Source organism: Streptomyces sp. NBC_00289 (assembly GCF_041435115.1).
In the GTDB taxonomy this organism is placed as follows: domain Bacteria; phylum Actinomycetota; class Actinomycetes; order Streptomycetales; family Streptomycetaceae; genus Streptomyces.
In genome coordinates this window covers 344,566-459,908 of the sequence record NZ_CP108046.1, presented here as the reverse complement: position 1 = coordinate 459,908, position 115,343 = coordinate 344,566, and the positions used below count along the sequence as shown (strand labels likewise).

Below are 115,343 nucleotides of genomic sequence, written 5' to 3'. Positions count from 1 at the left end.
TCCACTACCTACGCCAACGAGCTCGACGGTTGGATCAAGCAGTCCTTGGCCATCATGGCCAAGGCCGGTATTCCGGGCAGCTACGACGGCATCTACCGCAACGTGATGCGCGAGTCTTCCGGCAATCCGCTCGCCATCAACAATTGGGACTCCAACGCGGCCGCGGGCACCCCCTCTAAGGGCCTCCTCCAGGTAATCGACCCCACGTTCCAGGTTTACCACGTGGCCGGCACGTCGATGGACCCCTACGACCCAGTCGCCAACATCACGGCAGCCTGCAACTACGCTGCCGACAAGTACGGCTCGATCGACAACGTCAACGGCCCATACTGATCAGACACCCATACGTCCTGCGTGCCACGGCCCCGGCGTTGTTCCTGCTTCACGCGACACGCCCAGTTTGACTGGTTGCCCGTTCGGGGTGAGGTGGCAAACCAGCGCGACTTCTGATGATCTTTCAGGTCTCTAGCCTCGCGCTTTCACGAGCGTGCCCGTCCATGCCTTGACCAAATAAGCGGAGAGTGCTCCTGAACTGCAACGATGGGGACTTGCTCAGGGTCTTGTTGGCTGTACGGAAAGGAGCACTCTCCCAGGGCCCCGGCGAGTGCCTGGATCGTCCCGGTCTGGGGTGTTGATCTCGGTGGTGGGCCCCGGAAGCAGGTGAACACGGCACCTGTGGATCATGTAGTTCTCTACGCTGCAAGATCCACGAAGGTGCCGTGTTCGTTTCTCCATCATCCCTTGTCGCTGTCCCCGTGCCTTGTGCGCCCTGCCTGGAAGCCCTCGGCGAGGGTGCCGCCAAGGAGCAAGTGCGCTGCCTGGTCGCCGAGTTCGAGTCGGTCACCGATCCGAGAGGGGCTTGCGGAGTGCGGTACCGGCTCTCCTCGCTGCTGGCCCTGGTGGTCTGCGCGATGACCCCGTCCGGCCACGACTCGATCACCGCGGCGGCGGAGTGGTGCCGACGTGCGGCGCCGGAGGAACTGGCCGCCTTCGGCCTGCCCTACCACCCACTCCTTGGCCGCTACCGGGTGCCGAGCGAGAAAACCCTGCGCAGCGTCCTGGGGCGACTCGATCCCGGTGAGATCGGCGCGGCCGGTTACGACTACCTTCGGCCTCTGCTGTCCGCACAGCCCCGCCGGCCGGAGCCGGTGATGCCCGACGGTGGCACCGAACGTGAACAGCGCCGGGCTCACCGGGCGGCCGCCCGCGCCGAGCCGGTACGGCTCCGGCGGCGGGCGATCGCGGTGGACGGCAAGTGCCTGCGCGGCGCGAGGCGCCCGGACGGCAGCCGCGTCTTCGTCCTGTCCGCCGTCCGTCACGGCGACGGTGTCACTCTCGCCTCCCGCGAGATCGGCGCGAAGACCAACGAAATCCCCGAGTTCGCACCTCTCCTCGACCAGATCGACGACGCGGATCTCACGGGGGTGGTCGTTACCGCCGATGCCCTCCACGCCCAACGCGACCACGCCATCTACCTGCGCGAACGCGGCGCTCACTACCTGCTGACCATCAAGAACAACCAGCGCGGCCAGGCCCGTCAACTCCACGCCCTGCCCTGGAAGGAGATCCCTGTGATCCACCGCGACGACGCCCGGGGCCACGGCCGTCACGAGCAGCGGCTCGTGCAGGTCGTCACCGTCGAGGGCCTGCTCTTCCCGCACGCGGCCCAGGTCCTGCGGATCCAGCGCCGACGCCGTCTCTACGGGGCGAAAAAATGGTCCAGCGAGACCGTCTACGCCATCACCGACCTGCCCGCCGAGGAAGCGAACGCAGCCGAGATCGCGTCCTGGGCTCGCGGGCACTGGACCGTGGAAAATACCGTCCACTGGTGTCGAGATGTCACTTTCAACGAGGACAAGTCCCAGGTCAGAACCCGCAACGCGCCCGCCGTACTCGCTACCCTCCGCGACCTGATCCGCAGCGCGCTCAAGCTCGCCGGCTACGTCAACACCGCCGCCGGACGACGAGCCCACACCGAGCGCCCCCGCGTCCTCGCCCTCTACGGCATCACATAACCAAACCGGACGATCCAGGCACACGCCGGGGCCCTGGGCTTGGGTGGTGTTGATGGTCACTGTCATGCGGTGCAGGGCAGGGCCTGGAGGCCGGTGGTGTCGCAGAAGATGAGGCTGCTGAGGTCGGCGCAGAGGTGGCGGGTGGGGTGGGTTATGCAGGCGGTGACTGCGTCGTCGAGGAGGGGGTAGTGGCGATGTCGAGTTCACCGGTGATGCGGCGCTGGGTGTGGATGTGGAGCAGGTCGTGTTGGTGCGCTGGCCCACCTGCGTGCCACCTGGCCGACAGGCCTGTGTGCTGTGGGATGGTCTTTGCTGTGTCCTGATGGTTTTAGGCGGCGGTCAGGTTTGCCCAGTGGTTGATGAGGCCTGCGGGGGTCGGGGTCTGTGTGGGCGCCGGTCTGGTGGGTGAGGGCGTTGATGATGGTGGTGCCGCGGCTGTGTTCGTCTCCGGGCCGGGAGGCTGCCCAGGTGGCGGGGGTGGGCTGGGGGCCGCCGTCGCTGACGCGGACGTGTAGCTGGCCGCGTGCTGTGGCGGCCTGCAGGTGCAGGGTGACGGGGGTGCCGCGTGGGTGATGGCGTTGGTGACCAGCTCGGAGATCACCAGCAGCGTGTCGTAGACCTGTGTCTGGGTGAGGCCCCAGGAGGCCAGGACCGGGCGGGCTTGGTGACGTGCTGCGGCCGGAGCGGTCGGCCCGTGCTCCAGCGGCAGGTCGAAGAGGCGCGGCTGGTCGGATGCTGCGCGTTGCGACTGTCGGGGAGGTGTGGTGGTGGGGGGAGTCATCGGTAATCACTGCCTGATCCGGGTGGACGGAGATCTGGTGGACCTGTTTTTAAGGACACACCCGCAGGGCGGTGGGAGGGGTGAGCAACCACTACCCAAACGCGGCGAAACGCCCATACTGCCTGGTCAAGGCCGGGCATTGGCAATTGAGTGACGGCAGTGTTCTGGATCGCGGCCCGTCGTTCTCGCGCTCGAAGGCCTTACGACGTGGTGCCGTGGGCGTTACTGACTTCGGCTTGTCAGGGTGACGCTGGATTGTCGAGGGTCAGGCCGGTGCCGGCTATGAAGCCGTCGAGGGTGTCGGGCCGGTACTGGAGGCGTTTGAGCCGGTTGCGAACGAGGGTTTGGAGCCGGTCGAGGGCGACGACGGCGAGGTTGGCCAGGCTCCGTTTGACGTGCGCCCATACCCACTCGACGGGGTTGAGGTCGGGTGAGTAGGCGGGGAGCAGGAACACCTTGAGCCATTCACGTTCGGCGATCAGTTCACGCATGGCGTGGGAGACGTGGGTGTTGAGCCGGTCCCACACCAGCACGATCGGCGCCTTGAGGAGGTGGTGGACGCCGTCGATCAGCGCGATGAAGTCGCGCTCGCCCATGCTGCGGCGCTTGCCCTTGCCTGCGGGGTGGGTGCGCAGGCGGTGGCACAGCCGGGTTCGTGAGCCTGGCCGCATGGCGATCAGCCCGGCCACCGACAGGCGCCCCGAGCGGCGGCCGCTGACCGTCACGACCGGGGTGCGGCCGCGCCGGCCCCAGGTTCGCCCTTTGGGCGGTCGGCGGGTGAAACCCGCTTCGTCCTCGAAGCAGATGTAGCCTCCGCAGGCCGCCCGGGCTCTTTTATCTCCGCCCAGGTCGTCTCCTTCCACGCGGTGACGGCCTGCTCGTCGCGTTCGGCAATCCGCCGCGCGGGGACCTGTGGGCTGAAGCCGAGCCGGTGCATCAGCCTGGTGGCTCCCGAGACGCTGTAGGAGAGGTGGAACTTCCTGCCGATCAGCGTGGCCACCCGAGCAGCGGTCCACACCTGGTCCTCCACCCATCCATGCGCGGCTGGTCCCTGCTCGAGATACCCGGCGAGCTTCTCCAGGCAGCGCGGTGACAAACGGCATCGCGACCCGCTCGGGCCACGCGAGGTCAGAGCCTCACGACCTCCGTCCCGCCACAACTGGTGCCATCGGTAAGCCGATTTCAGGCTCACCCGCAGGCGCCTTGCAACCTCCGGCGGCTTGATCTTCTGCTCGAACAACTCGGCTGCCCGCATCCGTATCGTTTCCCGGCGCCGGCGCCCCGCAGAGGTCAGCCCGCCCCCATCCGCATACCTCACACACCACGGAATACAGCCACCACCACAGGCCCCTCAGGGACTTCGCGAAGATTCACCCTAACGAGCCGAAGTCAGTAACGGTAGTTCGTTAAATCCGGCCGGTGGTGGGGATTGACGACGGGTTGGGTTGGTCATAGGCCGGTGGTAGGAGTCAACTGCCTTGTTGGGGGCTGAAGATGGCTGCTCGCCGCCCGTGTCCGCCCGCGCCGGGTCCGTTGGAGGAGTACGCGGCCCGGTTCGACGACCTCTTCGTCCCTCTCGATCGCCCGCCGGGCGGGGACCTGGCAGCTCCAGCCGTGCCGCTTGAGCAGCGCGGCTACACCCTGCACGGTGTAGCTCTTATGGAACCGGCGCCCGATGAGGGTCCTGATCCGTGACAGGGTCCAGGTCTGGTCCGGCCAGCCGTGTGCCACCGGACCTTGGCCAGCTCCCGTTCCAGCACGGCGAACAACTCGTCACTGAGCCGCGGCAACGACGCCGGCCCTCTGGAGGCCAGGGCTCTCGGCCCGTCCTGGGACCACCCTGCGCCAGCGCTGAACCGACCGGACGCTCACCCGCAGGTCGTACCTGATGACCACGTTCTCGTCGCCCTGGGCGAACCGCACGGCCGTTTCCAACCTCAACTTCTCGCGGAACGCCTGCCGCTCGCCGGTCAGCCCGCCCCCTTGCACATACCTCATGCAGGTCGGCATACCGCAGGGATCATGAGCCGTCAGCCCGTGCCGACACCACGCTTTGAAGCTCAGTGAGCTTGTTCAGCGATGAGTCTCCAGGGTGAGGATGGCTTTGGTGATTGACGTGATTGCGGTGGGGTGGCAGCGCGCTTTGCGGAGGATGCGCCAGGTCTTGATCTCCGCGATGGTCCGTTCAACAGACCAACGGACTCGCGAGTGAGCCCGGTTGACGCACTTCTGTTTGAGTGTGAGGTCTTTCCCGGGTGTGACTGGTTTGGTGGTCAGGTCGGGGTGGGGATCCAGGCGCCTCGGTCGTCGAAGAGCCGAATGATGGCGTCGAGCAGGTTCTTGCCCTGTTTCGTGGCGGTGGACAGGTAGCCGCGTAAGAAGCGTTCGGCGCCGGGCATCGTGCGCCAGCCGCCGGTGATCTTCTGCTGCACCTTGTTTATCCGGATGGCCTGCTCGCTGGTGTTGCTGTCGAACGGCACCCGCCAGTCGAAGGCGAACCGCAGCACCTGGTCGCGTTCGGCGTCCAACCGGTCGAGCAGGTTCGCCGGCTTCGACCGCTTCCGGCGGGGCTGGCCGGGTGCGCGCGGCGGGTGCAGGGTCCGTCCGGCGGCGATGATCTCCTCGCGGGCCGTGATGCGCTCCAGTGTTTCACGGTGAAGCCGCAGGCCTGCTCGTGGGTGGCCCGGATGTCCTTGATCTGGTCCCAGACCTCCACCAGCAGCCCGGCGAGGTCTTGGGCCCACTCCTGCGGCGAGTCCTCGGTCGCGTTCTCCACCGCGGCCGCGAGTTCGCGCAGGTGGTGCGCGTTGCAGGGCATGGACGGCGCCGGCGTCGGTCTTGTAAGGCTTCCAGCCGTCATGGACCGCGAGCCCGGTGAAGTCGGGCAGCACGTCCATCGCCTCGAACGCATCCACCCCGCGCCGGGTGTGCACCAGGTAGAGCGTCAGCGAGCGGGTGCAGGCGGTGTGCACCCAGCAGGTGCGTCCGGCGATGCGGGTGCCGGTCTCGTCGAAGCCGACCACAGCGCACGCGGTCAACTGCTTCCATGCCGAACGCCGCGGCCCTCTCCTGGCAGGTCAGCGGCCCTTGATGGAGCCGGTGGCGGTCCGCGAGCACCTGCAGGATGCGCTGGTAGTCCACCGACAGCACCGACCAGGCCAGCCCCTCACGCCACACCGGCACCAGCGGCTTCATATTCGCCGCATCCGGCACCTGCGACCTCTTTCCGGTCTGCTCCCCGGCGGCCGACGCGGTCCCCTCGACCCGGGCGCGGTCCTGCCCGCTCTCGCCCGCCGGGGCCAGCACCTCACCGACCCGCGAGCAGGCGATGGCCCACTCCATCCCGTACTGGCCTTCGTGGCCGCTGACCGAGCGGTGCTGCCCCTTCCAGGACGTGATGACCGGCCGGATCAGCTCCCACGCCTCGTCCGACAGATCACTCGGGTACGGCTGCCGCTCGGCCACGTTTCCAGAACACCGCAGGACCGCTCAACCGCAACCCGCCAAACCCGACAACCGGCCACGACGACTCGCAGAACGCCCCACTCACGTCTCAACTCATTTGTCAGGGAGCCTTGTTGGTTACCTATCCTGCCGCACTCGACCTTCCGCATGCCCTCGTGGAGTGGGTCACGATGCTGATCATCACCCGCGAGGGTGACCGCCGGTGCAAACTGCCGGCCTCTCAGCGGGCCCTCATCACGCTCGTGTACCTACGCAAGCACGACACCCTCGCCCAGATCGCCGCCGGCTTCCGGATCAGCGAGAGCACCGCCCACGCACATGTACACAGCGTGATCACCCACCTGGCCGCCCGCGCGCCCTCTCTCACTCACGCGCTGCGGCAAGCCCGCCCTGAGTACATCCTCGTCGACGGCACGCTCGCCGAATGCGACCGCGTGGGCAACAGCCAGGACGACTATTCAGGCAAGCACGGCAAGCACGGCGTGAACATCCAGACGGTCACCGGCCCGGCCGGTGAGCTCGTCTGGTACTCGCCGGCCCTGCCCGGACGGACCGCGGACATCACAGCCGCCCGCACCCACAACATCGCCCCATCTGTGAGCGACTGAAGATCCCCGCCCTCGCGGACAAGGCGTACCAGGGTGCCGGCGGAACGTTCGCCACACCCGTCAAAAGACACCGAAACCGTGAGCTCACCGTCAAAGAGAAGGCCGTCAACCGGGCACACGCCCGACTCCGCTCGCCCGTCGAACGGGCCTTCGCACGACTCAAAGCCTGGCGGATCTTCCGCAAAGCCCGCGTCAGTCCCAACACACTCACGTCAATCGCCAAGGCCGTCCTCACCCTGGAGAAGCAACGCTGAAGAAGCTCAGTGGCCACGCTGAACAAGCTCAGTACAAAGGCAAACTGACGGGACGTCACACTTGCCTTAAACAAGGAGAGTCTGGACACAACACCGTCAACCGCGTTTTCTCCGATCATCGTTGACAGATCCTCATGATGGTCACTCAGGTTGCCCTCCATGTAAGGGAGTTGGTCGGATTGAGTTGCAATTACTCAAGTCGTCGCAATGGCCTCGGGGTTAACTTTAAGTCGATGTACGGTTCATGACGTCAAGTGGCATCCCCATTCTGGCAAATGAGTACATTCACTCCAATCAACAAAAATGCAAAGTCAAGGGATGGTGTTATTGTGAAGCGCGTCAAGGTTCTGAAGAAGCAGCCTCAGGTTGTCCTTACCTGTTTCTGCTGACAGTAAATTAGCCGGTCACCGGGTCTTGCGCACACATCAATTCAAGGCCCGGTGGTCGGAAATAGATCCTGTTTACTGTCGGGTGGGTCACTAAATAGGGGGATGATTTTGCAGATTTCACATGCCGCGGGGGTGGGGATCGCACTCACTTCAGAATTGGGCGCCGAGGTAGTATGTCGGGACGGAGAGAAGTTCGATTTCATCGAGCTCGACCCACACGCTATTCATCTAACCGCAGATGTCGAATCCGCCATCACTGAGCTCGCCGGAAGATATCCCATAGTATTGCACTCGACGAGGCTCTCCATATGTGGTGACAATGAACTTGACCGGTTTCAGATCGAGAAAACGGATCGCATTGCACGGGTAACTGGCTGCGAATACTACTCAGACCATCTCTCTTATACGGGTGCCGGCGACATCAATCTCGACCTTTATATGCCGCCAGAATACAGCGATGAGATGCTGCATTATTTGTATGATCGCGTGAATGTCGTCAGGGATAGCACGCCATGTCCATTCGCGCTGGAAAACGTAGCCATGCTGGTCACTCAGTCAAAGGCGCAATACAGTGAGCTCGACTTTATCGACACCTTACTTAAAGAAACAGGGGTCGGTCTCCAACTGAATCTGCAGAGCGTCGCGGTGAGTGCAATTACCCTCGGTCAAGAGCCTGAGGAATATTTGAAGCTCTTCAATCTGGATAACGTCGCAATGGTGACCGTCGTTCCCGAAGGGTCGATGAATCCCGTATTGCGACGCAAATATGGGGCGGGGATTAATGGGCTCTCTTTGAGAATGCTCAAGTATGTGCTGGAAAATTCCTCCACCGATCGACTGATGGTCCAAGGGCGGGAAGGTGATGACAAGGACGAATTCCTGCGCTTTTACCGAAAGGCGTACGCTGCGTATTATGCAGTCCGGATGGGCGGGCACGAAACGATCGGCCAGAGGGGGGTTGCCCGATGAGCGTATTCGAGTATCAGCGATTTGTGGCAGGCCTCATCGTTGATGAGCACCTGTTTCAAGATTTTGTCCAGGACAGGCATGGAGTACTCCGCCGCTATCAGTTCGACTCCACCGATCGGGAACAGCTAGAGCTGCTCGACACTGACGAGCTCGCCGTCTTCAGGGACGTGGTCGACGGCACGCGTGCCGTCTTCTTCGGTCTGATCTTCGACGAGCTGCGTGGCCGGATGTCAGATGATGGATGGGACCAGCTGCTGGCCAACTTCAGACGCCAGGTCGTGGTTAAGGACTCCCGAGACTCCGCGGACTTGCGGGCATTTTGCACCTGGCTGGGCGAGGAGTTTCCTGGCAGTGCTGGTGTCGCCCTGGCCCGCTACCAGATGACTTTGCAAGTGATCGGCTCGACCCCGGTCGTCGACGGCGAACCGGGGACCCTTCGGCGGGCTTCCCGCACCGCTGTGTTTCGCAGCGGATTCGACCTGGACGAGCTTCTAGAGACGCCGCCGGACAAGTTGTGGACGATCGGTCAGGCCGACGGGATCCGGCACTACGTTCTGCAAAGCAGCGGCGAGAACACAGTCACCGTATCGGAGGTAGACAGCAGCGTGGCGGATCTTCTCGCCTATTTGCGCCGTCCCCGCTCTTCGGCGGAGGTCCGGGTAGCCCTGGCAGGCGGCGAGGATGTGAGCGATGAACTGATCAGGATGCTTGTCGATGCCGGTGCCGTCGTTGAAACCCGTTGAGCAGGTTGCTCCCCATAGTGCAGCCGTCCGGATGGGATTGGTCGCGGGAACGGTCGAGACAGTGGGGACGTCGCTCACATGGACAGGCCTGCCCGTCTACGTGGTCGCCCTCACGGGCGAAGTCTCGTTCCTCACCTGGCTGCTCACCGTGCAGACAATCGCCGGCCTCGTTACGACGCTTGTCGCCGGGGCTGTCACCGACCGCTTCTCGCTACACAAGACCATTATCGCCACGTCGGCTGTCAGCGCCGCAGGGCTGATTACGATCTACGTCGCGTTGTCGCCAGGCCGAGTGTGGCCGTTCCTCTTGCTTAGCGTCGTCATTCAGATCGCCGCCACGATCGCCGGAAACGCGGTCCGGGTCTGGTTCACCTTCCTCAGTGGGCCAGACGAGCTGGTGCGATGGACCGCCACAAGAGGGGCCTGGCTGACCACCGCCAAACTGGTCGGCACCGGCGCAGGGCCGGCCGTGTACGGCCTGACCGGGGGTGGTGCTCTGCTACTCAACGCCGCCCTCATCGTCGCCGCAGCGGTGCTGTATGGCTGCGCGTCGCGAGGCCTGCCTTACGGAGTAGGTCGGACACCTGGGGCCAACGAGAGTGTCGGACCCGGCGGAATCGGACCGCGCACCCAAATCCTGGCACAGGTTATAGCAGCAGTCCGGCTCGTCCGGACTGTACCGAGACTGGGCATGCTCCTTGGCCTGCAGGCAAGCGCAGGACTCCTCGGGCTGCCACTGACCGGCGTAGCGTTGCAACTGCTGCAAGCCATGCCGTCCACCCAAACGATCCATTACTCGGCTTTTTGGGTGGTGGGATTCGGAGCGGCGTTCGCAGCGAATCTCACCTTGAGCAAGAGCCGAATCCTCGATCGTCGTCAGGTGGCGACGACAGGCGCATGCATTGCCGCGACCGTCGTCGCCTTCGCCGCTATCTCGGGTGTCTCCGACCCGCTCGTGTTCGTGCTGGGATTCGTCATCGTCGTAGTCGCCAGAACGACGCTGAACGTCATGCTGTTCGCCGCCATCGTTCCTACCGTGCCCGCACAGTATCGGGGACGCGTCATCGCGCTCAGCGACCTAGTGAACAACGGCACGGGACTGCTTGCGTTGACCATATTCGGCGCGCTGCGAACGGACGCGCTACCACTGACCACCATGGCCTACGTCGCCACGGTGGGAATAGCCTCCTATATTCTCGTCAAAGCGATGAACAGGAACATGAGACATGAGTGAATTCGCTGGAGTCGGCATCTCGTACCGGCCAGAATTCGCGGATTTTCAGCAACGCCTCGCGGAAGTAGTGGACTGCGTGGAGATCCTTTTTGAAGGATCGTTTCCAGTGGGAAAAGAAGGCACCGAGGTGCTCGGGTGGCCGCATCAGAAGGCCGCTCACGCCATGACGCTCTCCCCAGCCCGGGCGGACTTTCAGATCCAGCCGGAATTGCGCCTACTCCTGGCAGAGGCCCGGGACAACGGCATCGTCCTCCTCAGTGACCACTTGAGCTATTCATCGGTCGGTGAATATTCCGTGCCCAATTTTTTCTCCTGCACTCGCACGGCCGCCGAGGCGGATCGCATCGCCGGGAATATCGCCGCCCTGCGAGAGGCCGCGCAGATGAACGTCGCCATCGAGAACCCGGTCACTTTCCTCTCTCAGCCAAGCGACGCGATGAGTGAGACGCAGTTCGTCAACACTGTCCTGAACACGGCAGACTGCGGCATGGTCCTCGACGTCAACAATCTCTACATCGACGCCAAAAACAACTCGTTCGATCCATACGACTACATCCGCTCACTTGACGGCGACAGGATCGCTTACCTCCACGTCGCCGGCCACGCCCACTACAGGGGTCTACTGGTCGACTCCCACGACAGCAACGTGGACGCTGAGGTATGGCAACTGCTGGATTTCGCGCTCGGCACCACTGGCGCCGCAGCGGTGATACTCGAGCGCGACAACAGGAGCGCCACCGAAGAAGTTATCATGTCAGAGCTGGACATCCTCCGCAGCATATGGAACAGGCACCGCAAGGGGACTGCATGTGCGGCATAGCCGGACACGCCGCCTTCGGTGGCCGAAAACTCCCTGAAGAGACCGAACAGACCCTCAGCCGAATGCTGCGTACCCTGTCACTGCGCGGGCCCGACGACAATGCCATGATCGTCGACCACTCTGTGGCAATGGGCTTCAGCCGCCTGGCCATCGTCGATCTGCCCAGTGGGCGGCAGCCCTTCGTAAGCGAGGACGGCTCCGTCGTCCTGACCGTGAACGGCGAGATCTACAACCACCGCGAACTCGCCAAGGGCCTGCCGCAAGACACTACTTGGCGTTCCAAGTCAGACTGCGAGGTGCTGCTACATCTCTACCACCACCGTGGCCTGGAATTCTTGGAGGGCGTCCGGGGCATGTTCGCCCTAACGCTGTGGGATCGACGCCGCGCCAGACTCCTCCTGGCGAGGGACTACTTCGGAATCAAGCCACTGTTCTACCACCGTGACCGCGAACGCCTCGTTTACGGGTCGGAAATCAAGGCGCTGCTACAAGATCCCCGGTGCCCACGCACAATCGCCTGGGAAGACGCTCTGGCCGACCGCGCCCTGACCTGGGAGCCACTGTTGGTGACCCGCCGGCCCCAGACGTGGTTCACAGGCGTTGATGCGGTCCGGCCCGGTACGATCCTCGACTTCAATCTTAAGACCGCAGACCTCACAGAGCATGCCTTCTGGCGATTCCCGCCGCCTTCTGGCCATGGCGAGACAGGGGCGAGCGACGCAGAGATCGTCCGCCACTATGGAGATATCCTCCGCTCCTCCGTCACCGACTGTCTCATGGCCGATGTAGAAATCGGGCTGATGCTCAGCGGGGGCGTGGACTCTGCGTCCCTCGCGGCCCTCGCAACATCCACGGCCGGTGACGCAGGGCCAGCCATGCATACATTCACCGTGCTCAACGGCACTACAACGGTGAACGGCGACGCCGAACATGCTCACCACCATGCCTCCCGACTGGGCCTGCCCAATCATCAAGTGCTGTTCGAACGTGACCGCATCCCCAGCGGACAAGAGTGGAAGAACCTGCTCTGGCTGCAGGAGACACCACTCTGCGGTCCAGAGCAGTTCTACAAATACGAGCTGTACCGATACGTCCGAAGCGTCCGGCCCGGGCTCAAGGTCATGCTGCTCGGCCAGGGCTCGGACGAGTTCAACGGCGGGTATTCCGCGGACATGGCGGGCGACGACGGTTGGGAAGGCTTCATCGCCGAGTTGACCGGGATGAGCCGCCGTACCGCTCTGGCCTCCGCTCCGGAACTGAGCCTGTGGTGGGAAACCACCGACAAGCCGCTGCTGCGAGACACCGCTCTCCCGGCGTTCTCTCCCCCTGTCGATTCCTACGCCGCTTTCATCACCATGAAGTACCACGACATCGAACGGTACAACTGTTGGCACGAAGACCGCAGTGCCTCAGGCCACGGAATAGAGGCCCGGGTGCCCTTCCTCGACCCGCGCTTGGTCGAGCTGACCGCAGCCATTCCGCCTCAGCGCCGCGCCCGCCTGCTGTGGGACAAACGGATCCTCCGCGACGCCATGCGGGACGTCCTGCCGGACCCGATACGCAAGCGCCCGAAGGTCCCCTTCATCCTCGGTCACGGAGGCGGCCACTCTCGGGCTGTATTCGCCCAGATGCTTACGAGTAGCAACGGCGAATTGCTGGACGAAGCCCTTGCCACCCCAGCAGCCGCTCACCTACTCCACGCCGATGGCCTGCGCGCCGCGCTGAAGCAACTGCGCGACGTACCCAGTTCACACATGGTCGATCGGGTGCTGCGGTTGATCAACCTCGGCCTTCTCGCGACGATGGCAGCCGACCCGCCTGATTTGATCATTGCAAACGGACCTCGTGCGCCGCGGGCCTATTCGGTAACCGAGTGGTCCGCTCAGCGCACCGACATCGAGTCGGTCACTCTCGGCCGACATTCCCCCGACGACACGGTCCTCGCGTTCGCGGAGAACGTGCTTCTGTTACGCGACGACAAAGACTCCGACATCTCGTACCTGGCCATCGACGGGACCGTCGAGTACATGATCAGAGAGCAGGACGCACCCGCCTGGTCACGCCTCCTACGCGAAATCGACGGCCGGACCACACTCAGCGGCGTGATGAGCGCTGCTGATGCCGAGCACGCCGACATCCTCGACCTCCTCTCGCAGGCCCTTGAGGAAGGGATCCTGGTGACCACCCCCTGATCATGCTGTTTCCGCGGGACTGTCTAATCAACGGCTCTGGCCCGTAAACGGTGGTAACACCGAGTAGCAGCACGTGATCATGATCTTGTGATGGGTGTCAATGAGCTTGTGGGCGTGGTGTTTTCGGGTTTGTCGGCCTCGTCGTCGAAGTCGTGGCGGACGAGGGAGACGTCATCTGGGTGTTGGCGCGGACGCGGGAATCCGGTGCCGTGCCCGGTGTGCGGGCAGCCGGCGGGGCGCGTGCACGGCTTCCAGGGACGGAGGTCGCAAACGTGCCGGTGGATGGACGTCGGGTGGTCGTCTCGGTGATGTTGCGCCGGCTGATGTGCCCGGTGCTCGGCTGTACGCGGCAGACGTTCCGTGAGCAGGTTCCCTGTGTCGTGGAGCGCTACCAGCGTCGCACCACCCGCCTGGCCGACCAACTCGGCTGCGTGGTTAGGGAGTTAGCGGGCAGGGCGGGCGCCTGCCTCGCCGCGTGCTGGCGTGCGCAAGCTAGCCTCCCCGTTTCGCTTCGAGTGGTTGAGCTGGAGTGATGGCGGAGGACTGGTGCTGTCGGCCCTGGTTCGGTGTGTGGGCATGGCTTGGGCCCGACGCTCGGGCCGGGGTCTCCAACGGGTTCCTCGGTGGTGGGAGGGCAGGGACATTGCCGCAGTTCAGGTGGTCGGGCGCGGGTAGTGTGGTGAGGCGGACGAAGGCGTTGATGAGTTTTTGCCGCCAGGGCCAGGTCGCGGCGATCCGCAGGCGAAGGCGGCGGCCGCCGCGAGTGATGCGGGCGGCTGCGTGCAGCAGCCGGTAGCGCAGCTTCTTCGGCTCGGCGGTGGCCAACTCTCCTTCGAGCAGCAGGGTCTGGGTCCACGCGAGCAGATCGGTGGCGGTCAGGGACAGCTCCAGCACGCTTGGTTGAGGGGGAAGTGGCGGGAGGGGAAGCGGCCGAAGCCGGTGGTCTTTCCGCAGCGGATGCGGTCCTCGACGCGTGCGTGCGCGCGGTGGCGGACTTCCAGGTGCTGCAGCGAGCCTTCGCCATAGGGGTGTCGGTCAGGAAGACCCGGTGGCGCATGCCCTCATCCAGGTCGAACAGGGACAGTTGGGCGGCGGGGTGCGGGCGCTCGCGGCGGACGATGATCCGGGTGCCGCCGGGGTAGCCGTCCAGGTCGACCATGCCGGTCAGCTCGGCGACCTCGGCGCTGGCGCGCAGGGTGCCATCCTGCTCCAGCGCGGGGTGCCAGACCTTGTCGGGCAGGGCGCGGATCGCGCGGCGTACCGGCTCGGTGACGGGATGTCCGACCGAGAAGGATATGTGGACGCCTCGGGCGTGCAGGGCCCGCAGGTGAGCCAGGAACGCTCTGGGACGGTGATGTGGTCGGCGGCGGTGTTGGCGCCCGCCTGCGTTGCCCGGCCGCAGCAGTCGGGTCCAGGGCTCCGCCGGTGTTGTCCGGGAAGCACAGCAGTGGGTGATAGCCGAAGCCTCGCTTGTAGGTGGCTGCGGCCTGCTCTTTCTCGGAGTGGCAGGTGACCACGGTGGCGTCCATGTCAGTGACCAGCCCGGGCAGGTTCCGCCCGCCGGCTTGGGCCGCGGGTATGCCGCGGCCCGTCTCGGCGGCCTACATCCAGGCGACCTCGCGCGCTGCAGCTCGGGCCGTGTGCAGTGCTTCCAGTTCCGTGTGGTCGATGCCGACAGCAGGCGCCAGGCGGTCGGAGTAGAGGCCACCGGTCCGAAGACCTCGGCCTGGTCACGCAGTAGGGCCAAGTCGGCGATGGCTTCGCCGCCGTCCGCGAGCATCACCGCCAGGTCCACCGCGATTCTGCCCGGGTTGTCTCCGGTGCCGCGTGGCCGCAGACGACGGCGCAGAGCGTCGGTGAACGCGGCGGTCAGACCGGTGGTGTCAGCGAGATCGGCCAACAGCCGGGACCCGGCATGGCTGACCACCCCGTGGCCGTCGGCCGAGACGACGGGCTTGGGGCGCGAGGCGGTAGTGTGCACGCAGAAAGTGCCCTCCTGCTGGGATGACAGAGACCTTCGACAAGCCTCATCTTCCCAGCTCAGAGGGCGCTTTCGCGTTTCCAAATCAAGATCCGGACACCGCGGCAAGTGAAACGCGCAGGCTAGTAGGGCTTAGTCAGCTTCACTCGTGGGTGGCGTGTCCGCTGGTCCGTGAGGGTCGTTGGGGTGTGTCAATTTAACGGCTCTGTTCCGTAGTCGGTGGTGACGGTGCGTTCTCCCCATTGCAGGAGGATGCGGTGACGGAGGAGGTCGAATCCTGCTCGGCCGTGCATCTGCCGCGTGATCTTCTCGGTTCGGGTATTGACGCCCTCTGTCCGGCCGTTGTGGTGGGGCAGGGTGAGGCCGGCGTTCACGGCGGTGCGGTTGAGTTCGAGGCCGTTGCAGAAGCTGTGCAGGTGGGGCAGGCCAGCGGTGCGGACTGTGGCGATCCACTGGGTGAGCTTGTCGTCGTTGGCCTGGGTCGGGGTCAGGGGCGTGGCGAACTCGCCGGTGAGTCGGGCGAGTGCGAGCGCATGCTGGCAGGTCGAGTGCGGCAGGATAGATGACCAACGAGGCCCCCGAGCAGCGTGGTTGAGACGTCAGTGGGCGTTCTGCGAGTCGTCGTGGCCGGTTGTCCGGTTTGGCGGGTTGCGGTTGAGCGGTCCTGCGGTGTTCTGGAAACGTGGCCGAGCGGCAGCCGTACCCGAGTGATCTGTCGGACGAGGCGTGGGAGCTGATCCGGCCGGTCATCACGTCCTGGAAGGGGCAGCACCGCTCGGTCAGCGGCCACGAAGGCCAGTACGGGATGCGGGAGATCGTCAACGCGATCCTGTACCAGGCCCGGGTGGGCTGCCAGTGGCGCTACCTGCCGCACGATCTCCCGCCGTACACCGCGGTGTACTACTACTTCGGCAAGTGGCGCGACGACTGCACCGACCAGGTGATCCATGACCTGTTGCGCTGGCAGGTCCGAGAGAGCCGCGGCCGGAGCGAGGACCCGTCCGCGATCGTGATGGACACCCAGACCGTGCACACCTCGGTCAACGCACCGAAGGAGACGACCGGGCTGGATCCGGGCAAGAAGAGCCGGGGCCGCAAGCGGGGCATCGCCACTGACGTGCTCGGCCTGCTCATCGCGGTGATCGTGGTGGGCGCGAGCGTGCACGACAACGCCATCGGCATCACATTGCTGGACCGGGTCGCCGCGGACAACCCGTCGGTGACCAAGAGCTGGGTGGACGCCGGGTTCAAGAACGCGGTCATCAACCATGGCGCCGCCCTGGGCATCGACGTCGAGGTGGTCCGGCGGGGTCCGGACACCAAGGGCTTCACGCCGGCGCCCAAGCGGTGGATCGTCGAGCAGACCTTCGGCACGCTGATGCTGCACCGCCGCCTGGCCCGCGACTACGAAACGCTGCCCGCCAGCTCGGCCTCATGGATCCGCTGGTCGATGACCGACGTGATGACCCGCCGCCTCACCGCCGCTACGACGTTGACCTGGCGCGACCCGCCGCCCGCCCGACCGCGGGGACCCGGTGGGAACGAGCGGAACGAGCCGGAGTGAGCATGCACCAGTTCCTGGAACAGCTCCAGATACGCGAGGCCGCGGCCCGCGACCTGGCCGACAAGCTCCGTTCCCAGATCGCCGAGCTCACTACCCAACTCGAGGCCGCCGAACGGGCCTTGCAGCGGCTGCGCATCACCTACGAGACCATCCTGGAGATCGCCCCGGATCTCCCCGGCGGGCTCGAGCCGCTGCCCTCGGCCTACCGCCAGATCCTCGCGCTGTTCGAGGACACCGAACACGGCCTCCATCCCAAAGAAGTCTGCCTCGCCCTGAACACCGGCACCGAGCCCCGGCACGTTGAAGGCACCCGCGCCAAGCTGGAACGCCTGGTCAGCCGCGGCATCCTCACCGAACCAGAACCCGGCCTCTTCACGCTTCCGCAGCCAGCCCCACACCCAGACTGACAGCCGGCAAAAGCTCGCAGAACGCCCACTCAGACATCTCGATCAACTGCCCGGAGGCCTCGCTCGCTGCGCTTGGTGGGCGTCACCTGATCGGGGCCCAGCTCGAAGAAACTCAATGAGCTTCTTCAGCTTGGCAACGATCGGGTGACGGCCGTCTCCGCAAAGCTTGCCGATCACTGCAGGCCGTGCCCCGGTCAACCTTCGGCACCCATTCACCTGGGGGAGTGGCCGCTGAAGGGCTCAATGAGCACTACACAGCACTACCACCGACTACGGGCCAGAGCCGAAATCTTCACAGACCCTCCCGAACCCGACCTCCACCCGCGGCGAAATGCGCCACGGAGTCGCGGAGTCGGTCAAAGGCAAACGGAATCGGCGATGATGCGTCGGCAGGCACGTTCTTCCACTCGGATCACGGGACGTCGAGAATTCCATGATCTTGGAAGCCCATGCCTGTCACGCTCCCGCCGGAACCCCACCAAGTCGCAGATCATCGCGGCATCAAGCGACTACGCCGCAGCCCCGGGGCTGCGGCGAGGCCGAACCTCCTGTGAATTTCAGTGCTTAAGGCTGATCGCCATACTGGCATAGTCCCGGCTGTCGCCAGCAGTGGACGAGTACTCAGCTGTGTTGTTCACCCGCATGCCCCCGATCACGTCCGACTTGCCCCTTCCCTTCACAAGGTGAGAGAAGGAGGAAAGTCCGTCGAAGTCCGTGTTGCCGCACCCAGCTCCGTCGAAAAGGCTCATCTTGGTTGTGGTGTGCATGCCGTCTTGCTCAAGCGTTGCTCGCAGTTCAGCTACCACGCGCACCGCCTCACCGGTGAAGTCTTCCTGACACGCCTGCATAGTCCAGGTGGTGGTTTTCTGGAAAGCCACGATCTTCGTAGGTGCCTCGAACTTGAGTACGGGATTCGTGATGCCATCCGGGGCTGCATTCTCCGACTCGGCGTGGACGAACATGTTGAAAGTCGGGGTAACAGTTTGGTGCCGCGGAACCAAAACCACGGCCTGGGCTGACACGGCCGGGACGAGAACCGCACCGGCAACAGCGGTTGCACCCAGCGCCAGACCCGCAAGGCTTCGCGTGAGGAACATGATCTCTCCTTATAATTCGACTGGAGGAAGCACCCTCCGAAGCGAGCCACCGAAGTGGTGTTGCTGCCTAATACGGACCGCTTCACGCGCCCCGCGCAGGTAATTGCTACTCACGTCGGGCCTTGGGCCGGTCTTGGACACCCGAGCGACTTGGACTCGAAGGTCCAGGAGGGTGTCGTCACTCTGGTGATGGTGGGAGGCCTGACCGCCTGGATCGCCAAGGAAAGCCTGCGCACCCTCCTTGCTCTGGCCCGCACCGGCGCCAGGGCTGATTCAAAGTCCCAGCGATCATGTGGCGTTGCTGCTCGGAGTAGGCCGATCAGGTCCAGCGGGCGGGTGAAAGGCGCGTAGGAGATCTCGCGCCAGCCGGCGGCGATGCCGTGATGTCCGGCGCCGCGCAGGGTGCTGATCGCGAAGCTGCGCAGCGTGGCCATGTTCTCCGGCCCATGCCCGGTGCGGATCTTCGGGGCGTCCGGGGGGCGTCCTCGCCGAACGTGGTGTCTCTCACGTGGTGCACGGCCTCAATGCCCCAGTGACCGCAGGCGAGTTGGTCGATGGCCTACGGTGATGCCGCAGGTGCCGGCAGGTCATCTCGCGGGTGATCTCGCCCGTCCTGAGGTCGGTGCGGTGCCGGTGGATCTTCGCGGCCTGCGTCACGTGCGGGAAGTCCATAGCAAGGTCGGTGACGGTGAGGGTGCGGACCGAGCGGCCTCTCGCGCCGTCCGTGCCTGGCCTCTCGTTCGCAGTGTCGCGCGGTCACCTCGTTCCACGGCAAAGAGCGCAGCACGTCGTGGAGCGTCGGCTGGTTCCGCTTGACCACGAGCACGTAGTGCGCCTTCTTCTCCACCAGCCATCTCGCTGTCGCCGTACGTCTGAACGCGGCCAGTGACGTACGAGTGGAAAGGGCGGCTTGTTGATGCGGTGAGTCCTGTTGCTCGGCACTCTGCTGCTGGTTGGTAAGGGGCGGCGGAGGGCAGCAGCTGGCGATGGTGTTGGACCCGCAACGCTGGTGGGAACTGCGACGTTTCCGTGCCCTGTTCGAGTCCGGTGCGGTGACTCTGACGGAGGTCGCCAAGGAGACGGGCCTGAACCGGAAGCCGGTCCGCATGTATCTGTCCGGGCAGGCCCCGGCCGCGCCGCCGAGGAGGGTGTCGAACGGCAGGCCACGCAAGAAGGCGGTGGACGAGGTCGCGCTGCTGATCGACGCGATGCTGAAGGCGGAGATCCTCATCAAGGGTGCGGTGGTGCACGAGCGCCTGGTGAAGAACTACGGCTCCACCATCAACTACCGGCGCGTCAAGGTCTATCTGCAGGAAGCCCGTCCACGAGTTGCCGAGGAACTGGGCATCTCGCCGCGGGAATTGGCGGGGATGCGCCGCCGCCTCGAGGTCGTGCCCCGGGCCCAGGCCCAGGCCGACTGGGGCGACGAGGGCAAGGTTCTCGCCCACCTGAGCATCCCGAAGGTCTATTCGTTCCACATGACCCTGTCCCCGCGATCCGTTCTGCTGCTTCACCACCAGTCAGGATCTGCAGACCGACCAGTGAGCGTTTTCAGGGTGGCCACTGATCGAGTGATGCAAGGGGATGGCTGGCAGGGCAACGGACGAGGCTCCCAGGCAGTTGAGAGAGGTATCTGACATGCGATCTCGGTTGCCGGGGAGCCCCGTTGATTACGTATCCTGCCGCACTCGACCTCCCGCATGCCCTCGTGGAGACGGTCACGATGCTGATCGTCCTTCGTGAGGGTGACCGCCGGTGCAAGCTCCGTCCGTCCGCGCGTGCGGTTGTCGCGCTCGTGTACTTGCGCCAGCACACCACGCTGGCCCAGATCGCCGCTGGTTTCCGCATCAGCGTCGGGACCGCGCACGCCTATGTCCGCTCCGTGGTGGGCCTGCTGGCGCGCCGGGCTCCGGGGCTGACGCGGGCCCTGCGTGAAGTGAAGGCCCGGGCGGAATACGTGCTGGTGGACGGCACCTCGCGGAGTGCGACCGGGTCGGTGACGGCCGCGGGGACTACTCGGGAAAGCACCGGCGTCACGGTGTGAACCTGCAGGTCGTCACCGATCCGGACGGCACCATCGTATGGATCTCGAAGGCGCTGCCCGGTCGCACCCACGACCTCACCGCCGCCCGCACCCACCGGATCATCGACACCTGCCGCAGACTCGGTATCCCGGTCCTGGCCGACCTCGGCTACCTCGGTGCCGGCGGCACCATCACCACCCCGATCCGACGTTCTCCCGGCAAAGAACTCAACCGCCGGCAGCTATCGCTGAACAGGGCTCATGCCCGCCTGCGCTACCCGGTCGAGCGCGGCATGGCCCGATTGAAGACCTGGCGGATCTTCCGCAAAGCCCGCTGCAGCCCCACCTGGCTCACCACCGCAGCCAAAGCCGTCCTCACCCTTGAGAGCTACTGCTGAAAATCCTCAGTGGCCCGCCGGGCCGAGGAGGGCAAGCTCGGCTATCTCGACTTCCTCGACTTGGTGCTGTCCGAGGAACTCGCGGTCCGCGACGACCGCCGCTTCCGCCGGTCTCTGCTGTTCTCGAAGCTGCCGCACCACAAGACGCTGGAGGACGTCGAAGATGTCGGCGCGGGCGGTGGCCCGGTCGGGCCAGAAGCGGGTGCCGATCTCCTCTTTGAGTACGGCCCAGAAGCTCTCCTCGGCGGCGTTGTCGAAGCAGCTCCCGGTCCGGCCCATGCTCTGCCGGTGTCCCAACTTGCTGATCCTGTCACGGAGTTGTCCGGAGGTGTATTGGGCGAGTTCAACTGGTCGATGCAACACCGACTTGTTGAAGCGAGCGTAGTTGCTCCTCGAAGACTTCAGCGGGCGTCTTCCATCCGAGGATCCTTCGCGGCCGGTTGTTGAGCGCGTGAGCGACGGCCTCGAGTTCGTCAGCGGACCAGCGCGACCGGTCGGTGCCTGGGGAAGTACTGCCGCAGCAGACCGTTTGTGTTCTCATTCGTCGGGCGCTGCCATGGTGCGTGCGGGTCAGCGAAGAACACCCGCGTTCCGGTCTCCAGCGCGAACTGCGCGTGGCCCGAAAGCTCCTTCCCGCGATCCCACGTCAGGGTCTTGCGCAACTGGTCGGGCAACTTGGTCATCGACGCCGTGAGCGCGGCGTTCATCGCGACGGCCCCGTAGCCGCCGAGCGACGGCCCGTTTTTCACATACGGCTTCTCGCCCCAGCCTTCCATGCGTGGTAGGTGGACCAGGAGCGTTGAACGACTGCTGCGCTCGACAAGCGTGCCGATCGCGGACCTGTCCGTCCCGATAATCAGGTCGCCTTCCCAATGCCCGGGTACGGCCCGGTCGTTGGCCTCGGCGGGGCGCTCGCTGAGGACGACATCGGCGGTGACATGCCCTTGGGGCTTGTTCCGTGACCTGACCCTCGGCTCCCGCAACGCTCGCCCCGTTCGGAGGCAGGTGACCAGTTCACGCTTGAGCGCACCACGCCCCTCGATGAACAGCGACTGATAGATAGCCTCGTGGCTGATGCGCATGGACTCATCATCGGGGAAGTCGACCTTCAGCCGATGCGCGATCTGCTCTGGGCTCCATGCCGTCGACCACCGTCGGTCTCGGCGATGGGGCTTGTTCAACCCCTTCCACGGCGGTGTCCTGGGGCCCGGGACGATCGTGCCGTCATGCCACGGACGTTGCCAGCGAGCCGGTCCTGCACGTACTCGCGCAGCCGCTCGTTGCCCACCAGCTTCGCCGGCTTCGGACGCTTTGCGGCCTGCTGCGCCTTCCATTGCGCCACCACGGCGCGGTATACCGGCTTGCCGCCCCTGGTCGCAGCGTTTCGGCGCAGTTCACGAGAGACGGTCCCGGGGTCTCGGCCGATCCTGCGAGCGATCTCCCGCACGCCCTTGTCCTGGGCCCTGAGCAGAGCGATCTCTTCACGCTCGGCGAACGACAGGTACCGGCCGGTGGGCTCGTCCAGGCTCAGCGGCGTCATCCCGCCAGCGTGTCGAAACCATCGGATCCCGACCGGTGCCGACACGCCGACCCCTTCGGCGGCCTGGACCGTTGTGACCCCGGACGCGATCAGGCGCCAGACTCCCGTTGCACAGCGCGCGACGGCTCCGGGCGGCCGGGCGAGCGCATCGGTGCCCGCATCGCCCGATCCGCGGCCCACTGCCGTCGTGCCCCGGCCGGCACCTGCGGCATCGGCTTCCTTGGCCGTCCCATCCAACACCTCCGTGATCAAGGTGTTGCGACGACCAGTTGAATCCGCCCTGCGACCCGCGGTCGCTGTGGATCACGCAGCCGGGTTCCAGGCGGCCCAGTGGGCGGCCATGTCCAGGGTGTCGACGACGAGTTCAGCGCGGTGGTGGTCGGCCATCGAGTACCCGATGATCTCGCGCATGGCCAGGTCCAGCCGCGAGGCGAGGTAGAGCCAGCCCGCGGCCGTGGGGATGTAGGTGATGTAGGTGATGTCCCGACGATCTTCGTTCCGGGGCGGGTGGCGGTGAAGTCCCGGCCTATCAGGTCCGGCGACGGGGCTGCCTTGGTGTCGGCCTTGGTAAGGCTGCGGCGGCCGGTGCGCCGGCTGTTCCCGGCGATGCCGTGTTCCCGCGTGACCCGTGCCACCCGCTCGCGGTTGACCGGTCGGCCCTGCCGGCGCAGTTCGGCGGTGACGCGCGGGACGCCGTAGTTCCGCCGGGATGCGATGTGGATCACCGTGATCGCGTGCGCCAGGGCCTCATCGGCCCGCCGCCTCGGCTCCGGCCTCCCACGCGTAGTACGTGGAGCGGGCCGTCTTCATCACCTTGCATAGCAGCACGAGCGTGTAGTTCGCCTTCTCCGCATGGATGAACCGGCATATCTCGCTTACCGGTCGCTCTCCTTCGCGAAGAAGGCGGACGCTTCAGATCTCGATCGTCTTCGCCTGCTCGGCGGTCAGCTTCCGCAGCCGCTTCAGCTCCTCGTCCCGGTCGGCGGCACTCTGCCCGGCCTGACCGGCGGCGGGGGCTGATCCGGTGTCCTGGGCGGCGCGGGCCTTCTTCACCCAGCCCCGCAGGGACTCCGAACTGACCCGAGCTCCCGGGCGACCTCGGTCATCGTCCGGCCCGACAACCGCACGAGCTCGATCGCGTCCCGCTTGTACTCGTCCGAGTACCGATTCGTGTACTTGCTTCCCACCTGGCACTGCTCCCTCTGGGCTCTCACATCCCAGTCTCCAGGTGTCCACGATCAAGGGGAAGCTTCATCCCAGCACCGGACCTCGTCCGTGGTCAGCTCGTCACGCCGGACCAGACCCGGCGGCAGTGCCAGCCCCATGCACTGCCAATGAGACGATCATGATCACGTCACGTGACACCCGGCAGTAGTACCGGGGAGCCGCCCCTGATCAACGGACGAGACGGGGCAGGTCGATGTCGATGTCGAAAGGGGCCGCTGTCTTCATGCGGTCGCGGTTAATGCCAGTGGCGACGTAGGCGCGGGTGGTGTCGTCCAACTCGTACGTGTGGATGACGGGGAGGCCATTTTCCTCCTCAATACGCCAGTAGTGCGCGATACCCGCCTGCGCGTACTTGAACGGCTTCAGCGACCGGTCCCGGTCGGCGGACTCGTCTGAGACGACTTCGATGGCGAGAGCGACCTGATCGGGGAGGTAGCGCGTACGGTCCGGTTCGTATGGGACCGTGACAGCAAGGACATCTGGCTCGGGCCGGTTCTTCTCGTTCAGCTTGACCGTCATTTCCCGGTCGATCATGAATCCCTCGGGGGCCTGATCGTCCAGAGCCGTCGTAAGGCGAGTGACGACGCGGGCGTGCCAGGACCGCTGCGGGGACATCATGAAGATCAGCGCTCCATCGATCAGCTCAGTGTGTCGGGGAAGATCGGGTGCGTTGTCGAGGTCGTCAGCTTCCCACCCACTCGGACGGGGCGGCAGCATCCAGGGCGGGAGCGCGTCCCACGCGGTCGTCATCGTCTCCTCCTTCGGGCGTCCCTGGCCAGCTTATCCGTCAGTTCTGCGTGGCGTCGGTGAGAGCCGCAACGAGAGCGGCGACGGGGTCGGCTGTAGCGGGGCGTGGGCCAGTCGGCGAAGCGTTGTCACGTTTGTCGGGGGTGGAGGCGTCCGGCGGTGCGTCAGGGCGTCTGGTGTCAGCTCTGGAGGGCGAGATCACCGATCACCTCGGAATGACAGGCATGATCGGCGGGCAAGAACGGGCAACTCCCACAACGGAACCCGCTCCGAAACGGTGCTGAACCGAGGTCGGACCCGTCGAGATTGCCGTGCCCTGTGACCGGGAGGGCTCGTTCGAGCGGAAGATCGAAGGGCTGGGGAAGGGCTTGGCCCCTCTCGCGTTCCCGGGAACGATCACTGGCTGTTTTCTGATCGGCGGCAGGCCGGGATAACCGCTGTCTGGTGGCTCTCAGTCCCGTTGCGGGGCGTGGCCACGGGTGTTGTTTGGTGGGCTGGTGGCGTGTGTCAGGCCAAGGAGCAAGGGTGGGGTCCAGGGGGAGGCTGTTCCGAGGCGGGTGAGGGTGCGGTGGATGTTGGGGTGGAGGCTGGTGATGTGGAGGGTGGTGTTGGTGGCGTGGACGGTGTCAGTGAGATGTTGCAGCGCGCGTAGGCCGGTTCCGTCGCAGAAGACGAGGTTGGTGAGATCCAGGTGGAGGCGCCAGGGATGTCCGGCCAGTGCTGTGGTGAGTGCTTGGTGGACGAGTGGGGTGGTGGCGAGGTCGAGTTCTCCGGTCAGGCGGAGCAGGACGGTGTCTCCGTGCCACAGGGTGTGGGTCTGGAGCAGTTGGTCCGCTCGCATGGCCGCCTCCGGAGATGTTCGGGTGGGCCAGGGCTGGCTGGCTTCCTGGTGCTCCCGCGTGTGGGGCGGGGTTCTTCCAGGATGCCTGGTGGGGTCAGGCGGCGCCGAGGTCGGCCCAGTGGTCGATGAGACCGTCGGTGTCGGTGTTGGTGTCGTTGTCGTTGTTGGTGTTGGGGGTGGTGCCGGTGTGGTGGGCGAGGGTGGTGATGATGGTGGTGCCGCGGCCGTGTTCGTCTGTGGGGCGGGTGGTGGCCCAGCTGGTGGTGGGGGAGGCGGTGTGGGGGCCGCCGTCGCTGACGTGGACTTGGACGCGGCCTGGGCCGTTGGTGGTGGTGTGCAGGTGCAGGGCGACGGGGGGCAGGGCGTGGGTGACGGCGTTGGTGACCAGTTCGGAGATGACCAGCAGGGCGTCGTAGAGCTGGTTCTCATCTAGTCCCCAGGAGGCCAGGATGGGGCGGGCGGCACGGCGGGCGGTGGCCGGTGCGAGCGGTCCGTGTTCCAGTGGCAGGCTGAACACGCGCGCACCGGCCGCGGCGGCGTGCGGCGCGGGCGCTGCTGCCGGCTGCGGGAGATCGTGGTGGTCGTCATCAAGATCACTGCCTGTCCGGAAGGGGGCCGGAATGCTTCTTCTGGTACTTCCAGCACACTCCCGTCGAGCGCAGGCTCCCTGAGTAGACGATACCCAAAACATAAAAAATCGGGCAATCGGCCCGTCCGGCCCTGGGATGACGGGTGGAGTTCGTCCGCGCGGACGACGGTGAGGAGGCATGGGCGGGCGAGAGGGACCCGGCAGTGCCAGGACGTCCCGTATCTGACCTGATGTTCGTCCAGCCCGGTCAGGTCCTTGCCGGACTGGAAGGACTCCTCGATCGTCCCTGTGTCTGGTGATCCGTACCAGGGTGGACAGTGGAACTCGGGTCACCGGCAGCGGTTGTAGAAGTGGTTGCGGCGCGGTCAGAAAAGGGTTGGCTGATGAGCGCCGTCCGGGCCGCGTAGGGGCGTCGTTGCCTTTGTCTCTAGGCCGGGGGACTCTTTGTGGTCGGTGAGGGAACCTGGCTGCTGGTGCTAGTAGACTGTCGCGCCTTAATTTCTCTGTGTTGTTGGGTAGAGGTGGCGCAGTTTCACGCGTGCGTCGTCGGTGGTGAAGTGCCAGTCGACTTGGCGCTGGTTGCTGTTGGTGTACTGCTGCCAGGCGGCGAGTTCGGTGTTGAGCACGGCGAGGTCGTGGATGCGGCGGTCCAGGCACTGGCGGGTGAGTGCGGACAACTCGATCTCGGCGATGTTGAGCCAGGAACCGTGTTTGGGTGTGTGGTGGATCTCCAGGCGCTGGGCGAGCGCGAAGGCCCTCGCCGGGTCGAACGCCTCATAGAGCGAGGCTGTGGTGTGGGTGTTGAGGTTGTCCATGACCAGCACGACCGTGGCGGCGTCGGGGTAGTCCACGGTCAGCAGGTGCTCGACCTGGTGCGCCCAGTCGACCCTGGTCCGGCGGGACTGCGCGTCCACGCGCCGCCATCCGCGCAGCGGCTCGACCCAGCAGAAGATCGAGCAGGTCCCCGAGCGGACGTACTCGTTGTCCTCGCGCCGGTCACGGCCCGGCCGTGCGGGAAGCGGATCGCGGACGTGACCGAGCGGCTGGTACGGCTTCTCATCCATGCACACCACCGGGCGCGCCGGATCGAAGGGTCGGCGGTAGACCGCCAGGACGTCCTCCATCGCCGCGGCGAAAGCCGCATTCGCAGCCGGCGGGATGGTCCAGCACTTCTTCACATGAGGACGCAATTCCGTTTTTTAACACCCGGCCGATCGTGGAGTGGTCCAGGTCCGGGATGTCCTCGACCAGCGCGACGTGCTTCTCCAGCAGGCGCAGCGACCACCTGGCGTGTCCCTTGGGCGGCGTCGAGCAGGCCAGTGCGATCAACCGCGCCTCGACCTCGCCGGTCACTGCGGAGGGTACCGGCGGGAGTGCGCGTGCCTTCCGGCCGACCGTGGCCCACACATCACCACCGGTCTCCGCGTACCGCTTCGAGATCAGGCGGACCGTATCGCACGAGACCCCGACCCGGTCCGCGATCACCACCCGCGGAGCGACCGCGCCGGCCGAGGTGTCCAACGCGAGCAGCACCCGCGCCCGCCTGATCATCGACGCGCTGCGGACCCCGTCGTCGTCACGCGCTCCAAAGCCCGACGATCTTCGGCACACAACGCGACCGGATACTTCTTCTGCGAGGACACGGCACCCCTGCCCGGCCGAACGGAAGCGACAAGTGACGCTCGCTCGGCCAACTCCACCAACCAGGAAGACACTTAGTCGCGACAGCCTACTAGCCGGGCAAGCGCACCGGACGTCGGCGGACAGGTGATCGTGGACATCGACGGCGTGCTCGTCCTGGCCCACTCCGAGAAACAGGACGCCACCGCGACCTGGAGGGAAGACGTTCGGACACCACCCGCTCATGGCCTTCGTCGATCACGGCCGGGGCGGCAGCAGGGAACCGGTCGCGGGCTTGCTGCGGCCCGGCAACGTGGGCAGCAACACCGCCGCCGACCACATCACCACCGCCCAACTCGCCCTGGCCCAGCTGCCGAAGAAGTACCGGCGCGGACATCACACACTGATCCGGACGATTCCAGCGGTGGCACCCACGAGTTCGTGGCCTGGCTGGCCAGACGCGGCCGGTGGCTGTGTTTGCTGCGTCAGCTCCCGCCGACACCGACGATCTATGCGATCCCGGAACTTGCAACCGCCCCGGCTCGAGGAGGAGGCTCACTTCAAGTGAGGTATCAACTACCTAGCTCCCCAGGGGTGAGGCGATCGTCCTCCGGGACATAGTGGAGATCGTTTTTTCTCGGTAAGGAGTGTCACTTGTTCTTCCGACGTTCTGCCATTCGACGGATCGGTGTTGCAGCCGCAGCCATCAGTAGCCTCGGCGGCCTGTCCCTCGGTGCTGTCTCCCCAGCCGCAGCCTCCGGTCAAGTAGCGGCTGGATTTGCTGTGATTGACGGAAACGAGCCGATAGGATCGCTTATTGGCATGTCAGCTAACGCAGCTTACAACAGCGCCAACCCAATAGGGCCCCCTGCATCCGTCTTTCATGTGAAAGCAGGGTATTATCAGGTCCGTTTCCCAGGCCTGGTCACGGCGACGACGGCCATGAAAGCCGTAGGGGTACACGTTCGAGCCATCAATGATGCCAACTGTGTGCCCGAGCACACCGTCACCAAGGGCTACGCCAATGGCCTCTCTTATGTCGCCGTACCAGTGGTCTGCTTCGACTCGAACGGACACTACGCTGACAATCCGTTCACCATCACCTATACCGGAGGGGCATCTGACACTGCAGGCGAAGTAGTGTCTGCCCTGACCAATGACGACTTCGCTACATCATCAGGTCAGCGAACTGCCCAATATCAGCAGTCCAGCGTCTCCGGTAGCGTAACCTACAACCGTTCTGGTACTGGTGCCTATAGTTTCGACCTGCCCTACCTGAGCAACGCCGGAGTGGAGACCTTCGCAATCACTGCGCTCGCCTCAGGCAGCCCGTGGTACGGCACGCAACTACGGGATGTCACCTGTGGCGTCACCAAGAAGACGATTGCGAAGACAAGCCTCGGCCAGGCACGCAGAGTCGACGTTTCCTGCACAGACGCCGTAACGGGACAGCCAGCCGATACCAAAGTGAGCGTCACCTACGCTCGCGGCGTGAACATTCTCGGTCGGGCCAACCTTGGGGAGGCGTATATGTCCGCACCCAAAATGACCAATACTGGGTGGACCGCCCTTACGAAAGATCAGGCATACAATAAAATCTATGGCCTGGAAAACCTTACAGTAACAGTCAACCGCAACGCCCCGGGGGTGTACGTAGTCAACCTTCCGAAACAGGCCTTGGGAATTACTCGGCCAAGTGTCATGGCTACGGCTGACGGGTCTGCGGCACGCTGCTCCGTGATGGGCTCTTACAGCACCAGTAACATGACCGAGCAGGTCACACTGTTTTGCAAGAACCCATCCGGCTCCTACGTTGACACTGGCTTCAACCTACAGTTTCTGACCAAGCAATAGAATTCATGAACGAAACGCCGCGATCACTGGGATTGACAACCTGAGCCCTGTGCCCCTTTCACGATGGATAACCCCACCCCATCGCGTTTGTACTGTTGGCTTGATCTCGGGAGAAAGCACCAAGACAGAAGAGACGGCCCGCGGGTCCCACGGGCCGTCTCACTCTTGAGAGCAATGTCGCTTGGTTAGGCGGCTGGGGTCATGTGGTCGCGGCGGCGGTGATGATGTTCCAGCGCTGGTGGCAGGCTTGCGCGATGGCCTGGTGTCGGCGTCGCCAGGCGGACCAGTGCAGGACATGGCCGTGTCGTGGCGGAGCCGGGGCAGGGCGGTTGCCCGCAGGATGGTCAGCAGCTCGCGTGCGCTGACCGAGATGAGGCCGACGGCCGTGGTGAGCGGTGCCTTGTCCCGGGATCGTGGACACCGGTTGTCGTGCGGCGGTGGTCAGCGTAACTGATCGTTGTTCGAAGGAGTTCGGGCTGATCTGACCGATGCTGGCGCCTCCTTCTGGTGTTGTATCGGGTGGCCCATCGGCACGATAGGGCCGAGCAGGGTGATGCCGTGCACCCGGTGGGCGCGTTCGATCTGGGCCGGGCTGACGTAGGCGGCGTCGACCGCATGCTCAGCCGGGGCCAGGTCGATTGGCACAAGGTCGTCGTAGATCTTTGCGGTGAGTTCGCCGTCCTGGACCGGGGCGATCGTGGTGGCCAAGTGCACGACTGCCTCCGGCAGCTGTGACGTGCACGTTTCGGTGAAGGGTGCGGTAGCCGTACCAGGCGGTGTCCCGTTTGACGCCACGCCAGCGCAGCCGCCCACGGACATCCCGGTAGTAGTGGTGCACCCAGACCTGCCGCAGGATCTCTACCTGCGCCAGCGTCCGGTGCCTGGGCGGGGCGTCGCCGCCCACGCGGCAGCCAGGACCTTGCGTCCGTCCTGGCCGAAGGCCTCGGCAAGGGCGGTTACCCCGGCCTTCCCGCCGGGGACCTTACCGATGTCGACCTTGCGCCCGTAGCGCTCGTCCCACTCCGGTTCCACCAGCCCGAGCAGCCAGTCCGGGGCCGCCTGGGCGAGCTGTTCGAGGGCGGACCGCAGGCTCTCGCCGACCAGCTCCAGCCGGCTCAGTGTGCGCACCGCCGCCAGCACATGGGTCGCATCGGGTGCGCTGCCAGCCACCGGATGTGAGCAGTCCTGCCTCGGTCAGCCGGTGCAGCATCATCTGCAGCAGCCGGTCGGCCGCGTCGCCCCAGGCCAGCCAGGCCCGGAACTCGCACAGCACCGAGTGGTCGAAGTCGGGATCGCCCAGTTCCAGGCGCAACGCGTACTTCAAGTCGATCCTGGTGCGGACCGCGTTCGCGGCCGTATGGTCGGACAGGTTCTCCGCGAACTGCAGCACCGACACCAGCGCCAGCTGTCCCGGCGACAGGCCCCGCCGACCGTCCTTGGGGTACAGGTCCGCGAAGCCCTCGTCCTCGAACACCACATCCAGCCGGTCCCGCATCAGCATCCCCGGCGTGCCCTTCGGACACGCCGCCCACGCCGCCCACGCCGCCCGCATCGGAATCCGCTGGTAACCCCGCGCCCGTAAGGACACGGCCCTCTCTCCGGAACCACCCCGCCACACACCAGCGAACCGCCGAACAGACGACCTGTCAGCACCCCTAACAAGATCACCAACAGAGTCCCGGTATTGAGGTTAGGCCCCAGGGTGGATTCCCCTCCTCCCTGATGATCAACGAACCCGACGATCATCCCAGAGCAGAGGTCCTTCATAGAACCTGACAATGCCCTTTATTTTGATATCTCGGAGACGAACCCAACATCCGCCGGAAGTGCATAACGATCCGTCTTCGAAGTCCAGAGATAAATGCCATTGACCATAGCCTGAATCCCCTCCACGTATCGCAGGCTCGATGGATAAGACTGGGTGATACTGGATGACAATTGAACGCATTCGTCTAGAAGCTGATAAATTTTTGCACGCGTGGCCGCCATGGCCTCATCGCGACCGCAGCCATGAACTCGCTGCAAATTCAGCACCATATTGAACTGCTCCCCCTGTCGTTCCTCTCGCTCCAGGGAGTACAAGTCATTTATACAGGTCGCGATATCGGCTGTATGAGCACGGAGATATTTCATTTCCCGGTCATCGAGAAGAAGAGAGGGGACCTCGTCTCCCAACACGCGCTCAAGCATATTCATGAAAGGGTAAAGGCAGCTGGCGTGACGGCGTAGCGGTACCAAGTCCTCTGTGCTGATGAAGCTTCGCGTCTCACGGTAAGAGGATTCATCTATAAATGTCCCGAGGCATGCTTTCCATTCTTTTGCTGCCCTTCCTCTCCAGGCTGTAGACATACCTTCCGTCTGCCGATGCCACAAATCCGCCCAAGCAGCAAGGACTGGGACGGAAATATCCCCTGCCACGTCCGAAGCGTCATTATGCAGCGTATCAATCATGGGTTTGATGATATTTTTCGAAGAGATCCGAGAGTGACCCACCGGGCCATCGAAGTAGTCATCGACAAATGTATACCATCCGAGCATGTCAACCAATATGTCGAGTTCCTTCCCGTGGGCCTTCGGAAAAGCGTATGCAATCAGCTCCGGCAAGCGCCATGAGTTGAAGCCGTTGATCTCTTCAGCGGTTACCAACAAGCTGTGCTCGCACATCCAGGCGATATTACGCTGCCGGGCCCTTTCTAGGTCCGCTGAAATACGTACAGAAATGGCGGGAAATTTTAGACGTTGATTCACTAAATCCCAATCGATCATCCGACTGCTGGGAAGACCCCAAGGTGCGGCGCTTCAAGAAGAGCGGTTCACTAATATTCATCGCAGCCGTTTAGGTTGGCCACGCCTTTCTCTCTGCCGATCTGCAAAACAGCACAGGATTTCAGGTGTGGAAATTCTCGACCATAGAATCACACCCTTCACGCCGAAGCGAAGCGGGTAACTCATACTCAAATATGTGGAACGCAGCTCGTCGACTGCTGGCGCGCGCCCGGTGCAGGGAGGTGTAACTGCAGTAGGGTCGGGGACTGGCGCGGCGGCTGATGCTCCCGTTTCCAGTCCCCGCCGCTTCAAACCGTGCATGCAGTTCTCCCGCACACGGCTTTCCGACATCGTTCACCGGCTGGCATGCGCCGTCGCCCTGTGCACGTTTCCGGTAAGACGGTAGACACCGAGCCGAGTGATCCATCCCAGGTAAAACGGGTGGTCCAGTTCCTGCCCGCAAGTCTGTGTTTCCCGCTGGCAAAGATCGCCAGCCGCTCGTGGACATAGCCGTCGACCACATTGAACTTCCGTCCGGAGTTGCCGTTACGGAAGTACGCAGCCCAGCCCCGCAGCACGGGGTTGAGATCGGCTACCACGGCGGATACCGGCCGTTCAGCCTTCGAACGAGCGGTCGCCGCGCGGACTTTGTCCCGCAGTACCCTCATCGCTCTGGCCGAGGGCCAGCGTTGCAAGTAGTACTTGCCCCGCCATTTCCACGATTCCATCTTCCGGTGGTGGAAGCCGAGGAAGTCGAAACCCTGCCCGCCTCGGGTGAGGCAGACGATGCCGGTCTTCTCGGGGTGCAATCGCATTCCGAGCTGTTCCAGCACTCGTGCCGCTAACTCGCGAGCCTGTTGGGCCCGTTGCTCCGTCGGCGAGAGGACTACGAAATCATCGCAGTACCTCACCAGCATCCCCAGCCGGCGGCCTTCGTTCTGCCACGCCTCATCGAGAACGTGCAGCGCGATATTCGCCAGCAACGGGGAACCGGTGAGCCCTGCGGGGTACCGGCCCCGGTGGGGGACGTCACCCCGCCCTCCAAGACTCCCATCCGCAGCCAGGCCCGGATCAGCTTCAGGCCGAGTGTGCGCGACGTCGAGGAGTTGACGCTCGAGCGCGGCATCGAGGTGTTCTACGGGGTTTTCGAAGTTAAGCGGTGCGGAGGTGTCCGCGGGCTCGACGAGTGGTGACGCAGCGTGTGTGCGTAGGCGTTGACTGTCTGCGTTGCGAAAGCCGAAGGGCGTTGCGGGCGACAAGCTTGATGACGCGGTTGATTCCTTCACTCTTAGCGCGTGTCCGGTTATCGATGAACGCCGCGATCTCGGGCCACCAGCGGTCGACGGTGATGGCGAGCGCGGGGATGCCGGAGTCGGCGCACCAGGTAAGGAACTTCCACCGGGCATGGCCTGCTTGCTCACGGTCGGCGCCGGTGCGGGCCAGGGCGAGGAGGGTACGCAGGCTTTCCCTGGCGATCCACACGGTCAGCAGTCTCTGCCCGATCGGTCCCTCGTTCAGCAGCGGGTTCCACATCTTCGCGAACTGCTCGTCGGTGAGGTTCTCGCGGTTGCGGAGCAGCCGTCGGCGGGCTGTCCATTCTGGGTCGGTGGCCCGTCCGCGCCGGCCCCGGACCCCGGCGGTGGTGCGACGCCGCACGGTGGAGAGCACCTTGTTCGCGCGTTGGACGACGTGGAAGTGGTCGACCACGCTCACAGCGCCCGGGAGTCCGGTGCGGATCGCGGCCCGGTAGGTGGCCGACATGTCGAAGGCCACGCACCGGATGCTCTTGCGCCAGGCCAGGGGCGGAGTGGACAGCCAGGACGTCGGCGGCACTGCGGCCCTCGATTTGGCCGAGCAGCCCACCGGTGCCGAGCGCGTCGACGAACCCCGTATGCCACCCATCCCGCGTGAGCTTCCACTTCCCTGTGTCGGGATCCTGCTCCCAGCGGGTGCCACCGCGCCGGGTCTCGTCGATGCCCAGCACCTCGACCTCGGGCAGCGGCGCCTCGACCACCATCAAAGCCGTGGTACGGAAGGCGCCCATCACCACCGGCCAGGACAGGCCCAGGTCACGGCCGGCCTGCACGACCGTGGAACCGGCGTCCCGCACCCGGCGTCCGGCCCAGGCCCGCAGCTGCGTCGTGATCCAGATCCGGCCGGTATCTTCGGAACCTGCTCGGTGAACGACTTGTGCGGACAGGTTACCTCCCCGCACCACCACCGGCGCTTGTGCCAGAAGAACTCCAGCCCGCTCTCGCCGTACGGAAGGTCGCGCGGCCGGGTGGTCACCGGCCCTCTCGCCCGGGAGGAAAAGACCCGCGCACCGGGCACGCCCTGGCCGTCTCGTCTGCCGTGGCCAGATGGACCCGGCGCCCACCGTCCTCCAACCGCTCGACCCGGACGACGGACACCCCGGCCAGGTCCAGCAACAACCTCGTATCGTTGACCACGCCCGTGGCTCCCCAGATGATCGTTCTGCGTCAAGAACAGAAATGATCACCCAGGACCACGGGCGCCCCGCATCCAGGGACGAACAAACAGCCCAACAGTCACGGACGTGACGACCGGTCAGGGCGAAAGGCGACCTGCACCACTTTAACGTCGAAGACCCGTCTTACGAGACGATCCACCAGTTGACCCGCCGATTCGGCCCCGCGTACGCCAACGCGCTGCGCTGCTGGCGCCCGAAGCCGGGCGACAAGTGGCATCTCGACGAGGTCTTCGTCACGATCCAGGGACGGCAGCGGTACCTGTGGCGGGCCCTGGACCAGGACGGCAACGTGCTCGACATCCTGCTGCAGAACCGCCGCGACGAGCCCGCGGCCAGGCGCTTCCTGCGGAAACTCATGAAGACGGCCATCGCCCAGCCGGCCACTGCTTTGGTGTGGCAGTCGATGACGGTCGCGCGCTACGGGAACCCGGCCCGGGTGTGAACGTAGGTGATGTCGCTGACCAGTTTGTGTCCGGGCGCGTCAGCGGTGAATTCACGGGCCAGCAGGCCGGGGGTGGCTGGCGCCGTATCATCGGCGATCGTGGTCGCCCGCCGGGGCCGCGGCTGGCATGGCACCGGGCCGAGCTCGCGCATCAGCGCACGGACCAGTTCCGCTTCGGCTGCACGTTCATTCGCTGGAGCGCGGCGTGGACACGCCGGTAGCCGTAGGTCTCATGCGAGTCGGAGAAGACCTGGAGGATGACTGCCCTCAGCTCCGCACGGCGCTTCGCGGTGGCCGACATCGGCCTCGATCTCCAGTGGTAGAAGCCCGGCGTGGTTACTCCCGCGCAGGTACGCATCTGCTGCACGGGAAAGCGCGGCCGGCGATCGCGGTGGACGGCAAGGCACTGTCCGGCTCCGCGCACCGGCAGCAGCGCCACCGGCACCTGCTGTCCGCCGTCACCCACGCCCCCGCCCTCACCCGATCAAGGGAACCCAGCCGACCGCGTCGGCCCAGGTCAAAGCCCTGCCGTGGGAACAGATGCCCGTAGCGCACACCGTCTCCGGCACCGGGCACGGGCAGCGGGAATCCCACTCGGCCAAGACCACGGCCACCGCGGCGAACCTGGACCCGATCGCCTTCCCGCAAGCACGGCACGGCCCTACGCATCCACCAGCGCCGACAAGAGAGCGGCAAGCGGCACACCCGGGAGACGATCTACGCCGTCACCAGCCTCGATACCCACCAGGCCAGCCCTGCCCAGCTGGGCGGATACGTGCGCGGGCACCGGGCAATCAAAAATTCCAGCCACCATGTCAGAGATGTGGTGTTCGCCAAGGACGCCTCCACCGTCCACACCGGCAGCGCGCCGCGGGCAATGGCCGCTCTGCGGAACCTGGCCCTCGGCAGACTGCGGCCGCTGGAAGCGGATAACATCGCCAAGACCACCCCAGCGATCCGGGACACACCCGAACACGCCATCTGGATCCGGGACACCACCGACAGCCCACCCCTGCCAGGAACGTGAAGCTGACGACGCCAGCACGGGGAATGCCGTTGGTCGAGCTCTACTGTACGGTGCCGCGATTGCCTATCGACGTCGCGAGATGTTCTCATCGGGTACATGTTTGAAGAAGCGCAGTATTTCGCGCCCGTCTCGCAGACGGTCGGCGGTGTTGTGGTGGAACTCGCGCAGAGCGACCCGGGCTTCGGCGATCCAGTGTACCGAGCGCGCCGCAACGACATCGCGGCCTTGACGCTCGGGCACGCAAGGGAGCAGCCGGTTCCGGTGGTCGAGTACACCGCCCTTGAGGATGCCCTTTGGGCCCATGTCAGTAAGGAACTCTCCCCTAAGCATCAGAAGTACGCTGTTGAAGAATTCCTGCAGGGGACGGAGCGGCTGGGGCTTCCTGCGCACAGGATTCCCCAGCTTCAGGAAGTCAGCGAGGCGCTGGAGCCTTTGACGGGCTTCCGATATCTGCCAGCCGCAGGACTGGTGCCGCTCCGCGAGTTCTACGAGGTTCTCGCCGATGGATACTTCCACTCCACGCAGTACATACGGCACATCAGCATGCCGTTCTATACACCCGAGCCGGATGTTATCCACGAGGTCATCGGTCATGCGAACATGCTCGCGTCCGACCGTTTCGCCCGACTATACCGGCTGGCTGGTGAGGCAGCCAGGAGGGTCCAGACCCAGTCCGCTCTGGAGTTTATATCCAAAATATTCTGGTTCACTCTGGAATTTGGCGTGATGAAAGAGAGCGGCGAATTGCGGGCATACGGTGCAGGGATCCTATCTTCCTGCGGTGAGATTGAAAAATTCAGGACGATGCACATTCGCCCCCTGGACCTTCGAGCTATGGGCACTTTCCAGTATGACATTACAAAATACCAGGAACTGCTATTCTGCGCAGATTCTGTCGAGCACCTGGAGAATGTGGTGGGCACCTTCTGGGCTGAGTGTGATGACGATTCGATCGCCCGGCTGGAAGCAGCGTGAAGCGCGAACGGCTTGCACCCTGGGAAATCGGCGAGGCTATGGCGGATCTGCCGGACTGGCGGCTCGAAGACGGCCAGCTTAGACAGTGAGCGTTTTCAGGGTGGCCACTGATCGAGTGATGCAAGGGGATGGCTGGCAGGGCAACGGACGAGGCTCCCAGGCAGTTGAGAGAGGTATCTGACATGCGATCTCGGTTGCCGGGGAGCCCCGTTGATTACGTATCCTGCCGCACTCGACCTCCCGCATGCCCTCGTGGAGACGGTCACGATGCTGATCGTCCTTCGTGAGGGTGACCGCCGGTGCAAGCTCCGTCCGTCCGCGCGTGCGGTTGTCGCGCTCGTGTACTTGCGCCAGCACACCACGCTGGCCCAGATCGCCGCTGGTTTCCGCATCAGCGTCGGGACCGCGCACGCCTATGTCCGCTCCGTGGTGGGCCTGCTGGCGCGCCGGGCTCCGGGGCTGACGCGGGCCCTGCGTGAAGTGAAGGCCCGGGCGGAATACGTGCTGGTGGACGGCACCCTCGCGGAGTGCGACCGGGTCGGTGACGGCCGCGGGGACTACTCGGGAAAGCACCGGCGTCACGGTGTGAACCTGCAGGTCGTCACCGATCCGGACGGCACCATCGTATGGATCTCGAAGGCGCTGCCCGGTCGCACCCACGACCTCACCGCCGCCCGCACCCACCGGATCATCGACACCTGCCGCAGACTCGGTATCCCGGTCCTGGCCGACCTCGGCTACCTCGGTGCCGGCGGCACCATCACCACCCCGATCCGACGTTCTCCCGGCAAAGAACTCAACCGCCGGCAGCTATCGCTGAACAGGGCTCATGCCCGCCTGCGCTACCCGGTCGAGCGCGGCATGGCCCGATTGAAGACCTGGCGGATCTTCCGCAAAGCCCGCTGCAGCCCCACCTGGCTCACCACCGCAGCCAAAGCCGTCCTCACCCTTGAGAGCTACTGCTGAAAATCCTCAGTGTCCTACATGGTCAGTTTGAGGAACCGCTTGTAGCAGCAGAGAGCGGATGCCAGGCCGAGAAAGGCCAGGTAGGTGCCTGGCTTCCACTCGTAGCGGTGGTTGAGACGGCGGTAGCCCGTCAGCCAGGACATGGTGCGCTCGATGCCCCACCTGCGACGGCCGAGCCGCTCGCTGGAGTCAATGCCCTTGCGGGCGATACGGACGCCAATGCGTTTGCCCCACAGCCATCGCCGCAGGTGGGGGATGTCGTACGCCTTGTCTGCATGAAGACGCACGGGTTTGGAGTCGGCCGCGTGGGATTCGTGTCCCACGTGGAAATGGGACAGCATCGGCTTCAGCGCGAGACTGTCGTGGGGGTTGGCCGCGGAGAGCCCGACCCGTAAGGGCAGTCCGTTCGCGTCGGACAGGACATGCATCTTGGAACCTGGCTTACCCCGGTCCACGGGGCTCGGACCTGCAAGGTCGCCCCGAGGCTGCTATATCAAGTCAAGCTGCTTGAGGGAGACCATCAGCAGCGATCTGCCGTGTGGGCTGATCTCCTCGTTCGAGGAGCTTGAAGAGCTGTCGGCAGATTGCGCGCTTGAGGCAGCGCTGGGCGTCCCTCGCGGTCTTCCCCTCGCTGATTCGGCGGGCAACGTAGGCACGGGTGATCGGATCGAGACGGATGCGGATCAAGGTGATCGTATGGAGGGCCCGGTTGAGCTGCCGGTCTCCGCTGCGGTTGAGCCTGTGCCGGTTGGTCAGCCCTGACGAAGCGGGGATTGGAGCGACGCCTGCGAAGGCCGCGAACGCTGCCTCGGACCGAAAGCGGCCGGAGTGCGACCAGCTGATCAGGATCTGAGCGGCACTGATGGGCCCGATGCCCTGCAGCACGAGGAGTTCGGGAGCGACGGTGCGAACGAGCGCTAACCTCAATACCAGTGACTTAGTGACCTAGCTTCGTCGGGCTTTGGTTGACGGGTTGATCGGGGCGGTGCGCCAGTGCGGGGCGATGGTCACTGGCGTCTGCTGGGTCCCGGGTGGGCTGAGGCCAGGTGTAGTGCTCGTCGCGTTTGACGCCGAAGTTGGACATCTTGCGTTTGACCACGCGCGGGTTGGAGCGTCTGCGGCGGGTGGGTAACAGGCGCGCGGTGATCTCGCGGAGTTCGTCGGTGAGGGCGGCGGTCAGACGGTCAGGGGGAAAGGCCGCCTGCGCGGTGACCTGGCGTCGTGCGAGGCGGATGCTCCGGGTGAAGGAGAGCCTGTCGGGGTCGAGGCCGGCCTGCTCGGCGGCGTCGTGCATCAGGGTGCGGATGGCGTGGTGGACCAGCAGGTGTGCCCAGACCTCCTGCTCGACGCCTTCGGGTGAGCGGGAGCGCAGGACCTGGGCAGGTCCGCGTTGATGGGTCTTCAGCTCGTCCAGCGTGTTCTCGAACTCCCACCGCTGGTGGTAGAGGGCGGCCAGCTCGGTGGCCGGGGCGGCATCGGGATCGAGGACCGTGGTGATCAGCCGGTAAGGGGCGTCCTGCCCGGGATCGTCCAGGGTGTACTCGATCACCCGCACCATTTCCGGGTCGGCACGCTTGCGGTGGTCTCTGGCCGCGACGATCTCTGACAAGTACGAGCCGTCGGGCAGCTCTTCGCGGACCGGCAGCACCTGGTGGGAACGGATGCGCCACAGCAGGTCCGCACCGCCGGCCGAGGCCGCCCGCCACAGCTCCAGGCCGGTGAAGCCGCGGTCGGCCAGCAGCAGATCGTCCTCGCCCAGGTGACCGAACAGCTCGCGGGCCAGCACGAGTTCGGACGTGGTGCATGGGCCGAGAGCCGCCGTGGTGATGGCATGGGTGCCGCACTCGGCCAGCGCGACCACCCGCACCTGCGGATACGCACACCGCTGGGTGCGGTGGGTCTTCGGGCGCCCGAAGTGCGCCACGTTCTCCTGGCTGTCCGGAACGTCGAAGACTGTGCCGTCGATGGCCATCAGCCGCCACCGGCCGTAGAAGGCACCCGGTGTCGATTCCGTGGCCAACGGCCGGGCCACCGAGGCGAACAGGGCCTTCAGCGGTTCTGGACCGAGTTTCGCGCGCGCTCTCGAGATCGCCCCCGTGGTCGGTACCTGCCACGACCCCGACCAGCGCTTCGCCCAGGTCAGCCCATGCGTCAGCAGCCGAGCGACCTCTTCGTAGCCCTGGCCGGAGAACAAGCACATCGCCAGCACGAAGTAGACCACCACGCGCGGCGGCAGCAGCCGGTTACGCTGCCCGGACCTCCCGCACTGGGCCACCACCCGATCCACCAGCTCCGGCGGGAACGACCGCGTCAACAGCCCGACCGCGATGCGATCCGACAACCGCTCGTCCGTCTCCGGCTTCACCTGACCCGGCCGTGGCATCCCGGCACCTCCCCGCCACGCACCCTACCAGCCACCACCCTAAGTCACTGGTATTGAGGCTAGAGCCGTGGTCGGGACCTGACCTGCAACATCACGGCGTTGTGCAACACGCTTTAGAGACAAAGGCAACGACGCCCCTACGCGGCCCGGACGGCGCTCATCAGCCAACCCTTTTCTGACCGCGCCGCAACCACTTCTACAACCGCTGCCGGTGACCCGAGTTCCACTGTCCACCCTGGTACGGATCACCAGACACAGGGACGATCGAGGAGTCCTTCCAGTCCGGCAAGGACCTGACCGGGCTGGACGAACATCAGGTCAGATACGGGACGTCCTGGCACTGCCGGGTCCCTCTCGCCCGCCCATGCCTCCTCACCGTCGTCCGCGCGGACGAACTCCACCCGTCATCCCAGGGCCGGACGGGCCGATTGCCCGATTTTTATGTTTTGGGTATCGTCTACTCAGGGAGCCTGCGCTCGACGGGAGTGTGCTGGAAGTACCAGAAGAAGCATTCCGGCCCCCTTCCGGACAGGCAGTGATCTTGATGACGACCACCACGATCTCCCGCAGCCGGCAGCAGCGCCCCGCGCCGCACGCCGCCGCGGCCGGTGCGCGCGTGTTCAGCCTGCCACTGGAACACGGACCGCTCGCACCGGCCACCGCCCGCCGTGCCGCCCGCCCCATCCTGGCCTCCTGGGGACTAGATGAGAACCAGCTCTACGACGCCCTGCTGGTCATCTCCGAACTGGTCACCAACGCCGTCACCCACGCCCTGCCCCCCGTCGCCCTGCACCTGCACACCACCACCAACGGCCCAGGCCGCGTCCAAGTCCACGTCAGCGACGGCGGCCCCCACACCGCCTCCCCCACCACCAGCTGGGCCACCACCCGCCCCACAGACGAACACGGCCGCGGCACCACCATCATCACCACCCTCGCCCACCACACCGGCACCACCCCCAACACCAACAACGACAACGACACCAACACCGACACCGACGGTCTCATCGACCACTGGGCCGACCTCGGCGCCGCCTGACCCCACCAGGCATCCTGGAAGAACCCCGCCCCACACGCGGGAGCACCAGGAAGCCAGCCAGCCCTGGCCCACCCGAACATCTCCGGAGGCGGCCATGCGAGCGGACCAACTGCTCCAGACCCACACCCTGTGGCACGGAGACACCGTCCTGCTCCGAGAACGGAATCGTGGACGAAGCAGTTCGAGCCGCGGAATATCCAAAGCCAGGAAAGGTTATGACGTCATTCTGGTGCAGATCAGATCAGGGGATGTAAGGCGGGAAGCAAGCCAGCTGATCCTCCGAGAAGCCAGTACTCAACTTTGACAGAGATAAGCCAGGGATCAGGAATTTCCGAATCGGGGCTGCGGTGGCACTAGTGGCAGCTTCCTGTCGTGGCTCAGCGTTTCCACCTCCATCCCCGGACTGGGCAGTCTAGGAAGTTCATCATCCAGTGCCTGGAATGCCGGATTCCGGTCATCGTTCTCCTAGTGAATGGCGTCCACGACGGGCTTCAGAGGAGAGTTCATTCTATTCTCCGTTAGTCCACCTGTTTTCGGAGTGACCACTTGCGCGAATTTACAAACAGTCTGCCGCTGGTATACAGTTCAATCGGAGCTCACTAATGGACACGCCCTGGGATTTCGCTGACCTGCGCTTTCTAACCGCCCTTCGTATCACGGTGGGCGTTGGGTGGGTCCGCCATGGGTCCGCACAGTGAATGCCGCTGGACAGGAGCGCCTGCACGCCACCCGCCCCCATCACACTGTGCGCGGTGCGGCGATGCTGCTGGCAGCCAAATCATCCGGGGGATGGCACGGAGATCAGGCCACAGAGGTGCTGCCCTCGGCAGGATTGCTGCTGGACGGGGCACTGACGGGGGCATTCTCCGTGCAACGGCAGGGCTGGTTCAGGCGGACCGTTACCGTGCATCCGGGCGATATGAACCCTGCCTTGGCGCCGGATCAGGCCGTGCGGGATTTGGCTCGCCGGGTCCACGAGGCAACACTGGGTACGGTGTGGACTTGGCTGGAGCGCGCGGCTGTCTTCGCTCCAGACCTGGTCTGCCGCGAACTCGAGACGGCCGGAGTAGCGCACCGATGCACTCCCAGGGACTGGCGGGCCCGGCTCGTCAACGACTTCGGCATGGACATCGACGACACGCAAGCTCACCGCCACGCGCTTCAACGGGTGCTGGACGCTGTCGAGGGTCGAGGCAACCAATCGGACGTAGCCCTCACGCTTCTCCTGGATGCCCAGAACGTGCTCCCCCATGTAGTCCCCGCAGTCAGCCGTCGGAGAGCCAGGAGACAGCTGCTGGCACGCGTGCACGAGCTCCCCACGCCTGCGCGGGAAGTGGTGGACATGATGCAGTCCTGGCGTCATAGAAGAGAAATGGAAGGTGGTGACTGACCACAATTGCGGTGCCGTAGTAATGAACACCAGCTCCCGACGTCTGCAATGTCAGGCGGCCGAGGCAGCCACACGGCACAGCGGCTTTGGGAACTGCTCCCTGGCCAGCCAACGTCCATCGCGTGGGCCCGTCGCCGAGATGGGTGCGAGTTCCGTGATCGACGGCCGTTGTCCGCGGCCAGGTCCCGGCGGCCAGGCTCAGCCTCGGCATACGATGACGTCCAGCCGCCGCAAGGTTGAACCCTGGATATTCAGCGGGATTAGGTGATCCGACGTCCCGATAGCAGAAAGGCCCCGTTGACCTGCAATGCCGGCGAGTTAGGGCATTAGCCTCGATCTGCTCTGAAAATCCCCGCCTGATCAGCCGTTGGTGCGGGGTTCGAGAGATACGTCGTAGCCGAGCCGGGTGAGCTGGCCAACGAGTCTGCGGGTGTGCCCGGACTTGCGGATGCGGTTGATGAAGTGGTCGGCGCCGAGGTCCTGGTAGGGAGTGTCCCTGGTGAGGATGTGCCAGACGGCGACGCGGATCGAGTTCTCGAGGGCGACGAGCGCGCGTTTCTTGCCCCGGTGGCCGACCAGGCGCCGGAACTAGGCGGCGAGATAGGTGTTCTTCGAGCGGGCCGCTGCCGCGGCAGCGTTGCCCAGGACTCCCTTGAGCCAGGCGTCACCGTGGCGGGTGCGTCCGCTGGTGACCTTGCCGGCGGATTCGTGGTTGCCCAGGCAGACCCGGCCCAGGAAGCGAGGTGGCCGGCAGTGGGGAAGCGCCCCCTGCCGACCCCGATCTCCGCAACCACGACCTGGGCTGCGGTGCGACTGATTCCCGGGATGGTCACCAGCAGCTCCAGCTGGCGCCGGTAGGGCTCAAGACGGCGGTCTCGGCGGTGAGCCCTTTGACGGTGGCTGTGGCGGCGTCAATGCGATCCAGCATGGTGCGGGCCAGGAAAGCGTGGTGATCGGTGAAGAATCCGGTCAACGCCTAAACCAGTTGGGCTTCCTTGTCCTTCAGGGTTCCGACGGCGAGCCGGGCCAGAACCTGAGGGTCGCGCTCACCGCCGATCACACGTGTTCGCGCACCACGCGGCCAGCGGATGAAACCCGAACGGCTTCTTCCAGGTCGCCGTAGCGCCCTACTTCTTCGACGCCGCCGTGATGATCGTCGCGTCCATATCGATCACTACCCAGCCATGCAGCCGCTTCCCGGCGACCGTCAGCCAGGGGAAGCCGCCCGGCCGCAGATGCAGCAGCGACCACACGTGCCGGCGTACCCGCGCCCGCACCTTAGATGAACATCTCCGCGGCTGGCGCACCCCCGACAGCGCCAACCGCTGGCTCCTCGTGCGCTCCTCCCCCTCCACCGCCCGCAAACACGGCCTCAACCCCATGAACGTCCTCCGCGACCTCTTCGCCGGAAACGTCTGGCTGCCGCCCGCTCACGCGTAATCAAACACCTAAGTAGTCACCCTCTGACCAGCAAGAATGAGGATTGTCGAGGTCCTTGTTCCTGCCACCGTCGGAGGCACTTCCCAGGTGAAGAAGCGTATCGGGTTCTACCCGCGTGTCCGCTTCGAGGGTGGTGGCCGGGCGGTGGTTTCGCAGGCGGGAGGCGTCCTGCTGGAGACGGCAAGGAAGATTGGGTTGGGCCAGGCGATATCTGCGGCTCTGACGCCGTGGTGCAAGGCGCGGGCAGTGCACGATCCGGGGAAGGTCCCGCTGGATGAGGCCCTGGCGGTCGCGCTCGGCGGGGACTGTCTCGCGGACGTGGGGATGCTGCGGGCCGAATCTGCCGTGTTCGGTCGGGTGGCCTCAGATCCCACTGTCTCCCGCCTCATCGATGTCCTCGCCTCGGCCGGGCCGGAAGGCCCTGGCTGCGATCCGCACCTCACGGGCCCATGTCCGCGAACACGTCTGCAAGCTAGAGATCTTTAAGGGTGTGGGTTACGTGGGGTCGTGACGGCTGTCGTAGGCCGCGCTATGCCGGAGGGATGAGGTATCCCGATGGCGGAGGGCTGACGGCTGAGGAGCGGGTTCGGCGTGAGCGGGTCCGGTTGGCGGCCGCTGATCTGATCGAGGCGGGGGCCAGTGACCGGGAGGTGGCCCGGCGGTTCAGGGTGACCCGGATGTCAGCGAACCGCTGGCGTCGGGGGTTGGCTTCGGGTGGTCGGCAGGCACTGGTCTCCAAGGGCCCGGGCGGTGCCCGCTGCAAGCTTGATGCGCGCCAACTGCGTGCGCTGGAAGCGGTGTTGGACGCTGGGCCGGCCGCCGCCGGCTGGAGCGACCAGTGCTGGACTCTGGCGAGGATCGCCGAGGTCGTGCGCCGACGGTTCGGCGTGGAGTACACCCTGGCCGGGATGGACCTGCTGCTGCACCGCATCGGCTGGAGCGTGCAGGTCCCCTCCCGCAAGGCCACCGAGCGCGACGAGGCGAAGGTCGCCGCCTGGAAGGACGAGCAGTGGCCCGTCATAAAAAGACGGCGGCGGACCTGGGCGCCTGGCTCTGCTTCGAGGACGAAGCTGGCCAGGGGCTGAGGCCGCCCAAAGGCCGAACCTGGGGCCGACGAGGCCACACGCCCGTCGTGCGCGTCACCGCGGCGGGCACCAAGCGCATCTCCATGGCGGCACTGATCTGCACCAAGTCCGGCCACCGGGCCCGGCTGATCTACCGCATTCATCTCGACCGCGGCCCCGCCAAAGGCCGGCGCAAGGGCTTCACCGAGACCGACTACGCTCGCCTGCTCGACGCCGCACACCAGCAACTCGGCGGCCCGATCGTCCTGGTCTGGGACAATCTGAACACGCACGTCAGCCGCACCATGCGGGAGCTGATCGACGCCCGATTATGGCTGACCGTTTACCAACTCCCCGCGTACGCGCCCGAGTTCAACCCGGTCGAGGGCGTGTGGTCGCACCTGAAGCGGTCCCTGGCCAACCTCACCAAACACAGCCTCGACCAGCTCACCACGCTGGTGAAGAACCGGCTCAAACGGATGCAGTACCGCCCTGGCCTCATCGACGGCCTCATCGCCAAGACCGGCCTCGACTTCCAACCGCCGTAACCTCGGCGATTGAAGATCTCTAGTAGACTGTCGCGCCTTAATTTCTCTGTGTTGTTGGGTAGAGGTGGCGCAGTTTCACGCGTGCGTCGTCGGTGGTGAAGTGCCAGTCGACTTGGCGCTGGTTGCTGTTGGTGTACTGCTGCCAGGCGGCGAGTTCGGTGTTGAGCACGGCGAGGTCGTGGATGCGGCGGTCCAGGCACTGGCGGGTGAGTGCGGACAACTCGATCTCGGCGATGTTGAGCCAGGAACCGTGTTTGGGTGTGTGGTGGATCTCCAGGCGCTGGGCGAGCGCGAAGGCCCTCGCCGGGTCGAACGCCTCATAGAGCGAGGCTGTGGTGTGGGTGTTGAGGTTGTCCATGACCAGCACGACCGTGGCGGCGTCGGGGTAGTCCACGGTCAGCAGGTGCTCGACCTGGTGCGCCCAGTCGACCCTGGTCCGGCGGGACTGCGCGTCCACGCGCCGCCATCCGCGCAGCGGCTCGACCCAGCAGAAGATCGAGCAGGTCCCCGAGCGGACGTACTCGTTGTCCTCGCGCCGGTCACGGCCCGGCCGTGCGGGAAGCGGATCGCGGACGTGACCGAGCGGCTGGTACGGCTTCTCATCCATGCACACCACCGGGCGCGCCGGATCGAAGGGTCGGCGGTAGACCGCCAGGACGTCCTCCATCGCCGCGGCGAAAGCCGCATTCGCAGCCGGCGGGATGGTCCAGCACTTCTTCACATGAGGACGCAATTCCGTTTTTTAACACCCGGCCGATCGTGGAGTGGTCCAGGTCCGGGATGTCCTCGACCAGCGCGACGTGCTTCTCCAGCAGGCGCAGCGACCACCTGGCGTGTCCCTTGGGCGGCGTCGAGCAGGCCAGTGCGATCAACCGCGCCTCGACCTCGCCGGTCACTGCGGAGGGTACCGGCGGGAGTGCGCGTGCCTTCCGGCCGACCGTGGCCCACACATCACCACCGGTCTCCGCGTACCGCTTCGAGATCAGGCGGACCGTATCGCACGAGACCCCGACCCGGTCCGCGATCACCACCCGCGGAGCGACCGCGCCGGCCGAGGTGTCCAACGCGAGCAGCACCCGCGCCCGCCTGATCATCGACGCGCTGCGGACCCCGTCGTCGTCACGCGCTCCAAAGCCCGACGATCTTCGGCACACAACGCGACCGGATACTTCTTCTGCGAGGACACGGCACCCCTGCCCGGCCGAACGGAAGCGACAAGTGACGCTCGCTCGGCCAACTCCACCAACCAGGAAGACACTTAGTCGCGACAGCCTACTAGCCGGTCCGACTGCTGGTGAGGCTCGGTGGTGCCGTGGCCGCTCGGCCTGTGATGCGAGCAGTCGCGTTCCGGGGCTGCGCCCAGGGCCGCAGGGCGTACTTGTTCTCCGCCTGATCGGGCGGCCGGTCCGAGGCCCGACGCGCTGGAGACATCCCGGACTTCGCGGAGGGGCCGGGGTGCGCGGCGAGCAGGAAGTCACCGCCCTTCGCGTCCAGCGTGGCGCCGGACGCGTGGGCGGCTGCGCCGCCGGCCGGAGCGCGTCGGGTGAGGCTCCTGGAACGGCCGGACGACGTAGTGAGACCTTCAACCGCGAGATGCTGACGCGCTGGTAGGCGATCATGCGGGACGTGTGCCAGGCCTTCGGGGCCGAGCTGCGCGAGTTCAATGGCAAAGGCGACCACGTCCACCTGCTCGCGGTCCCCGTCCTACTTCCTGGGGTCCTGCAGCGGGGCACCGCTGAGCTGAGGCTGATCCTTTGGAGTGGGCACCCAATGGGTCTTGATGGTCCGGGGAGGGGTGTCCGGGTGGGACGCAAGTCTCCGTATCCGGAGGGGTTCAGGAAGGACGCGGTTGTGCTCTACCGCGCCGCGGCTGGCAAGCGGACGTACGCGGCGGTGGCCGCGGATCTCGGCATCACCGCGGAGTCGCTGCGGACGTGGGTGCGCAGGGACGAGGCCCAGGCCGTGCCCGGACACCGTGACGCGGGCGGGAGCGTGGCGGAGGAGCTGGCCCGGTTGCGGGCGGAGAACGCCCGGCTGCTCAAGGCCGAGAAGGAGTGGCATCTGGAGCGCGGGATCCTGCGCCGGGCAGCCGCCTATTTCGCTCGGGAGGTGAAGTGAGCCCCCACCGCTGGGACTTCATCTCCGACAACCGTGCCGGCTTCGGCGTCAAGCGGATCTGCCGCGTCCTTGGAGTATCCCGCGCCGGCTACTACCGGCACCTGGCGGCCGGGCAGGCCCGCGCCGAGCGCCAGGCCGAGGAGAAACGGACCGTGAGCGAGATCCGCGCTGTCCACGCCGGGCACCAAGGCGCCTACGGCGCCCCACGTGTCCATGCCGAGCTGCGTGCGAGGGGACGGAAGATCAACCGCAAGCGCGTGACCCGGCTGATGCGGATCAACCACATCGTCGGCCGACACCTGCGAAAGAAGAAGCGGACGACGATCGCGAACAGGACCGCGCCGCCCGCGCCGGACCTGGTGATGCGCGACGTGACCGCGGACACGCTGAATACCCGGTGGTGCGGCGACATCACTTACACAGCCGTTGGCGCGACATGGCTCTACCGCGCCACGGTGATCGACATCTGCTCGAGGAAGGTGGTGGACTGGTCGATCGCGGACCACCTGCGCACCTCGCTGGTCACCGACGCGATCGCCGGCCCCGCAAAGTCCTGGGTTGGCGGACGCCGGCCGAGGTCTTCGAAGAACAGCTACGCTCGCTGCAACAGCCCGGTGTTGCAACGACTGGTTGAACTCGCCCAATACAGTGCGGCCGCCTTCGCCGGGGTGTGCGGCCGGCACGGCATCCGGCGCAGCATCGGCCGGGTCGGCTCAAGCTATGACACCGCCCTCACCGAGTCGTTCTTCCAAGGCCTCAAGCGCGAGCTGCTCCACGGGAGGCACTGGCCCCGAAGGCGCAGACACGGCTCGAGCTGTTCCGCTGGCTGTCGTACTACCACCAGCGCCGACGGCACTCCGCCCTCGGCTACCTCACACCAGCCGAGTCCGAACAGCAACTGATCACATCACATACGCTGTCACTCGCCGTATGAAACCCGGTGTCCACTCCCGGGGAACCAACCTCAGTCCCGGCACGGTGGCGGCCTTGAGCCGGCGGATCTCGTCACGGCCGTGCGCGGTGGCCCGGGTACGGTCCAGCAGCGGAACCTCCTTCCACGGCAGGTTCTTCACCAGCGCGTGCAGGCTCGGATGGTTGCCCTTGAGTACGGCGATGTAGTGCGCTCCCTTCTCCTCGGCCAGGAACTTCGCGTGGTCGGTCTGGGGCAGCAGCGCGTCGAAGGTCACCACCGCGCCGGTCAGGTCCAGCGGGTTCAGCAGGGGCCGGAACGCGGTGATCTCGTTGCTCTTGGCGTGGACCTTACGCTGGGCCAGCACGATGCTGTCGTCACGCAGAGCGGAGATCAGGTGGACGCAGCGGCCGTTGGCGCGAATGGCTCCGCGCAGGGACTTGCCGTCCACCGCAACCTGCCCGCGCCGGACTGTCCGGTGGGTGTCTGTCCTGGCCGCGGCGCGGGAGGCGGCGGCACGACCGGTGAGCCAGCCGCCGATCGCCGCGTCGAACGCGTCGCCGTCGATGCGCTGCAGTACCCGGCGCACGGTGGCTTCGCTGGGCGCCCGGCAAGGTCGGTCCGGATCACGCAGCGCGGCCCCGCAGCACAACAGCAGCCGGTCACAGGCATCGGCAGCCCACTCCGCGATCGCGGTGAGGGACTTCGCTCCGGCCAGGACCGCGCAGGCGGCGACCGCCAGGACATACGGCAGCGGGTGACAACGGCCCGGGCGGCGGCGCGGGTCGGGCAAGCGAGACAGCCGGGCCAGAAGGGCGGGCAGTTCGTCGGGGGAGGCCGGATTGCAGCCCGCGAGTTGGCCCAGCCCGACGGGGATGAGCGATGCTGGCGCAGCAGGCACGATGATCACCGGAAGCCGTGCCTGCACGCGTATCGGCCGCCCGCCATCAACTGCCCACTTGGGGCATCAGGTCCATACCCCCGGCTCTGGCGCCAACCGCGAGAACGACGGAGCCCTGGAAGAGGTGCAGGGGTGACGCTGTCGATCCCGGGCGAGAACCTCCGGGGTGAGAACAGGCGGCGCAAGAAGATATTGGCCCCGCTGGAGTGGTTCGGTCGGGTCGGCTCGACCGCCAGGCGGGCACACTTCTTGACTGGGTTTCGTCAGTCCTGCGCGTCATCGTCTCGCAAGCGGCAGAGCAGGGTGAACTCATCACCGGTCGGTGCGATCCGCGGGGTCACGGCCTCACTCAGGAGGTTTCCCTCCACGACGACGTACTCCTCTGCTTCTCCGGGCTCGTACTCGGCGAAGAGAACCAGCGGGGTTTCGTCGGGAATGTCGGCCAGTGCCCGCCTCAGCCGGTCGACGGTCCATGCCTCTCCTTCAAACGAGGGGGATCCGCCTGAGTGCATATCTGTCCTCGTCGATATTGGGCTCGGCACGTGGGGCGAAACTGTATTCGATCAGCGCCACAGACGCGACAATGATCGCGGTCAGGCGTTTTGGTTCGCCTTACGGACGGGGTCGGACGAGCTTCAAGAAACTTTGCTGCTGCGTGCGGTCGGCTTGGCTGTCGCGGTGGAGGGGCGCAGGAGTGCTGCGGCTAGGGCGGTGGCGGTTGCTGGTCCCGGGCCGTGGTGGGGGTGGGCCTGGGCGAGTGGGGGCATCTGGGACTCGGCGCGTTCGCTGGGGGTTCGTTCGAGTACGGTCGTGCCGGTCTCGGCTTCCAGTACCGGGGTGTATCCGGCGGTGCGCAGTGCGATGAGTGTGTCCTTGGGGGGTGCGGTGCTGATCAGTACGGTGGGGGCAATCTTGCGCAGGCCGAGTTTTGTGAGGGAGCGGGTGGCGGCGACCTCGGTGATGAGGTGTTCGTCGTCGCTTCGGATGCAGCAGGCCGAGCGGACCACGCGTAGGCGGCCGTGGGTGCGGGCGACGTCCTTGATGGTGTAGGTCAGTGGCTGGGGCAGTTCGGTGCCGCCTTCGCTGACCGCCCTCAGGCGTTCGAGCACGGTGGCGGCGTCCAGTCCGGTGTCGAAGGCTCGGCGTAGTGAGCCGGGGGTGATCCGCCAGACGATGGCGTGTCCTTCGGATTCGCGGTCGGCGACAGTGGTGAGGAGGTCGCTGAGGTCGGGGGCGGCGGCGCCGGTGACGGTGGCGGTCAGGTCGGCCTGGAAACGGGCGGTGGTGCGCGGGGCGGGCAGCATCGCATCGAGTGCTGCCCGCAAGTGGGTGGTGGCGTCGGCGAGTCGGGGGTGGTCGGCCAGGTCGGGGCCTGCGCCGGGAACGGCCGGGAAGTAGCGCTCGGCCCCGGCGCACAGCAGGGCGTGCAGGGCGTGGCCGGCGGTGGTGAGGGCGCCGTGGGCGGTGACGCCGAGGAGTTCGGCCTCGGCGAGGGTGGCCGTCGCGCGCGCACGGAGGTCGTCTGTGTCCAGGAATTCGGTGAGCGCGGGGCGGAACCAGGCCGCGCAAGTGAGCAGTTCGTCGAGTGAGCCGGGGGCCATGGCATGCCCGGTGGGGAGGGTGGTCAGTGCGTCGAGGATGCCTCGGCGCAGCACGGTGGCCATCGGGTCGGTGGGTGAGACCAGCGCGACGGGGCTCTGGTCGTCGTCGGCGGGCCAGTAGGTGAAGATCTCAGGTACCACGCCCCAGGTGGCCAGCAGCGGCACAAGGCGGCGGGCGGGAGTTGCGGTGATCCAGGTGTCGTAGCCGAGAGTGGGCAGTAGGCGTGCCGACGCCTGGGGAACCGGGGTGCGGCTGCGGCGTCGGCCACGCGGTGCGGGCAGGTTCATAGGTTCCTGGTGGGGCCGGAGCAGGTCGGCGTTGGCGGCCAGGTCGAGCCACAGACGGGCCTGTTCCTCGCTGATCGAGGCGTCCTTGGCGACCCGTTTGGTGTCGCGGACAGCGATGCCGCCCGCTTTGCGGATCGCGAGCGGCTGAGCGGCCACCGTGCGCAGGACGAGTTCGGCATGCCAGGCAGCAGAGGCAGCCGCTGCCTGGGCCTGGCCATCGGCGCTGGCGGGTATCGGCTCCGTCCGGGTGAGGACCGGCGGCGTGAGGTGCACAGCGGGAGTGGTGTCATCGCGCAGGGCGTGGGCGATCTCGTAAGGGAGTTCGGCGAGGTCCTGGCCTGCGGGCAGTACCATGCCGCGTCCGGCCAGCCAGTCGGTCCCCGGATCGCCGGAACCACCGGGGCGCAACGTGAACTTGCTGTTCGAGCCGGCGTAGTAGCCGTAGCGCGTCACGAAACAATGGGTGCGCAGCAGTGGCGGCCCGGGCACCAGTTCGTCGAGCAGGTCACGGGCCGCGGGCGGGGCCTGAGCGGCCAGCTTGCGCACGTTGCCCGCGTCCTGGAGGAATGCGACGATCTTCTGCTGGGAGGCGTCGCGTGTGGTGCCCCTGCCCAGTCCCAGCCGGTCGGTGATTGCATGCACCTCGGGGGCGTTGAAGGCGTCGGTAAGCAGCACATCGAGGGGGCGGCCGTAGTGCTGGAGGGCGGCCGAGCCGCGGTGCAGCAGTGCCGGGACGATGATCTTGTCCGTGTGCGGGGGCAGGACCAGCGCCTGCTCAGCCAGGCGTTCCAGTGCTTCCTCAACGGCGGCCCGCGCCGCCTTGCCGGGTGCGAGCTTGTCCAGGACCACGGCGCGTGAGATGGCACGACTCGCCGGTTCAAGTACGGGGTCCTGCCTGGGCGTCCAGGACTGGGCAGGCGGGATCTGCCGCGGGAGGGGCCCGTGCTCGGCATCAGCGAGCTGGGCGATGGCGGTCAGCAGCCGCAGATCACCGGCGTGCAGCGAGCCGAGAGCGCGGCTGACGGACGCATCGGACAGCAGGTGGTCGGCGAGCTGGTCCAAAGTGCGTGGGCCCTGCCCGTATCCGGCGGCCTGCGGCAGCGACCTCAGCTCCAGCAGCGCGGTCAGCTGCGCGAGGGTACGCCCGGCAAGCCAGTTCTTCAGGGCAGTTGTGCTCTTCACCCCACCGATCGTAGGGGACAGCCGGTCACCAGTATCCCAGTCCCTTGCCCGCCTTCTGCATCGGCGGCGATGCCGTCGGGTTGCGTCCAGAGAAGTGGTGTACGGGTTCGACCTGGTCCGGGGGTTTGCTCCGGCATCGGGATGGTGCCCGTATAGATGAACGGCCACCGGCTGATCTTCGAAGTGTCGCAGCCTCGAAGGAGATCAGCACGATGACCGCACCTGACAGTGTGCCCCTGCACGCCCTCGCCGAGGACAATCTCGCCGCGGCGAGCCCCGATCTGCTGCGCGCGATGGTCAAGACGTTCACTGACGCGCTCATGTCCGCCGAGGCCGATGCCCTCTGCAACGCCGAATACGGGCAGGTCAGCGACGAACGCGTCAACCACCGCAACGGATATCACCCGCGCGAGTGGGACACCCGCGCCGGCACCGTCGAACTCGCCATCCCCAAGCTCAGGTCCGGGAGCTACTTCCCGCACTGGCTGCTGGAGCGACGTCGGCGGGCTGAGCAAGCCCTGATCTCAGTGGTCGCCACCGCCTACCTGCTCGGTGTCCGTACGCGCCGGGTCGAGAAACTCGCCGAGCCCCTCGGCGTCACCCAACTGTCGAGTCCCAGGTCAGTACGATGGCCAAGCACCTGGACGAACAGGTCGCCGCATTCCGCAACCGACCCCTGGACCAAGGCCCTTACGCATTCGTCTGGGTCGACGCCCTGACCCAGAAGGTCCGCGAGGGCGGCCGCATCATCAACGCCACGCGCTGATCGCGGTCGGCGTGAACGCCGACGGCCACCGCGAGATCCTCGGCATCGACGTCGCCTCCAGCGAGGACGGCGCCGGCTGGCTCGCCTCCTGCGCTCATTGATCGCCCGCGGCTTGTCCGGCGTCCAGCTCGTCATCTCCGACGCACACACCGGACTGGTGGCCGCCATCGGTGCGGTTCTGCCCGTCTCATCGTGGCAACGCTGCCGAACTCACTACGCCCGAAACTTGCTGAGCCAGGTTCCGAAATCGGCCCAACCCTGGGCCGCGACGCTCCTGCGGACGGTCTTCGAACAGCCCGACACCGACGCGGTGAAAGCCCAGATACGGTACGTCCTGGACGCGCTGGAGGCCAAGCTTCCCAAGGCTGCCGCCCACGGGTCCAGTCCCGCATCTCGTCCTTGACCTGCCTAATCAGCGCCGAATCGGCAGTGTTCCCTGCCAGCACCACACCCTGACCGGGATCCCGTCCCGCGTGACGGCCATCCCGATCTGCGGCAGATCGTCGCGCGAGTCCTTCGACTTGCCCCACGTCCGGAACCCGGCCGGTCACGCCGTCGCCGTCGTGTTCGGGGAGCGGGCGGCCCGCCGCGTCCCGGGTGATGGGGGTGTCGGCGTCCTCGACTTCGAAGTAGGTGGAGGTGGTGTCGAAGAATAGCAGGCTGACTTCGAGGTTCAGCAGGTTCGCGGCGGAGTCGAAGACCTGCTGCTCGAGCCGTTCTCGTATCTCGTGCAGCCAGTCCATCGTCCGGTGTCGAGCTGAGCGTGCGCCGTCTGTACTGCGAGAACAGCGCCTGCGCAAAGGTGACGTTCGCCGAGCAGGCACCGGGTTTGACCGTGCGTTATCAACGCCGCACGCCGCTGCTGCAGCAGGTGGTCGAGGCAGCGGGGGCGCTGCTGGCGGGCCGGGGTGGCGCCCGGATGCTGCAGGTCCTGAACGTCACGCTCTCGCGGTGTACCGTCTTGTCGGAGCTGATGCGGATGCCGCTGCCGCCCCTGATCACTCCGCGGGTTCTGGGCGTGGACGACTTCGCCCTCTACGGCGACACCTACGGAACCCTGCTGGTCGATGCCATCACCCGTCTGCCCCTCACGCTCTGGGAGGGCCGGGATGCCGAACAGCTCAGCCGCTGGCTGCGTGAGCATCCCAGCGTCGAGATCGTCTGCTGTGACGGTTCGCTGACCTACCGGCAGGGCATCGCCGCCGGCGTCCCCGGGGCCGTGCAGGTCAGCGATCGCTTCCACCTGTGGCAGGGGCTGTCCCGTCGCGTTCAGGACATCGCTGTCGCCCACCGGGGCTGCCTGCCCGCAGCCCTCCCGCCGTCCGAAGAGGCCGCTTTGGCGCCGGCCGAGACTCTGCTGCGCAATTTGCTGCGAAGAGTGGCGTGTTGACGAGGTGATCGTGCCCGTGGCCGCTTTCCTGCCGTGCGGCTGCGGGGGAGATGATGCGGATGTCGTTGCAGCCGAAGGGGTTACCGGAGGTCCCGGAGCAGACCGCGGCGGTGGCCCGGGCGGCTTTCCCCAAGGGGAGCCTGCCGATTCGGGTACGGGACCGCCTGGCGGAGGTCTTCGCCGACGAGCCGTTCACCGGCGCCTTCGGGGTCCGTGGCGCCCCGGGGATGGCACCGGCGGTGCTGTCTCTGATCACGGTTCTGCAGTTCGCCGAGAACCTGACCGACCGGCAGGCCACCGTGATGGCTGTCCGGGCGATCGACTGGAAGTACGCGATCGGGGCGGAGCTGACTGATACCGGCTTCGATCCCAGCGTGCTGGCCCGCTTCCGCGCCCGGTTGGCCGGGCATGGCCTGGAGCGGGTGGTCTTCGACCGGCTGGTCGACCACTGCCGTGAGGCCGGGCTGGTCGGTGCCGGCAGCAGACAGCGTACCGACGCCACCCACGTCATCTCCGCGGTGCGGAACCTGAACCGGCTGGAGCTGGCTGGAGAGCGTACGCGCGGCGCTGGAGGCCCTCGCGGTGGCCGCCCCTGCCTGGCTGGCCGACCAGATCGACGTCGCCGAGTTCGCTCACCGCTACGGACCGAGGGTCAACGGCTGGACCTTGCCGTCGTCCAAGACCAAGCAGGACCGGCTGGCGCAGGTGTTCGCGCAGGACGGCTATGCGATCGTGCGGGCCGCCTACGATACTGCCGCCCCGATGTGGATCCGCGAGGTCGAGGCCGTCCAGATCTTGCGGCAGGTGCTGGTGCAGACCTACTGCCTGCGCACCGATACCCGGGGGCGGGAGGTGATCGTGAAGCGGGACGCCGACGACGAGGGCGTCCCGCCCGGCAGACGCCGTCTGGCTTCCCCGTACGACACCGACGCACGCTGGGCGGTGAAAGGTGAGGATCTGTTCTGGTGCGGATACAAGATCCACCTGACTGAGAGCTGCGATACTCAAGCCGGAGCCGGAGCCGGAGCCGGAGCCGGAGCCGGAGCCGGAGCCGGACGGCGCGCCGGCCCACGGCCGAATCTGATCACCGACGTGCACACCATCGACGCCACCGTGCCGGATGTGAAGGCCACGACCGGTATCCAGCAGCGGCTCGCCGAACGCGACCTCGCCCCGGGCGAGCACTACCTCGACTCCGGCTATCCCTCGGCCGACCTGGTCACCGCCGCCGCGAAGAACGGCATCGCCATGGTCACCCCGCTGCTGGCCGACCGTTCCCCGCAGGCCAGGGCCGCCGAGGGGTTCGCCAAGAGTGCCTTCCACATCGACTGGAGGACCCGGACCGTCGGCTGCCCCGAAGGACACGCCAGCACCGGCTGGCATTCCGTCACCCAGCACGGACGCGACGCCATCGTCATCGAGTTCGCCAAGTCCGACTGCGGCAGCTGCCTGGTCAAGGACCGGTGCACCAGCGCCGCCCGCGGCAACCGCATGCTCACCCTGCGGCCCAAGGAGATCCACGAGACCACCGCCAAGGCCCGCACCGAGCAGAACACCCCGGCCTGGCGGACCAAGTACGCCCTGCGCGCCGGCATCGAGGGCACCGTCAACCAGGCCCTGGACGTCACCGGCCTGCGCCGGGCCCGCTACCGCGGGCTGCCCAAGGTCCGCCTCCAACATGCCTTCTCCGCAGCCGCGGTCAACGTGGTGCGGCTGGACGCCTACTGGAGCGACCAGCCCCTCCGCCGGGTCCGCACCAGCCGCCTCGAACGCCTCGCCTACCGGCTCACCGCGTAGACCTCACCAATTGCGCAGCAGAGTCGGCCGAGGCAACCACCACCGAGGACACCGCGGCGGACACACGAGCAGGGCAACATGCCAAGAGGCTGTTCCAGGCCGTGCACACCCTGACCGGATCCGGCCGGCTACAGCGCCGTGGCGGCCTGGTCCGCCGGACCGTGGGCAAGTATGCCCGCGCCCGCACCTGGCAGGAGATCGTGCGCCGCCCACCCCGCAAGCCCTCCGCCCTGGATCCCTACCGCGACTACCTGCAGCAACGCTGGGACGAGGGCGAACACAATGCGATGGTCCTCCATCAGGAACTCCGCACCAAGGGCTACCTCGGGCACCACCAGCGCGTGAAGGTGGCCATCGCGCCCCTGCGACGCGGGCTGCCGCTGGACCAGCCCCGCGAGCGCCCGCCGTCCCCACGCGAGACCGCCCGCTGGATCGCCACCCACCCGGACCGCCGCGGCCTCCACGTCACCCACCGCCTGCACCGGCTCCTCGAGCACTGTCCGGAACTCAAGCACGCCCACGACCTGTTCCGCCGGTTCGCCGCCATGCTCGCCAACCGCGACGCCGCACCCCTGCCGTCCTGGCTCGACGAGCTCTCCCACAGCGGACTGCCGCCACTTTCCGGTATCGCCGGAGCCCTGCGCGAAGACCAGCACGCCGTCGCCCAGGGGATCTCCACCACCTACGACTCTGGCGTCAACGAAGGCCGCATCACCGACGTCAAACTCCAGAAACGCCTGATGGCAGGACGCGCCGGCGTTCCGCTCCTGCGCCACCGCGTCGTCCTGATCGCCCACCCAGGGCTCTTGCAAAGTCGAATTTCTCTGACGTCTGTGCTGGTCCGCGGGGGATGCCGAGGAGGTCGAGTGGTGCGGTGAAGGGTTCGTAGGACAGGTCACGGACGGCTTCGGTCATGTTGGTGGCCTCGGTGGCGCGGAGCCGATTGAGGGCGGTGTTGCGCAGGGTGGCCATGTTCTCCGGGCCGTGGCCGGTGCGGATCTGCGAGCGGTCCTCGTCCCAGAGGCTGTCCCGCACGTAGTGGATCTTGTTCTCGATGTGCCAGTGACCGCGCAGGGCCAGGGCGATGTCCTGGGGATTCGCCTGGCGTGAGGACAGGTCGGCCTTCTCCCAGGGAAGGTGGTGACACCGGGCGTACAGGGTGGGCTGGTTGAGCTTGACGGTGAGCAGGTAATGGGCCTTCTTGTCCTGGACCAGGAACCGGGCGGTCTCACGCTGCGTGTGCAGTGCATCCGCGCTCACCCACGCGCCCTCGATGTCCAGCGGGCCGGGCAACTCGCGCAGCCAGGGGACTTCGTTGGACTTGTCGGGGACCCGTAACTGGGCGATGACCTGGTCGTCCTGGTCGATGACGGCCAGGAGGTGAGCCGCGGTCCGTGTCCGGGTGCGCGAGCCCCGGGCGCTCTTGCCGTCCGCCGCCAACCGCACGGGACGGTCACGCTCTGCACCTGCGGGTCGCAGCAGCACGGCCAGGCCGTCGGGGTGCAGCCGCTCGACGACCCGGCGGACGGTATCCATCGACGCGGCCGGCCGCACCCCCAAACGCCACGGACCGGGAAACCCAGCCGGCCCAGGGTGTCCTGAGGCGCCCGCCGCAGCCAGTGCCCGATCGCCGTGTGCGAACGCGCCCCGGCCGCCACCGCGCAGGCCGCCGCTCTCACCAGCGCGACCAGCGGATACCGCGTCCCCGACGATCACGCGGATCGACAGCCTCCACCGCATCACCCGTCGGGAGGACGGCACGCGACAGGACGAACGCAGGCATGGCAGACTCACGAATCACCGAAGCTCCGTTGTTTGCAGGCGAGTTGGTTGCTCACCCACATCAACGGAGCTTCGGCATGTCTGGTCACACCTCACCTGACCAGCCCACTCACAAGATCACGGCAACTTTGCAAGAGCTCTGATCGCCCACCTCCGCCGCCGTTACGCGGACCGGCCGACCATGACACCCAGATGATCTCCGCCTACGGAAATCTTGCCATAGCCATGAATGATCAACCTCCAGCCAACCCGCCAGGCCAGCACGCCCCAACCTCAATCGCGCACCCCTCCGTTATGGGATGGGTGACATCCAGGCCGCTTGATGGGGGACGACGGCGAGCGTGGTGCAACGGGAATGTATTGGTGAGGTAAAGATTCCTGAAAAGACTCTTGATGGTCACGGTTCACCATCGCCTGACAGTTACTGGGCTGGCTCATCGGGGGAATGGCGAAGTTGTGCGGCGGGTAACACCCTGGCCAATGAGGAAGCAGGGCGACTGGACTTCCTCACCTGATGTCTTCGTTGCATGCAGCGGGCGCATCCTGATCGTCTCATGAATGCGCTGATTGATCTGGAACTTCCCGTACCCTCCCCCGACTTTCCGCCAGATCCCATGACCTGCAGAGGTAGCGTCGCAAGTGCCGATTTCAAGATTGCGGTGCGACCCAGCAGAGCGTGAGCAGGTTTCGGATGCTGTGAAACTCGAGATGCGCTAATATCGTTTACATGGCCCAGAAGGTGATCACGACATTTGTGGACGACTTGACCGGCGAACAGTCGCAGGACATCTCCACTCACAGCATCCTTATTGATGGAGCGGGGGTCGAAATCGATCTTACGGACGAAAACTACGAAAAACTCCTCGAGCTGCTGAATCCTTATCTTCACGCTGACGGTACCCGCAGGATCCGTGGCGGGACTAAGTCGAAGGGGCAGCCCAGGATGCCCGCAGACAGGAAGGCCGACTCTTCCGCGATCCGAGCTTGGGCTCGGGAAAACGGCCATGAGGTCAGCGATCGAGGCCGTGTGTCCGCCTCGGTGCGTGAGGCGTACGAGAAGGCCAAGTAGGCTGAAGCAACGAGATCCCGCAGCTTGAGGGATCTTGACCAAAGCAGTATCGACCAGCCAAACCGCCGCTTCGCAGGAGGGGGCGGTTTTGTCGAGCCTGTTCACGTGTACTGAACCGCCCCGGGTTTGTTGTAGGCGGCGGGCTGTCCCGAGTTGGGTAGTGGGGTGCGGAGCGCTCTTGGAGTACCTCGAAATCTTCCACAACCGCCAGCGCAAACACTCCGCGCTGGGCATGCTCACCCCCATGGAGTACGCACTGCTGCCACCCGGCCGGATCCTCTTCCTGGGGGCCTCGTTGAATCTCGTGGAGGCACCCATTTTCTCCAGGTGCCACCTTGACCGTTCAGGCGCGAGGAAGGTGTGCCGGGCGCCTCACCCGTCGATCGCCTTTCAGGTGAACGTGGGAACCGTCCGGTGTCGTCCTCGCCTCGCGCAGCCAGTGCGGCGGAAGGACAGGCACGTCGTCAGCCGACGGCGCCACCTCGTCTGTGATCCCGCGTTCCTGGCCGTGGCCTGGGAGCGGGTCGCGGGGAACAAGGGCGCACGCTCGGCGGGAGTGGACGGCATGACCGTCACCTTCGTCCGGGAACGGATGGGCGAGGCTCAGTTCCTCGCCGGTCTGCGGGAGCAGTTGACGTCCCGCAGTTTCCGCCCAGTGCCGGTCAGGGAGCGGATGACCCCAAGCCGGGGTCGCGCGAGCGGCGCCGACTGGGCATCCCGACCGTGGCCGACCGGGTGGTCCAGGCGGCCTTGAAGCTGGTGCTGGAGCCGATTTTCGAGGTGGCCCACAGCGCTCAACGAGGCAGCCGGCCTTCTGAAGGCCGATTCCGCCGGCGTGGACGCACTGTTGCATGCCACGGACCGGCTCGCGGACGATCCGGCCCCCGAAGGCTCTCGCGCGTGGGGAAGCGGCCACCGGCGTCTGCACAGCGGCCCGTGGAGGATCCTGTACCGCATCGACGTCCAGAACAGCACGCTGCACATTGAGCATGTAGGACACACCGGCTGAGCGGGGCTACCCGGCGACTCGAGCGACTGGTCGGGCCGTGATGATGGATCAGCCGACCGGCTGGGCGCGGGCCGCATGCCAAGCATCCCAGATGTCGGTGCGGAGTGGGCCTCGATCAGGCACACCATGCCCTGGTCCTTGGCCCACTGCCGTACCTGTGGCACCGGCGGGTTCGCCGCGGCTGGTGCGGGATCTGGTCGGCGGCGGGCGATGACGACGGGGCGGGAGGGCGGCTGGGGCAGCTGGCCGGGAGAGGTGGCGGCAAAGCGGCGGCGTTCGAGGATCCGGCGGCGCTTGTGGTGCATGCGCTCCAGCCAGGGCATGTCAGCGTCGAGGTAGTGGTGCGCCTCGACGTGGGATTCCTTAGCCTCGCGCTTTCACGAGGTGGGCTGTGTCGGCGTCGGCTGAACCTGGGTTCTGGATCACTTTCAGTGCTGGGGCCACGGAGGGTCACCGAAACCGCGATCATGAACGGTCGTGGGTGATGTTCTCCTCCAGAACCTGTGGTTCCACCAGGTCCAAGGTGTCGTGATCGAAAACGTTGTGCCTGACGGCGAGTTGGTGGCCGTGCGGGCCCGGGCGGTTGCGGAGCGGGTCGTATGTCCAGCGTGCGGGACGCTGTCGTCTCGGGTGCACAGCCGGTACGTACGGCGGCTCGCCGACAGCTCGGTCAGAGGGCGTCCGGTGCTGATCGAGTTACAGGTGCGGCGGTTCCGCTGCGGCCAACGTTTGTGCAGACAGGCGACGTTCGCCGAGCAGGTCGACGGACTGACCGTCCGGCACGGCCGACGCAGCGCCGGGCTGCAGACAGTGCTGGAGCGTGTGGCGGTGATGCTGGCCGGCCGTGCCGGTGCCCGCCTCTCCCAGACTCTGGCCGCCGGGGTGAGCAGGTCGACACTGCTGCGGTTGATCCGTCGCCTGCCGGAGCCCGAGACCTCGACACCGCGGGTGCTCGGGGTGGACGACTTCGCGCTGCGCAAGGGCCACAAGTACGGCACGATCCTGATCGACATCGAAACCCGTCAGCCCATCGACCTGCTGCCGGACCGGACGACGTCGACGGTCGCCAAGTGGCTCGCCGACCATCCCGGCATCGAGGTGATCTGTCGGGACCGCTCCACCGCCTATGCCGAGGCCGGACGGCTCGGCGCCCCGAACGCCATCCACGTCGCGGACCGATGGCACATCTGGTCGAACCTGACTGAGGCCGTCGAGAAGACAGTCGTTCAACACCGCGCTCTGCTACGTGAGCCGCACGACGCCGCCACGGCCCAGGCCGTCGCGGACACGGAGAACACGAACCTCGATCCGCCCTCTCCCAGAGGGCCGCGGACAACCGGCCGACTCTCCGACCGCATCCGGGAACAGCACGCGGCTATCCACGCTCTCCTCGAGCAGGGCATCGGACTGCGCGCGATCGCCCGCCAACAGGGGCTGGCCCGCATACCGTCCGCCGCTTCGCCAACGCGGCAAGCGCGGACGAACTCCTGGTTGGCCGGTGGACCGGCCGAGCCAGCATTCTCGACCCCTACAAGCCTTACCTGCACCAGCGGTGGGCGGAGGGCTGCACCGTCGCCCGCCGCCTGTTCGAGGAAGTACGCGAACGTGGCTACCCCGGCGGCGAGAACGTGGTGAAGGTCTACGTGGCCAAACTCCGCGAGAACTTTCCGCACGACCCGCCCCACAAGACGCCGTCCGTGCGGAATGTGACCAGCTGGCTCACCCGCCATCCCGACCGCCTCACCGAGGACCAGACCCAGCAGCTCAAAGCGATCCTGGCTCGCTGCCCCGCGCTCGACCGCACCGCCCACCACGTCCGCACGTTTGCCGAGCTCATGAACAACCGTCAGGGCCGGGACCTGAACAAGTGGATCACGAGCGTCCGGGCCGAGGACCTGCCAGCCCTTCATACCTTCGTCACCGGTCTCGGCCAGGATCTCGATGCCGTCGTCGCCGGCCTCAGCCTTCGCTACAGCTCCGGCGCGGTCGAGGGTCAGAACAACAAGATCAAGATGTTGAAGCGGCAGATGTTCGGCCGAGCCAACTTCGACCTGCTCCGCAAACGGGTCCTCCTCACCGCGCGATGCCGTTCATGATCGCGGTTTCGGTGACCCTCCGTGGCCCTAGCACTGAAAGTGATCCAGAACCAGGATTCGGGCGACGGCGAGAGGCTGTCCAAGCGTTGATCAGAAACACGGAAAGTGCCCTTGACCTGCAACGATAGGACTTGCTGAGGGTCCTGTTGGCTGCAAGGAAAAGAGCACTTTCCAGGTGAGAGAGCCTATCTCGTCGTACCCACATGTCCGTGTCCGGGGAGACGGTCGGCAGGTGGTCTCGCAGGCCGGTGCGGTCCTGCTGCTGGAGACGGTCCGCAAGACGGGCCTTGACCAGGCGATATCCGCAGCTCTGGCGCCGTGGCGCAAACCGCGGGCCGTCCACGATCCCGGCAAGATCCTCCTGGACGTTGCCCTGGCGGTCGCACTGGGCGGGGACTGCCTCGCGGACGTCGCGATGCTGCGGTGTGAGCGGGCCATCTTCGGCCCGGTCGCCTCCGATCCGACCGTCTCCCGCCTGATCGACACCCTCGCCGCGTCCGGCGAGAAAGCCCTGCAGGCCATCCGGTCCGCACGCTCCGAAGTCCGCCATCGTGCCTGGTCGTTGGCCGGCGAGAACGCCCCGGACGCCGACGGTCAGGTCACCGTCGACCTCGACGGCGTCCTCGTGATCGCCCACTCCGACAAGCAGGACGCGGCGCCAACGTGGAAGAAGACCTACGGCCATCACCCGCTGACGGCCTTCGTCGACCAGGGACCGGGCGGAACCGGAGAGCCGGTCGCCACCCTCCTCAGACCGGGAAACGCGGGCTCCAACACCGCTGCCGACCACATCACCACCGCCCAACTCGCCCTGGCCCAACTGCCCAAGCGATACCGACGAGGACGGCAGACGCTGATCCGCACGGACTCCGCCGGCGGCACCCACGACTTCGTGTCCTGGCTCGCGAAGCGGGGCCGATGGCTGTCCTACTCGGTCGGCATGACGGTCAGCGAAGCCATCCACGAACACGTGCTGAAGGTCCCCGCCTCGGCCTGGACCCCGGCCATCGAGACCGACGGTGAGGCGCGGGACGGGGCCTGGGTCGCCGAGCTCACCGGTAAGCTCCTGGACGGCTGGCCCAAGGGCATGCGGCTCATCGTCCGCAAGGAACGGCCTCATCCTGGCGCCCAGTTGAGGATCACGGACGCGGACGGCATGCGGATCACATGCTTCGCGACCAACACCACCGGCCGGCCGATCGCCGAGCTCGAGCTGCGCCGGAAAGCGGCAGGTCCACCGGGACCGCCAGCACGTAGCGCAGCCGGCCGGCGTGCAGCCAGGCCCGCAGTCCCGGGTCGCGTCCGTAGCCGGAATCGGCGGTCGCGCGAACGGCAGCCCCGCCGCCAGCGCGCGTTCCAGCATGCCGAGCCACAACCGCGGCTTGGTGGCAGGCTTGCGCGATGGCCTGGTGTCGGCGTCGCCAGGCGGACCAGTGCAGGACATGGCTGATGTCGTGGCGGAGCGGGGGCAGGGCGGTTCGCGGTCGCCCGTCCCCAGGGCAGCGTGCGCAGCCGCTCGTGCAGCGTGGGCTGGTTCTTCTTCACGGTGAACGCGTAGTGTGCCTTCTTCGTCTCGACGAGGAAGGCAGCGTGGTCACGCTGCGTGTGTAAGGCATCAGCGGTCACCACGATCCCGGCCAGCCCGAAGGGGGCCAGCAGGGCGGCGAAGCAGGTGATTTCATTCGTCCTGTCCGGTACGCGTAGCTGGGTGGCTGGGTGATGGTCTGGCCGTCGCTGGTCATGGCAGCGAGCAGATGCGCGGCCGGGGTCTGGCCATGGCGGGACCCGCGGGCGCTCTTGCCGTCCGCGGCCACCGACTCCACCCCGGCCGGGACCTCCCCGGTCAAGTCAGCCAGACCACCTGGACAGACGGTGGAAACGATCCTCCGGAGTGTCGACCTGCTCGGCGCGATCCACACGTTCAGCGAGGTCAGCAGGCGTGCGCCGAGCCGGGCCAGTGTCCGCTGCGGCGCACTGCGGGCCCACTGCCCGATCGCCGTGTACGACCGCGCGCCCGCCACCACGGCGGACGCAGCGATCAGCAGCACCGCCACGAACGGGTGACGTACGCCCCGGCGATGCCGCGGGTCTGGGAGTCTGACCAGCCGCTCCGCCAACGACAGCCCGAACACCCTTCCAACGAAGGCGACTTGACGAGACAGACGGTGGCAGACTGACGGCACATGAGGCTCCGGTTTTTGAACGGTGACTGGCAGGCCATCCGCCCACAACGGGAGCCTCGATCTGTTCGTAGCGACCCCCGCCGACATCGTCACCACCCTGTGACCAGCACCTTCACCCACCCGGCAGGACTTTGGAACAGCCCTGGGTGGTCTGCTGAGACCTGGTTGGGTTGATGCGTTGTCGCCGGTTGTGGCGGCGGTGTTGGTGGCTGGGGTGGTGGGGCAGGCGCCGGTGGCGTCGGCGGCTGATCCGACGGGATGAAATGCTTATTTCCAGGTGAAACATCGAGAACGACTTCTTACAGTTTTGGAGTAGCAATTACTCAACGCAATGGGTTGCTCCTTCAACTTACCGTGCCGTAGATTCTGATCCAGGTGGTGTTTAACGGTCTATTCTCTAACTTGTGAGGCTTTTGCTGTGCCCCGTACCGTGCTTGTGACAGGAGGGAGCCGTGGTATTGGTCTCGCCGTGGCCGAGGCATTTCAAGAAAAGGGGTACAGAGTCGCAGTCACTCGTCGCGACTCGGCTGCGCCGGACGGTTTCTTCAACGTTGCCTGCGATGTCACAGATCCGAGAGGGGTCGATCGCGCCTTCACTGCTGTGGAGGAGGAGATCGGGCCGGTGGAGATTCTTGTGGCGAATGCCGGGATCACCGAGGACTCGCTGTTGATGCGTATGGGGGACGAGCAGTTCAGTCGGGTGTTGGATACGAATCTGTACGGTGCCTGGCGGTGTGCGCGCCGCGCTGTTCGGCCCATGGTTCGGGCGCGTTGGGGCCGCGTGATATTCATGTCTTCGGTGTCCGCATATTCCGGGGGAGCGGGGCAGACCAACTACGCGGCCAGTAAATCGGGGCTGGTCGGCATTGCCCGGTCGATGGTGCGGGAACTCGGGCCTCGGAATATCACGACAAACGTCGTGGCGCCGGGATGGATCGACACCGAGATGACAGCCGCGCTGCCGAGCGCCCACCGAGCAAAGGTCCTTGAGGAGATCCCGCTCGGGCGGCCCGGGAGTGTCCGCGACGTCGCCAGTGCCGTGACCTGGCTGGCCGCAGAGGAGAGCGGTTACATCACGGGAGCTGTTCTGCCCGTGGACGGTGGACTGGGCATGGGGCACTGAGGATGGCACAGGAAACGCAGCAGGGGACCCACTCGAACATTCTCCGGCTCCCAGCCACCGATATGTCGCAAGGGGCGACGACACGCTTGGTCGTCGGCATGACAGGCGCCACCGGTGTTGCGATCGGTGTCAGGCTTCTGGAAGTCGCGAGGAAGCATCCGGGGCTTGAGACCCACCTGGTGATGACAAAGTGGGCGCGGGCCACACTTGCCATGGAGACCTGCTATTCGGTGCGCGAAGTCGCCGATATGGCAGACTTCTCATATTCTTCGGCGGATCAGGCGGCTCCCATCGCCAGCGGATCGTTTCCGGTGCAGGGCATGGTGGTAGTGCCGTGCAGCATGAAGACGCTCGCTGCTGTTCGCGCCGGATACGGCGGTGACCTGATTGCCCGTGCCGCAGACGTGACTTTGAAGGAGCGGCGCCGACTGGTATTGGTGGCGCGCGAGACTCCGCTGTCGGATATTCATCTTGAGAACATGTTGGCGCTTTCCAGGATGGGTGCGACAATCCTGCCGCCAATGCCAGCTTTCTACAATAGGCCGACAAGTATTTCTGACATGGTCGACCATATCGTGATGAGAGTGTTGGATCAGTTCGGCATCGAGTCCGAAATTGCCCCTCGGTGGAGCGGTGCCCCCCGCGAAGCGGACGGAGTGCGGTGACAGCGCCCCGTCCAGATGTCGTAGCGATCGCTGCGATGACTGTTCATGGAAGGTCCTGGGATGACTCGCCCGAATGACTTGCGGGAATACGTGGATGCACTCGCCGAATGTGGCGATGTGATCTGCGTCGACCGCCTGGTGGATCCGTGTCTCGAAATGGGTGCGATCATTCGCAGGAGCTATGAGACACGCTCGCCGGCTCCGCTGTTCACCCGTCTCACCGGCGTTGCTGCCGGGCATCGCGTACTCGGTGCTCCGGCCGCGCTCAGCTCCGATCCCCGGCGACCACTCGCCCGCGTCGCACTGTCCCTTGGACTGCCTGCGGAGGTGACCGGTCGTCAGATCGTCGAACACATAGCTGAGGCGCGGCGGCGACCAACAGTGCCCCCTGTTGAGGTGGCGACCGGTCCCTGCAAGGAGAACATCCGCGTCGGGCCGCGGGCCTCGCTGGAGGGATTCCCCGCTCCTCTGCTGCACCTCGGCGACGGCGGCAGGTACATCAACACTTGGGGAACCATCGTCGCGTGTACGCCCGACGGCACGTTCACGAACTGGTCCATCGCGCGGATCATGATGATCGACGAGAAGCGCCTGACCGGCCTGGTCGCCCCTGGCCAGCACCTGCACAAGGTTTGGCGTCAATGGGCCGAACTAGGCAGACCCATGCCTTATGCCTTGGTCCAGGGAGGGGACCCGGCGCTTCCCTTCGTCGCCGGCATGCCCCTGCCGGACGGAGTGGAGGAAGCTGGCTTCCTCGGTGCTCTGACGGGCAAGCCGGTGGAGGTCGTGCGCTGCGAGACGGTCGACCTGATGGTGCCCGCGAACGCCGAGATTGTGATTGAAGGGTATCTGTCGACCTCCCCGGACGCCGACGAAGGGCCGATGGGGGAGTTCACCGGCTATATCCCCCAACACGGCAGTAAACAGCCCTCGTACACCGTCGAGGCTGTCACTCACCGCCATGACCCGATCTGGCCTCACGTTGTGGAGGGTCAGCCGGTGGACGAGTTTCATACCGCCTCTGGGATCTCGTTGGCCGCAGAGATTCTCTCGCACCTGCGTGCGGCGGGACTGCCAGTGAGCACCGTCTGGGCGCCCTTCGAGAGCGCCACCCACTGGACGGCCATCACCGTGTCAGGAACCTGGCGGGAGCAGTTGCCTGGTCTGACATCGGGCGAACTGGTGGAACGAATTAAAGATGCCCTTGCCACCTGCCGCGCTTACGTGCTGTTGACCCGGACCTTCGTCCTCGACGACGACATCGATCCGAGCAACATCAGCGAGCTGATATGGGCCCTGGCCACTCGCTGGCACCCCACCGAGGGTCATCACGTCCGGACCGGGCCCATCGTCCCATTGCTAGCATGCTATTCGCCAGCCGAGCAGGCGTCCGCCAGCGGCCCGAAGGGCGTCTATGACTGCCTCCTGCCAGAACCCGGCCAAGGACGACTGGTCAGAAGTTCCTTCCAGCACGGGTACCCGGCCGACCTTCAGCAGGAGGTGGTCAGGACATGGACCCCCTGACCACAGAAGCCGGGGACGCCGCCACCCAACCACGAACAGCCGATGCACCCGGGATGACGACCCCGCTGCCTCCCGCGCACCCGGAACAACGGCAATCGGCATGGGTGGACGACCTACTGCTGGCCGGGCCATCCCGCCAGCCCTGCCTGCAACTCGATCGAGTCGTGGACCGGGCCGACCTGCGCCGCATCGTTCAGGAATGCCAGCGCCGGCTGGAGAAGGCCGGGCTAACCTCTGGCGGAACAGTCGCGCTGCGACTCCCGCCGTCGCTGTGCTATGTCGGCCACCTGCTCGCCTCATGGAGGATCGGTGCACAGGTCACCGTTCTCGACCACAGGCTGACCGAGCATGAGGCCGCCGAGGCGGTGAAGCGGATCGATCCTCAGGTCGTCGTCTCCCCCAAGACCGAGGTCACGACCATGTTGCGGGGCTACGTCGAGGTCACGGCCCGCTATGCGCTGAGGGCTGGGACCCCGGCACGCACTGCTCACGCGCTGCTCCAACTGAGCTCAGGATCGACCGGAAACCCGAAGATCATCGGACGTGGCGTGCACGATCTGCTCAGGGAGATCGACCGGTACCGGCAGACGGACGGCATGCCCGGTCGGGGTGAGCGGGTAGTACAGCTAAGTTCTATCGCCCATTCCTTCGGACTGGTGGGCGGGCTCCTGCACAGCTTGCACGCGGGAGTGCTGATGACACTGCCCAAACAGTTCAGCGCCGCCTCAATATTGGACGCGGTGACTTCTCGAACTGAGTCGGCCACCCTGCTCGGGGTGCCCTTCCACTACGGCCTGCTCACCACGCGCACCCCAAAGGCCGGGGCTCCACAGCTGGCCCGGGCAGTTAGCGGCGGTGAGAAGATCCGCCCAGAGGTCGCGGAGCAGTTCACCGAGCAATACGGCATTCCGCTGGGCGAATGCTACGGAATGACCGAGACCGGCTTCATCGCGTTGGACTTCTTCGGCCGACACCGGCCGGCCCTCGGCCCTGTCGCCCCCGGTGTCGCTGTGCGGGTGGAAAAGGGGGAGTTGCTGGTCCGCGCTCCGGAGAACCCCTATCTCAGCACGACGGACGCCAGCCGCTGGACGGACGGCTGGCTGCGTACTCGGGACGCCGCCGCCCTCGACGCCGACACAGAGGTGTTGACCGTCACAGGACGACTGGACTCGCAGGTCTCCGTAGGCGGTTTGAAGGTCGACCTGACCGAGGTGGAACAGGTCCTGGCCGCCCTTCCGGGAGTCCACGAGGCCGTCGTCGTCTTCGCCGGACACATCGTGGCGTATCTGACGGTGGCGCCCGGCACCGGCGCCGCGCACCTCCGCAGTGAGATGCGGTCTCGCCTAGCCGCTTTCAAACGCCCACGGCGCCTGCATCTGCTGTCCAGTCTCCCGCGTACCTCGACCGGGAAGCTGGTTCGCGATCTTGCGGTGCTCAGGGCCGCCGCCGCGGACAACCCTTCCTCGCCGTAGCCGTTCGCCCACCCCGCCCCGGTCCTCAGTCCTCCGCCCTGCTCCCGCCCCTGATCGGCCGGGCGGGGGCTGCGCCACGAGCTCACCAGCCCTCAGCGGCCCGGGAACCCACGCCCATCGCCCGCCTGTCGAACAGTCCTGACGAACCATCCCATAGGAGATCACCCATCATGAGCGTGCTGACGAGTAAGTTCCTTCTCGATGCCCTGCAGTCCCTCAACTACGACGTCGACGGTGTCAGCGACGAGACTCCGCTGGGCCCCGACGGTCTGGACCTGGAGTCTCTCACTCTCGCCGAAGTCCTGATGCTCATCGAGGAGCAGTTCGGCGTCCACGTGGACGAGGACGAGACCGAGCGGCTGGCGGGTTTGACCGTGGGGGAGTTCGTGAGCGCCCTGACGGCCCGTTCCGTGCCCGAGCCGACGTCGGCATGATGTCCCGTCACCAAAGTTTCGAGGAAACACCTGCGCCGGTACGGGAGCAGCGGCGCCGGACAGCAACGCCCCAGATGCCGGTCGCGGTCACGGGCATGGCTGTACTGTCGGGCTTCGGACGCGGCACAGCCCCGCTTCTTCGGGGCGTCTCGATAGGCGCCCCCGCCTTCCGGTCGGTGCGCCGCTTCGCCGTCGGCTCCGGTAGTCGCACCGACCTCGGAGCGGTCCACCACGACGCCCGTAGCCTGCCCGAGGAGTTGACCTCCTCCGTCACCGAGGCCTGCGCGATGGCAGGTCTGACGAAGGCGGAGCGGGCGGCGACACCGCTGTTCCTGGCAATCCAGGCAGACCGTGAGGTAGCCCGTCAGTCGGCCGTCGACTTCCGGGTGCACGGCGCCCGTGCCTCGGCCGTCGAGGTGGCTGCCAGATGCGGGCTGTACCCGAGGCGCGTCTACACCAACGCCTGCACGGCTGCCAGTACCGCACTGGCCGAGGCCGCTTCGATGATCGCGTCCGGTAGTACCGAGTGTGCCGTCGTTGCGAGCGGCTACCTTGTGGATGCCGAACGGTTCGCGCTTTTCTCGGCCGGCGGCGCCCTGAGCGACGATCAGCATGTCCGACCGTTCAGCAGCGGCCGACGGGGCCTGCTGCTCGGCGACGCCGTCGGCGCGGTGGTCCTGGAGAAGGCGGGACGGGCCGGCGGACGGGCACAGGCAGCCCTGATGAGCTGGGCACTGTCCGGTGACGCTCACCACGTCTGCCGGCCGCACCCCGCCGGCGCGGGCCTGGCTCGCGCGATCACCAGCGCGCTCGACCGTGCCGGTCTCGATCCCCAGGCCATCGACTACGTCAACGCGCACGGCACCGGCACGACCCACAACGACGCAGCCGAAAGCGCCGCCCTGCACCGGGCACTGGGCAGCCATTCGGCGCACGTCGCCGTCAGTTCCAGCAAATCCGTGCACGGACACGCATTGGAGGCCTCGGGCATGCTCGAACTCATCACGACGGTGCTTGCGTTGCAGTCCGGGCAGCTTCCAGTCAACGCCGGATACCTGGGAGCGGACGAGCAGTGCGGGCTCAATCTGGTGCTGAGCCAGTCTCAGGCAGCATCGGACATCCGCTACGCGCTGAGTCTCAACGCGGCCTTTGGGGGCGCCAATACCGCACTGGTGGTGGGACGCGCATGACGGACAGAGAGTTTTGTGTGGATGCGGCCGACCAGGCCGCTGCCGCAGCGGGTCTGACCGTTGTAGCCCGCGGGCAAGCGCCGGTGCCCGACGAGCCCCTCCCTGGTCTGCGTGGCTTCACAGGGTCCAGTTTCAGCGCGGTGGCGGCCGCTGCCGCCACCGCATGCCTGACCGGACGGGCGCCCGACGAGCCGTCAGGCGGGACCCGTACCGCGGTCCTCCTGGTCAGCGTGCTCGGTGATGTCTCTACCGCACAGGCGGTCGCCTCGGCGGTGGATCGGGGTGAGCGTATCTCGCCTCAGTTGTTCTTCATGTCCGTCCCGAATTCCGTGATCGGGCATATCTCCGCCCGATGGGGCCTGACCGGGCCGGTGATCTGCACCAGCCCGATCGGCCAACCGCTCGCTGAAGGAATGCAGCTGGCCGCCCAGCTGGTGAAGGACGGCGAATCGGACCACTCACTGTTGATCTTGATTGACCCGGTCAATGGCACCGGCGAGCCGTACGAGGCGGCCGCCTTCCTACTGACCGCACCGAACTCCGGCACTTCCACCGACGACATCACAGACAAGACGACATCACCATGAATGGCACGACCCGCGGAACACTGGCCCGCGACCCTCTCCTGGGGGCAGGCAACGTCATTGAACGCCTTTTGGCTCACGGAGTTCCTCCGGAGGATCCCGCACTCACCTTCGACACCTCCGCCGACAGCCACTCCGAGGGGACACATGAACTGTCTCTCGGCGAGCTGGACCGCCTGGTCGCCGTACGGGCCGCCTGGCTGCACGGGCACGGCATACGACCCAGGGACGTCATCGTCGTGTGCTCCCGGCGCGCTGTCGACTACGTTCTGACTTACTTCGCCGCCAACCGCATCGGTGCCATTCCCGCCTTCGTCAATTACCTCCTCGACGAGGAGACCCGCACGGCCTACGTGCGCGGTCTCGGGCCGTCACTCGTCTTGGTCGAGCGGGACCAGCTGGCCTCCTGGGCTCAGCACGACATCGGGACCCCGTCGCTGCGCGCTCTGGAGGAATGTGCGGACGGCGACCCCACCCGCACTATCGCACCGTACTGCCACCACGCGGACGATCCCGTCGCCATCACACACTCCTCCGGAACAACCGGCATGCCGAAGGCTGTGATCTCCACCCACAGCAGCCTGTTCGCCGGCCTGCGCCACTGGCTGACGCTGCCTCGGGCGCAGGGCAGTGAGCGGATGCTCAGCGCACTGCCGATGCACAACTCGATGATTGCGGCCGTGCTCTCCGCGCTGTGCAACCGTTCGGCGTTCCTTCAGTTGTCAACGCAGGACGGCACGTCAGTGCTGGAGGCGATCGAGGCGTGGCAGCCGCACGGTGTCTACGGCTTCCCAAAAACCTGGGTGGACCTGCTCAGCCTGAACCCGTCCCCCTCCCGGCTGCGTTCGGTACGCGCCTGGTGGAACACCGGCGACAGCGCCCACGAACCCCACATCCGCGCCCTAGTAGCCTTCGGGCAGCGCCAGCAAGCCACCGCCCACGGGCGCCACACTGTTGAGGGATCGCTGTTCATCGACGGATTCGGCTCATCCGAGATGGGGCATTCACAATTCTCCATCACCCATCACCAGGACACCGACCACTACAACCGGTGCATCGGACGCCCGCACGCATTCACCGAGGTCCGCGTTCTCGACCCCGAGGGGAACCCACTTCCGGACGGCAGCGTAGGCCAACTCGCGATCTGTTCGCCCACCTTGTCCCCCGGTTACTGGAACGACTCCGCCAAGACCTATCAGGCCCGGAGTGACGGGTTCTTCCTCACCGGCGATCTCGGCTACCGCGACAGCGGCGGCTACTACTACCACGTCGACCGTGTGGCTGATGCGCTCGACCGGGCGGACGGCACTCGTATCTATACGACCGTCATCGAGGAACAGATCCTCGCCGCCTGCCCTGCAGTACTGGACTGCAGCGCAGTCGTCTCGCACGCCGACGGTGAGTACCACACCGAGATCCTGCTGAGACTGCAGCCCTCCGCCTACAGCGACATCGAGCTGGACTACGAGACCCACATCCTGGGTGTACTCGATCCTTCGGCAGCCCGCACGGTGCGCCAAGTGAGCGTCGTCCCCCCGGACAAGATCCCCGTCGGAACGACCGGGAAGGTCCGCAAATTCACCCTCCGCGCCTGAGGCATCACTGGCCCACGCCTCCCTGCGCGCCAAGTCCGTCACCCGCCCGTCCCCTGCCCCCTGACATGCCCAGAGAATGAAAATGACAGACACTCACCCCGCTTCCCCCGTCGGCGACGACATTCCCTACCTGCAGTTTTGGTGGCTTCACGATGCCCGTTGGTACCAAGGGGTCCTCAAGCGGTACGGCCCCGATGCCGCCAACGAGATCAACGAAGAGGCCGCACGCTTCATGGCCCGCCGCGTGGGCCGATGGTGCGCCCGGCGCTACGGAATCCGGCTCGACGATCGCCCGCTGGAAGAGTTCCTGCCCCGCTTCGCCCTGATTCAGCAGATCATGTTCCCCGACGACCGCCATATGCGCATCCAGCACACTTTGCTGAGCGACAGCGAATGGGAAACGGCCATCACGGACATCTTCCCCAAGCGGATGCTGCGCGCAGCCGGAACCACCGACGGCTACCGGTGCCCGTGCATGGCCATGCGCTCGGGATGGTTCGAGGCAGTGGGGGTCAGCGGGCAGGACGAGCGTCTGGAGTGCGAGCTGGAAGGCGGGCAGGCGTGCCGGTTCCGCATGAAGGTGACCCGCCCCGGCGTGAACGACGACGGCACTGACGGCGCGGCAGGTGCCGACCGATGAGCATGGGAGTCCAGCCGCGGCTGGCCGCTTCGGACACGCTTGGCGAAGTTGCCTCTGTCCTGGGCGACGCGGCAGACGGTATCTCCGGTAGCCCCGCAAGGGTCGACTTGTGGTGCGATCCTGTGTGCCCCTGGGCTTGGACGACCGCGCAGTGGCTGCTGGAGGTACGGCGATACCGGCCACTCGCCCTCAGATTTCGGGTGATGAGCCTTGTCCTCCTCAACGAGGGGCGTACTGACGTGGACGCCCGCTACCGCCTTCTCGCCCGGCACGGATGGGGGCCGGCCCGCCTATGTATCGCCGCTGAACAGGACTTCGGGCCGCAGTCGCTGGCCCGCCTCTATCCGGCGCTGGCACGGCGGTTCCACGACAAACCTGTACGCCGCGGGCCCTCCGCACTGCGCGATGCCCTGACAGAGGCACAGCTGCCCCCGCACCTGGTGCAGACCGCCACCTCGACCGTCCACGACGAAGCCCTGCGTGTCAGCCACGAGCAGGCGGTGGCCGCCTTCGGCGCCCAGGCGGGAACCCCGTTGCTCAGTCTGCACCAGGAAGGCCGAACCGCAACCACATTCTTCGGACCGGTGCTCGACACAGTGCCGCTCGGAGCCGACGCGGTCCGACTATGGGACGGATTGTTCGCTTTGATGCTGACCAGCGGTTTCAGAGAACTCAAGCGCCATCGTGGCGCGGAGCCTGCCCGCAACTGACCGCATGAGCCGCACCGCGACGGTGGTCCTTCGAGCGTTGTACAGCCGATCCCCAGTCGGTCCCCAGCCGTACCTGATGACTGCCTTGCCGCGCTCCGTCCCATCCATCCCTCATGAGAGTCAGGGAAGTGCTGAGCCTTCCTCCCCTAGAGATCCTCACCGCGCAACAACAACCGTGCTGGCCTGATCCCGCACAGGTGGAGGACGTCAGAGCCACCCTCCGCAGCCTGGCGCCCTTGATAACCGTCGCAGAACTCAACACGCTGAGATCCCGACTGGAGCTGGTTGAGAGCGGTCGGTCCCTGGTGCTGCAGGGCGGCGACTGCGCCGAGCTGTTCCAGGAGGCCGGAGTCGAGACTGTCAACCGCAAACTGGATCTGCTCCGTCGTCTGTCGGATGCCTGCCGTTCGGGCACAGGGATGCCCGTGGTGACGATCGGTCGGTTGGCCGGCCAGTACGCCAAGCCACGGTCGCAGGCGGAGGAGCGACTTCCGGACGGTCGCAGCGTCCCCAGCTATCGGGGAGACGCTGTCAATGGCGCTGCTGCCGACCCGGCCGCCCGGCAGCACGATCCCCGACGTCTGCTGATCGCCTACGCCAGGGCGAGACATGTCCTGAAGCACGTCGGCGCCACCTGGCGGGAATGGCCGCCTGAGGAGCACGTTTTCGTCTCCCACGAATTGCTACTCAAAGACTACGAGCTTCCCTTGGTGCGCGGATGGGACGAGACCCATTATGCCAGCTCGGGCCACTTCGGCTGGATCGGGGATCGGACCCGGGCTCTGGATGAATGGCATGTTTCCTTCGCGGAGAACATCTGCAATCCCGTCGGCGTCAAGATCGGTCCCACGGCTGCCCCTGCAGACGTGGCCCGACTGGTGGCACGGCTCAACCCCCTTGCAGAACCCGGGAGACTTACCCTGATCGTCCGCATGGGCGCTGCTGCCGTCGAATACGCCCTTTCTCCCATCGTCGCCGCCGTGGCGCGGCAAGGGATTCCGGTCACCTGGCTGTGCGACCCCATGCACGGCAACACCGTCACCACAACCCGAGGCCAAAAGACCCGGTTAATGCCCGCGATGATGCAGGAGGTGACTTCGTTCGTCGCTGTCCTGCGCGGGGCCGGCCAATGGGCCGGGGGGCTGCACATCGAGGTCACTCCCGATCACGTCGTCGAATGCGCGTGGCACCCAGACGACCTCAGCTCACCGCAGGCGGCCCGCTACACCAGCGCCTGCGACCCCCGCTTGAATACCGATCAGGCCGACGCCCTCGTACGGCACTTCCTCGCCGTGACGTAGCCGCGTCCCGCGCGCCTCCCTTAATGAGCTGTCACAGCGCCTCGCATCGCTCCCCCCCGGGTCTCGAAAGGACAAAAAATGAGTCATCGTCAAGACAATGTGTGCATTGTCGGGATGGGACCACGAGGCTTGGGTGTCCTGCTGCGCCTGCACGCGAACCTTTGCATCCATCCACCCGACTCGCCTGTCGCGGTCCATGTGGTGGACCCCTACCCCCCAGGTTCCGGTCGGATCTGGCGGTCCGACCAGCCCGACTGCCTCCTCATGAACACCGTGGCCTCCCAGATCACGGTGTTTCCGGATGAGACCGTCGTCATGCAAGGCCCCCTCGTGACCGGCCCGAGCCTGTGGGAATGGGCTCAGGAGGTGGCCTCCGCGCCCGAAGACTTCGGTGTCGACAGCGCCTGCAGCCAGGAGGCACATAGACTCACCGGCGATACCTACCCCAGCCGCCGGTTCTACGGCACATATCTGGGCTGGGTTTTCCGCAAGACGGTCGCCGCGGCGTCGCCGTACATGCACGTCGTCGTGCATCGCTCTAGAGCGGTCCGGCTCGACGACTCTGCTGTACCCGGGACCACCGGTGAGCGCTTCCGCGACACCCCCCGGCAACGGGTGCCGTTGGAGAACGGAACTGTCCTGAATGACCTGAGCACAGTCGTACTGACACAGGGGCACCTGCCCGTAAGACCTGACTTCCGCGAACGCGAACGGGAACGCTTCGCCCGACGGCATGGCTTGATCTACGTTCCACCTGGTAGTCCCGCCGATGCCGACCTCTCAATGATCGCCCCGGGCCAGCCGGTGGCGCTGGTCGGACTCGGGCTGTGCTTCTTCGATTACCTGGCGCTGCTAACCGACGGACGGGGCGGGGAGTTTGTCCGACGTAACGGTCGACTGGTCTACCATCCGTCCGGGCGTGAACCGGTGATGGTGGCCGGGTCCCGGCGCGGGATCCCGTATCACGCCCGCGCCGTCAACGAGAAAGGGCCGCACGGTCGGCACGAGCCACTAGTCCTGACAGCCACGTTCGCCGAGTGGTTGCGCAGCGCGCGTACCGGTGCGGCGGGGCTGAACTTCAGACGCGAGATCTGGCCATTGATCGCCAAGGAAGTCGAAACCGTCTACTACGCGCGGATCGTCGAACAGCAAGCGTCCGCGGAAACCATGGTCCTCTTCCGGCGCCGCTACCTGACTGAGCCATGGGGCAGCAAGGGCGAGGCTGCCCTGCGCAGGGAATTCGGTATTCCGCAGGGGCGAACCTGGGACTGGCGGACTCTCGCTGCCCCCTACCGCGACCGGACCTTCACGGGTCCCGCCGACTTCCGGCACTGGCTGCTGGAACACCTGACGCAGGACATCGCACTGGCATCATTGGGTAACGTCAGCGGGCCGACCAAGGCGGCCCTGGATGTCCTGCGGGACCTGCGGAACGAGGTCCGCCTCACCGTCGACCACGCGGGTCTGGCCGCATGTTCACATCGTGAGGACCTTGACCGCTGGTTCACACCGCTGAACGCCTTCTTGTCCATAGGACCGCCCATCCAGCGTATCGAAGAGGTGGAAGCACTTGTCCGGGCGGGACTTCTAGAAGTGGTCGGACCAGATGCACAGGTGGACTGCTCGGACCAGCAGGGCACGTTCACACTCCGGTCGCCGTCCGTGCCAGGCTCGCTCCATACCGCCACGGCACTGATCGAAGCCCGCTTGCCGGCACCGGACCTGCGGCGCACCGCAGATCCGCTGCTGACCCACCTGCTGAACACGGGCCAGTGCGCCTCCTACGAGATCCGCGACCCCGAAGGCAGCGCCTACGACACGGGTGGCCTGCAGGTGTCGGCCAGGTCCTATCGGGTCGTACTGCCCAACGGCGGCGAGCATCCTCGCCGGCTCGCCTTCGGCGTTCCCACCGAGGGCATCCACTGGGGCACCGCCGCTGGCGCCCGACCTGGTGTGAACTCGGTGACCTTGGCCGACGCCGACGCAGTCGCCCGCGCCGTCCTCGACCGCATCAAGCAGGATCGAGCGGCGCTTGCCCGCCCTGAAGAGGGCTACGCCCCGAGGAGCAGTCTCATGCCGCAGTCACCTCAACTCGCCACCCCTACCATCAGCGAGGCCACCACATCGTGAATGCTCAGACGCAGGCACCTGATGCCTGCTCCTGCCCGCACGGGCAACAGGTCACAAACCTGCACGACACTGGACTGCTGACGCCCGTCCGGGTCGGGGCGCCCATCGAGGACGTGGTCTCGGACCGCGCGTGGCTGCAGGCCATGCTGGAGACCGAAGCCGCCCTCGCCCGTGCTCAGGCGCGGCTCGGTACGGTGCCGGCTTTCGCAGCCGAGGCAATCTCCGCGACCGTCCGAGCCCACACGTTCGATCTTCGCGGCCTTGCCCGCAGAGCCCGAGCTGCCGCGAATCCGGTGGTTCCGCTTGTCGAGGAGCTGGCGGCGGCCGTCCGGGACCGGGATCCAGACGCAGCACGCTTCGTCCACCTGGGCTCCACCAGCCAGGACATCCTGGACACCGCCGCCATGCTCGTGGCGGTGCGCGGCATCACACTGATCGTCCAGCACCTGGACCAGGCGGCCGAAGCGCTGGCAGCGCTCGCTTCCCGCCATCGGGAAGACGCCATGGCGGGACGGACTCTGACCCAGCACGCCACCCCGACCACCTTCGGTCTGAAGGCCGCAGGGTGGCTCATGGGGCTCCTCGATGCCCGGGACCGACTGGAGGAACTGCTCGGCACCCGTCTTCCAGTGCAGCTCGGGGGCGCGGCGGGCACCATGGCCGCGTACCTGCAAGCCCACGATGTCCCCCCGCCCCAGGCCAGTACGTACACCACGGAACTGACCCGGGCCTTCGCAACCGAACTCGGCCTCGCCGAGCCGGTCCTGCCCTGGCACACCCGGCGCAGCCCGATGGCGGACCTGGCCCATGGATTGAACGTCACCGTAGGAGCCCTCGGCAAGATCGCGCTTGACGTCCTCAGCCTGGCCCGCACCGAAGTAGCCGAGATCGCCGAGCCTGCCGGACACGGAAACGGTGCCTCCTCGGCGATGCCGCAAAAACAGAACCCCGCGCTGGCCACCCTCATCAGAACAGCCGCCCTGCAAGTCCCGCCGCTCACTTTGACGCTGGTGCAGAGCATGGCCTCGGAAGACGAACGCCCCGCCGGCGCGTGGCACGCCGAGTGGATGCCGCTGCGCGAGAGCCTGCGCCTGGTCGGCGGCGCCGCCAGCACCGCAGCCGACCTCTGCAGCGGCATGATGGTCGACGCCGCCCGGATGCGCGCCAACCTAGCATCCACCGGCGCACTGATCGTCTCCGAGAGGCTCTCCGCAGTCCTCGGCCGCCGGCTTCCCGGCCGGTCGGCCAAGTCGGTTGTCGCACAAGCCTGCCGGGATGCTCAGGCCAGCGGGCGGCCACTGCCGGCCGTCCTTCTGGAGATACCCGGGATCAGCGATGTCCTCTCGGCCGGGGAGATCGACGACCTGCTCGATCCGGCGCAGTACCTGGGAGCAGCAAAGCACTTCGTCGACCGCGCGCTCGAGCACTACAGCTCCCGCGCACACGTCGCCCGGGAATGAGGACGCGGCACCGAGCGGCCTGATCAAACCATGTCGGCTCTGACGCGGCCACTGCCGTTCCGCGGTCCGCCGCCGGCAGCCCGTCAGAAGCAGTCCAGCGGCGGTTCGAACATCGACCGAAACATCTTTCCACCAGCTTTTACTGAGGAGAACCAGAGTCATGCCCGCACACGCCCCCTCCACCAACACCGAGCTGCTTGAGGCGACACGGACCGTCATCGCCGGAGGCAGCAGCAGCAACATGCGCAACCTCGGCATCCAGGACCCCCTCGTCATCGATCGGGCCCAGGGCGCGCGTATCTGGGACATCGAGGGCAACGAACTCATCGATGTGAATATGGGATATGGCCCTCACCTCTTCGGCTTTGCCGACCCCGACGTCGTCGAGCCGGTCGCCGAGCGGCTGCGGCTTGGAGCGATGACCGGAATCATCCACCGGCTCGATCACCAGGCGGGAGAACTCATCTCCGCGCTGATCCCCTCGATCGAACAGGTCCGCTTCGCCAACTCCGGCACCGAGGCGATCACCTCCGCACTCCGCCTGGCCCGCTTCACCACCGGCCGGAACCTCATCGTGACCTTCGAGGGCCACTACCACGGCTGGAGCGAAACCGTCCTGCGCGACCCGATCACCACCGATTCCGAAGGAGAGCGGGACGGACTGCGCGGTGCTCCGGGAATGATCCCCGAGGCACTGCATCACACCGTCCAACTCCCCTGGAACGACGTCGATGCCCTCACCGCGGTCTTCACCGAACACGGGTCCGACATCGCCGCTGTGATCTGCGAGCCCATCTGCGCCAACGCGGGCCTGGTGCACCCGCTGCCCGGGTTCCTCGAGCGACTGGCGGACCTCACGGCCGAACACGGCGCGCTCCTGATCTTCGATGAGGTGATCACCGGGTTCCGTGTCTCACGGGGTGGGGCCCAGGAGCTGCTCGGTGTTCGCCCCGACCTCACGATCGTGTCCAAGGTCCTCGGGGGCGGATTCCCGGTGGCCGCCTTCGGCGGCAGCCGTCGCCTGATGCGGCCACTCGCCTCGAACCAGGCGTTCCACGGCGGCGTCTACAGTGGCAATCACGCGGCCATGCAGGCCGTGGTCAGCATGCTGCAGAAGATCCAGGGACACGACTCCGCCTACGACGACCTCGAACGATCCTGCGCCTTCCTGGAGAAGAGTCTGCGCTCCGTCTTCGCAGAGGCAGGCTACGGCGTGCGGATCGCCCGAGCCGGATCGGTCATGTCCGTAGCCCTCCTGAACAGCCCTCAGCAAGGCCTGGAAGCCTACGACGCGGCGATGAACGCAATCGATTTCCCCACCCACCGGCGGTTCCAGCTTCACTGCCAGCGTCTGGGACTGTACTTCCACCCCAACCCCCTCGAGCCGTGGTTCCTCAGCACCGCGCACAGCGACGCGGACCTGGACCGGATCGTGGACGTCATCGTCCGGAGCCTGCGTGCCCTCTCCACCAGGTGACACCGCGGAGCCAAGCCCTGACGCGGGGACCCACTCAGCACGCTCGTCGGCACCAGTCAAACAGATCGTGGCTGGTGCCGACAGCCAGCAACAGCCATGCAGCGGCTGGCCGCCGCGCGGGGCTACGACAGGGCGGAGCCCTGCGCCGGACGTGGTGAGCGTAGTCGTCGCACCGGTGCGCGGCAACGAACGGGAAGCAGCCCGCGGACTGCTGCTGCGGGCAATCGCAAGATCCATGAACATCCCGGTCGCGGGCCTCCGGATCGATCACGCGCCAGGCGGGCAGCCGATCCTGCGGGGGAGTGAGCACGTCCATGTGAGCATCAGCCACGGACAGGGAGTGGTCGCGGTGGCGTTCAGCCGGACCTGTCCCGTCGGAGTCGATGTGGAGATGATCAGACCCCTGCCCGCTCTGGCGCTGGCCCGCAGGTACTTCGACCGCCGCGAGGCGGAGTGGCTGCACGGACTGTCCGCGCATGAGCGACCCGCTGCGTTTCTCTGGCTCTGGAGCAGCAAGGAAGCCCTCGGCAAGGCAGAGGGGAACGGGCTGCGGGGCGGCGGGGTAGGCCGCCGCATCCCCACACCTGGGACCTGGCCACCCCCTCTCGCCGGGCCGCAGCTGAGGGTCTTGCCCTGGGAGCCGACGCTGATGCTGGCGGATCCGCTGGTGACCCCGGGGCATGTCGTGGCCACCGCGGTACGAGCGCAGGCCGGCTGCGGGATTCGCGTCCGCATGAAAGTCGCCGACTGAGGAGCAGTGTCAGCCACGGCATGGATGTCTGGGGATCTACTTGGCACGTCAGCTTCACAAATAGCTAGTTCACCGCGGGCGACCCTGTTCAAGGACTGATGGCGCTCCCCTGATCCGTCACACTCGACCAACCCTCATCCATTCATCTATTTCACTCAGATTGAAGGTTCCTCATCATGTCCAAGGTTCTCCTTGTCCTAGGTCACCCCGACCTGTCTCGGTCGAAGGCCAATGCGGCGCTCGTGGACGCCGTCCGTGACTTGGCCCATGTCACCGTGCACGACCTCTACGCCGCCTACCCCGACTTCCAGATCGACGCCGATGCTGAGCGGACGCTCTTGGCCGAACACGAAGTGATCGTCTTCCAGCACCCGGTGTACTGGTACAACACCACTCCTTTGTTCAAGCAGTGGCAGGACAAGGTTTTCACTCTCGGCTGGGCCTTCACCATGGACGGCTCTACCTCGCAGCTGGCGGGCAAAAAGGCTGTTGTCGCCGTCACCGCCGGCGTCCCTGCCGAGCGCTACACCCCCGAAGGCATGAACAGGGCCACTCTCGAGACTTTCCTCAGCAGCTGGGAAGCGACCCTGAGGCTGTGCCAGTTTGACATCCAGCCGATGGTCAAGCTGTACGGCACTGTCTTCGGCCTCTCCGATGAGGGCCTAGCCACCGCCGCGACGCGGTATAGGGAACTCCTAGCCTCTTTCGCTGCGGCGGATTCAACCGGTCAGCGCAAAGAGTCCTGTGAGATGGCGTAGCCGCTGATCACAGGAGGAGCCGGATGCAAGGCAGGCGTGGTCATCTCAGCCGGGAGCAGAAGCGGCTGGCGCTCAGATTGCACGCGCAGGGGTGGCGGCTGGTTGATATCGCCCGTGAGATCGGCTGCAGTGCGCCGATGGTTGGGATCATGACTCGTACCGGACGCCTGACGGCGGCCGTGGCAAGCTCCCCATAGGCGGCCATTTACCGCCCCACTGATGGCCACGGGTTTCCCCGCGTACGGCCAGTTTTCTCCCCGCTCGCCCCGAGTAGCCCCGCTCGGCGACGCTGGAGCGGGTGAAGAACAGCAGGGAGATCATGGAGATCCTTGAGGCATACGACCTCACAGGCAGTTACCGTGCCGCGGCCGAGCTGGCCGGGTGCGACCACCACACGGTGGCCCACTATGTGAAGATGCGGGCCGTCGGTCAGCATGAACCGCGCTGGGTTTCGTAGAGACTTCAGTTCTTGGCTGGGTCCCCGGTCGTGGGGTGGTGTTCAGCGTAGTAGTTGTCCTCGTGCTCGGCGGGTGGGATATCTCCGATCTTGGTGTGGAGGCGGCGGTTGTTGTACCAGTCGACCCACTCAGCGGTCGCGAACTCGACGTCCGTGAGGGTCCGCCACGGACCGGCCCGCTCGATGAGCTCGGTCTTGTAGAGGCCGATCATGGACTCCATCAGGGCGTTGTCATACACATCACCGACGGTGCCGATGGACGCGTCCAGACCTGCTGCCATCAGGTGGGCGGTGAAGGTGAACGCCGTGTATTGGGCGAGTTCAACGCACGGGCCTTGACCCTTGATCTTGGACACACGAGACACTGGATCCTGAGGATCTGAGAACGGACATCTCGTGGTCATGAAGAACTATCCGCCGCAGTTCAAGGCGGACGCCGTCGCGCTGTACCAGTCGCGGCCCGAGGCGACGATCCGGCAGGTCGCTGCCGATCTGGGGATCAATCCCGAGACGCTGCGCAACTGGGTCCGGGCAGCCGGTGCGAGCCGGCCGCGGGGACGACGGGCAGAGGCGCCGACCGAGCCGCCGACCCCGTTGGAGGCGGAGAACGCTGCTCTGCGCAAGAAGGTCCGCGAGCTGGAGGAGGAACGCGAGATCCTGCGCAAGGCGGCGAAGTATTTCGCCGGGGAGACGCGCTGGTGAACCGCTTCCAGTTCGTTGCCGACCACCACCGCCGCTACGGCGTGAAGCGGCTGTGCACCATCCTGGGCATCGCCCGCTCCAGCTTCTACTACTGGCGTGCGACGGCCGCGGACCGGGCCGCCCGGCAGATGGCCGACGCCCGACTCGCCGCCCGGATACGGGCCGTGCACCGCGACTCGGACGGCACCTACGGCGTCCCGCGGATCACCGCCGAACTCCGCGAGACGGGCGAGCGCATCAACCACAAGCGAATCGCGCGCGTGATGCGGAGCATCGGCCTGGCAGGCGTGCGCTTGCGCCGCAGGCACCGCACCACTGTTACGGATCCGGCCGCGGCGAAGGCCCCGGACCTGATCGGCCGCGACTTCACCGCGACCGATCCGAACACCAAGTACGTCGGCGACATCACGTATCTCCCGCTGGACGGCGGGAAGTTTCCGGGTCAAGGCCCGAGCTTCTTCTGGTTGTCTTTGACGATCACGATGTAGTGGGCTTCGTGGCCGAGGAGGTAGTCGGCGTGCTCGCGTTGGTGTGCATGGCGTCGCTGGTGACGACCACCCCGGCCAGGTCTGTGATGGTCTCCAGCAACGGCTGGAAGCAGGTGATCTCGTTCGTCTTCTCAGCGACGTCCAGCTGGGTCAGGACCAGGCCGGTGGTGTGGTCCAGGGCTGCGAGCAGGTGGATCCTGTGGCCGTTGGCCCTGGCCGCTCCGCGAAGGCTTTTGCCGTCGACCGCCAAGCCGCTCGGCCGGCCCTGGGTTTGGTTGCGGCGGTCGGACAGCCAGCGGCCGACCGCCGGGTCCAATGCGTCGCCGTCGATCCGGGCCAGCAGTCGTCGGACTGTCGTTTCCGCAGGCAGGGCCCGTTTGGGGAGAAGGGGGTCGAGTCGCACGCCGACGTGTTCCAGCACGTGGGGCGGAGCGTCGGTGATCCATTCGCCGACCGCCAGCAGCGACGTCGCCCCCGCCAGTACCGCGCAGGCGGCCAGGGCAAGGACGCCGACCAGACAGTGGCGCACTCCACGGGGATCACGCGGATCGGGCACCTGGGCGAGGCGGCCCAGCAGTCCGGGCACTTCTTCCGGCGCGAGTCCTGGATGCTCGCGGAGTTGGTCAAGGGCAGGCGGGATCAGCGATGATGCTTCGGCAGGCACGGTCTTCCAGGCAGGTCACGGGGCGTCGAGAACTCCATGATCTTGGAAGCCGTGCCTGTTCCGCTCTCCCTGACCGATCAACCAGGCGAACCGTCATGAACCAGACACCCGACGACTACACCGAAGCCCTGGGAGCTGCCGAACAATAACTCCTCGGTATTCATGGGCTGGATGCGGTGGTGTCGGAGGGGACGAAGGCAGAACTGGTGGATGTGTTCGGGCTGTTGCTGCCACATCTCGATGAGCGGCAGCAGCGTCTGACGCTGGGTGCGGCGGCGGCCCGTGTTCTGGGCCATGGAGGGATTCGCAGGGTGGCCCAGGCGGCCGGGGTGGCTGAGTCCACGGTGTCGCGCGGGAAGCGGGAGCTGGAGGACAAGGAGGAGTCTGCGGGTCGGGTCCGGGCGCCGGGCGCGGGGCGGAGGTCCTTGCGGGAGGTGGATCCGGGGCTGGTGCCCGCGTTGCTGGCGCTGGTCGAGCCGGACCAGCGGGGCGACCCGGAATCTCCGCTGCTGTGGACGGTGAAGTCCACCCGGAATCTGGCGGCCGAGCTGACTCGGCAGGGGCGCCGGGTCGGCTCGGACACGGTGGGCCTCACTGCTGAAGGCGGAGGGGTTCTCCCTGCAGGGCACCTCGAGGACCACCGGGGGAGCCCGGCACCCGGACAGGACGCCCAGTTCCGTTACATCAACGATCAGGTCACGGCATACCTCGCCGACGGGCAGCCGGTCATCAGCGTGGACGCCAAGAAGAAGGAGACGCTGGGCAGCTACGCGGTCATCGGACGCGAATGGCACCGCGCCGGGCAGCCGGTGCAGGTCCGCGCGCATGATTTTCCCGAGAAGGGCGCCCAGAAGGCGGTGCCCTACGGAATCTACGACATCGGCGCGGACGCCGGCTGGGTGTCGGTGGGCTGCGACGGGGACACCTCCGCCTTCGCCGTGGCCACCTTGCGCCGCTGGTGGAACGGTGAGGGGCGACGCCGCTACCCGCACGCTTCCCGCCTGTTGGTCACCGCCGACGCCGGAGGCTCCAACGGCTACCGTGTGCGCGCCTGGAAGAAGGAACTCGCGGACTTCGCCTATGAGACGGGCGTTGATGTGACGGTCTGTCACTTTCTGCCGGGAACTTCGAAGTGGAACAAAATAGAGCACCGGCTGTTCTCGCAGATCAGCATCAACTGGCGCGGCAGGCCCCTGACCAGCCACGAAGTCGTCGTCAGCACCATCGGAGCGACCACCACACGCAACGGACTGTCGTCCACGCCGACTTCGACCCTGGCACTTACCCCACCGGGGGCACCGTCCCTGACAGTGTCATGGACCGCCTGCCCCTCACGCCGCACGACTGGCACGGCACGTGGAACTACACCCTGCGCCCCGAACCCCTCGCCCCTGAACCACCCCCGCCCGGTGCCGAGTTCGGGCGTTTCCCGGCCGGTGACAAGCTGCCTGCCTGGCTGCGGCACCCCAGCCTCACCGGACTCGAGCCCGCCGCCTTCGACGAGCTCACCGCCCGCTACCAAGCTGGTGCACCGAGCACCCGCCGATCTTTCTGCCCGGAAGCGCCCCGCCGGCGGCCCCGGCGCCGGCGGCAGACGGCTCTCCGTCGCCGACCAGCTGATCGTCTTCCTCCTCAAGAAGCGCTGGTCCATGGACCAGGCACCGCTCGCCGAGGCAACCGGCCTGCCCAAGAGCAGGATCGGCGCGACCCTCCGGGAGACCACCCCCGTTCTCGCCGCGCTCGGGCACACCGTCTCGACCGGCGCCCTCACCATGACCACGGCCCAACAGCTCGCCGAGATCGCCGGGCACGACCTCACACCCCCGTGATCCTCACCAAGATCGAGGAGTTATTGTGTGGCAGCTCCCAGGGGCAGTAACCCGAGTTGAGCACTCGATACTCAGTGTCAAGGCACCGGTTCTAGCGTCCTGTAGAGATAGACCTACTGACCTTGAATGCGTGATGTCGTCATGGTGGCTGGCGCCGGAGGCCGGTGCCGGTGAGGCAGCCGTCGAGGACGTCGTGGCGGTACTGGAGCTGGCGTAGGCCGCGTCGGACGGCAGTGATCAGGTCGTCGGGGTTGGCGAAGGCGCGGTTGGCTGTGGTCGTGCGTCGCAGGACGGACCAGATGCCCTCGACCGGGTTGAGGTCGGGTGCGTAGGGCGGGAGTTGGAAGACCGTGAGCCAGTCGCGGTCGGCGATGTAGCGGCGCATGCCGGCGGTGAGGTGGGTGTTGAGGTTGTCCCAGACCAGCACGATCGGGCCGCCAAGCTGCTGGTGGGCGGTCTGGATCAGGTCGCGGTAGTCCTTCCAGGAGAAGCTTTTGCGCCCATCGGGCCGGGCGTCTGGGCAGGGCCGGTAGATCAGCCGCGAGGGTTCGCCGGTCTTGTAGCAGGCCACGGCGGCCACCGATAAGCGGCGGCGGGAGCGGCCCCGGACGCGGACCACAGGGGTGTGGCCGCGGTGGGACCAGGTGCGGATGATCGGCGGCGTCATCGAGAATCCGGCTTCGTCCTCGAAGACGAGCCAGGCGTCGAGCGCCGCCACGGTCCTTCCACCTGGGGCCAGGTCTCCTTCACCCAGCCGGCCACCACGTTCTCGTCCCGCTCGATCGCCCGCCGGGCGGGAACCTGGCAGCTCCAACCGTGCCGCTTGAGCAGGGCGGCGACCCCTTGCACGGTGTAGCTCTTGTGGAAGCGGCGCCCGATCAGCGTCCTGATCCGCGACAGGGTCCAGGTCTGGTCCGGCCACCCGTGTGCCACCGGCCCCTTGGCCAGCTCACGCTCCAGCACGGCGAACAGTTCGTCATTGAGAAGCGGCAGCGATGCCGGGCCCCTGGAGGCCAGGGCCCGGGGCCCGTTCTGCGACCAGGCTCTGCGCCACCGCTGTACCGACCGGACGCTGACCCGCAGGTCGTGAGCGATGACCGGGTTCTCGTCGCCCTGCCTGAACCGCTCGGCCGCCTCCATCCTCAACTTCTCGCGGAAGGCCCGCCGTTCGTCGGTCAGTCCGCCCCCTTGCGCATACCTCATGCGGTCGGCATACCGCAGGGATCAAGAGGCGTCAGCCGCTACGACACCACCCTTTGAAGGTCAGTAACTCTATCGTTGAGCTTCGGCAGAAACTGAACTCTACCTGAGGAATTTCGTGAAAAAGGCTGTCACAGCTTGGATAGCGACTGCAGGGGTAGCCCTATTGGCGTCCGTTGCATTCCCCGCCTATCATTCGATGAGCGAGCATTCGGATCGCTCATCTGAGTTCTCCGGCCGAATTGGGCCCGCCGGTGCCGGACTGGCCATCTCAATAGAAGACGAAAAGGCGGTCGCCTATTTCTGCGACGGAAAGAAAGAGGAATCTTGGCTCAAGGGGTCAGTTGCGCCGAGCGGAGAGATCACCCTAAAGGGAATAGATGGCAGCCACTTGACTGCGAAGAAGTCTCAGGGCCACACCGTCGGAAAACTCGAGTTGAATGGCAGAAAAGCCCAATCTTTTGATCTGGCGGCATCGAAAGCTTCGGACATCATGTTCCGTGCGGCCAGCCGGTCAGATGCCCGAACTATCAGTGTCGGGTGGTTGATCCTGAACGATGGCACTCAACTCGGTGTTTTGGATCGCGCTGGAAGAAGAAGTCCTGCGCCAGCCCTTCCCCCTGCCCGTAGGCAAATAGCAGTAGAAGGCACAGAACTGCATATCGAAAGAGTTACCCCGCGCCGCCCACCGAGCCCTCCTAAAACTGCGGCTCCTGCACCCTCCCGCGGTGGGAGCACATCCACCACGAGCCCTCCTAAAACTGCGGCTCCTGCACCCTCCCGCGGTGGGAGCACATCCACCACGAGCCCTCCTAAAACTGCGGCTCCTGCACCCTCCCGCGGTGGGAGCACATCCACCACGAGCCCTCCTAAAACTGCGGCTCCTGCACCCTCCCGCGGTGGGAGCACATCCACCACGAGCCCTCCTAAAACTGCGGCTCCTGCACCCTCCCGCGGTGGGAGCACATCCACCACGAGCCCTCCTAAAACTGCGGCTCCTGCACCCTCCCGCGGTGGGAGCACATCCACCACGAGCCCTCCTAAAACTGCGGCTCCTGCACCCTCCCGCGGTGGGAGCACATCCACCACGAGCCCTCCTAAAACTGCGGCTCCTGCACCCTCCCGCGGTGGGAGCACATCCACCACGAGCCCTCCTAAAACTGCGGCTCCTGCACCCTCCCGCGGTGGGAGCACATCCACCACGAGCCCTCCTAAAACTGCGGCTCCTGCACCCTCCCGCGGCGGGAGCACATCCACCACGAGCCCTCCTAAAACTGCGGCTCCTGCACCCTCCCGCGGTGGGAGCACATCCACCACGAGCCCTCCTAAAACTGCGGCTCCTGCACCCTCCCGCGGCGGGAGCACATCCACCACGGAGTTTTTTCAACGAATCTCATTTCCATGAGGGTTATTCACAAGCCCACGGGGAGGCTTCCACCCCTTGGTCAACAGCAACGACCCCGCTCGGTAACCTGACGAGTTCTCACACAAGACAGGTGTTGCCGGGGCGGGGTCGTTGGGTTGGCAGGTTACAACCGGGTTGGATGCGGAGCAATTGACCGAGCTCTGGCTCGGGTGCATACGGCGCTTGGCGGCAGCGGGCGGGTCTCGCGGGGACGGCCGTTCGTGCTGGGGCTGTACCGGTCGGTGGTGATGGTGCTGTTCCTGCTGCGGCAGAACCCAGTCCAGCAGGCGGCGGCCGAGCTGTTCGGCTGCAGCCAGTCCACCGTCTCACGTCGGCTCGATCTGCTCGGGCCGCTGCTGGAGCAGGTCCTTGCCGAGTTCGTCCCCGACCCGGCGGAGGCGAGCACGGGGAAGGTGGTGCTGGTCGACGGCACACTGTTACCACCTGGGACTGGGCGGGCCGGGGCACCGAGCTGTTCAGCGGCAAGCATGGCGACACCGGGTTCAACCTGCAGATCGCCGCCACTTTGGACGGCGGCCTGCTCGCGGTCTCCGCCCCCGTTCCGGGGTCCTGGCACGACATCCGCGCCTGGCGGGAATCAGGCTTCCCCGGTCTGTTCCCCGACTGCGAGACGATGGGTGACCTCGGCTATATCGGCACCGGCGTCCATCAGTACCCTGCGCGCCGCCGTCGAACGAGCGATCGCACACCTGAAGGACTGTAAGATCCTCGCCACCCGCTACCGCGGCCCACTCGACACCCTCCCGAGCATCGTCCGCACTATCACCGCACTCGCGTTCTTCCGAACCTCCTGGTGAGGCTTATGGATAACCCTACATGATCGGTTGAGTCTCAATCCACCGCGCGGTAGTCGGTCTGTGGACGCGAAATGAGAAGAGGTGCCCGCTGACCTGGGGTGATGTGAGTTCCTACCGGGCTTGGGAATCGCGCGTTCGCGTGCCGGCATCGGGCTCCAGGCCCGTGCCTTGAGCCGCTCACGCACCTCAGTCAGGAAGGCAGGGACGCCGATCTCGGACTCGATCCAGCCGACCGTGCGGCCTCCACGCCGGGAGTCCGCGCCCCCTGATTACCCGCAACCCGGTCCCACGCGATTCGCAGCGTGGCCGGGTCGTGCACGAAGTTGAACAGGTCGTCGAACCTGCGGCCGGGGTCGGCCGCCGCCCAACGGTGAAGCTTGGCCTGCATCTCCGATACCCGCTGACGGGGCGCCGTTTCGGGGCCCGTTGGCGGAGCGTCGCCGTTCGGCGGCGCATCTTCCGGCATCGCAGCATCCTTCCCTTCTCGATACCGCTGCCGCCCTTCCCATGTGACCGGCTTTCCCGGCCTCGGAGTACTACGGCGGCTCCGCCCCGTCCCGGACCGATCAGTCGTCGGCGGACTCAGCCCCGCCACCACCGCCGGACGCGGTGTTACTGACTGACTTCGGCGCATCAGGGTGACGCTGGGTCGTCGAAGGTCAGGCCGGTGCCTGCTATGAAGCCGTCAAGAGTGTCGGGCCGGTACTGGAGGCGTTTGAGCCGGTTGCGTACGAGGACTTCGAGCCGGTCGAGGGCGACGACGGCGAGGTTGGCCAGGCTGCGCTTGACATGTGCCCATACCCACTCGACGGGGTTCAGGTCCGGCGAGTACGCGGGCAGCAGGAATACCGTCAGCCATTCACGCTCGGCGATCAACTCACGTATGGCGTGGGAGACATGGGTGTTCAGCCGGTCCCAGACCAGCACGATCGGGGCCTTGACGAGGTGGTGGACACCGTCGATCAGCGCGATGAAGTCCCGTTCGCCTATGCTGCGGCGTTTGCCTTTGCCCGCGGGATGGGTGCGCAGGCGGTGACACAGCCGGGTGCGGGAGCCGGGCCGCATCGCGATGAGTCCGGCCACCGACAGGCGGCCCGAGCGTCGCCCGCTCACCGTGACCTGCGGGGTGCGGCCGCGCCGGCCCCAGGTGCGTCCTTTGGGCGGTCGTCGCGTGAAGCCCGCCTCGTCCTCGAAGCAGACGTAGCCCCCGCACGCCGCCCGGACTCTTTTACCTCGGCCCAGGTCGCCTCCTTCCACACGGTCACGGCCTGCTCATCGCGCTCGGCCACCCGCCGCGCGGGTACTTGAGGACTGAAGCCGAGCCGGTGCATCAGCCTCGTGGCACCCGAGACGCTGTAGGAGACGTGGAACTTCCTGCCGATCAGCGTGGCCACCCGGGCAGCCGTCCACACCTGGTCCTCCACCCAGCCATGCGCGGCAGGCCCCTCATCGAGAAACGCAGCCAGCTTTTCCAGACAGCCCGGGGACAGACGGCATCGCGATCCACTCGAGCCACGAGAGACCAGAGCCTGCACGCCACCGTCCCGCCACATCTGCTGCCACTGGTAGGCCGACTTCGGGCTCACCCTCAGGCGCCGTGCGACTTCCGGCGGCTTGATGTCCTGCTCGAACAGCTCCGCCGCCTGCATCCGTACCGTCTCCCGGCGCTGACGTCCCACAGGGGTCAGGCCGCCCCCATCCGCATACCTCATACACCACGGAATACAGACAACACTCCAGACCCATCAGAGACGTCGAAGAAGATCACCCTAACGAGCCGAAGTCAGTAAGGGCAAGGACCGGGACGGTTCCCGTGTTCACTGAGCTTCTTCGAGTTGGCCACCGATCGGGTGACAGACAAGGGCTCGTAACGGACAAGGCTCCCGGACAGTTGAGCGAGAGATCTCACGTCTCAACTCATTTGTCAGGGAGCCTTGTTGGTTACCTATCCTGCCGCACTCGACCTTCCGCATGCCCTCGTGGAGTGGGTCACGATGCTGATCATCACCCGCGAGGGTGACCGCCGGTGCAAACTGCCGGCCTCTCAGCGGGCCCTCATCACGCTCGTGTACCCACGCAAGCACGACACCCTCGCCCAGATCGCCGCCGGCTTCCGGATCAGCGAGAGCACCGCCCACGCACATGTACACAGCGTGATCACCCACCTGGCCGCCCGCGCGCCCTCTCTCACTCACGCGCTGCGGCAAGCCCGCCCTGAGTACATCCTCGTCGACGGCACGCTCGCCGAATGCGACCGCGTGGGCAACAGCCAGGACGACTATTCAGGCAAGCACGGCAAGCACGGCGTGAACATCCAGACGGTCACCGGCCCGGCCGGTGAGCTCGTCTGGTACTCGCCGGCCCTGCCCGGACGGACCGCGGACATCACCGCCGCCCGCACCCACAACATCGCCCCATCTGTGAGCGACTGAAGATCCCCGCCCTCGCGGACAAGGCGTACCAGGGTGCCGGCGGAACGTTCGCCACACCCGTCAAAAGACACCGAAACCGTGAGCTCACCGTCAAAGAGAAGGCCGTCAACCGGGCACACGCCCGACTCCGCTCGCCCGTCGAACGGGCCTTCGCACGACTCAAAGCCTGGCGGATCTTCCGCAAAGCCCGCGTCAGTCCCAACACACTCACGTCAATCGCCAAGGCCGTCCTCACCCTGGAGAAGCAACGCTGAAGAAGCTCACTGTGGTTCGCTCGATGAAGTAGGAGCCCGACTGTGTCCCTGTGGCATCGCCGCGAGTACGCCGCAGACCTTCCCCACGGCCTCCCGAGCGGCTCTTGTATACCGCCCCGGGAGTTCTCCAGATCACCCGAAGGAATGACCCGGATACGCGCCACACCCGGCCCAGATCGACCAGATTCGAGCCGGTGTCGCTTTACTGACTTCGGCTCGTTAGGGTGATCTTCTTCGACGTCCCTGATGGGCCTGGAGTGTTGTCTGTATTCCGTGGTGTATGAGGTATGCGGATGGGGGCGGCCTGACCCCTGTGGGACGTCAGCGCCGGGAGACGGTACGGATGCAGGCGGCGGAGCTGTTCGAGCAGGACATCAAGCCGCCGGAAGTCGCACGGCGCCTGAGGGTGAGCCCGAAGTCGGCCTACCAGTGGCAGCAGATGTGGCGGGACGGTGGCGTGCAGGCTCTGGTCTCTCGTGGCTCGAGTGGATCGCGATGCCGTCTGTCCCCGGGCTGTCTGGAAAAGCTGGCTGCGTTTCTCGATGAGGGGCCTGCCGCGCATGGCTGGGTGGAGGACCAGGTGTGGACGGCTGCCCGGGTGGCCACGCTGATCGGCAGGAAGTTCCACGTCTCCTACAGCGTCTCGGGTGCCACGAGGCTGATGCACCGGCTCGGCTTCAGTCCTCAAGTACCCGCGCGGCGGGTGGCCGAGCGCGATGAGCAGGCCGTGACCGTGTGGAAGGAGGCGACCTGGGCCGAGGTAAAAGAGCCCGGGCGGCGTGCGGGGGCTACGTCTGCTTCGAGGACGAGGCGGGCTTCACGCGACGACCGCCCAAAGGACGCACCTGGGGCCGGCGCGGCCGCACCCCGCAGGTCACGGTGAGCGGGCGACGCTCGGGCCGCCTGTCGGTGGCCGGACTCATCGCGATGCGGCCCGGCTCCCGCACCCGGCTGTGTCACCGCCTGCGCACCCATCCCGCGGGCAAAGGCAAACGCCGCAGCATAGGCGAACGGGACTTCATCGCGCTGATCGACGGAGTCCACCACCTCGTCAAGGCCCCGATCGTGCTGGTCTGGGACCGGCTGAACACCCACGTCTCCCACGCCATACGTGAGTTGATCGCCGAGCGTGAATGGCTGACGGTATTCCTGCTGCCCGCGTACTCGCCGGACCTGAACCCCGTCGAGTGGGTATGGGCACATGTCAAGCGCAGCCTGGCCAACCTCGCCGTCGTCGCCCTCGACCGGCTCGAAGTCCTCGTACGCAACCGGCTCAAACGCCTCCAGTACCGGCCCGACACTCTTGACGGCTTCATAGCAGGCACCGGCCTGACCTTCGACGACCCAGCGTCACCCTGATGCGCCGAAGTCAGTAAGGAGGCGTAACACGCCGGTTCCTCGCGTACTCCTCTCCATCACGCTCGCCGGACCCGCACCATCTGGCAGTACTGGTACGTCCCGGCTTTGTCAGGGCCGCTCTCGCCCTCCCCGGCACCACCCGGATCAGGCTGCCCGCCCCCCGCTTCAACAACCCTGCTGCGACAGAGCAGTTGACGCAGTAGGGGTCGGACCGGGGCGCGGTACTGGCCTTGGGACCAGCCCGTTTCCCCGGCCCGCCCTCCGCACCGGACATGCGACTCTCACCGCATCCGGCGCTCCACGGACTCCCTTGGGACCGCGCGGTTCACACCGTCGCGGCCCTCGCCCACGGTGTCGGGATGCTGTATCCACGCCAGCGATAGCGGGTCACCTTCACCCGCTGCGGGACGAACAGCATGATCCCGTCCTCTGCGGGCCGCCAACCGGGCTCGCCGGTCAAGTAGCGGCGCCGCAGAGTCCTCCAGTCGATCCCGGGATGCTGCTTCCTCAGCCACAACGTCACTCGACGCCAGCAGAAGTCGTCGAGATAGTGGAACGTGGCTGTGGACGACCCGAACCGGAAGTAGTAACACCATCCCCGCACCGCCGAGTTGAGCTGGCGGAGCAGGTCGGCGAGAGTGCGTTGACCTCTCTTGTTCGTCATCGCCCGCACCTTGCCCGTGATGGAGGCCAGCGCCTTCTTCGACGGATAGGTGTAGACGTAGTGCTCGCTGGTGCCCTTCTTGCGCCTCCGCTGGATGTGAAAGCCGAGAAAGTCCAGCCCCTCGTCGATATGGCAGACCCAGGTCTTGGCCACGGACAGGCGGAGCCCCAGAGGGGCGAGCACGGCCGTGACCTCCTCCCACAGCGCGTCCGCGTGAGCTCGGGCGCCGCACACCATGATCAGAAAATCGTCCGCGTAGCGGACGATCCGGTATGTGGCCCCTCCGCGTCGGCGGTGTGCTGTCCGCCTGCCGCCGTTGCCGTGAGCGTCCCACTTGGCACAGAAGTGTTCATCCAGCGCCGAGAGGGCGATGTTCGCCAACAGCGGTGAGGCGATCCCGCCTTGGGGTGTGCCGGTGTTCGTGTCCCTGGTCTCGCCATCGGCGGACATGATGCCCGCCTTCAGGAACGCCTTGACCAGGGCGAGAACCCGCTTGTCTCCGACTCGTCGGCGCATCCGCTCCAGGAGAGCGGAGTGTGCGATGTTGTCGAAGCACGCTTCGATGTCCGCATCCAGCACCCAGTGGTAGCCCTTGGTGCCGAAGTGGTGCACCTCAGCGATCGCGTCATGGGCTCGTCGTTCGGGGCGAAAGCCGTAGCTGACCGGCTTGAAGGACGCCTCGAAGATCGGCTCCAGGACCAGCACGAGCGCGGCTTGCACGAGCCTGTCCATCGCGGTGGGAATCCCCAGCCTCCTGAGCTTTCCCCCGCTGCCCGGCTTGGGGATCATGCGCTCCCGCACCGGCAGAGGGGTGAACGTGCGGGCCTTCAACTGCTCCCGCGTGTTCTTCAGGAAGGCCACGATGTCGGCGTCGGCGGCGATGAAGGCCGGGATGACCCGGTCCACGCCGGCGGTGCGCGCGCCCTTGTTGCCCCTCACCCTCTCCCACGCGACGGTGAGGAAATCGGGGTGATGGACAAGGTTGTAGAGATCATCGAACCTGCGGTCGGGATCACCGACCGCCCATTGGTGCAGCTTGGTCTGCATCCGTCGTACCCGCAGCCAGGCCCCATCGGGGTCGGGCCACAGATCACCGGTATTCACCAGCGTCTCCGTCCATTGCAGTTCCTCAACTACCTGAATCCGCTGGGCTGCTTCGCCATGTGGACGGCTTTCCCGCCCCCGGACTACTACCAGCCCTCCGCCCCACCCCGGGCCGTCGGCGGACGCCTTCCCGCCCCATCGCACCTGGAGAGAGCGCTGAGACGAAAGCTCCGAGGTGGTTCCCACGTTCACTGTGATCCGCTCGTCGGGTGAGGCGGCCAGCTTTGCCCCTGCGGCATCGCCACGGTTACGCCGCAGCCCTTCTCCGTGGCCTCCCGACCGGCAAGATCAATCCGATCCAGGAGTTCCTGCCCATACGGGCAGTGCGCACCGCGATCCAGCCCAGATCCACCGGGTTTGAGCTGGCGGAGGTCTTGAGGGGCTTTACACCGCTGGTTCCTCGCGTCCACCTTCCCGTCTCGCTTGCCGGACCCGCACCGTCCGGTAGTTCCAGTGCGTCCCGTCGTTGTCGGGGCTGCTCTCCACCAGACCCGGCCGACTCGCCGGGCCCAGCTACCCCCTGCTTCTGTCGTCCCGCTGCGACGGAACGACGGTGCGGGTCTCACACCCGCACGCGGATCACAGCACCTCGTGGCGCACGGTCTCTCACCCCCGTACGGACCATCAGCACCTCACGGCGCAAACAAGATCGTCGACAGAACCGATCCGTACATGACTCGCGTCGATAAAGACCACGGGGTACACCGGATCGAGTGGGCGGGTGCGTCATTCCGCCATCGATTCGAGCGCCGTGTCCGTGATCGTGGAAACGGTCTCCTTCGACGTGGTCATTCCATAGACCTTGGCGAGATGAGCGACGATCTCCCCCGACGTCAGCCCTTTCCCGGTGAGCGAGAGGGCCATTTCGTCCAGGGCGCCGGTCCGCCGGGCATATCTCGGCAACAGTCCGGGGACGGAAGGTCCTCAGCCTGTCGCGGGGCCACGTTCACCACCACCGGGCCGACCTCGGTCATCACCTTCTTCGCCCGATATCCGTTCCGCATATTTCCGCCCGACCGTGATCCGCGACCGCCGGCGATGACCGATTCGTCGGCCAGATGCAGTTCCATCTCCGCCTCGAGCGCAGCCTGCATCAAATGCTGCGCAAGCTCGGGAAGGACCGCCCTCGCCCATCAGCCGGAGACCTCCGGCGGCAGTCTTCTCCGCCGCGAGCACGGCCAGTTCCTCAACTCGACCGACAGACCATTCCCGGATACCGGCATCGACTTCACACCAGCACCCTCAGCAGCCACATCCACCTCTGCAAGCGACACGCCGCCTGCAACCCCCGATCGTGTGACCCATCGTCGTTCCCATCAGATGACTCCTTCGAGGAAGGAACCCACCTAATTCATGACACTCCCGTCCGTCAAAGTGGAACAAGCTCAGTGTGGTGTGAGTGGGGTTTGCTCTGGCGGGGTGGTGGGGGTGGGGGTTGTTTGGGGGGAGGTGGCTGATGCCGTGGGTTTCGGCCTTGTCTTCTCTGGTTGTGAGGCGATGGTGGCTGGTCGTGGTGTGTTGCGGTCGGGGGGTCTGCTGAGACCTGGTTGGTTGGCTGCGTTGTCGCCGGTTGTGGTGGCGGCGTTGGTGGCTGGGGTGGTGGGGCAGGCGCCGGTGGCGTCGGCGGCTGATCCGGTGTCGGGTGTGCCGGTGATTCCGAAGGCGTTGTCTGTGTCCGCGGCGGTAGGTAAGGGAGCAGACGCGGGGTATTTGCCGTCGTCGGGGGAGGTGTTGCCGTCGGGTGTGTTTACGACGTCGGTGCCGTTGGATGTGCCGGCGGGGCGGGCGGCCATGAGTCCGCGGCTGTCGCTGCAGTATGCGTCGGGGGCCGGTCGGTCTTCGGTGGGGGTGGGGTGGTCGTTGTCGGGTGCGGGGTCGGCGATTGCCCGGTGCGCACAGTCGGTGGCGGTGGACGGCACGCACGGGGGTGTGCACTTCGATCCCAACGACCGGTTTTGTCTGAATGGTGAGCGTCTGATTCTTGTCGGGGCGGTGCAGGGCGGCACGGACAAGTACGGAGGGGACGGCTCGGAGTACCGGACGCGGAGCAACAGCTTCCGCAGGATTGTGGCGTTCGGGGGGACGACGCCGGGGATTACGGGTCCGGACCGGTTCGAGGTGACGGACAAGAAGGGGGTGACGCAGACGTTTTTGCCGCACACGGCGACCCGGTCGAGGACAGGGGTCGGTTTCGACACGGCCAACAATCCTTTGATGGATACGGATCTCGCGGTGCCGGTGCGGGTGACGTGGCTGCTGGACCATGAGACGGATGCGTCGGGGAACACGGTCTCCTACGAGTACGACAAGGACGGCAGGGCCCGCAACGAAATCCTCATCTCCAAGATCGAGTATACGAGCAACGGGGGGGTGGCGGCGAAGCGGCGGGTGGAGTTCGATTACGAGGACGATGCTGCGGGGGCCAGGTTCTCGTATACGGCGGGGGTGCGGTTTGCGCATACGAAGCGGTTGAAGACGATCCGTATGCTGGCGCCGATGCCGGATGACACGAAGCTGGCGTGGCAGTACCACCTCGCCTACACGGTGTCGTCGAGCAGGCAGAGTCTGCTGGCCTCGCTGCAGAAGTGCGGCAGCGCGGGCGGGTGTGTGAAGAAGAAGGAGTTCGGCTGGTCCAGTCAGCCGGCGGCGCCGTCGTTCACGGTGGTCGACGGGGGTTCGGTGACACTGGACACGGCGGCTGGTAATCCGCGGATGCGGGTGCTGGACCTGGACGGGGACGGCAGAAGTGATCTTCTGTATTCGCGGGGGCCGGGGAAGCCGGACCGGGTGAAGTTCGGTGTCTCGCCGGATGCGCAGAGGGATCTGACCCCGGCGCTGGGCTGGCCGGGGGAGCTGACCGATCTGGGGCGGGCGCGCGCGGTGGACGCGAACGTCGACGGGGCGGCGGAGATTTTGCTGCCGGTCTTTTCGGCGGTGACGAAGAAGTGGACGTCGCATCTGCTGAAGTGGGACAAGAAGGCCGCCCGGTTCGTTGAGGACATGATGACGCCGTTCGACCTGCCGGAGAACGCGGTGGGTAACCTGGCGGATGTGAACGGTGACGGCCGTTTGGACATGCTCAGCCCCGATGGGGCGGCATCGGACAAGGTGCCGACGGTGTCGGTGCGGATCGCGGACGGGCCGGGCACGTTCAAGCCGGCTACGGCCAGCAGTATGAAGGCCCGTTGTGATCTGGGAGTGTCGGATCTGGACGGTGACGGCCGGGCCGAGCAGCTGTCGGCGAACGTGTCGGCGGACGGCACGTGTCTGGCGTCGGTGTCGTCGCTGAGTGTCAGTGATGCGGGCGTGGCCACGGTGAGTGCGCAGTCGGTGGTCAAGTCCGGCCGCCTCTACAGCCGGGCGGCACCCCAGCAGTCTGGTTTCGAGACGTTTCCGGGGGACTTCAACGCGGACGGTCTGGAGGATGTGCTGCTGCTGCCGCCCAAGACGGACCCGGCCAAGCACATTTACGATCTGCACGGCATCCTGCTGTTCAACACTGGCCGGGGCCTTGCCGATCCGCACAGTGTGTCGATCGGGCATGACGATTCGATGGATTTGCGGGTCGCTGACGTCAACGGCGACGGCCGGGATGACATCGTCTCCTTCGACGCCGTAGCGACGCATCTTGCGGTTTCGGACGGTGACGGCACGTTCACCTCCTCCGACATTGATCTGGGCGGCGGCACTAAGGACGAGAGTGCCGGGCGGGCCACTTCGCAGCTGGCGGATGTCAACGGTGACGGCCGCACCGACGTGGTGAAGATCGATTCGGGGCGGATGCGGATCCTGCAGCAAAACGAACGCCAGGTCGACAAGTTGGTGTCGGTGCACGACGAGGGAGTGGCCTGGCAGCGGGAGAGCATCACCTACTCCAACACCTGGTCCAGCACGCCCGAGACGGCCACGTGCACGTATCCGCTGACGTGTCCGAAGAAGGGCTTCCCGGTGGTGCGCCAGCGGGTGTCGCGGGCTGGACAGGTCAACACCGCTTCTGCCGGCGCGGCCCGCGTGTGGCAGTACACCTACGCCGATCCGGTCACTGACCTGCGGGGCAACGGCTCCCTGGGGTTCGGCACGTTCCGGGTCTTCGACAAGCGGCGTGCCTCCCAGACGGAGATGGTGTTCGCGCACCGCAAGAGCGTCAGCAACGGCGCTTTCTACCCGGAGGTCGGGCGGCCTTCGCTGGTCACCACGGTGGTGGCGATCCTTACCGCCGAGCAGGCTGCCGCGAAGCCGGCCACGGCCCGCGCGCGGGTGACACGCACGTCTTCCGCCTATGAGGCCCGGCCGCAGCACGGCGGCAAGGTGATGGCTGTCTTCGACACGAGCTCGACCACCAAGGAATGGGAACAGTCCGGCGCGCAGCAAGTCGCTATCGACTGGGACGGCCAGGCGGCGGGCGCAGCGATCACCGGTGTCAGTGAGCCGGCCACGGCGCTTCGGCGCACCGACAGTGCTGCGGTGTTCGACGAGTTCGGCAACCCGACCTCGCTGTCGCGGGCCACCGATGGCGGCACCGCGCTCATCACGACGACGAAGTTCGACACCGCGGCCGAGCTGATCGAGGAGTGGCGGGTCGGTGAGGCTCTCTCGTCCAAGACGGTGAGCTTCGCGGCCGACGGCGCCACGCGGGAACGCAACGTCTCCTACCTCCACGACGAGCGCGGCCTGCTGACCAGAACGGACGTGGAGAAAAACAACACGGACGATGATGCCGACAGGGTGCGCGAGTCGACGATCACCGCCTACAACGCGCGGGGCGCGGTGACGTCGGTGACGTCCAAGACGCCGGGGCGCCCGGACCGCACCGTATACACCGCCTACGAGCCGGCGTTTCCCGGCCAGCCGAACGAGGAGATCTACCCCTCCCTGGTGTGGGTCGACTACAAGGTGGCCGCCTACCGGCCGGCGACATGGATGGTCACCCATCCCGCGTTCGGCATCACGCTGGGCAGCGAAGACGTCAACGGCCGCACCACCACAGCGAAAATTGATGATCTGGGCCGACAGGTCCACGCCGAGACCGACGGCACTGCGCCCACCGACATCACCTACGCCGGCCGCGGCGACTTGGCCGGCGGCATCAACGGCGTGAGCGTCACCACCACCACCGGACCCAAGACCAGCACCGCCTCCACCGATGTCCTGGGACGGCCGGTCGCCTCCTTCGGCAAGGACTTCGACAACGTCGGCGGGAAACTGGCCACCGCCGTCACCTACGACACGCTGGGCCGCACCGTGGCCACGTCCGCTCCCTCGCCGACCGGAGGGAAGGCAACCAGCTACTTCGAATACGACAGCCTGGACCGGATGGTGAAGTCGACCGGCCCGGACGGCAAATCCACCGTGTTCGAACCCGCCTTCGCCTCCACGACGGTCACCGACCCCACCGGCGCCACCCGGCTCGACCTCTACGACGCCGACGGCCGGCTGAAAGTCCACACCGACTACCGCACCAAGCCCGACGGCAGCGCCGAGGGCCTCAACACCGCCTACACCTACGCCCCGTTCGACCTGCTGAAGTCGATCACCGACGCCAAGGGCAACGTCACCACCATGCAGTACGACGTCCGCGGGCGCCGCACCAGGCTCAGCGAACCGGACCGCGGAGTCACCGACACCGCCTACTTCGGTAACGGCCTCATCGAGCGGGAGACCCGTGGCGACGCCCAGCACCAGAGCGTCTTCGGCTACGACGACCTGGGCCGGATGACCTCCCGCACCACCGAAGACGGCATCTCCGCGTTCGTCTACGACAGCGCCCCCCACGGCATCGGCCAGCTGGACTACGCCACCAGCCCCGAACAGATCGATAAAATCCGCACCGACTTCACCTACGACTCCTACGGCCGGCCCGCCGGCACCACATACACCGACCAGACCACCAGCCGCTCCTACACCACCTCGCAGACCTACAACGCAGACGGCACCGCCGACACGCTGACCTACCCCGAGGTCACCGGACGCGAGCCGCTCACCCTGCGCTACGGCTACAACGCAGCCGGCTACCCCAACACCGTCACCGACATCACCCCCGGCCAGGACCCGAAAACCCTGTGGACGGTCAGCAAGCGCACCCCCGACCTGCAGACGGACACCGCCCAGCTCGGCAACGGCGTCACCCTCAAGAACACCTACCAGAGCGCCGGCGGACGCCTGGACACCCTCACCGCCACCACCGGCGCGGGCACCAAGGTGATGGGCCTGGACTACGACTACGACGCGGCCGGCCGGGTCATCAAGCAGACCCGCGACGACGCCACCACCCCGCTGCGCTCGGAAACCTACGACTACAACACCGTGGGCCAGCTCACCGGCTGGAACCTCGGCCATGACGCAGGCTCACAGAGCATCGACTACAGCTACGACGCCCTGGGCGGCCTGACCAAGATCAGCCAGCCCGACGGCACTGCGGACACCCTCACCTACCCCACCGGCACCGTGCAGCCGCATACCGTCACCGGTCACGATGCCACCAGCATGGGCGGAGCCAAGGAAACCTACGGCTACGACAACCGCGGCCGGCAGACCACCGTGAAAAACGCCGCCGGCACCGTCACCCGCCAGGTCACCTACACCGCCTTCGACCTGCCCCGCACCGTCACCACCCGGGGCGTGACCACCACCTACCGCTACGACGCCTTCAACAACAAGATCATGGAAGCCACCCCCATCGGCAACACCCTCTACATCGGAGGCCTGTTCGAGCACCGCTTCCACAAAGGCAGCGGCGACAAGGACGTCTTCCACCTCGCCGGCCCCGACGGCAGCATCGGCCAGGCCGTCTTCGACGGCGTCAAGACCGACGTCCAGTACAACCTCACCGACCGCCTCGGCTCCACCGCCACCACCCTGGACACCTCAGGCAACCCCCTCCAGACCCTCTACTACGAACCCTTCGGCCGCCTCGTCACAAAGAACGGCACACCCTTCACCGGCACCACCGGCGACCTCACCCGCACCTTCACCGGCCACGAAAACACCCCCAACACCGGCCTCATCAACATGAAGGGCCGCCTCTACGACCCCAACAATCACACCTTCATCACCCCCGACCCCGTCCTGGACACCACCACCAGCCAAACCCTCAACCCCTACACCTACGTCCACAACGACCCCCTCAACAACACCGACCCCAGCGGCAAAGTCACCTGCGCCTTCACCCACCCCGGTGAATGCGACCAACCCGGCAGCGGATCCAGCGGCATCGCCGGCGCACAGTCAACCGGCGCACCCGGCGTCTACGGCGGCAAGGGCTACATCGGCAACGACTGCGGCTGCACCCCCGTCACCGGAGAAAACAGCGGCTCCAACGCCGAAGCACTCTGGAACCAGGCCAACGCAGCCGACAAAGCCGCCATCGAAGCCGCCGACAGAGCAGCAGCCAAAACCGCCAAAGCCGACGCCAAGGGAAGCACCCAAGCCGGATCAGGCGACATCCTCAACAACACCACAGCCGCCGCCGGACTCTGCACCGAAGACTGCGCCACCGACCCCGTCGTCGGCACCTGCTACGACACCGACATCGACTGCGGAACCAGCGGATACCTTGCCGACAACACCCCAGCCGCCTACCAGAAATACGAAGGACCCAACGGACTTAATGAAGTCTGGATCACTACCAGAGACTCCTACATCACTCAATGGATTGGAGTGCTAGTTGTGGTCGGGGGAGCGACAGCTGTTGCTGCAGTAGCCGACGCCCTCATCCCCGCCGCCGCACCCACCGTCATAGCAGCCGAAGGAACCGGCACCCTCTGCGCCACCAACCAACAATGCACAACAACAGTCACCAAAGCAGTAGAAGTCGTAACAAACGGTGGGCAAGGACTTCAAAAGATAGTCACAGATAACGGTGGACCTGCCGCTGCGGAAATCCGTGCCGCAATTGACCGCGGCCAGGCCATACGTCAAACGATCTCCGCCATGGAATCCGAACTAGAGCGGGTCCAAGCTCCAGCAGGTCGGGACCTGCGCGAGTTCGCCGCAGAGATGGGATTCTCGGTCTATTCAAAATATTGGGAGTACCATGACGAGCTCGTACACTCAATAGAGGCAACTAAAAAGCTTTTGCCCTAAGTCGATCTTGCGTGAGGTCCGTCGACGTTGTTGGCGGACCTTTTCGCTTTTCCGGGACTGGTGGTGGGTACTGTAACCCGGCACCACCGGCGACCTCACCCGCACCTTCACCGGCCACGAAAACACCCCCAACACCGGCCTCATCAACATGAAGGGCCGCCTCTACGACCCCAACACCCACACCTTCCTCACCCCCGACCCCGTCCTCGACACCACCACCAGCCAAACCCTCAACCCCTACACCTACGTCCACAACGACCCCCTCAACAACACCGACCCCACCGGCAAAGTCACCTGCGCCTTCACCCACCCCGGTGAATGCGACCAACCCGGCAGCGGATCCAGCGGCATCGCCGGCGCACAGTCAACCGGCGCACCCGGCGTCTACGGCGGCAAGGGCTACATCGGCAACGACTGCGGCTGCACCCCCGTCACCGGAGAAAACAGCGGCTCCAACGCCGAAGCACTCTGGAACCAGGCCAACGCAGCCGACAAAGCCGCCATCGAAGCCGCCGACAGAGCAGCAGCCAAAACCGCCAAAGCCGACGCCAAGGGAAGCACCCAAGCCGGATCAGGCGACATCCTCAACAACACCACAGCCGCCGCCGGACTCTGCACCGAAGACTGCGCCACCGACCTCCGCACCGCCGACAACACCCCAGCCGCCTACCAGAAATACGAAGGACCCAACGGACTACAAGCAGTCTGGGAAACCACCAGAGACAGCTACATTACTCAATGGTTCGGAGTGATAGCCGTTGTCGGGGGAGCGGCAGTTGCTGCAGTAGTAGCCGACGCCCTCATCCCCGCCGCAGCACCCACCGTCATAGCAGCCGAAGGAACCGGCACCCTCTGCGCTACCAACCAACAATGCACAACAACCGTCACCAAAACAATAGAAACCGCAACGAACAATGTCTCGGGAGTGCAGAGAATCGTTGCAGATAACGGCGGATCTGCCGGGGCGGAAATTCGGGCCGCCATAACCCGATATGATGATATCCGCAAAACGGCGCTAGCCCTCAATGCGGAGGTTAAGAGAATTCAGGGTATGGCTGGAGACGACATACACGATCTAGCCGCAAGGCTGGGATTCAAATCGATTGAGGCATACGCTGATTACTTTTCGGAGATCGAGGGGGCGTTGGAGGCGACTAAGCAACTCTTGCCTGATAAAGGGGGTAGGGGTCTCGCTTGGTGAACTTCTTCCGTCGCGCGTCATCCAAGCACATTGCAGGAGGCTGGGAGATGCATAGCGCACCTCGTTGTTAGAAGCGTAAAGTTGCCGCGGAAGTAAGCAAAGTAAAGGCTTGACAAGTTGGCGTGATAGAAGTCGCCTACGTCCTTCCCCTTACCCGCTTGAGCTGCGCCGTTTTCCGCAACAGTCTTCAAGATGTCTAGTCCTCAGAAATGAATGACGCCAGAATGGCCGCCGCTTCTACGAAGCGGCGGCCATTTTTGTCGCGGAGAGGCCCCGATTCCTGCCGGACCAGGAGGGTGTGGACCGTGCCGTCAAGAACGCGCCCCTCCTCGGCGACTGAACCGTTCCGGGTTCGGTAGGGACTCGATCGTTTGAGAGGATCGAGTCATGGCAAGCGTGGCCGCTTCCAGCAAGAACTACCTATTCCGCCAACCACCAGGTCGCCATCGACGCCAACACGCGGCTGGTCGTGGCGGCGGGACGCCCACTGCCGGGCAACCGCCACGACGCCAGTGCCTACCGGGAGCGTTTTTCACGTGTAGATCATGAGGGTGAGGATCGCTGCGGCGGCTGACGTGAGCCTGTTCGGACTGGTACGGGCGTGGCGAAAGATCCGCCACCGCTTGATCCGGGAGATCGTCCGTTCGATGGGAGCCCGCAGGGCCGCGTGGACCTTGTTCGACTTCTTGTGCTTGTCGCTGAGCTCGGTCTTCGGGCGGCGCTTGATCGGAGTGATGACCGTGCCGCCGGCTCCGGCGTAGCCCTTGTCCGCCAGGACCTCGAGATCCAGCTGTGCGCAGGTGTCGATGATGCCGTGCTCGCGGGCGGCCTTCACGTCGTGGGTGCCTCCGGGCAGGGCGGGCGAGAGCCACAGCAGCTTCCCCTCTTCCGCGGTGATGACCTGCAGGTTCACGCCCTCACGGTGGACCTTCCCGGAGAAGTGGCCTGGCTCCTGGACCCGGTCGGTCTCCGCGACGGTGCCGTCCAGCAGCACGTATCCGTCGGCGTGATGGCTGGTCAGCGCCTCGGTCAACGACGGGGCGAAAGCAGCTAGGCACTCGATCGTGTCGTTCGTGTAGCGCCAGGCCGTGGCCACACCGATACCAAACCCTGCGGCGAGCTGTTCGAAGGTGTCGTGCTTGCGCAGGTAGACCAGCGTGCACCGGGCCCGATCGTACGGGCGCAGCTTGCAGGCACGGTCACCGTCACACGCGACGATCGCCATCGTCACCAGTTCGAGGAGCTCTTCGTCGAGGTCGCATGCGGCAGGATAGAAGAACACGGGGCATCTCCGCAGGTGAGGATACGTTTGGCGACTTTCCAAACCAGCGGGATGCCCCGTTCGTCACGCCACAGTCAACGCCGCCCCACCACCTCACCCGCCAGCCGTACACATGGAAAAGGCTCCAGGAATCGGTGTCCGTGTCGCCCGCAATGCGGCCTCTTTCGGGTCGCCCGTCGCGTTGCCGGCCATGCCGCCTCAGCCCGCTGAAACCCCCACCAGCGGGCTCTCTTCATCCCCGAACATCACCATCGTGAGTGGCAACCCGCGGGTGGTCCAGCGTTTGCGGCCGGTGCCGGTCGGGTCGAGGGACATCACCGCGAGGTAGATGCACTTCAGGGCGGCGTTCTCGGAAGGGAAGTGGCCGCGGGCCCGGACCGCCCGGCGGATCCGTGCGTTGACCGACTCGATGGCGTTGGTGGTGCAGACGATCCGGCGGATCTCCGCGTCGAACTGCAGGAACGGCACGAATTCGGCCCACGCGTTCTCCCACAACCGCACGATCGCAGGGTATTTACCGCCCCATTCCTCGCTGAACTCGAGGAACCGGCTGGTGGCCGCATCCTCGGTCGGCGCCTTATAGCCCGGCTTCAACGCCTTTGCGATCTTGTCCCAGTCCTGGCGGCCGGCATAGCGGAACGATGCCCGCAGGAGATGGACGACGCACGTCTGGACAACGGTCTTGGGCCAGACCTCGCCGACCGCGTCGGGGAGGCCCTTCAGCCCGTCGCAGACCAGCATGAGCACGTCTTCGACGCCGCGGTTCTTCAGCTCGGTCAGAACGCGGAGCCAGTGCTTGGCACCTTCGCCTCCCTCGCCGCCGGCCCACAGTCCCAGGATGTCGCGGTGCCCCTCGGCCGTGACCGCAAGCGCCATGTATATCGGCCTGTTGGCGACCTGGCCCTCGCAGATCTTGGTTCTGGCGACGATCTTGTGATCCGGACGCTTGTGCAGGTCGTTTCAGATGTTCGCGATCATGCATCGCGTGCTCTCGTAATGTGCTGTTGGAGTTGTTTCCCTACCTGTCCGCGTTGCTGATCGAGGAGGTCCAGCGGCGGCCCGACAAGGTGGTGCTGAGGACGCGCGCGCGAGCGACGACCGCGGCTTGCCGGTGCGGCCAAAGCTCGGCACGGGTGCACGGCCGGTATGTACGCCGGCTGCGTGATGTCGCCGTGGGCGGGCTCGGCGTCGTGATCGAGTTAGGCATACGCCGCTTCCGCTGTGAGAACCCTGCCTGCACGGCGGTGACGTTTGCCGAGCAGATCGCGGGACTGACCACCCCGCACAGCCGACATACCCCGCAGCTGCGTGGGGTGTTGACGCAGATCGGCCTGTCCCTGGCCGGCCGGGCAGGAGCCCGTTTGGCGGCCGCGGTCGGCCTCACCGTGGGCAGGGATACGCTGTTGCGGCTGGTCAGGTCCCTGCCCGAGCCGGAGATCGGCGAGGTGGAGATCCTCGGGGTCGACGACTTCGCCTTCCGCAAGGGCCGCCACTACGGCACGGTCCTGATCGACATGGCCACCCACCGTCCGCTGCACATCTACGACGGCCGCGACGGGGAGGACCTGGCCGCCTGGCTCCGCGATCACCCAGAGGTGAGGGTCATTTGCCGAGACCGTTCCAGCGGTTACGGGGAGGGCGCTCGGGTCGGGGCGCCGCAGGCCGAACAGGTCGCGGATCGCTATCACCTGTGGGCCAACCTCGGCCAAGCGGTTGAGAAGACGGTCAACGCCCATCGCTCCCACCTGACCGAACCGCATCCCGGCTCAGCCTCCGGCCCCGACCTCGTGGAGGTGGAACCCGAGGTGGTCCAGCCGCCGAAAGAGCTGAAGATCGTGATCCGGCTGCGTGAGCAGCATGCTGCCGCCCACGAACTGTGGCAGCAGGGGATGTCGAAGGCGGCGATCGGCCGGAAGCTCGGGCTGCACCAGGCCACCGTCCGCAAACTGGTCAACGCACGCTCCGCCGACGATGTCGTGGCCAAGAACCTCCAACGAGCGCATGTCGTTGATCCGTACGTCGGCTACCTGCACCGGCGCTGGAACGAGGGTGTCAGAAACGCTGCCCAGCTCTACCGGGAGATCAAGCAACTCGGTTATTCCGGCGGCGAGTTGGCCGTTCAGCGGCATCTGCGGCGTTACCGGACCGGGCGCGGACACGCACCCGATCCGGGACCGAAGCCTCCCTCGGTCCGCGAGGTCACCTCCTGGATCATGACGCACCCCGAGCACCTGCGGGACGAGGACGCTGACAACCTGCACCGGTTGCGTGAGCGCGATCCTGAACTTGACCGGCTCACTCTTCACGTCAGGAAGTTCGCCGCGATGATGACCGGACGGCACGGCGACCGCCTCGAAGACTGGATCATCGACGTCGAACAGGACAGTCTGGCTCCGCTTGCGGGCTTCGCGCGCAACCTCCGCCGCGACTTCGACGCAGTCCGCAACGGGCTGTCTCTACCGCACAGTTCCGGCGCCGTCGAGGGCAACATCAACCGGCTGAAGATGCTGAAACGCCAGATGTTCGGCAGGGCCAGTCTCGATCTCCTTCGCAAACGCGTCCTGCTCACACGGTGAGCCCCACCGCCCGAATCACAAGATCATCGCCAGAACCCGGATCTTCACGTTGATGCAGTCAATGAAGACCACTGGGTACACGCCTTGAGTTCTATTGGTTGTTGCGAACGCTCCGGAAGGAGAGTGTTTGCATGCCGAGGTACGCCCCCAACAGAGTGCCGACTGCGGTGAAGAAGAGGTACTTCGAGCTGCTGCACGCGGGGTATCGAGGTGCGGCTGCCGCCCGCCAGGTCGGGGTGTCCACGAGCTGCGGTTCGTTGTGGTTCATCGATGCTGGGAGCATGATCATTGCTGACCCCGGCCCGGTATCGCCGCGCTTCCTCACCCAGGACGACCGCATCGCGATCGCCGACGGCCTGCACTCCGATCAGAGCGTGAAGCGGATCGCGGCCTCGATCGGGAAGAGCTTTCAGAGCGTCTACCGGGAGATCGAGCGCAACAGCAAGCCGGACGGCCGCTACAACCCCTGGTGGGCCCACAATCGCGCCCTCCTGCGTCGCAGGCGTCCCAAAGAGGAGAAGATCCGGGTCGGCGAGCCGCTGCGGACGTTCGTGCGCGAGAAGCTCACTGAGAAGTGGTCTCCTCAGCAGATCTCGCGTCACCTGGCCCGCGAACACGCCCACGACACATCGATGCGGGCATGCCCGGAGACGATCTACCGGGCCCTGTTTGCCGGCCTCCTCGGCCGGCGCGACGCCAAGCTCCGCACCGGCCGAACCCGACGCAAGAAGCAGCGTCGCGGCGTGCCCACCCTGAACAAGATCAAGAACATGACGCTGATCCACCGGCGCCCCGTTGAGGTCAACGACCGCAGATCTCCCGGGCATTGGGAGGGAGACCTCATCATCGGCCGCGGACAGGGCTCGGCGATCGGCACCCTGGTCGAGCGCACCACCCGTTACGTTCACCTGATCCACCTGCCCGGCGGCTGGAAGGCCCCGCAGGTGCGCAACGCGCTGATCACGCAGACCGCGCATATCCCGCCCCAGATGAAGAGAACCCTCACCTGGGACCAGGGGCGCGAACTGACGCTCCACGAGGACATCGAGGCCCTCACCGGCTTCCGGATCTACTTCTGCGACCCTCACTCGCCCTGGCAGCGCGGCACCAACGAGAACATGAACGGCCTGCTGCGGCAGTACTTTCCCAAAGGCACCGATCTGTCAGTCCACACCGCACAAGACCTTCGCGCCGTCGCCCGCCAACTCAACCACCGACCCCGCATCGTCCTCGGGGACAAGACCCCGGCCGAGGCCATGCAAGAATGCCTCACAGGCCCATTGACCAGGTGATTCGCAACCACTGATGGAAACCGCCCGCGATCAAGAGGGCGGGCCTGCCATTCCGCCATGCCCTCCATCACCGAATCCGTGATCGTCGAGATCGTCTGCTTCGACACATCGGCGCCATAGACCTCGGCCAGGTGCGAGGAGATCTCCCCGTGCGTGAGGCCCTTCGCCGACAAGGACAGCACCATCTCGTCGACACCCGTCAGCCGCCGCTGCCGCTTCTTCACGATCTGCGGATCGAACCCGCCTTCCCGATCCCGGGGCACCTCGATCTCGACCGGGCCGACGTCCGTGACGACGGTCTTGGACCGTTTACCGTTGCGGGAGTTGCCGCCGTTCTTCCCGGCCGGATCGTGCCGGTCATAGCCGAGATGGTCCGTCATCTCGCCCTCTAGCCTCGATCGTTCATGAGTCCTTGTCGGTTTGTTGACGGGGACTCTGCGTTTGTGTGGTGGGGTCTTTTCGGGGCTGGGGCAGGCCGAGGGCCCGGCTCTCGCGTCGGATGGGCGCCGGGTTCCACTTCACCGGTGTGGTGGTGCGGGTTTGTCGGGACGGGCGATGTGGCTGGTCAACCGGGGTTCGGCAGGGCGTGGAGCCTGACGATCGCGTGGCTGATGACAGCGGTCCAGGGCCATCGGGCGGGCAGGCGGAGCCAGCGGCGACGGCCGGTGTTCACGAGCTGAGCGGCGGCGGAGAACAGCCGCAGCCGGAGCTTCTTGGGTTCCCAGCGGCGGGCCTCGCCGGTCAGCGCGAGCATCGGCATCCAGGCGAGGAGGTCGAGCGCGAGGGAGACGATCTCCAGCCAGATCTGGTTCTGGGCCGTGTCGTGCAGGGGCAGATTGCGCAGGCCGGTGGCACGGGCGCCTCGGATGCGGTCCTCGCAGCGTGCCCGTCTGCGGTGACGCAGTTCGAGGTCGGCGAGCTGGCCGCCTTTCGTGTTGGTCGCGAAGCAGGTGAGCCGGTTGCCGTCGAGGTCGGTGAAGCGCAACTGGGCGCCGGGGTGCGGGCGTTCTTTGCGGACGATCAGCCGCATGCCCGTGGGCCAGGTACTCAGGTCGGGCATGTCGGTGATCTCGGCGACCCAGGCGCCGGGCCGCTCGGTGCCGTCGGCGTCGTAGGCGGGTGTCCATGCCTTCTTCGGGATCTTCAGTACGGCCTGGTGGATGGCGTCGGTGGTGGTCATTCCGACGGAATACGACAGCCACCGGCCCCGGCGGGAGAGCCAGTCGAGGAAGGTGTGGGTGCCGCCGGCGGAGTCGGTGCGGATCAGTGTCTGCCGTCCCCGCCGCAGGTGTTTGGGCAGTTGGGCCAGGGCGAGTTGGGCGGTTTCGATGTGGTCGGCGGCGGTGTTGGAGCCCGCGTTGCCGGGCCGCAGCAGGGCGGCCACCGGTTCCCCGGATCCGGCTGGGCCGTGGTCGACGAACGCGACGAGCGGGTGATGGCCGAAGGTCTTCTTCCAGGTCGGGGTGGCGTCCTGCTTCTCGGAGTGTGCGAGCACCAGTACCCCGTCGATGTCCACGATCACTTGGCCGTCGGCGGCCGGACTGCTTGTCCCGGCCAACTCCCAGACCCGCGTGCGTACTTCGGAACGTGCGCCCCGGATTGCCGCAAGAGCCTTCGGGCCGGAGGCGGCGAGCGCGTCGACGAGGCGGGAGACGGTCGGATCGGAGGCCACCGGGCCGAACACAGCCGGCTCGGCCCGCAGCATGCCGACGTCTGCCAGACAGTTGCCGCCGAGCGCGACGGCCAGCGCCACATCCAGCAGGATCTTGCCTGGGTCGTGCACGGCCCGCGGCTTGCGCCACGGTGCCAGTGCCGCCGCTATCGCACCGTCCAGGCCACACTTGCGGGCCGTCTCGACCAGCAGCACCGCCCCGGCCTGCGAGACCACCCCGCGGCCGCCGCCCTCGACACGGACGCGCGGGTACGACCCGCTACTCTTCTTCACCTGGAGAGTGCTTCTTTCCTTGCAGTGACAGGACCCTCGACAAGTCCCATCGTTGCAGGTCAGCAGCACTCTCCGCTTTTTTGATCAAGACCCGGACAGACCCACTCGCGAAAGCGCGAGGCTAGAGCCGACTCCAGCAACCGCTTCGTCAGCTGCTGGAGCAAACCGCCCTCACCCGTCAACTGCAGGCCATCGGCCTGAGCCCGGGCCACGAGCTCGTTCAGGAACCGGTCATCCACAGCCGCCGACGCGGCCCCCGCCTCAGACGGCTTAGCTATGTTCTCGCTGGTCACAGGTGCACTCTTCCATGATCGGAGTTACACCGTTTTTCTTACAGTCCCGACGGTCCCCAGGCCCACGTAGAGGTGTTGCCGGACGAGTCGAGTCGGGGGGTCAAAGTCGGGGTGTTTCTCAGTGAGCTTCTTCAGCGTTGCTTCTCCAGGGTGAGGACGGCCTTGGCGATTGACGTGAGTGTGTTGGGACTGACGCGGGCTTTGCGGAAGATCCGCCAGGCTTTGAGTCGTGCGAAGGCCCGTTCGACGGGCGAGCGGAGTCGGGCGTGTGCCCGGTTGACGGCCTTCTCTTTGACGGTGAGCTCACGGTTTCGGTGTCTTTTGACGGGTGTGGCGAACGTTCCGCCGGCACCCTGGTACGCCTTGTCCGCGAGGGCGGGGATCTTCAGTCGCTCACAGATGGGGCGATGTTGTGGGTGCGGGCGGCTGTGATGTCCGCGGTCCGTCCGGGCAGGGCCGGCGAGTACCAGACGAGCTCACCGGCCGGGCCGGTGACCGTCTGGATGTTCACGCCGTGCTTGCGGTGCTTGCCTGAATAGTCGTTCTGGCTGTTGCCCACGCGGTCGCATTCGGCGAGCGTGCCGTCGACGAGGATGTACTCAGGGCGGGCTTGCCGCAGCGCGTGAGTGAGAGAGGGTGCGCGGGCGGCCAGGTGGGTGATCACGCTGTGTACATGTGCGTGGGCGGTGCTCTCGCTGATCCGGAAGCCGGCGGCGATCTGGGCGAGGGTGTCGTGCTTGCGTAGGTACACGAGCGTGATGAGGGCCCGCTGAGAGGCCGGCAGTTTGCACCGGCGGTCACCCTCGCGGGTGATGATCAGCATCGTGACCCACTCCACGAGGGCATGCGGAAGGTCGAGTGCGGCAGGATAGGTAACCAACAAGGCTCCCTGACAAATGAGTTGAGACGTGAGAACTCTCGCTCAACTGTCCGGGAGCCTTGTCCGTTACGAGCCCTTGTCTGTCACCCGATCGGTGACCAACTCGAAGAAGCTCAGTAATAGCAAGAGCAGGCGCAAAAAGCTCATGGTGGGCAAGCTGGCCAGGGACCGGGGCCTGTCCCGCGCACTCCTTACCGGCACGGGCCGGAGCCGAGCGTAGTCCGTCCTGGCGAGGGAGGCGGAAACCCGACCCGGGTACGCGTGCAGGGTCTTGCGGCTGAGTCCAGTCGCCACGGTTGACCGTGCCGGGTTCCGTCAACCGACCGCCAGGAGCACGCCCGGTCGCGGACCAGGCCGTGACCGCAGATGGAGTAGCGATCACTCACCCAAAAGACGGAATCCCATGATCATCTGGGGTGGACACAACAGGTTTCCCCCGCGGTGTCAGGCGCAGGGCTGTCCCGGCAGGGGCCGGGACAGCCCTGCAGTCCCAACAGCGACACATCACCGGATCTCGGCGGAGTGTGCGGCAGCCGGGAAGGAAACAGCACGCTTCCTTCTCCGGCCCTCAGATCACCAGGCCAGGCCGAAGGCGCGGCACGAAGCGCTGGTCCGACACCTCAGAACAGCGCCAGACCCTCGCCGCTGGTGTCGGTCCCGGTGGTCCATCTCCACCGCGTTCAGTTCCGCTGCCGCCCGGCGCACCTCAGTCTCCGCAACGCTCCATAGGGCGCCGCTTGCCTTTACGATCATGACCACGCGGCCACCGAGCAGGACGTACCCCGCCCGGGTGTGGGCAGGAGCGCTGGTGAACGCCGCAGCAGCCGTCGGCACGGCACTACCCCTCGTCAGGTCAGCCCACAACGCGTCCGCAGCGCCCAGAGAGACCAGGCTGCCCCTACCGCCCGGGATGACACGCTCTGGCATACCGGCAGGCTAACGGCCAGCACCAGCATCGTGACAGGCCTTCAGCACCCAACGCGACCGCCGACTCCCAGCCCACCACCCAGCCGACCCCGGCACCCTGCCACTAGCCTCGCCGTTTCGGTTGAGGCGATGAGGCGTCGCTGGGGGCCATGGTTGGGTGGCTGACGCGATCTCGGTGCTCGGGCATGGCGGAGTCCCGGCGCGGTGGTCGGCTTCTCCAAGGTCCTTCGAGTCGTGGTGGGCCAGGGTTCGCTGGTCAGCTGCCGGGACGGGGCAGTGCGGCGAGGCGATGGAAGGCCGTGGTCAGTTCGTGTCTCCAGGGCCAGGTCGCCGATATTCGCAAGCGCAGGCGGCGGCCGCCGCGGGTGAGGCGTGCGGCGCCATGCAGCAACCGGTAGCGGAGCTTCTTCGGCTCGGCGGCGGCCAGTTCACCGTCCAGCAGCAGGACGCGGGCCCAGGCCAGCAGGTCGATGGCCGTGAGGCTGAGTTCGAGCCAGACGGTGTTGACGCCGAAGTGGCGGGAGGGGAAGCGGCCGAAGCCGGTGGTCTTGCCGCACCGGATGTGGTCCTCGACGGTGGCATGCCCGCGGTGGCGGACCTCCAGGAACTGGGCGGAGCCACCACTGGAGTAAGGGGTGTCGGTGAGGAATACCTGGTGACGCAGGCCCTCGTCCTGGTCGAACAGGGACAGTTG

The 115,343-nt window shown here is 66.1% G+C and carries 84 protein-coding genes and 34 pseudogenes (2 of these 118 only partly in view); 65 read left to right on the top strand and 53 right to left on the bottom strand.

Annotated elements, in window-relative coordinates:
- Both OG985_RS02450 and OG985_RS02445 read left to right on the top strand, forming a co-directional pair.
- Positions 1-333 carry the 3' end of a transglycosylase SLT domain-containing protein gene (locus tag OG985_RS02450; RefSeq protein ID WP_371666635.1) on the top strand. The gene continues 396 nt to the left of window position 1, outside the view, so the window shows 333 of its 729 coding nt (coding positions 397-729); its start codon lies beyond the left edge, outside the window; it ends in the stop codon at positions 331-333.
- A 386-nt stretch (positions 334-719) separates the two neighbouring features.
- On the top strand, positions 720-2,015 hold the full coding sequence (locus OG985_RS02445) for an ISAs1 family transposase (protein WP_371666527.1): 1,296 nt from the start codon (positions 720-722) through the stop codon (positions 2,013-2,015).
- 328 nt (positions 2,016-2,343) lie between these two features.
- Here the strand turns inward: OG985_RS02445 and OG985_RS02440 are convergent, their stop codons facing one another.
- The 7 genes and pseudogenes from OG985_RS02440 to OG985_RS02410 all read right to left on the bottom strand — a co-directional run.
- Positions 2,344-2,796, bottom strand: coding sequence for an ATP-binding protein (locus tag OG985_RS02440; RefSeq protein WP_371666634.1), 453 nt, complete (start codon positions 2,794-2,796; stop codon positions 2,344-2,346).
- A 239-nt stretch (positions 2,797-3,035) separates the two neighbouring features.
- Entirely contained in the window at positions 3,036-3,602 is a 567-nt protein-coding gene (locus OG985_RS02435; protein ID WP_371674232.1) for a transposase, read from the bottom strand.
- Entirely contained in the window at positions 3,518-4,057 is a 540-nt protein-coding gene (locus OG985_RS02430; protein WP_371674231.1) for a winged helix-turn-helix domain-containing protein, read from the bottom strand. The genes OG985_RS02435 and OG985_RS02430 overlap by 85 nt, the downstream gene beginning before the upstream one ends.
- Before the next feature lie 188 nt (positions 4,058-4,245).
- Positions 4,246-4,794, bottom strand: a pseudogene (locus tag OG985_RS02425) (winged helix-turn-helix domain-containing protein).
- A gap of 75 nt (positions 4,795-4,869) precedes the next feature.
- Entirely contained in the window at positions 4,870-5,073 is a 204-nt protein-coding gene (locus OG985_RS02420; RefSeq protein WP_371674230.1) for a transposase family protein, read from the bottom strand.
- The gene (locus OG985_RS02415; RefSeq protein ID WP_371666633.1) at positions 5,070-5,834 is read right to left on the bottom strand and encodes a transposase; all 765 of its coding nucleotides are present in this window, start codon (positions 5,832-5,834) and stop codon (positions 5,070-5,072) included. Before OG985_RS02415 ends, OG985_RS02420 begins: the two co-directional genes overlap by 4 nt.
- A gap of 301 nt (positions 5,835-6,135) precedes the next feature.
- Positions 6,136-6,261 (bottom strand): annotated as a pseudogene (locus OG985_RS02410) (IS5/IS1182 family transposase); the annotation flags it as partial.
- A 113-nt stretch (positions 6,262-6,374) separates the two neighbouring features.
- Between OG985_RS02410 and OG985_RS02405 the strand changes: the two are divergent.
- From OG985_RS02405 to OG985_RS02375, 7 genes and pseudogenes are all read left to right on the top strand, one after another.
- Positions 6,375-7,123: pseudogene (locus OG985_RS02405) on the top strand (transposase family protein).
- Positions 7,124-7,614: 491 nt separating this feature from the next.
- Positions 7,615-8,481 carry a DUF692 family multinuclear iron-containing protein gene (locus OG985_RS02400; RefSeq protein ID WP_371666632.1) on the top strand — a complete coding sequence of 289 codons (867 nt, stop codon included), beginning with the start codon at positions 7,615-7,617 and terminating at the stop codon, positions 8,479-8,481.
- On the top strand, positions 8,478-9,224 hold the full coding sequence (locus OG985_RS02395; RefSeq protein WP_371666631.1) for a hypothetical protein: 747 nt from the start codon (positions 8,478-8,480) through the stop codon (positions 9,222-9,224). Before OG985_RS02400 ends, OG985_RS02395 begins: the two co-directional genes overlap by 4 nt.
- Positions 9,196-10,458: an MFS transporter gene (locus tag OG985_RS02390; protein ID WP_371666630.1), complete on the top strand. Its 1,263-nt coding sequence runs from the start codon at positions 9,196-9,198 to the stop codon at positions 10,456-10,458. Before OG985_RS02395 ends, OG985_RS02390 begins: the two co-directional genes overlap by 29 nt.
- Complete coding sequence (locus OG985_RS02385) at positions 10,451-11,278, top strand: DUF692 family multinuclear iron-containing protein (RefSeq protein ID WP_371666629.1); 828 nt, start codon at positions 10,451-10,453, stop codon at positions 11,276-11,278. The genes OG985_RS02390 and OG985_RS02385 overlap by 8 nt, the downstream gene beginning before the upstream one ends.
- Positions 11,239-13,470, top strand: a complete 2,232-nt coding sequence (asnB, locus tag OG985_RS02380; protein ID WP_371666628.1) for an asparagine synthase (glutamine-hydrolyzing) — start codon at positions 11,239-11,241, stop codon at positions 13,468-13,470. The genes OG985_RS02385 and asnB overlap by 40 nt, the downstream gene beginning before the upstream one ends.
- Positions 13,471-13,587: 117 nt before the next feature.
- A pseudogene (locus OG985_RS02375) lies at positions 13,588-13,991 on the top strand (transposase family protein); the annotation flags it as partial.
- Between the two features lie 136 nt (positions 13,992-14,127).
- Here the strand turns inward: OG985_RS02375 and OG985_RS02370 are convergent.
- A pseudogene (locus OG985_RS02370) lies at positions 14,128-15,481 on the bottom strand (IS1380 family transposase); the annotation flags it as partial.
- Between the two features lie 161 nt (positions 15,482-15,642).
- Positions 15,643-15,975: pseudogene (locus tag OG985_RS02365) on the bottom strand (transposase); the annotation flags it as partial.
- 158 nt (positions 15,976-16,133) lie between these two features.
- On the opposite strand from OG985_RS02365, the gene OG985_RS02360 reads away from it, so the two are divergent.
- Positions 16,134-17,015: an IS5 family transposase gene (locus OG985_RS02360; protein WP_371666627.1), complete on the top strand. Its 882-nt coding sequence runs from the start codon at positions 16,134-16,136 to the stop codon at positions 17,013-17,015.
- A gap of 2 nt (positions 17,016-17,017) precedes the next feature.
- Positions 17,018-17,422: a hypothetical protein gene (locus OG985_RS02355; protein WP_371674229.1), complete on the top strand. Its 405-nt coding sequence runs from the start codon at positions 17,018-17,020 to the stop codon at positions 17,420-17,422.
- Positions 17,423-17,979: 557 nt separating this feature from the next.
- Here the strand turns inward: OG985_RS02355 and OG985_RS02350 are convergent.
- Complete coding sequence (locus tag OG985_RS02350) at positions 17,980-18,519, bottom strand: hypothetical protein (protein ID WP_371666626.1); 540 nt, start codon at positions 18,517-18,519, stop codon at positions 17,980-17,982.
- Positions 18,520-18,629: 110 nt separating this feature from the next.
- Positions 18,630-18,953 (bottom strand): hypothetical protein, encoded by a 324-nt coding sequence (locus tag OG985_RS02345; RefSeq protein WP_371666625.1) that lies wholly within the window; start codon positions 18,951-18,953, stop codon positions 18,630-18,632.
- 552 nt (positions 18,954-19,505) lie between these two features.
- Here OG985_RS02345 and OG985_RS02340 point away from each other — a divergent pair.
- From OG985_RS02340 to OG985_RS02330, 3 pseudogenes are all read left to right on the top strand, one after another.
- Positions 19,506-20,055 (top strand): annotated as a pseudogene (locus tag OG985_RS02340) (IS21 family transposase); the annotation flags it as partial.
- Between the two features lie 130 nt (positions 20,056-20,185).
- Positions 20,186-20,940, top strand: a pseudogene (locus tag OG985_RS02335) (transposase family protein).
- A 15-nt stretch (positions 20,941-20,955) separates the two neighbouring features.
- Positions 20,956-21,102, top strand: a pseudogene (locus OG985_RS02330) (ATP-binding protein); the annotation flags it as partial.
- A gap of 181 nt (positions 21,103-21,283) precedes the next feature.
- Here the strand turns inward: OG985_RS02330 and OG985_RS02325 are convergent.
- From OG985_RS02325 to OG985_RS02290, 8 genes and pseudogenes are all read right to left on the bottom strand, one after another.
- Positions 21,284-22,692, bottom strand: a pseudogene (locus tag OG985_RS02325) (IS30 family transposase).
- A gap of 387 nt (positions 22,693-23,079) precedes the next feature.
- A pseudogene (locus OG985_RS02320) lies at positions 23,080-23,223 on the bottom strand (IS3 family transposase); the annotation flags it as partial.
- A gap of 169 nt (positions 23,224-23,392) precedes the next feature.
- Entirely contained in the window at positions 23,393-23,533 is a 141-nt protein-coding gene (locus tag OG985_RS02315) for a hypothetical protein (RefSeq protein WP_371666624.1), read from the bottom strand.
- A gap of 342 nt (positions 23,534-23,875) precedes the next feature.
- On the bottom strand, positions 23,876-24,457 hold the full coding sequence (locus tag OG985_RS02310) for a Uma2 family endonuclease (RefSeq protein WP_371666623.1): 582 nt from the start codon (positions 24,455-24,457) through the stop codon (positions 23,876-23,878).
- A gap of 448 nt (positions 24,458-24,905) precedes the next feature.
- Positions 24,906-25,295, bottom strand: coding sequence for an STAS domain-containing protein (locus OG985_RS02305; protein WP_371666622.1), 390 nt, complete (start codon positions 25,293-25,295; stop codon positions 24,906-24,908).
- Positions 25,296-25,389: 94 nt separating this feature from the next.
- Positions 25,390-25,812 carry an ATP-binding protein gene (locus OG985_RS02300; RefSeq protein ID WP_371666620.1) on the bottom strand — a complete coding sequence of 141 codons (423 nt, stop codon included), beginning with the start codon at positions 25,810-25,812 and terminating at the stop codon, positions 25,390-25,392.
- 566 nt (positions 25,813-26,378) lie between these two features.
- Entirely contained in the window at positions 26,379-27,044 is a 666-nt protein-coding gene (locus OG985_RS02295; protein ID WP_371674226.1) for an IS630 family transposase, read from the bottom strand.
- Positions 26,941-27,435: a helix-turn-helix domain-containing protein gene (locus OG985_RS02290; protein ID WP_371666605.1), complete on the bottom strand. Its 495-nt coding sequence runs from the start codon at positions 27,433-27,435 to the stop codon at positions 26,941-26,943. The genes OG985_RS02295 and OG985_RS02290 overlap by 104 nt, the downstream gene beginning before the upstream one ends.
- 192 nt (positions 27,436-27,627) lie before the next feature.
- Between OG985_RS02290 and OG985_RS02285 the strand changes: the two are divergent.
- Positions 27,628-27,978 (top strand): annotated as a pseudogene (locus tag OG985_RS02285) (transposase); the annotation flags it as partial.
- A gap of 180 nt (positions 27,979-28,158) precedes the next feature.
- The gene (locus OG985_RS02280; protein ID WP_371666619.1) at positions 28,159-29,358 is read left to right on the top strand and encodes a hypothetical protein; all 1,200 of its coding nucleotides are present in this window, start codon (positions 28,159-28,161) and stop codon (positions 29,356-29,358) included.
- Between the two features lie 441 nt (positions 29,359-29,799).
- On the opposite strand, the gene OG985_RS02275 is transcribed toward OG985_RS02280, so the two are convergent.
- The 6 genes and pseudogenes from OG985_RS02275 to OG985_RS02250 all read right to left on the bottom strand — a co-directional run bounded on the left by OG985_RS02275 (position 29,800) and on the right by OG985_RS02250 (position 33,957).
- Complete coding sequence (locus OG985_RS02275; RefSeq protein WP_371666617.1) at positions 29,800-30,066, bottom strand: hypothetical protein; 267 nt, start codon at positions 30,064-30,066, stop codon at positions 29,800-29,802.
- Between the two features lie 150 nt (positions 30,067-30,216).
- Positions 30,217-30,528, bottom strand: a complete 312-nt coding sequence (locus OG985_RS02270; RefSeq protein WP_371674711.1) for a hypothetical protein — start codon at positions 30,526-30,528, stop codon at positions 30,217-30,219.
- Positions 30,529-30,598: 70 nt separating this feature from the next.
- Positions 30,599-30,853 (bottom strand): annotated as a pseudogene (locus OG985_RS02265) (transposase); the annotation flags it as partial.
- 290 nt (positions 30,854-31,143) lie between these two features.
- The gene (locus OG985_RS02260) at positions 31,144-32,124 is read right to left on the bottom strand and encodes a terpene synthase family protein (RefSeq protein WP_371666616.1); all 981 of its coding nucleotides are present in this window, start codon (positions 32,122-32,124) and stop codon (positions 31,144-31,146) included.
- 308 nt (positions 32,125-32,432) lie between these two features.
- Positions 32,433-33,383 carry a group II intron maturase-specific domain-containing protein gene (locus OG985_RS02255; RefSeq protein WP_371674228.1) on the bottom strand — a complete coding sequence of 317 codons (951 nt, stop codon included), beginning with the start codon at positions 33,381-33,383 and terminating at the stop codon, positions 32,433-32,435.
- Entirely contained in the window at positions 33,277-33,957 is a 681-nt protein-coding gene (locus tag OG985_RS02250) for a transposase (RefSeq protein ID WP_371666615.1), read from the bottom strand. The genes OG985_RS02255 and OG985_RS02250 overlap by 107 nt, the downstream gene beginning before the upstream one ends.
- Positions 33,958-34,736: 779 nt before the next feature.
- Between OG985_RS02250 and OG985_RS02245 the strand changes: the two are divergent.
- A pseudogene (locus OG985_RS02245) lies at positions 34,737-34,994 on the top strand (DDE-type integrase/transposase/recombinase); the annotation flags it as partial.
- 214 nt (positions 34,995-35,208) lie between these two features.
- Here the strand turns inward: OG985_RS02245 and OG985_RS02240 are convergent.
- Complete coding sequence (locus OG985_RS02240; RefSeq protein WP_371666614.1) at positions 35,209-35,523, bottom strand: IS3 family transposase; 315 nt, start codon at positions 35,521-35,523, stop codon at positions 35,209-35,211.
- A 357-nt stretch (positions 35,524-35,880) separates the two neighbouring features.
- On the opposite strand from OG985_RS02240, the gene OG985_RS02235 reads away from it, so the two are divergent.
- The 3 genes from OG985_RS02235 (at position 35,881) to OG985_RS02225 (ending at position 38,025) form a co-directional block, all read left to right on the top strand.
- A complete protein-coding gene (locus OG985_RS02235) occupies positions 35,881-36,084 on the top strand; it encodes a hypothetical protein (RefSeq protein ID WP_371666613.1) in 204 nt (67 codons plus the stop codon).
- Between the two features lie 96 nt (positions 36,085-36,180).
- A complete protein-coding gene (locus OG985_RS02230) occupies positions 36,181-37,059 on the top strand; it encodes a phenylalanine 4-monooxygenase (protein ID WP_371666612.1) in 879 nt (292 codons plus the stop codon).
- Between the two features lie 210 nt (positions 37,060-37,269).
- Positions 37,270-38,025, top strand: a complete 756-nt coding sequence (locus OG985_RS02225; RefSeq protein ID WP_371666485.1) for a transposase family protein — start codon at positions 37,270-37,272, stop codon at positions 38,023-38,025.
- 14 nt (positions 38,026-38,039) lie between these two features.
- Here the strand turns inward: OG985_RS02225 and OG985_RS02220 are convergent.
- The 3 genes and pseudogenes from OG985_RS02220 to OG985_RS02210 form a co-directional block, all read right to left on the bottom strand.
- Positions 38,040-38,504 (bottom strand): annotated as a pseudogene (locus OG985_RS02220) (IS5 family transposase); the annotation flags it as partial.
- A gap of 19 nt (positions 38,505-38,523) precedes the next feature.
- On the bottom strand, positions 38,524-38,910 hold the full coding sequence (locus OG985_RS02215; RefSeq protein ID WP_371666611.1) for a transposase: 387 nt from the start codon (positions 38,908-38,910) through the stop codon (positions 38,524-38,526).
- Between the two features lie 301 nt (positions 38,911-39,211).
- Positions 39,212-40,408 (bottom strand): annotated as a pseudogene (locus OG985_RS02210) (IS4 family transposase); the annotation flags it as partial.
- A gap of 544 nt (positions 40,409-40,952) precedes the next feature.
- Here OG985_RS02210 and OG985_RS02205 point away from each other — a divergent pair.
- A complete protein-coding gene (locus tag OG985_RS02205) occupies positions 40,953-41,447 on the top strand; it encodes an ATP-binding protein (RefSeq protein ID WP_371666610.1) in 495 nt (164 codons plus the stop codon).
- A 760-nt stretch (positions 41,448-42,207) separates the two neighbouring features.
- Complete coding sequence (locus tag OG985_RS02200; protein WP_371666609.1) at positions 42,208-42,837, top strand: GPP34 family phosphoprotein; 630 nt, start codon at positions 42,208-42,210, stop codon at positions 42,835-42,837.
- Between the two features lie 326 nt (positions 42,838-43,163).
- Here the strand turns inward: OG985_RS02200 and OG985_RS02195 are convergent, their stop codons facing one another.
- Together OG985_RS02195 and OG985_RS02190 are read right to left on the bottom strand one after the other, a co-directional pair.
- A complete protein-coding gene (locus OG985_RS02195) occupies positions 43,164-43,631 on the bottom strand; it encodes a hypothetical protein (protein WP_371674227.1) in 468 nt (155 codons plus the stop codon).
- Between the two features lie 333 nt (positions 43,632-43,964).
- On the bottom strand, positions 43,965-44,114 hold the full coding sequence (locus tag OG985_RS02190) for a hypothetical protein (protein WP_371666608.1): 150 nt from the start codon (positions 44,112-44,114) through the stop codon (positions 43,965-43,967).
- 250 nt (positions 44,115-44,364) lie between these two features.
- Here OG985_RS02190 and OG985_RS02185 point away from each other — a divergent pair.
- The 3 genes and pseudogenes from OG985_RS02185 to OG985_RS02175 all read left to right on the top strand — a co-directional run.
- Positions 44,365-44,752 (top strand): annotated as a pseudogene (locus OG985_RS02185) (transposase); the annotation flags it as partial.
- Between the two features lie 67 nt (positions 44,753-44,819).
- Complete coding sequence (locus OG985_RS02180) at positions 44,820-45,362, top strand: winged helix-turn-helix domain-containing protein (protein ID WP_371666607.1); 543 nt, start codon at positions 44,820-44,822, stop codon at positions 45,360-45,362.
- Positions 45,287-45,889, top strand: a complete 603-nt coding sequence (locus OG985_RS02175) for a transposase (protein ID WP_371666606.1) — start codon at positions 45,287-45,289, stop codon at positions 45,887-45,889. Before OG985_RS02180 ends, OG985_RS02175 begins: the two co-directional genes overlap by 76 nt.
- Positions 45,890-45,926: 37 nt before the next feature.
- Here the strand turns inward: OG985_RS02175 and OG985_RS02170 are convergent, their stop codons facing one another.
- Both OG985_RS02170 and OG985_RS02165 read right to left on the bottom strand, forming a co-directional pair.
- The gene (locus OG985_RS02170) at positions 45,927-46,592 is read right to left on the bottom strand and encodes an IS630 family transposase (protein WP_371674226.1); all 666 of its coding nucleotides are present in this window, start codon (positions 46,590-46,592) and stop codon (positions 45,927-45,929) included.
- Entirely contained in the window at positions 46,489-46,983 is a 495-nt protein-coding gene (locus OG985_RS02165) for a helix-turn-helix domain-containing protein (RefSeq protein ID WP_371666605.1), read from the bottom strand. Before OG985_RS02165 ends, OG985_RS02170 begins: the two co-directional genes overlap by 104 nt.
- Before the next feature lie 709 nt (positions 46,984-47,692).
- On the opposite strand from OG985_RS02165, the pseudogene OG985_RS02160 reads away from it, so the two are divergent.
- Positions 47,693-48,941 (top strand): annotated as a pseudogene (locus OG985_RS02160) (IS3 family transposase).
- Here OG985_RS02160 and OG985_RS02155 read toward each other — a convergent pair.
- From OG985_RS02155 to OG985_RS02145, 3 genes are all read right to left on the bottom strand, one after another.
- On the bottom strand, positions 48,910-49,818 hold the full coding sequence (locus OG985_RS02155) for an ISAs1 family transposase (protein WP_371666604.1): 909 nt from the start codon (positions 49,816-49,818) through the stop codon (positions 48,910-48,912). The pseudogene OG985_RS02160 and the gene OG985_RS02155 overlap by 32 nt on opposite strands.
- Positions 49,819-50,081: 263 nt before the next feature.
- The gene (locus OG985_RS02150) at positions 50,082-50,330 is read right to left on the bottom strand and encodes a DUF6225 family protein (RefSeq protein ID WP_371666603.1); all 249 of its coding nucleotides are present in this window, start codon (positions 50,328-50,330) and stop codon (positions 50,082-50,084) included.
- 123 nt (positions 50,331-50,453) lie between these two features.
- Positions 50,454-52,889 (bottom strand): helicase-associated domain-containing protein, encoded by a 2,436-nt coding sequence (locus OG985_RS02145; RefSeq protein ID WP_371666602.1) that lies wholly within the window; start codon positions 52,887-52,889, stop codon positions 50,454-50,456.
- A gap of 212 nt (positions 52,890-53,101) precedes the next feature.
- Between OG985_RS02145 and OG985_RS02140 the strand changes: the two are divergent.
- The 4 genes and pseudogenes from OG985_RS02140 to OG985_RS02125 all read left to right on the top strand — a co-directional run.
- Positions 53,102-54,031: pseudogene (locus tag OG985_RS02140) on the top strand (IS256 family transposase); the annotation flags it as partial.
- 387 nt (positions 54,032-54,418) lie between these two features.
- Positions 54,419-55,045: a transposase gene (locus tag OG985_RS02135; protein WP_371666601.1), complete on the top strand. Its 627-nt coding sequence runs from the start codon at positions 54,419-54,421 to the stop codon at positions 55,043-55,045.
- 50 nt (positions 55,046-55,095) lie between these two features.
- Positions 55,096-55,419, top strand: a pseudogene (locus tag OG985_RS02130) (transposase); the annotation flags it as partial.
- Positions 55,420-55,627: 208 nt separating this feature from the next.
- The gene (locus OG985_RS02125; protein ID WP_371666600.1) at positions 55,628-56,842 is read left to right on the top strand and encodes a transposase; all 1,215 of its coding nucleotides are present in this window, start codon (positions 55,628-55,630) and stop codon (positions 56,840-56,842) included.
- A gap of 720 nt (positions 56,843-57,562) precedes the next feature.
- Here OG985_RS02125 and OG985_RS02120 read toward each other — a convergent pair.
- Entirely contained in the window at positions 57,563-58,378 is an 816-nt protein-coding gene (locus OG985_RS02120; RefSeq protein WP_371666599.1) for an ISAs1 family transposase, read from the bottom strand.
- Positions 58,379-59,351: 973 nt separating this feature from the next.
- Between OG985_RS02120 and OG985_RS02115 the strand changes: the two genes are divergently transcribed.
- The 5 genes and pseudogenes from OG985_RS02115 to OG985_RS02095 all read left to right on the top strand — a co-directional run.
- On the top strand, positions 59,352-59,693 hold the full coding sequence (locus OG985_RS02115; RefSeq protein WP_371666598.1) for an Lsr2 family protein: 342 nt from the start codon (positions 59,352-59,354) through the stop codon (positions 59,691-59,693).
- 835 nt (positions 59,694-60,528) lie between these two features.
- Positions 60,529-60,702 carry a type II toxin-antitoxin system RelE/ParE family toxin gene (locus OG985_RS02110; RefSeq protein WP_371666597.1) on the top strand — a complete coding sequence of 58 codons (174 nt, stop codon included), beginning with the start codon at positions 60,529-60,531 and terminating at the stop codon, positions 60,700-60,702.
- A gap of 477 nt (positions 60,703-61,179) precedes the next feature.
- The gene (locus OG985_RS02105; protein ID WP_371666596.1) at positions 61,180-62,337 is read left to right on the top strand and encodes an ISL3 family transposase; all 1,158 of its coding nucleotides are present in this window, start codon (positions 61,180-61,182) and stop codon (positions 62,335-62,337) included.
- Complete coding sequence (locus OG985_RS02100) at positions 62,334-62,798, top strand: transposase (RefSeq protein WP_371666595.1); 465 nt, start codon at positions 62,334-62,336, stop codon at positions 62,796-62,798. Before OG985_RS02105 ends, OG985_RS02100 begins: the two co-directional genes overlap by 4 nt.
- A 175-nt stretch (positions 62,799-62,973) precedes the next feature.
- Positions 62,974-64,023, top strand: a pseudogene (locus OG985_RS02095) (IS1380 family transposase); the annotation flags it as partial.
- Positions 64,024-64,420: 397 nt separating this feature from the next.
- Here the strand turns inward: OG985_RS02095 and OG985_RS02090 are convergent.
- On the bottom strand, positions 64,421-65,068 hold the full coding sequence (locus OG985_RS02090) for a transposase family protein (protein ID WP_371666594.1): 648 nt from the start codon (positions 65,066-65,068) through the stop codon (positions 64,421-64,423).
- Positions 65,069-65,399: 331 nt separating this feature from the next.
- Here OG985_RS02090 and fabG point away from each other — a divergent pair, with 331 nt between their 5' ends.
- The 18 genes and pseudogenes from fabG (at position 65,400) to OG985_RS02000 (ending at position 83,252) form a co-directional block, all read left to right on the top strand.
- Positions 65,400-66,104 (top strand): 3-oxoacyl-ACP reductase FabG, encoded by a 705-nt coding sequence (gene fabG / locus OG985_RS02085; protein WP_371666593.1) that lies wholly within the window; start codon positions 65,400-65,402, stop codon positions 66,102-66,104.
- A 62-nt stretch (positions 66,105-66,166) separates the two neighbouring features.
- On the top strand, positions 66,167-66,769 hold the full coding sequence (locus OG985_RS02080) for a UbiX family flavin prenyltransferase (protein WP_371674225.1): 603 nt from the start codon (positions 66,167-66,169) through the stop codon (positions 66,767-66,769).
- 90 nt (positions 66,770-66,859) lie between these two features.
- On the top strand, positions 66,860-68,293 hold the full coding sequence (locus OG985_RS02075) for a UbiD family decarboxylase (protein WP_371666592.1): 1,434 nt from the start codon (positions 66,860-66,862) through the stop codon (positions 68,291-68,293).
- A gap of 164 nt (positions 68,294-68,457) precedes the next feature.
- Positions 68,458-69,765, top strand: coding sequence for a class I adenylate-forming enzyme family protein (locus tag OG985_RS02070; RefSeq protein ID WP_371666591.1), 1,308 nt, complete (start codon positions 68,458-68,460; stop codon positions 69,763-69,765).
- A 170-nt stretch (positions 69,766-69,935) separates the two neighbouring features.
- Positions 69,936-70,199 carry an acyl carrier protein gene (locus OG985_RS02065; protein WP_371666590.1) on the top strand — a complete coding sequence of 88 codons (264 nt, stop codon included), beginning with the start codon at positions 69,936-69,938 and terminating at the stop codon, positions 70,197-70,199.
- Positions 70,200-70,273: 74 nt separating this feature from the next.
- Positions 70,274-71,389 (top strand): beta-ketoacyl synthase N-terminal-like domain-containing protein, encoded by a 1,116-nt coding sequence (locus OG985_RS02060; RefSeq protein WP_371666589.1) that lies wholly within the window; start codon positions 70,274-70,276, stop codon positions 71,387-71,389.
- Positions 71,386-71,976 carry a hypothetical protein gene (locus tag OG985_RS02055; protein WP_371666588.1) on the top strand — a complete coding sequence of 197 codons (591 nt, stop codon included), beginning with the start codon at positions 71,386-71,388 and terminating at the stop codon, positions 71,974-71,976. The genes OG985_RS02060 and OG985_RS02055 overlap by 4 nt, the downstream gene beginning before the upstream one ends.
- Positions 71,973-73,568 (top strand): class I adenylate-forming enzyme family protein, encoded by a 1,596-nt coding sequence (locus tag OG985_RS02050; RefSeq protein WP_371666587.1) that lies wholly within the window; start codon positions 71,973-71,975, stop codon positions 73,566-73,568. The genes OG985_RS02055 and OG985_RS02050 overlap by 4 nt, the downstream gene beginning before the upstream one ends.
- 76 nt (positions 73,569-73,644) lie before the next feature.
- The gene (locus OG985_RS02045; RefSeq protein ID WP_371666586.1) at positions 73,645-74,208 is read left to right on the top strand and encodes a hypothetical protein; all 564 of its coding nucleotides are present in this window, start codon (positions 73,645-73,647) and stop codon (positions 74,206-74,208) included.
- Positions 74,205-74,918, top strand: a complete 714-nt coding sequence (locus OG985_RS02040; protein ID WP_371666585.1) for a disulfide bond formation protein DsbA — start codon at positions 74,205-74,207, stop codon at positions 74,916-74,918. The genes OG985_RS02045 and OG985_RS02040 overlap by 4 nt, the downstream gene beginning before the upstream one ends.
- A gap of 128 nt (positions 74,919-75,046) precedes the next feature.
- Positions 75,047-76,219 carry a 3-deoxy-7-phosphoheptulonate synthase gene (locus OG985_RS02035; RefSeq protein WP_371666584.1) on the top strand — a complete coding sequence of 391 codons (1,173 nt, stop codon included), beginning with the start codon at positions 75,047-75,049 and terminating at the stop codon, positions 76,217-76,219.
- 78 nt (positions 76,220-76,297) lie between these two features.
- Complete coding sequence (locus OG985_RS02030) at positions 76,298-78,349, top strand: FAD/NAD(P)-binding protein (protein ID WP_371666583.1); 2,052 nt, start codon at positions 76,298-76,300, stop codon at positions 78,347-78,349.
- The gene (gene pcaB / locus OG985_RS02025) at positions 78,346-79,809 is read left to right on the top strand and encodes a 3-carboxy-cis,cis-muconate cycloisomerase (RefSeq protein ID WP_371666582.1); all 1,464 of its coding nucleotides are present in this window, start codon (positions 78,346-78,348) and stop codon (positions 79,807-79,809) included. Before OG985_RS02030 ends, pcaB begins: the two co-directional genes overlap by 4 nt.
- A gap of 160 nt (positions 79,810-79,969) precedes the next feature.
- Positions 79,970-81,286 (top strand): aspartate aminotransferase family protein, encoded by a 1,317-nt coding sequence (locus tag OG985_RS02020; RefSeq protein WP_371666581.1) that lies wholly within the window; start codon positions 79,970-79,972, stop codon positions 81,284-81,286.
- A gap of 154 nt (positions 81,287-81,440) precedes the next feature.
- Positions 81,441-82,037 carry a 4'-phosphopantetheinyl transferase superfamily protein gene (locus OG985_RS02015; protein ID WP_371666580.1) on the top strand — a complete coding sequence of 199 codons (597 nt, stop codon included), beginning with the start codon at positions 81,441-81,443 and terminating at the stop codon, positions 82,035-82,037.
- A 176-nt stretch (positions 82,038-82,213) separates the two neighbouring features.
- Positions 82,214-82,795: an NAD(P)H-dependent oxidoreductase gene (locus tag OG985_RS02010; RefSeq protein WP_371666579.1), complete on the top strand. Its 582-nt coding sequence runs from the start codon at positions 82,214-82,216 to the stop codon at positions 82,793-82,795.
- A gap of 23 nt (positions 82,796-82,818) precedes the next feature.
- A pseudogene (locus OG985_RS02005) lies at positions 82,819-82,962 on the top strand (IS30 family transposase); the annotation flags it as partial.
- A gap of 131 nt (positions 82,963-83,093) precedes the next feature.
- Entirely contained in the window at positions 83,094-83,252 is a 159-nt protein-coding gene (locus OG985_RS02000; protein ID WP_371674710.1) for a hypothetical protein, read from the top strand.
- Positions 83,253-83,257: 5 nt separating this feature from the next.
- Here the strand turns inward: OG985_RS02000 and OG985_RS01995 are convergent.
- Positions 83,258-83,536, bottom strand: a pseudogene (locus OG985_RS01995) (integrase core domain-containing protein); the annotation flags it as partial.
- Positions 83,537-83,648: 112 nt separating this feature from the next.
- Here OG985_RS01995 and OG985_RS01990 point away from each other — a divergent pair.
- Positions 83,649-84,391: pseudogene (locus OG985_RS01990) on the top strand (IS3 family transposase); the annotation flags it as partial.
- A 40-nt stretch (positions 84,392-84,431) separates the two neighbouring features.
- Here OG985_RS01990 and OG985_RS01985 read toward each other — a convergent pair.
- Positions 84,432-85,028, bottom strand: coding sequence for an ISAs1 family transposase (locus OG985_RS01985; protein WP_371666578.1), 597 nt, complete (start codon positions 85,026-85,028; stop codon positions 84,432-84,434).
- Between the two features lie 155 nt (positions 85,029-85,183).
- On the bottom strand, positions 85,184-85,402 hold the full coding sequence (locus OG985_RS01980; RefSeq protein ID WP_371674709.1) for a hypothetical protein: 219 nt from the start codon (positions 85,400-85,402) through the stop codon (positions 85,184-85,186).
- Between OG985_RS01980 and OG985_RS01975 the strand changes: the two genes are divergently transcribed.
- Positions 85,313-86,935 carry an ISAzo13 family transposase gene (locus OG985_RS01975; RefSeq protein ID WP_371674224.1) on the top strand — a complete coding sequence of 541 codons (1,623 nt, stop codon included), beginning with the start codon at positions 85,313-85,315 and terminating at the stop codon, positions 86,933-86,935. The two genes, OG985_RS01980 and OG985_RS01975, sit on opposite strands and share 90 nt — an antisense overlap.
- A 139-nt stretch (positions 86,936-87,074) precedes the next feature.
- On the opposite strand, the gene OG985_RS01970 is transcribed toward OG985_RS01975, so the two are convergent.
- Together OG985_RS01970 and OG985_RS01965 are read right to left on the bottom strand one after the other, a co-directional pair.
- Positions 87,075-87,602, bottom strand: coding sequence for a transposase (locus OG985_RS01970; RefSeq protein WP_371674223.1), 528 nt, complete (start codon positions 87,600-87,602; stop codon positions 87,075-87,077).
- Positions 87,599-88,138, bottom strand: coding sequence for a winged helix-turn-helix domain-containing protein (locus OG985_RS01965; protein ID WP_371666577.1), 540 nt, complete (start codon positions 88,136-88,138; stop codon positions 87,599-87,601). Before OG985_RS01965 ends, OG985_RS01970 begins: the two co-directional genes overlap by 4 nt.
- A gap of 1,650 nt (positions 88,139-89,788) precedes the next feature.
- Here OG985_RS01965 and OG985_RS01960 point away from each other — a divergent pair.
- Together OG985_RS01960 and OG985_RS01955 are read left to right on the top strand one after the other, a co-directional pair.
- Positions 89,789-89,902, top strand: a pseudogene (locus tag OG985_RS01960) (transposase family protein); the annotation flags it as partial.
- The gene (locus OG985_RS01955; RefSeq protein ID WP_371674222.1) at positions 89,848-90,264 is read left to right on the top strand and encodes a transposase family protein; all 417 of its coding nucleotides are present in this window, start codon (positions 89,848-89,850) and stop codon (positions 90,262-90,264) included. The pseudogene OG985_RS01960 and the gene OG985_RS01955, both read left to right, overlap by 55 nt.
- Before the next feature lie 727 nt (positions 90,265-90,991).
- Here OG985_RS01955 and OG985_RS01950 read toward each other — a convergent pair.
- Positions 90,992-91,615 carry a transposase gene (locus tag OG985_RS01950; RefSeq protein ID WP_371666576.1) on the bottom strand — a complete coding sequence of 208 codons (624 nt, stop codon included), beginning with the start codon at positions 91,613-91,615 and terminating at the stop codon, positions 90,992-90,994.
- Positions 91,615-92,070, bottom strand: a pseudogene (locus OG985_RS01945) (transposase); the annotation flags it as partial. The gene OG985_RS01950 and the pseudogene OG985_RS01945, both read right to left, overlap by 1 nt.
- 225 nt (positions 92,071-92,295) lie before the next feature.
- Here OG985_RS01945 and OG985_RS01940 point away from each other — a divergent pair.
- The 3 genes and pseudogenes from OG985_RS01940 (at position 92,296) to OG985_RS01930 (ending at position 94,403) form a co-directional block, all read left to right on the top strand.
- Positions 92,296-93,044 (top strand): annotated as a pseudogene (locus OG985_RS01940) (transposase family protein).
- Positions 93,045-93,324: 280 nt separating this feature from the next.
- Positions 93,325-93,780: pseudogene (locus OG985_RS01935) on the top strand (transposase); the annotation flags it as partial.
- Entirely contained in the window at positions 93,780-94,403 is a 624-nt protein-coding gene (locus OG985_RS01930) for a transposase (protein WP_371666453.1), read from the top strand. The pseudogene OG985_RS01935 and the gene OG985_RS01930, both read left to right, overlap by 1 nt.
- A 325-nt stretch (positions 94,404-94,728) precedes the next feature.
- Here the strand turns inward: OG985_RS01930 and ltrA are convergent, their stop codons facing one another.
- Together ltrA and OG985_RS01920 are read right to left on the bottom strand one after the other, a co-directional pair.
- Positions 94,729-96,171, bottom strand: a complete 1,443-nt coding sequence (ltrA, locus tag OG985_RS01925; RefSeq protein ID WP_371666575.1) for a group II intron reverse transcriptase/maturase — start codon at positions 96,169-96,171, stop codon at positions 94,729-94,731.
- Positions 96,172-96,897: 726 nt separating this feature from the next.
- Complete coding sequence (locus OG985_RS01920; protein ID WP_371666574.1) at positions 96,898-97,074, bottom strand: transposase; 177 nt, start codon at positions 97,072-97,074, stop codon at positions 96,898-96,900.
- A gap of 450 nt (positions 97,075-97,524) precedes the next feature.
- Between OG985_RS01920 and OG985_RS01915 the strand changes: the two genes are divergently transcribed.
- The 3 genes and pseudogenes from OG985_RS01915 to OG985_RS01905 all read left to right on the top strand — a co-directional run.
- On the top strand, positions 97,525-104,253 hold the full coding sequence (locus tag OG985_RS01915) for an FG-GAP-like repeat-containing protein (protein WP_371666573.1): 6,729 nt from the start codon (positions 97,525-97,527) through the stop codon (positions 104,251-104,253).
- 112 nt (positions 104,254-104,365) lie between these two features.
- Positions 104,366-105,454 (top strand): annotated as a pseudogene (locus tag OG985_RS01910) (RHS repeat-associated core domain-containing protein); the annotation flags it as partial.
- Between the two features lie 396 nt (positions 105,455-105,850).
- Positions 105,851-105,980: pseudogene (locus OG985_RS01905) on the top strand (IS5/IS1182 family transposase); the annotation flags it as partial.
- Positions 105,981-105,986: 6 nt separating this feature from the next.
- On the opposite strand, the gene OG985_RS01900 reads toward OG985_RS01905, so the two are convergent.
- Both OG985_RS01900 and OG985_RS01895 read right to left on the bottom strand, forming a co-directional pair.
- Positions 105,987-106,736 (bottom strand): transposase family protein, encoded by a 750-nt coding sequence (locus OG985_RS01900; RefSeq protein WP_371666503.1) that lies wholly within the window; start codon positions 106,734-106,736, stop codon positions 105,987-105,989.
- Positions 106,737-106,934: 198 nt separating this feature from the next.
- Positions 106,935-107,651, bottom strand: a pseudogene (locus OG985_RS01895) (IS256 family transposase); the annotation flags it as partial.
- Between the two features lie 89 nt (positions 107,652-107,740).
- Here OG985_RS01895 and OG985_RS01890 point away from each other — a divergent pair.
- Positions 107,741-109,312, top strand: coding sequence for an ISL3 family transposase (locus tag OG985_RS01890; protein WP_371666459.1), 1,572 nt, complete (start codon positions 107,741-107,743; stop codon positions 109,310-109,312).
- Between the two features lie 281 nt (positions 109,313-109,593).
- Entirely contained in the window at positions 109,594-110,604 is a 1,011-nt protein-coding gene (locus OG985_RS01885) for an IS30 family transposase (RefSeq protein ID WP_371666572.1), read from the top strand.
- Positions 110,605-110,633: 29 nt separating this feature from the next.
- Here OG985_RS01885 and OG985_RS01880 read toward each other — a convergent pair.
- The 4 genes and pseudogenes from OG985_RS01880 to OG985_RS01865 form a co-directional block, all read right to left on the bottom strand.
- Positions 110,634-110,996, bottom strand: a pseudogene (locus OG985_RS01880) (transposase); the annotation flags it as partial.
- Between the two features lie 173 nt (positions 110,997-111,169).
- On the bottom strand, positions 111,170-112,549 hold the full coding sequence (locus OG985_RS01875) for an IS1380 family transposase (RefSeq protein ID WP_371666514.1): 1,380 nt from the start codon (positions 112,547-112,549) through the stop codon (positions 111,170-111,172).
- 424 nt (positions 112,550-112,973) lie between these two features.
- Positions 112,974-113,722: pseudogene (locus OG985_RS01870) on the bottom strand (transposase family protein).
- A 1,183-nt stretch (positions 113,723-114,905) separates the two neighbouring features.
- Positions 114,906-115,343, bottom strand: a pseudogene (locus OG985_RS01865) (IS1380 family transposase) (it continues 999 nt past the right edge of the window).

What these genes read in the sequence shown, in the direction of transcription:
- OG985_RS02440 (WP_371666634.1), bottom strand. Translation starts at nt 2,796, where the DNA reads ATGACTCCCCCCACCACCACACCTCCCCGACAGTCGCAACGCGCAGCA.
- OG985_RS02400 (WP_371666632.1), top strand. Translation starts at nt 7,615, where the DNA reads ATGATTTTGCAGATTTCACATGCCGCGGGGGTGGGGATCGCACTCACT.
- OG985_RS02395 (WP_371666631.1), top strand. Translation starts at nt 8,478, where the DNA reads ATGAGCGTATTCGAGTATCAGCGATTTGTGGCAGGCCTCATCGTTGAT.
- OG985_RS02390 (WP_371666630.1), top strand. Translation starts at nt 9,196, where the DNA reads ATGCCGGTGCCGTCGTTGAAACCCGTTGAGCAGGTTGCTCCCCATAGT.
- OG985_RS02385 (WP_371666629.1), top strand. Translation starts at nt 10,451, where the DNA reads ATGAGTGAATTCGCTGGAGTCGGCATCTCGTACCGGCCAGAATTCGCG.
- asnB (WP_371666628.1), top strand. Translation starts at nt 11,239, where the DNA reads ATGGAACAGGCACCGCAAGGGGACTGCATGTGCGGCATAGCCGGACAC.
- OG985_RS02355 (WP_371674229.1), top strand. Translation starts at nt 17,018, where the DNA reads ATGCACCAGTTCCTGGAACAGCTCCAGATACGCGAGGCCGCGGCCCGC.
- OG985_RS02350 (WP_371666626.1), bottom strand. Translation starts at nt 18,519, where the DNA reads ATGTTCCTCACGCGAAGCCTTGCGGGTCTGGCGCTGGGTGCAACCGCT.
- OG985_RS02345 (WP_371666625.1), bottom strand. Translation starts at nt 18,953, where the DNA reads ATGGCCACGCTGCGCAGCTTCGCGATCAGCACCCTGCGCGGCGCCGGA.
- OG985_RS02310 (WP_371666623.1), bottom strand. Translation starts at nt 24,457, where the DNA reads ATGACGACCGCGTGGGACGCGCTCCCGCCCTGGATGCTGCCGCCCCGT.
- OG985_RS02305 (WP_371666622.1), bottom strand. Translation starts at nt 25,295, where the DNA reads ATGCGAGCGGACCAACTGCTCCAGACCCACACCCTGTGGCACGGAGAC.
- OG985_RS02290 (WP_371666605.1), bottom strand. Translation starts at nt 27,435, where the DNA reads ATGATCAGGCGGGCGCGGGTGCTGCTCGCGTTGGACACCTCGGCCGGC.
- OG985_RS02260 (WP_371666616.1), bottom strand. Translation starts at nt 32,124, where the DNA reads ATGATCGATTGGGATTTAGTGAATCAACGTCTAAAATTTCCCGCCATT.
- OG985_RS02230 (WP_371666612.1), top strand. Translation starts at nt 36,181, where the DNA reads ATGTTTGAAGAAGCGCAGTATTTCGCGCCCGTCTCGCAGACGGTCGGC.
- OG985_RS02205 (WP_371666610.1), top strand. Translation starts at nt 40,953, where the DNA reads ATGACGACCACCACGATCTCCCGCAGCCGGCAGCAGCGCCCCGCGCCG.
- OG985_RS02200 (WP_371666609.1), top strand. Translation starts at nt 42,208, where the DNA reads ATGCTGCTGGCAGCCAAATCATCCGGGGGATGGCACGGAGATCAGGCC.
- OG985_RS02180 (WP_371666607.1), top strand. Translation starts at nt 44,820, where the DNA reads ATGAGGTATCCCGATGGCGGAGGGCTGACGGCTGAGGAGCGGGTTCGG.
- OG985_RS02165 (WP_371666605.1), bottom strand. Translation starts at nt 46,983, where the DNA reads ATGATCAGGCGGGCGCGGGTGCTGCTCGCGTTGGACACCTCGGCCGGC.
- OG985_RS02150 (WP_371666603.1), bottom strand. Translation starts at nt 50,330, where the DNA reads ATGCACTCAGGCGGATCCCCCTCGTTTGAAGGAGAGGCATGGACCGTC.
- OG985_RS02120 (WP_371666599.1), bottom strand. Translation starts at nt 58,378, where the DNA reads ATGGATACCGTCCGCCGGGTCGTCGAGCGGCTGCACCCCGACGGCCTG.
- OG985_RS02115 (WP_371666598.1), top strand. Translation starts at nt 59,352, where the DNA reads ATGGCCCAGAAGGTGATCACGACATTTGTGGACGACTTGACCGGCGAA.
- OG985_RS02090 (WP_371666594.1), bottom strand. Translation starts at nt 65,068, where the DNA reads ATGTCGGCGGGGGTCGCTACGAACAGATCGAGGCTCCCGTTGTGGGCG.
- OG985_RS02080 (WP_371674225.1), top strand. Translation starts at nt 66,167, where the DNA reads ATGTCGCAAGGGGCGACGACACGCTTGGTCGTCGGCATGACAGGCGCC.
- OG985_RS02065 (WP_371666590.1), top strand. Translation starts at nt 69,936, where the DNA reads ATGAGCGTGCTGACGAGTAAGTTCCTTCTCGATGCCCTGCAGTCCCTC.
- OG985_RS02060 (WP_371666589.1), top strand. Translation starts at nt 70,274, where the DNA reads ATGCCGGTCGCGGTCACGGGCATGGCTGTACTGTCGGGCTTCGGACGC.
- OG985_RS02055 (WP_371666588.1), top strand. Translation starts at nt 71,386, where the DNA reads ATGACGGACAGAGAGTTTTGTGTGGATGCGGCCGACCAGGCCGCTGCC.
- OG985_RS02050 (WP_371666587.1), top strand. Translation starts at nt 71,973, where the DNA reads ATGAATGGCACGACCCGCGGAACACTGGCCCGCGACCCTCTCCTGGGG.
- OG985_RS02045 (WP_371666586.1), top strand. Translation starts at nt 73,645, where the DNA reads ATGAAAATGACAGACACTCACCCCGCTTCCCCCGTCGGCGACGACATT.
- OG985_RS02040 (WP_371666585.1), top strand. Translation starts at nt 74,205, where the DNA reads ATGAGCATGGGAGTCCAGCCGCGGCTGGCCGCTTCGGACACGCTTGGC.
- OG985_RS02030 (WP_371666583.1), top strand. Translation starts at nt 76,298, where the DNA reads ATGAGTCATCGTCAAGACAATGTGTGCATTGTCGGGATGGGACCACGA.
- OG985_RS02020 (WP_371666581.1), top strand. Translation starts at nt 79,970, where the DNA reads ATGCCCGCACACGCCCCCTCCACCAACACCGAGCTGCTTGAGGCGACA.
- OG985_RS02010 (WP_371666579.1), top strand. Translation starts at nt 82,214, where the DNA reads ATGTCCAAGGTTCTCCTTGTCCTAGGTCACCCCGACCTGTCTCGGTCG.
- OG985_RS01980 (WP_371674709.1), bottom strand. Translation starts at nt 85,402, where the DNA reads ATGGCCCAGAACACGGGCCGCCGCCGCACCCAGCGTCAGACGCTGCTG.
- OG985_RS01970 (WP_371674223.1), bottom strand. Translation starts at nt 87,602, where the DNA reads ATGACGCCGCCGATCATCCGCACCTGGTCCCACCGCGGCCACACCCCT.
- OG985_RS01965 (WP_371666577.1), bottom strand. Translation starts at nt 88,138, where the DNA reads ATGAGGTATGCGCAAGGGGGCGGACTGACCGACGAACGGCGGGCCTTC.
- OG985_RS01915 (WP_371666573.1), top strand. Translation starts at nt 97,525, where the DNA reads ATGACACTCCCGTCCGTCAAAGTGGAACAAGCTCAGTGTGGTGTGAGT.
- OG985_RS01885 (WP_371666572.1), top strand. Translation starts at nt 109,594, where the DNA reads ATGATCATTGCTGACCCCGGCCCGGTATCGCCGCGCTTCCTCACCCAG.